Annotated in this window: 116 protein-coding genes, 1 tRNA gene, 1 other RNA gene and 1 riboswitch (2 of these 119 only partly in view); of the genes, 65 read left to right on the plus strand and 53 right to left on the minus strand. The window is 64.2% G+C overall.

Annotated elements, in window-relative coordinates:
* Positions 1-124 carry the 3' end of an ABC transporter ATP-binding protein gene (locus tag QFZ88_RS11225; RefSeq protein WP_024922795.1) on the plus strand. The gene continues 965 nt to the left of window position 1, outside the view, so only the last 124 of its 1089 coding nucleotides appear in the window; its start codon lies beyond the left edge, outside the window; its stop codon occupies positions 122-124.
* Positions 125-162: 38 nt separating this feature from the next.
* Here QFZ88_RS11225 and QFZ88_RS11230 read toward each other — a convergent pair whose 3' ends face one another.
* From QFZ88_RS11230 to QFZ88_RS11250, 5 genes are all read right to left on the minus strand, one after another.
* Positions 163-1236: a sn-glycerol-3-phosphate import ATP-binding protein UgpC gene (locus QFZ88_RS11230; RefSeq protein WP_024922796.1), complete on the minus strand. Its 1074-nt coding sequence runs from the start codon at positions 1234-1236 to the stop codon at positions 163-165.
* Positions 1237-2085 (minus strand): sn-glycerol-3-phosphate ABC transporter permease UgpE, encoded by an 849-nt coding sequence (gene ugpE, locus QFZ88_RS11235; RefSeq protein WP_024922797.1) that lies wholly within the window; start codon positions 2083-2085, stop codon positions 1237-1239.
* 40 nt (positions 2086-2125) lie between these two features.
* Positions 2126-3010: a sn-glycerol-3-phosphate ABC transporter permease UgpA gene (gene ugpA, locus QFZ88_RS11240; RefSeq protein WP_024922798.1), complete on the minus strand. Its 885-nt coding sequence runs from the start codon at positions 3008-3010 to the stop codon at positions 2126-2128.
* Between the two features lie 112 nt (positions 3011-3122).
* Positions 3123-4433 (minus strand): sn-glycerol-3-phosphate ABC transporter substrate-binding protein UgpB, encoded by a 1311-nt coding sequence (gene ugpB, locus QFZ88_RS11245; RefSeq protein ID WP_024922799.1) that lies wholly within the window; start codon positions 4431-4433, stop codon positions 3123-3125.
* A gap of 143 nt (positions 4434-4576) precedes the next feature.
* Positions 4577-5260 (minus strand): thiol:disulfide interchange protein TlpA, encoded by a 684-nt coding sequence (locus QFZ88_RS11250; RefSeq protein ID WP_024922800.1) that lies wholly within the window; start codon positions 5258-5260, stop codon positions 4577-4579.
* A 32-nt stretch (positions 5261-5292) separates the two neighbouring features.
* Here QFZ88_RS11250 and argH point away from each other — a divergent pair, with 32 nt between their 5' ends.
* The 3 genes from argH to lysA all read left to right on the plus strand — a co-directional run bounded on the left by argH (position 5293) and on the right by lysA (position 8257).
* Complete coding sequence (gene argH / locus QFZ88_RS11255; protein ID WP_024922801.1) at positions 5293-6693, plus strand: argininosuccinate lyase; 1401 nt, start codon at positions 5293-5295, stop codon at positions 6691-6693.
* A gap of 66 nt (positions 6694-6759) precedes the next feature.
* Complete coding sequence (locus tag QFZ88_RS11260) at positions 6760-6969, plus strand: hypothetical protein (protein WP_024922802.1); 210 nt, start codon at positions 6760-6762, stop codon at positions 6967-6969.
* A 19-nt stretch (positions 6970-6988) separates the two neighbouring features.
* Complete coding sequence (gene lysA / locus QFZ88_RS11265) at positions 6989-8257, plus strand: diaminopimelate decarboxylase (protein WP_024922803.1); 1269 nt, start codon at positions 6989-6991, stop codon at positions 8255-8257.
* Between the two features lie 11 nt (positions 8258-8268).
* On the opposite strand, the gene QFZ88_RS11270 is transcribed toward lysA, so the two are convergent.
* A complete protein-coding gene (locus QFZ88_RS11270) occupies positions 8269-8571 on the minus strand; it encodes an ArsR/SmtB family transcription factor (RefSeq protein ID WP_024922804.1) in 303 nt (100 codons plus the stop codon).
* 56 nt (positions 8572-8627) lie between these two features.
* On the opposite strand from QFZ88_RS11270, the gene QFZ88_RS11275 reads away from it, so the two are divergent.
* Positions 8628-9569 (plus strand): threonine/serine dehydratase, encoded by a 942-nt coding sequence (locus tag QFZ88_RS11275; protein ID WP_024922805.1) that lies wholly within the window; start codon positions 8628-8630, stop codon positions 9567-9569.
* A 143-nt stretch (positions 9570-9712) separates the two neighbouring features.
* Positions 9713-12298 (plus strand): TIGR02302 family protein, encoded by a 2586-nt coding sequence (locus tag QFZ88_RS11280; protein WP_024922806.1) that lies wholly within the window; start codon positions 9713-9715, stop codon positions 12296-12298.
* Between the two features lie 31 nt (positions 12299-12329).
* Here QFZ88_RS11280 and QFZ88_RS11285 read toward each other — a convergent pair whose 3' ends face one another.
* Positions 12330-13124 carry a lysophospholipid acyltransferase family protein gene (locus tag QFZ88_RS11285; protein ID WP_024922807.1) on the minus strand — a complete coding sequence of 265 codons (795 nt, stop codon included), beginning with the start codon at positions 13122-13124 and terminating at the stop codon, positions 12330-12332.
* A 132-nt stretch (positions 13125-13256) separates the two neighbouring features.
* Positions 13257-14162 carry a LysR family transcriptional regulator gene (locus QFZ88_RS11290; protein WP_024922808.1) on the minus strand — a complete coding sequence of 302 codons (906 nt, stop codon included), beginning with the start codon at positions 14160-14162 and terminating at the stop codon, positions 13257-13259.
* Between the two features lie 162 nt (positions 14163-14324).
* Here QFZ88_RS11290 and QFZ88_RS11295 point away from each other — a divergent pair, with 162 nt between their 5' ends.
* The gene (locus QFZ88_RS11295) at positions 14325-14948 is read left to right on the plus strand and encodes a pyridoxamine 5'-phosphate oxidase family protein (protein ID WP_024922809.1); all 624 of its coding nucleotides are present in this window, start codon (positions 14325-14327) and stop codon (positions 14946-14948) included.
* A 25-nt stretch (positions 14949-14973) separates the two neighbouring features.
* Here QFZ88_RS11295 and QFZ88_RS11300 read toward each other — a convergent pair whose 3' ends face one another.
* The 3 genes from QFZ88_RS11300 to ftsE all read right to left on the minus strand — a co-directional run bounded on the left by QFZ88_RS11300 (position 14974) and on the right by ftsE (position 17425).
* Entirely contained in the window at positions 14974-15618 is a 645-nt protein-coding gene (locus tag QFZ88_RS11300; RefSeq protein WP_051504823.1) for a YdcF family protein, read from the minus strand.
* A 162-nt stretch (positions 15619-15780) separates the two neighbouring features.
* A complete protein-coding gene (locus QFZ88_RS11305) occupies positions 15781-16764 on the minus strand; it encodes a cell division protein FtsX (RefSeq protein WP_373426405.1) in 984 nt (327 codons plus the stop codon).
* A 1-nt stretch (position 16765) separates the two neighbouring features.
* On the minus strand, positions 16766-17425 hold the full coding sequence (gene ftsE / locus QFZ88_RS11310) for a cell division ATP-binding protein FtsE (protein WP_024922812.1): 660 nt from the start codon (positions 17423-17425) through the stop codon (positions 16766-16768).
* A 233-nt stretch (positions 17426-17658) separates the two neighbouring features.
* On the opposite strand from ftsE, the gene QFZ88_RS11315 reads away from it, so the two are divergent.
* The 3 genes from QFZ88_RS11315 (at position 17659) to QFZ88_RS11325 (ending at position 19306) form a co-directional block, all read left to right on the plus strand.
* Entirely contained in the window at positions 17659-18261 is a 603-nt protein-coding gene (locus tag QFZ88_RS11315; RefSeq protein ID WP_244431192.1) for a hypothetical protein, read from the plus strand.
* Between the two features lie 50 nt (positions 18262-18311).
* The gene (gene hpt / locus QFZ88_RS11320) at positions 18312-18854 is read left to right on the plus strand and encodes a hypoxanthine phosphoribosyltransferase (protein ID WP_024922814.1); all 543 of its coding nucleotides are present in this window, start codon (positions 18312-18314) and stop codon (positions 18852-18854) included.
* An 86-nt stretch (positions 18855-18940) separates the two neighbouring features.
* Positions 18941-19306 (plus strand): response regulator, encoded by a 366-nt coding sequence (locus tag QFZ88_RS11325; RefSeq protein WP_024922815.1) that lies wholly within the window; start codon positions 18941-18943, stop codon positions 19304-19306.
* A 42-nt stretch (positions 19307-19348) separates the two neighbouring features.
* Here the strand turns inward: QFZ88_RS11325 and QFZ88_RS11330 are convergent, their stop codons facing one another.
* The gene (locus QFZ88_RS11330; RefSeq protein ID WP_024922816.1) at positions 19349-20296 is read right to left on the minus strand and encodes an aldo/keto reductase; all 948 of its coding nucleotides are present in this window, start codon (positions 20294-20296) and stop codon (positions 19349-19351) included.
* Between the two features lie 59 nt (positions 20297-20355).
* A complete protein-coding gene (locus QFZ88_RS11335) occupies positions 20356-20904 on the minus strand; it encodes a gamma-glutamylcyclotransferase (protein ID WP_024922817.1) in 549 nt (182 codons plus the stop codon).
* Positions 20905-21001: 97 nt separating this feature from the next.
* On the opposite strand from QFZ88_RS11335, the gene QFZ88_RS11340 reads away from it, so the two are divergent.
* Positions 21002-22000, plus strand: coding sequence for a DUF2125 domain-containing protein (locus QFZ88_RS11340; protein ID WP_024922818.1), 999 nt, complete (start codon positions 21002-21004; stop codon positions 21998-22000).
* Positions 22001-22113: 113 nt separating this feature from the next.
* Here the strand turns inward: QFZ88_RS11340 and QFZ88_RS11345 are convergent, their stop codons facing one another.
* A complete protein-coding gene (locus QFZ88_RS11345; RefSeq protein ID WP_024922819.1) occupies positions 22114-23049 on the minus strand; it encodes a prephenate/arogenate dehydrogenase family protein in 936 nt (311 codons plus the stop codon).
* Positions 23050-23053: 4 nt separating this feature from the next.
* A complete protein-coding gene (gene hisC, locus QFZ88_RS11350) occupies positions 23054-24160 on the minus strand; it encodes a histidinol-phosphate transaminase (protein WP_024922820.1) in 1107 nt (368 codons plus the stop codon).
* A gap of 151 nt (positions 24161-24311) precedes the next feature.
* Positions 24312-24389: riboswitch (SAM riboswitch) on the plus strand.
* A 49-nt stretch (positions 24390-24438) separates the two neighbouring features.
* Between hisC and metA the strand changes: the two genes are divergently transcribed.
* Positions 24439-25362: a homoserine O-acetyltransferase MetA gene (metA, locus tag QFZ88_RS11355; RefSeq protein ID WP_024922821.1), complete on the plus strand. Its 924-nt coding sequence runs from the start codon at positions 24439-24441 to the stop codon at positions 25360-25362.
* Between the two features lie 29 nt (positions 25363-25391).
* On the opposite strand, the gene QFZ88_RS11360 is transcribed toward metA, so the two are convergent.
* On the minus strand, positions 25392-26249 hold the full coding sequence (locus tag QFZ88_RS11360) for a LysR family transcriptional regulator (protein ID WP_024922822.1): 858 nt from the start codon (positions 26247-26249) through the stop codon (positions 25392-25394).
* A 140-nt stretch (positions 26250-26389) separates the two neighbouring features.
* Between QFZ88_RS11360 and QFZ88_RS11365 the strand changes: the two genes are divergently transcribed.
* The gene (locus QFZ88_RS11365) at positions 26390-27943 is read left to right on the plus strand and encodes an MFS transporter (RefSeq protein ID WP_024922823.1); all 1554 of its coding nucleotides are present in this window, start codon (positions 26390-26392) and stop codon (positions 27941-27943) included.
* Between the two features lie 61 nt (positions 27944-28004).
* On the opposite strand, the gene QFZ88_RS11370 is transcribed toward QFZ88_RS11365, so the two are convergent.
* On the minus strand, positions 28005-29843 hold the full coding sequence (locus QFZ88_RS11370) for an ABC transporter ATP-binding protein/permease (protein WP_024922824.1): 1839 nt from the start codon (positions 29841-29843) through the stop codon (positions 28005-28007).
* A complete protein-coding gene (locus QFZ88_RS11375; protein ID WP_024922825.1) occupies positions 29840-30628 on the minus strand; it encodes a class I SAM-dependent methyltransferase in 789 nt (262 codons plus the stop codon). The genes QFZ88_RS11370 and QFZ88_RS11375 overlap by 4 nt, the downstream gene beginning before the upstream one ends.
* 148 nt (positions 30629-30776) lie before the next feature.
* Between QFZ88_RS11375 and gloB the strand changes: the two genes are divergently transcribed.
* Positions 30777-31544 (plus strand): hydroxyacylglutathione hydrolase, encoded by a 768-nt coding sequence (gene gloB / locus QFZ88_RS11380; protein WP_024922826.1) that lies wholly within the window; start codon positions 30777-30779, stop codon positions 31542-31544.
* Positions 31545-31973: a cupin domain-containing protein gene (locus QFZ88_RS11385; protein WP_024922827.1), complete on the plus strand. Its 429-nt coding sequence runs from the start codon at positions 31545-31547 to the stop codon at positions 31971-31973.
* On the opposite strand, the gene QFZ88_RS11390 is transcribed toward QFZ88_RS11385, so the two are convergent.
* The 3 genes from QFZ88_RS11390 to QFZ88_RS11400 are packed head-to-tail and all read right to left on the minus strand — an operon-like array spanning position 31970 to position 34339.
* On the minus strand, positions 31970-32644 hold the full coding sequence (locus tag QFZ88_RS11390) for a lysoplasmalogenase (protein ID WP_024922828.1): 675 nt from the start codon (positions 32642-32644) through the stop codon (positions 31970-31972). The genes QFZ88_RS11385 and QFZ88_RS11390 overlap by 4 nt on opposite strands.
* Positions 32641-33534, minus strand: coding sequence for a DMT family transporter (locus QFZ88_RS11395; protein WP_024922829.1), 894 nt, complete (start codon positions 33532-33534; stop codon positions 32641-32643). Before QFZ88_RS11395 ends, QFZ88_RS11390 begins: the two co-directional genes overlap by 4 nt.
* A gap of 31 nt (positions 33535-33565) precedes the next feature.
* Positions 33566-34339 (minus strand): DUF3108 domain-containing protein, encoded by a 774-nt coding sequence (locus tag QFZ88_RS11400; protein ID WP_024922830.1) that lies wholly within the window; start codon positions 34337-34339, stop codon positions 33566-33568.
* 230 nt (positions 34340-34569) lie between these two features.
* On the opposite strand from QFZ88_RS11400, the gene QFZ88_RS11405 reads away from it, so the two are divergent.
* The 10 genes from QFZ88_RS11405 to QFZ88_RS11450 all read left to right on the plus strand — a co-directional run bounded on the left by QFZ88_RS11405 (position 34570) and on the right by QFZ88_RS11450 (position 41665).
* Entirely contained in the window at positions 34570-35439 is an 870-nt protein-coding gene (locus tag QFZ88_RS11405) for a LysR family transcriptional regulator (RefSeq protein ID WP_024922831.1), read from the plus strand.
* 91 nt (positions 35440-35530) lie between these two features.
* Positions 35531-36424, plus strand: coding sequence for an EamA family transporter (locus QFZ88_RS11410; protein ID WP_024922832.1), 894 nt, complete (start codon positions 35531-35533; stop codon positions 36422-36424).
* 139 nt (positions 36425-36563) lie between these two features.
* The gene (locus tag QFZ88_RS11415) at positions 36564-37145 is read left to right on the plus strand and encodes a biotin transporter BioY (protein WP_024922833.1); all 582 of its coding nucleotides are present in this window, start codon (positions 36564-36566) and stop codon (positions 37143-37145) included.
* A 25-nt stretch (positions 37146-37170) separates the two neighbouring features.
* Positions 37171-37602: a DUF1284 domain-containing protein gene (locus QFZ88_RS11420; protein ID WP_024922834.1), complete on the plus strand. Its 432-nt coding sequence runs from the start codon at positions 37171-37173 to the stop codon at positions 37600-37602.
* 165 nt (positions 37603-37767) lie between these two features.
* Positions 37768-38754 (plus strand): hypothetical protein, encoded by a 987-nt coding sequence (locus QFZ88_RS11425; RefSeq protein WP_024922835.1) that lies wholly within the window; start codon positions 37768-37770, stop codon positions 38752-38754.
* 190 nt (positions 38755-38944) lie between these two features.
* Positions 38945-39241 carry a 50S ribosomal protein L28 gene (rpmB, locus tag QFZ88_RS11430; RefSeq protein WP_024922836.1) on the plus strand — a complete coding sequence of 99 codons (297 nt, stop codon included), beginning with the start codon at positions 38945-38947 and terminating at the stop codon, positions 39239-39241.
* A 137-nt stretch (positions 39242-39378) separates the two neighbouring features.
* On the plus strand, positions 39379-40062 hold the full coding sequence (locus QFZ88_RS11435) for a queuosine precursor transporter (RefSeq protein ID WP_024922837.1): 684 nt from the start codon (positions 39379-39381) through the stop codon (positions 40060-40062).
* Positions 40059-40733: a spermidine synthase gene (locus QFZ88_RS11440; RefSeq protein ID WP_024922838.1), complete on the plus strand. Its 675-nt coding sequence runs from the start codon at positions 40059-40061 to the stop codon at positions 40731-40733. The genes QFZ88_RS11435 and QFZ88_RS11440 overlap by 4 nt, the downstream gene beginning before the upstream one ends.
* Before the next feature lie 95 nt (positions 40734-40828).
* Positions 40829-41134, plus strand: a complete 306-nt coding sequence (locus tag QFZ88_RS11445; protein ID WP_024922839.1) for an NIPSNAP family protein — start codon at positions 40829-40831, stop codon at positions 41132-41134.
* Between the two features lie 63 nt (positions 41135-41197).
* Positions 41198-41665, plus strand: coding sequence for a GNAT family N-acetyltransferase (locus QFZ88_RS11450; RefSeq protein WP_024927264.1), 468 nt, complete (start codon positions 41198-41200; stop codon positions 41663-41665).
* Between the two features lie 100 nt (positions 41666-41765).
* Here QFZ88_RS11450 and QFZ88_RS11455 read toward each other — a convergent pair whose 3' ends face one another.
* The 4 genes from QFZ88_RS11455 to QFZ88_RS11470 all read right to left on the minus strand — a co-directional run bounded on the left by QFZ88_RS11455 (position 41766) and on the right by QFZ88_RS11470 (position 46436).
* Positions 41766-42800, minus strand: coding sequence for an esterase-like activity of phytase family protein (locus tag QFZ88_RS11455; protein WP_024922841.1), 1035 nt, complete (start codon positions 42798-42800; stop codon positions 41766-41768).
* On the minus strand, positions 42797-44692 hold the full coding sequence (cobT, locus tag QFZ88_RS11460) for a cobaltochelatase subunit CobT (RefSeq protein WP_024922842.1): 1896 nt from the start codon (positions 44690-44692) through the stop codon (positions 42797-42799). Before cobT ends, QFZ88_RS11455 begins: the two co-directional genes overlap by 4 nt.
* 12 nt (positions 44693-44704) lie before the next feature.
* Positions 44705-45691, minus strand: coding sequence for a cobaltochelatase subunit CobS (cobS, locus tag QFZ88_RS11465; RefSeq protein ID WP_024922843.1), 987 nt, complete (start codon positions 45689-45691; stop codon positions 44705-44707).
* A gap of 127 nt (positions 45692-45818) precedes the next feature.
* On the minus strand, positions 45819-46436 hold the full coding sequence (locus QFZ88_RS11470; RefSeq protein WP_024922844.1) for a J domain-containing protein: 618 nt from the start codon (positions 46434-46436) through the stop codon (positions 45819-45821).
* A 157-nt stretch (positions 46437-46593) separates the two neighbouring features.
* Between QFZ88_RS11470 and QFZ88_RS11475 the strand changes: the two genes are divergently transcribed.
* Together QFZ88_RS11475 and QFZ88_RS11480 are read left to right on the plus strand one after the other, a co-directional pair.
* Positions 46594-46896 carry a BolA family protein gene (locus QFZ88_RS11475; protein ID WP_024922845.1) on the plus strand — a complete coding sequence of 101 codons (303 nt, stop codon included), beginning with the start codon at positions 46594-46596 and terminating at the stop codon, positions 46894-46896.
* Positions 46897-47026: 130 nt separating this feature from the next.
* On the plus strand, positions 47027-47737 hold the full coding sequence (locus QFZ88_RS11480) for an aquaporin (RefSeq protein ID WP_024922846.1): 711 nt from the start codon (positions 47027-47029) through the stop codon (positions 47735-47737).
* Here QFZ88_RS11480 and QFZ88_RS11485 read toward each other — a convergent pair.
* The 3 genes from QFZ88_RS11485 to QFZ88_RS11495 are packed head-to-tail and all read right to left on the minus strand — an operon-like array spanning position 47688 to position 50331.
* On the minus strand, positions 47688-48605 hold the full coding sequence (locus QFZ88_RS11485) for a transporter associated domain-containing protein (RefSeq protein ID WP_024922847.1): 918 nt from the start codon (positions 48603-48605) through the stop codon (positions 47688-47690). The genes QFZ88_RS11480 and QFZ88_RS11485 overlap by 50 nt on opposite strands.
* Positions 48602-49723, minus strand: a complete 1122-nt coding sequence (gene aroB / locus QFZ88_RS11490) for a 3-dehydroquinate synthase (RefSeq protein ID WP_024922848.1) — start codon at positions 49721-49723, stop codon at positions 48602-48604. Before aroB ends, QFZ88_RS11485 begins: the two co-directional genes overlap by 4 nt.
* Positions 49720-50331 (minus strand): shikimate kinase, encoded by a 612-nt coding sequence (locus tag QFZ88_RS11495; protein ID WP_024922849.1) that lies wholly within the window; start codon positions 50329-50331, stop codon positions 49720-49722. Before QFZ88_RS11495 ends, aroB begins: the two co-directional genes overlap by 4 nt.
* Positions 50332-50477: 146 nt before the next feature.
* Between QFZ88_RS11495 and QFZ88_RS11500 the strand changes: the two genes are divergently transcribed.
* From QFZ88_RS11500 to QFZ88_RS11520, 5 genes are all read left to right on the plus strand, one after another.
* Positions 50478-50630 carry a hypothetical protein gene (locus tag QFZ88_RS11500; RefSeq protein WP_024922850.1) on the plus strand — a complete coding sequence of 51 codons (153 nt, stop codon included), beginning with the start codon at positions 50478-50480 and terminating at the stop codon, positions 50628-50630.
* Positions 50631-50649: 19 nt separating this feature from the next.
* On the plus strand, positions 50650-51564 hold the full coding sequence (locus tag QFZ88_RS11505) for a site-specific tyrosine recombinase XerD (protein ID WP_024922851.1): 915 nt from the start codon (positions 50650-50652) through the stop codon (positions 51562-51564).
* A 97-nt stretch (positions 51565-51661) separates the two neighbouring features.
* Positions 51662-52612 (plus strand): acetyl-CoA carboxylase carboxyltransferase subunit alpha, encoded by a 951-nt coding sequence (locus QFZ88_RS11510; RefSeq protein ID WP_024922852.1) that lies wholly within the window; start codon positions 51662-51664, stop codon positions 52610-52612.
* Between the two features lie 239 nt (positions 52613-52851).
* Complete coding sequence (locus QFZ88_RS11515) at positions 52852-54159, plus strand: L,D-transpeptidase family protein (RefSeq protein ID WP_024922853.1); 1308 nt, start codon at positions 52852-52854, stop codon at positions 54157-54159.
* A gap of 41 nt (positions 54160-54200) precedes the next feature.
* Positions 54201-54434 carry a sulfurtransferase TusA family protein gene (locus QFZ88_RS11520; RefSeq protein ID WP_024922854.1) on the plus strand — a complete coding sequence of 78 codons (234 nt, stop codon included), beginning with the start codon at positions 54201-54203 and terminating at the stop codon, positions 54432-54434.
* 75 nt (positions 54435-54509) lie between these two features.
* On the opposite strand, the gene QFZ88_RS11525 is transcribed toward QFZ88_RS11520, so the two are convergent.
* Together QFZ88_RS11525 and QFZ88_RS11530 are read right to left on the minus strand one after the other, a co-directional pair.
* Positions 54510-55634: a CobW family GTP-binding protein gene (locus tag QFZ88_RS11525; RefSeq protein WP_024922855.1), complete on the minus strand. Its 1125-nt coding sequence runs from the start codon at positions 55632-55634 to the stop codon at positions 54510-54512.
* A 19-nt stretch (positions 55635-55653) separates the two neighbouring features.
* Entirely contained in the window at positions 55654-56826 is a 1173-nt protein-coding gene (locus QFZ88_RS11530) for a D-alanyl-D-alanine carboxypeptidase family protein (protein ID WP_024922856.1), read from the minus strand.
* 201 nt (positions 56827-57027) lie between these two features.
* On the opposite strand from QFZ88_RS11530, the gene QFZ88_RS11535 reads away from it, so the two are divergent.
* From QFZ88_RS11535 to QFZ88_RS11560, 6 genes are all read left to right on the plus strand, one after another.
* Complete coding sequence (locus tag QFZ88_RS11535; RefSeq protein ID WP_024922857.1) at positions 57028-58191, plus strand: M20 aminoacylase family protein; 1164 nt, start codon at positions 57028-57030, stop codon at positions 58189-58191.
* 190 nt (positions 58192-58381) lie between these two features.
* A tRNA-Arg gene (locus QFZ88_RS11540) sits at positions 58382-58458 on the plus strand.
* A 149-nt stretch (positions 58459-58607) separates the two neighbouring features.
* The gene (locus tag QFZ88_RS11545) at positions 58608-58961 is read left to right on the plus strand and encodes a DUF2934 domain-containing protein (RefSeq protein WP_024922858.1); all 354 of its coding nucleotides are present in this window, start codon (positions 58608-58610) and stop codon (positions 58959-58961) included.
* Positions 58962-59291: 330 nt separating this feature from the next.
* A complete protein-coding gene (locus QFZ88_RS11550; RefSeq protein ID WP_024922859.1) occupies positions 59292-60494 on the plus strand; it encodes an aromatic ring-hydroxylating oxygenase subunit alpha in 1203 nt (400 codons plus the stop codon).
* A 134-nt stretch (positions 60495-60628) separates the two neighbouring features.
* Positions 60629-61087 (plus strand): carboxymuconolactone decarboxylase family protein, encoded by a 459-nt coding sequence (locus tag QFZ88_RS11555; protein WP_024922860.1) that lies wholly within the window; start codon positions 60629-60631, stop codon positions 61085-61087.
* 10 nt (positions 61088-61097) lie between these two features.
* Positions 61098-61961: a sigma-70 family RNA polymerase sigma factor gene (locus QFZ88_RS11560; protein WP_024922861.1), complete on the plus strand. Its 864-nt coding sequence runs from the start codon at positions 61098-61100 to the stop codon at positions 61959-61961.
* Positions 61962-61996: 35 nt separating this feature from the next.
* Here the strand turns inward: QFZ88_RS11560 and QFZ88_RS11565 are convergent, their stop codons facing one another.
* Positions 61997-62857: a helix-turn-helix domain-containing protein gene (locus QFZ88_RS11565; RefSeq protein WP_024922862.1), complete on the minus strand. Its 861-nt coding sequence runs from the start codon at positions 62855-62857 to the stop codon at positions 61997-61999.
* Positions 62858-62987: 130 nt separating this feature from the next.
* On the opposite strand from QFZ88_RS11565, the gene QFZ88_RS11570 reads away from it, so the two are divergent.
* Positions 62988-63920 (plus strand): phytanoyl-CoA dioxygenase family protein, encoded by a 933-nt coding sequence (locus QFZ88_RS11570; protein ID WP_024922863.1) that lies wholly within the window; start codon positions 62988-62990, stop codon positions 63918-63920.
* A 125-nt stretch (positions 63921-64045) separates the two neighbouring features.
* Positions 64046-64936 carry a DMT family transporter gene (locus QFZ88_RS11575; RefSeq protein ID WP_024922864.1) on the plus strand — a complete coding sequence of 297 codons (891 nt, stop codon included), beginning with the start codon at positions 64046-64048 and terminating at the stop codon, positions 64934-64936.
* A gap of 28 nt (positions 64937-64964) precedes the next feature.
* Here the strand turns inward: QFZ88_RS11575 and QFZ88_RS11580 are convergent, their stop codons facing one another.
* Positions 64965-65735: a pyrroline-5-carboxylate reductase gene (locus QFZ88_RS11580; protein WP_024922865.1), complete on the minus strand. Its 771-nt coding sequence runs from the start codon at positions 65733-65735 to the stop codon at positions 64965-64967.
* A gap of 160 nt (positions 65736-65895) precedes the next feature.
* Entirely contained in the window at positions 65896-67314 is a 1419-nt protein-coding gene (locus tag QFZ88_RS11585; RefSeq protein WP_024922866.1) for an aminotransferase, read from the minus strand.
* 325 nt (positions 67315-67639) lie between these two features.
* Between QFZ88_RS11585 and QFZ88_RS11590 the strand changes: the two genes are divergently transcribed.
* From QFZ88_RS11590 to QFZ88_RS11600, 3 genes are read left to right on the plus strand one after another with little or no spacing between them, the layout of a single operon-like run.
* Complete coding sequence (locus QFZ88_RS11590; protein ID WP_024922867.1) at positions 67640-68557, plus strand: ABC transporter permease; 918 nt, start codon at positions 67640-67642, stop codon at positions 68555-68557.
* Positions 68554-69384: an ABC transporter permease gene (locus QFZ88_RS11595; RefSeq protein ID WP_024922868.1), complete on the plus strand. Its 831-nt coding sequence runs from the start codon at positions 68554-68556 to the stop codon at positions 69382-69384. The genes QFZ88_RS11590 and QFZ88_RS11595 overlap by 4 nt, the downstream gene beginning before the upstream one ends.
* A gap of 37 nt (positions 69385-69421) precedes the next feature.
* Positions 69422-70495 (plus strand): ABC transporter ATP-binding protein, encoded by a 1074-nt coding sequence (locus QFZ88_RS11600; RefSeq protein ID WP_024922869.1) that lies wholly within the window; start codon positions 69422-69424, stop codon positions 70493-70495.
* A 10-nt stretch (positions 70496-70505) separates the two neighbouring features.
* On the opposite strand, the gene QFZ88_RS11605 is transcribed toward QFZ88_RS11600, so the two are convergent.
* On the minus strand, positions 70506-71312 hold the full coding sequence (locus QFZ88_RS11605; protein ID WP_024922870.1) for an AraC family transcriptional regulator: 807 nt from the start codon (positions 71310-71312) through the stop codon (positions 70506-70508).
* A 74-nt stretch (positions 71313-71386) separates the two neighbouring features.
* Here QFZ88_RS11605 and QFZ88_RS11610 point away from each other — a divergent pair, with 74 nt between their 5' ends.
* Entirely contained in the window at positions 71387-71788 is a 402-nt protein-coding gene (locus QFZ88_RS11610; RefSeq protein WP_024922871.1) for a cupin domain-containing protein, read from the plus strand.
* 63 nt (positions 71789-71851) lie between these two features.
* Here the strand turns inward: QFZ88_RS11610 and QFZ88_RS11615 are convergent, their stop codons facing one another.
* Positions 71852-72172, minus strand: coding sequence for an ArsR/SmtB family transcription factor (locus QFZ88_RS11615; RefSeq protein WP_024922872.1), 321 nt, complete (start codon positions 72170-72172; stop codon positions 71852-71854).
* A 51-nt stretch (positions 72173-72223) separates the two neighbouring features.
* Between QFZ88_RS11615 and QFZ88_RS11620 the strand changes: the two genes are divergently transcribed.
* Genes QFZ88_RS11620 through QFZ88_RS11630 form a run of 3 tightly spaced genes read left to right on the plus strand, consistent with a single transcriptional unit; the run spans position 72224 to position 73607 of the window.
* Complete coding sequence (locus QFZ88_RS11620; RefSeq protein ID WP_024922873.1) at positions 72224-72706, plus strand: SRPBCC domain-containing protein; 483 nt, start codon at positions 72224-72226, stop codon at positions 72704-72706.
* Between the two features lie 21 nt (positions 72707-72727).
* Positions 72728-73090, plus strand: coding sequence for a glyoxalase/bleomycin resistance/dioxygenase family protein (locus QFZ88_RS11625; RefSeq protein ID WP_024922874.1), 363 nt, complete (start codon positions 72728-72730; stop codon positions 73088-73090).
* A 46-nt stretch (positions 73091-73136) separates the two neighbouring features.
* Complete coding sequence (locus QFZ88_RS11630; protein ID WP_024922875.1) at positions 73137-73607, plus strand: SRPBCC family protein; 471 nt, start codon at positions 73137-73139, stop codon at positions 73605-73607.
* 47 nt (positions 73608-73654) lie between these two features.
* On the opposite strand, the gene QFZ88_RS11635 is transcribed toward QFZ88_RS11630, so the two are convergent.
* Complete coding sequence (locus QFZ88_RS11635) at positions 73655-74413, minus strand: TerC family protein (protein WP_024922876.1); 759 nt, start codon at positions 74411-74413, stop codon at positions 73655-73657.
* Between the two features lie 83 nt (positions 74414-74496).
* Positions 74497-75321, minus strand: a complete 825-nt coding sequence (locus QFZ88_RS11640) for a TIGR00282 family metallophosphoesterase (protein ID WP_024922877.1) — start codon at positions 75319-75321, stop codon at positions 74497-74499.
* Positions 75322-75460: 139 nt separating this feature from the next.
* Between QFZ88_RS11640 and QFZ88_RS11645 the strand changes: the two genes are divergently transcribed.
* Entirely contained in the window at positions 75461-75844 is a 384-nt protein-coding gene (locus QFZ88_RS11645; RefSeq protein WP_024922878.1) for a hypothetical protein, read from the plus strand.
* A gap of 11 nt (positions 75845-75855) precedes the next feature.
* Here the strand turns inward: QFZ88_RS11645 and QFZ88_RS11650 are convergent, their stop codons facing one another.
* Positions 75856-76440 carry a 5-formyltetrahydrofolate cyclo-ligase gene (locus QFZ88_RS11650; protein WP_024922879.1) on the minus strand — a complete coding sequence of 195 codons (585 nt, stop codon included), beginning with the start codon at positions 76438-76440 and terminating at the stop codon, positions 75856-75858.
* A gap of 50 nt (positions 76441-76490) precedes the next feature.
* On the opposite strand from QFZ88_RS11650, the gene QFZ88_RS11655 reads away from it, so the two are divergent.
* Positions 76491-76982 (plus strand): GNAT family N-acetyltransferase, encoded by a 492-nt coding sequence (locus QFZ88_RS11655; RefSeq protein WP_036254063.1) that lies wholly within the window; start codon positions 76491-76493, stop codon positions 76980-76982.
* Here QFZ88_RS11655 and ssrS read toward each other — a convergent pair.
* Positions 76980-77136, minus strand: a non-coding RNA gene (gene ssrS, locus QFZ88_RS11660) — 6S RNA. The two genes, QFZ88_RS11655 and ssrS, sit on opposite strands and share 3 nt — an antisense overlap.
* A 144-nt stretch (positions 77137-77280) precedes the next feature.
* Here ssrS and QFZ88_RS11665 point away from each other — a divergent pair.
* Positions 77281-78120 carry an AAA family ATPase gene (locus tag QFZ88_RS11665; protein WP_024922881.1) on the plus strand — a complete coding sequence of 280 codons (840 nt, stop codon included), beginning with the start codon at positions 77281-77283 and terminating at the stop codon, positions 78118-78120.
* Here QFZ88_RS11665 and QFZ88_RS11670 read toward each other — a convergent pair.
* Positions 78031-78555 (minus strand): hypothetical protein, encoded by a 525-nt coding sequence (locus QFZ88_RS11670; RefSeq protein WP_179654209.1) that lies wholly within the window; start codon positions 78553-78555, stop codon positions 78031-78033. The two genes, QFZ88_RS11665 and QFZ88_RS11670, sit on opposite strands and share 90 nt — an antisense overlap.
* 203 nt (positions 78556-78758) lie before the next feature.
* Between QFZ88_RS11670 and QFZ88_RS11675 the strand changes: the two genes are divergently transcribed.
* Positions 78759-79205: a GNAT family N-acetyltransferase gene (locus QFZ88_RS11675; protein WP_024922882.1), complete on the plus strand. Its 447-nt coding sequence runs from the start codon at positions 78759-78761 to the stop codon at positions 79203-79205.
* A gap of 101 nt (positions 79206-79306) precedes the next feature.
* Here QFZ88_RS11675 and QFZ88_RS11680 read toward each other — a convergent pair whose 3' ends face one another.
* Complete coding sequence (locus QFZ88_RS11680) at positions 79307-80368, minus strand: GH25 family lysozyme (RefSeq protein WP_024922883.1); 1062 nt, start codon at positions 80366-80368, stop codon at positions 79307-79309.
* Positions 80369-80763: 395 nt separating this feature from the next.
* On the opposite strand from QFZ88_RS11680, the gene QFZ88_RS11685 reads away from it, so the two are divergent.
* Entirely contained in the window at positions 80764-81954 is a 1191-nt protein-coding gene (locus QFZ88_RS11685; RefSeq protein ID WP_024922884.1) for a vWA domain-containing protein, read from the plus strand.
* A 249-nt stretch (positions 81955-82203) separates the two neighbouring features.
* On the opposite strand, the gene QFZ88_RS11690 is transcribed toward QFZ88_RS11685, so the two are convergent.
* The 6 genes from QFZ88_RS11690 to QFZ88_RS11715 all read right to left on the minus strand — a co-directional run bounded on the left by QFZ88_RS11690 (position 82204) and on the right by QFZ88_RS11715 (position 90311).
* Positions 82204-82788 (minus strand): CarD family transcriptional regulator, encoded by a 585-nt coding sequence (locus QFZ88_RS11690; protein WP_024922885.1) that lies wholly within the window; start codon positions 82786-82788, stop codon positions 82204-82206.
* Positions 82789-83151: 363 nt separating this feature from the next.
* The gene (fdxA, locus tag QFZ88_RS11695; protein ID WP_024922886.1) at positions 83152-83490 is read right to left on the minus strand and encodes a ferredoxin FdxA; all 339 of its coding nucleotides are present in this window, start codon (positions 83488-83490) and stop codon (positions 83152-83154) included.
* Positions 83491-83640: 150 nt separating this feature from the next.
* Entirely contained in the window at positions 83641-84027 is a 387-nt protein-coding gene (locus QFZ88_RS11700) for an RNA-binding S4 domain-containing protein (protein ID WP_024922887.1), read from the minus strand.
* Positions 84028-84073: 46 nt separating this feature from the next.
* On the minus strand, positions 84074-87412 hold the full coding sequence (locus QFZ88_RS11705; protein WP_024922888.1) for a helicase-related protein: 3339 nt from the start codon (positions 87410-87412) through the stop codon (positions 84074-84076).
* Positions 87413-88263: 851 nt separating this feature from the next.
* Complete coding sequence (phbB, locus tag QFZ88_RS11710; protein ID WP_024922889.1) at positions 88264-88989, minus strand: acetoacetyl-CoA reductase; 726 nt, start codon at positions 88987-88989, stop codon at positions 88264-88266.
* 137 nt (positions 88990-89126) lie between these two features.
* On the minus strand, positions 89127-90311 hold the full coding sequence (locus QFZ88_RS11715; RefSeq protein ID WP_024922890.1) for an acetyl-CoA C-acetyltransferase: 1185 nt from the start codon (positions 90309-90311) through the stop codon (positions 89127-89129).
* A 279-nt stretch (positions 90312-90590) separates the two neighbouring features.
* Between QFZ88_RS11715 and phaR the strand changes: the two genes are divergently transcribed.
* Entirely contained in the window at positions 90591-91217 is a 627-nt protein-coding gene (gene phaR, locus QFZ88_RS11720; protein WP_024922891.1) for a polyhydroxyalkanoate synthesis repressor PhaR, read from the plus strand.
* A 279-nt stretch (positions 91218-91496) separates the two neighbouring features.
* Here the strand turns inward: phaR and QFZ88_RS11725 are convergent, their stop codons facing one another.
* On the minus strand, positions 91497-93011 hold the full coding sequence (locus QFZ88_RS11725) for a malonate--CoA ligase (RefSeq protein WP_024922892.1): 1515 nt from the start codon (positions 93009-93011) through the stop codon (positions 91497-91499).
* Positions 93012-93162: 151 nt separating this feature from the next.
* Here QFZ88_RS11725 and QFZ88_RS11730 point away from each other — a divergent pair, with 151 nt between their 5' ends.
* Positions 93163-94230 (plus strand): dipeptidase, encoded by a 1068-nt coding sequence (locus QFZ88_RS11730; protein ID WP_024922893.1) that lies wholly within the window; start codon positions 93163-93165, stop codon positions 94228-94230.
* Positions 94231-94460: 230 nt separating this feature from the next.
* On the opposite strand, the gene QFZ88_RS11735 is transcribed toward QFZ88_RS11730, so the two are convergent.
* Entirely contained in the window at positions 94461-94700 is a 240-nt protein-coding gene (locus tag QFZ88_RS11735) for a hypothetical protein (RefSeq protein ID WP_024922894.1), read from the minus strand.
* Between the two features lie 229 nt (positions 94701-94929).
* On the opposite strand from QFZ88_RS11735, the gene QFZ88_RS11740 reads away from it, so the two are divergent.
* The 9 genes from QFZ88_RS11740 to QFZ88_RS11780 all read left to right on the plus strand — a co-directional run bounded on the left by QFZ88_RS11740 (position 94930) and on the right by QFZ88_RS11780 (position 103997).
* Positions 94930-95745, plus strand: a complete 816-nt coding sequence (locus tag QFZ88_RS11740; protein ID WP_024922895.1) for a class I SAM-dependent methyltransferase — start codon at positions 94930-94932, stop codon at positions 95743-95745.
* A 6-nt stretch (positions 95746-95751) separates the two neighbouring features.
* A complete protein-coding gene (gene betI / locus QFZ88_RS11745; protein WP_024922896.1) occupies positions 95752-96471 on the plus strand; it encodes a transcriptional regulator BetI in 720 nt (239 codons plus the stop codon).
* A 43-nt stretch (positions 96472-96514) separates the two neighbouring features.
* Positions 96515-97597, plus strand: a complete 1083-nt coding sequence (locus QFZ88_RS11750) for a substrate-binding domain-containing protein (protein WP_024922897.1) — start codon at positions 96515-96517, stop codon at positions 97595-97597.
* A gap of 5 nt (positions 97598-97602) precedes the next feature.
* The gene (locus tag QFZ88_RS11755; protein ID WP_051504825.1) at positions 97603-98895 is read left to right on the plus strand and encodes a flavin monoamine oxidase family protein; all 1293 of its coding nucleotides are present in this window, start codon (positions 97603-97605) and stop codon (positions 98893-98895) included.
* Between the two features lie 91 nt (positions 98896-98986).
* Positions 98987-100540, plus strand: a complete 1554-nt coding sequence (locus QFZ88_RS11760) for a trimethylamine methyltransferase family protein (RefSeq protein ID WP_024922899.1) — start codon at positions 98987-98989, stop codon at positions 100538-100540.
* 158 nt (positions 100541-100698) lie between these two features.
* A complete protein-coding gene (locus QFZ88_RS11765; protein ID WP_024922900.1) occupies positions 100699-101769 on the plus strand; it encodes an extracellular solute-binding protein in 1071 nt (356 codons plus the stop codon).
* 284 nt (positions 101770-102053) lie between these two features.
* Complete coding sequence (locus QFZ88_RS11770; protein WP_024922901.1) at positions 102054-102803, plus strand: YebC/PmpR family DNA-binding transcriptional regulator; 750 nt, start codon at positions 102054-102056, stop codon at positions 102801-102803.
* A 94-nt stretch (positions 102804-102897) separates the two neighbouring features.
* A complete protein-coding gene (locus tag QFZ88_RS11775; RefSeq protein WP_161773067.1) occupies positions 102898-103707 on the plus strand; it encodes an RDD family protein in 810 nt (269 codons plus the stop codon).
* Between the two features lie 5 nt (positions 103708-103712).
* Positions 103713-103997, plus strand: a complete 285-nt coding sequence (locus tag QFZ88_RS11780) for a SelT/SelW/SelH family protein (protein WP_036254060.1) — start codon at positions 103713-103715, stop codon at positions 103995-103997.
* 143 nt (positions 103998-104140) lie between these two features.
* Here QFZ88_RS11780 and QFZ88_RS11785 read toward each other — a convergent pair whose 3' ends face one another.
* Together QFZ88_RS11785 and QFZ88_RS11790 are read right to left on the minus strand one after the other, a co-directional pair.
* Positions 104141-104620, minus strand: a complete 480-nt coding sequence (locus QFZ88_RS11785; RefSeq protein WP_024922904.1) for a DUF1772 domain-containing protein — start codon at positions 104618-104620, stop codon at positions 104141-104143.
* Between the two features lie 14 nt (positions 104621-104634).
* A complete protein-coding gene (locus tag QFZ88_RS11790; protein ID WP_024922905.1) occupies positions 104635-105474 on the minus strand; it encodes an NAD(P)H-binding protein in 840 nt (279 codons plus the stop codon).
* Positions 105475-105602: 128 nt separating this feature from the next.
* On the opposite strand from QFZ88_RS11790, the gene QFZ88_RS11795 reads away from it, so the two are divergent.
* Positions 105603-106235, plus strand: a complete 633-nt coding sequence (locus QFZ88_RS11795; protein ID WP_024922906.1) for a TetR/AcrR family transcriptional regulator — start codon at positions 105603-105605, stop codon at positions 106233-106235.
* On the opposite strand, the gene QFZ88_RS11800 is transcribed toward QFZ88_RS11795, so the two are convergent.
* Together QFZ88_RS11800 and rpmE are read right to left on the minus strand one after the other, a co-directional pair.
* On the minus strand, positions 106221-107537 hold the full coding sequence (locus QFZ88_RS11800; RefSeq protein WP_024922907.1) for an MFS transporter: 1317 nt from the start codon (positions 107535-107537) through the stop codon (positions 106221-106223). The genes QFZ88_RS11795 and QFZ88_RS11800 overlap by 15 nt on opposite strands.
* Positions 107538-107713: 176 nt before the next feature.
* A complete protein-coding gene (gene rpmE, locus QFZ88_RS11805; protein WP_024922908.1) occupies positions 107714-107935 on the minus strand; it encodes a 50S ribosomal protein L31 in 222 nt (73 codons plus the stop codon).
* 174 nt (positions 107936-108109) lie between these two features.
* On the opposite strand from rpmE, the gene QFZ88_RS11810 reads away from it, so the two are divergent.
* A protein-coding gene (locus QFZ88_RS11810; RefSeq protein WP_024922909.1) for an ABC transporter transmembrane domain-containing protein crosses the window boundary here: on the plus strand, positions 108110-109478 show its 5' portion. It continues 431 nt past the right edge of the window; the window shows 1369 of its 1800 coding nt (coding positions 1-1369); the start codon lies at positions 108110-108112; the stop codon falls past the right edge of the window.

Raw genomic sequence — 109478 nt, forward strand, 5'->3', positions numbered from 1 at the left:
TCCGCCCGAGGCGGCCGCCATCGGCAACACCCCGCTCATCTTGAGGAAACCCGGCCTCGACGCGCCGTCCGTGGGCGACATCGTGCGCATCAGCGTCGTCGGCAAGGCGCACGTGTTTTCTTAAGAACGCCGCCTCTGCGTCCTTACCGCATGGGGTAGGCGCTACAGTCGCTTCCCGGCGCTGTCGAACCAGTGCAGTTTCTCGGCCGGCACGGTCACCTCGAGCCGGTCGCCAGGTTTCGCCGCAGCCCGACCGGAAACCCTGACGATGATGCGACTGCCGGCGGCGGCGCAATAGAGGAAACTCTCGGCGCCCACCGGCTCGACCGCCTCGACCAGTGCCGGCAAGACGATGGCACCAGAGGCCGCCTTGCCGGTGGTTTCGGCATCCTCCGGCCGGAAACCCAAGGTCGCCGCGTGAATCGGCGCCGCGATAGCCAGCGATACGCCATTGGCGAACACCTTGTCCTGGCTGTCGGCGGGGCTATCCGGTTTGGCCGCGACGCCGAGCAGATTCATCGGCGGCGCGCCGATGAAGGAAGCCACGAAAGTCGAGGCCGGCTTTTCATAAATGTCGAGCGGCGCGCCCATCTGCTCGACCAGTCCGGCGTTCATCACCACCAATATGTCGGCCAGCGTCATCGCTTCCAGCTGGTCGTGCGTGACGTAGACCGAGGTGACGCCCAGCGAACGCTGCAGGTTCTTGATCTCGACGCGCATCTGCCCGCGCAGCTTGGCGTCGAGATTGGAGAGCGGTTCGTCGAACAGGAACACTTTCGGGTTGCGCACGATGGCGCGACCCATGGCGACACGCTGGCGCTGGCCGCCGGAAAGCTCGCGCGGACGCCGGTCGAGCAGATGCGACAGTTCCAGCACCTTGGCGGTGGAGCGCACCCGGGAATCGATCTCCTCCTTCGGCGTGCCGCGATTGCGCAGGCCGTAGGCCATGTTGTCGTAGACCTTCATATGCGGATAGAGCGCATAGTTCTGGAACACCATGGCGATGTCGCGCTCGGTCGGGCCGACGGCATTGACCACCTTGCCATCGATGGCGCAGGTGCCGGACGAGATCGTCTCCAGCCCGGCGATCATGCGCAGCAGCGTGGACTTGCCGCAGCCGGACGGGCCGACCAGCACGCAAAGCTCCTTGTCGGGAATGGCGATCGACACGCCCTTCACCGCTTCCACCCCGCCGGGATAGACCTTGCGCACATCCTTCAGGTCGACAGTCGCCATCTATTTCTCCGTATCGACGAGGCCGCGCACGAACCAGCGCTGCATCGCCACCACCACCAGGATCGGTGGCACGATGGCGAGGATCGCCGTCACCATCACCAGATGCCATTGCGTATCGGCGTCGGCGAAGGACACCATCTTCTTCAGCGCAATGACGATGGTGGTCATGTCGTTGCGGTTGGTGACCAGGAGCGGCCACAGATATTGCGTCCAGCCATAAATGAAGAGGATGACGAACAGCGCCGCGATATTGGTGCGCGACAGCGGCAAAAGAATATCGAAGAAGAAACGCCAGGGGCCGGCACCGTCCACCCGCGCCGCCTCCACCAGTTCGCCCGGAATGGTCATGAAGAACTGCCTGAACAGCAGCGTCGCGGTGGCCGAGGCGATCAACGGAATGATCAGGCCGGCATAGGTGTCGATCAAGCCGAGATCGACCATCACCTTGTAGGTGGGCAGGATGCGCACCTCGACCGGCAGCATCAGCGTGATGAAGATCAGCCAGAAGATCGTCATCCGGAACGGAAAGCGAAAAAAGACGATGGCGTAGGCCGACAGGATCGAGATGACGATCTTGCCCACGGCGATGCCCAATGCCATCACCGTCGTGTTGAGAAGCAGCGTACGGGCTCCAACGCCGCCGATGCGGCCGACGCCGCCGAAAAGCGCCTCGCCATAATTATTCCAGAACTCGCTGCCCGGCGTCAGCGGCAGCGGCGGCCGCAGGATCGTCTGCAGCGTCTGCGTCGACGCCACGAAGGTGTAGTAGATCGGGAAGGCGACGATGACGAGGCCGAGGATCAGTACGGCATGGGCGACATAGATGCCCGTCGACGACTGGCCGATCATCAGCTTGTCGTGCCCGCTGGCGGACGAAAGCGGCTTCGGCTCAGCCATAATGCACCTTCCTCTCCACATAGCGGAACTGGATGGCGGTGAGCGCGATCACGATCACCATCAGGATGACCGACTGCGCGGCCGAAGAGCCGAGGATCAGATTGACGAAGCCGTCATTGTAGACCTTGTAGACCAGCGTTTCGGTCGCCTTGCCGGGCCCGCCGCCGGTGACGGCATGCACGATGCCGAATGTGTCGAAGAAGGCATAGGTCGTGTTGATGACCAGGAGAAAGAAGGTCGTCGGCGCAAGCAGTGGGAAGACGATCGTCCAGAAGCGTTTCGTTTCCCCGGCACCGTCTATTGCCGCCGCCTCGATCAGCGTCTTGGGGATCGCCTGCAGACCGGCGACGAAGAACAGGAAATTGTAGCTGATCTGCTTCCAGGCGGCCGCCGCCACCAACAGGATCATCGCGTCCATCCCGTTGAGCACGGGGTCCCAGGCGATACCCATCTTGCGCAGCAGGATCGCCAGCGAGCCGATCGACGGATTGAACAGGAAGAGGAACAGCATGCCGGCGATGGCCGGGGCCACCGCATAGGGCCAGATCAGCAGCGTGCGATAGAACCCTTTGCTGCGCACCACCTTCTCGGCCATCACGGCCAACAGCAGCGCCACGCCCATGGCGACCGCCGCGGTCGCCACCGAGAAGACCACCGTCACCTTGATCGAATGCAGGTAGTTCGGATCGGCCAGCACCTTTTTGAAGTTGTCGAACCAGACGAATTTCGATTTCAATCCGAACGGGTCTTCCTTGAGCATCGACTGGTAAAGCGCCTGCGCCGCCGGCCAGTAGAAGAAGACCAAAGTGATGGCGAGCTGCGGCGCCACCAGAAGATAGGGCAGCACCTTGTTCGGAAAGACGACGCGAGGGGTCATAGGGCGCCCCGACCGTCAAGCGCCCCTGATCGCCTTCTTGCCGAACCGGCAGGAAGGCGATCAGGCAATCCGGTGCCAGCAAGCGGTCGGGTGACGGAGCGCGCCAAGCGTGTCAGTTCCCAAGTGCTTCCTTGATGGCGGCGTTGCCGCGCGAAACCGCGTTATCCAGCGCCTGCTGCGCGGTCTGCTGACCGGCCAGCATCTTCTCGTATTCCTCGTTAAGGATATCGCGCACCTGCGGCAGGTTGGGCAGTCGCACGCCCTTCGAATTGTCGGTCGGCGCCTTGCCCAGCATCTGCAGGATCGGCGTTTCGCGGCCCGGGTTCTTGTCATAGAAATCGGACTTCTTGGTCGCCTCGTAGGCGGCCAGCGTTACCGGCAGGTAGCCGGACTTCTGGTGCAGATATTCCTGCACCTCGGTCTTCGACAGATAGGTGAAGAAGGCAGCCACGCCCTTGTAATGGTCGTCGGGTTTGCCGGCGAACACCCACAGGCTGGCGCCGCCAGGCGTGGTGTTCTGCGGCGCGCCTTTGGCGTCGCTGTCATAGGGCAACTGGCCGATGCCGTAATTCATGCCCGATTTGACGATGTCGCCGAGACCGCCGGAAGATTCGGTGAGGATACCGCATTCGCCGGCGAGGAAGATCTGCTTGGCCTCGGAGGTGCGGCCGCCATATTTGAAGGTGCCGTCCTTGGCGAGATCGGCCAGCGCCTGGAAATGGTTCACATAGAGCGGCGCGTTGATCTTCAGTTCGACATCGCCGCCGGCGAGCCCGTTCTGCTGCGTTGCCCACGATACATCGTTCCAGGCCGCGAAATTCTCGGTGTGGATCCAGGTCAGCCAGGTCGTGGTGAAGCCGCAGGGCGCCGCGCCGCTCGCCTTGATCTTCTTGGCCGCCTCCCACACCTCGTTCCAGGTCTTGGGCGGGTTGTTCACGTCGAGCCCGGCCTTCTGGAAGATGTCCTTGTTGTAATAGAGGATCGGCGAGGAGGAATTATAGGGGAAGGACAGCATCGTGCCGTCCGGCTTCGAATAATAGGCAACGATGCCGGGCAGGTACTGGCTTTTGTCGAACTTGACGCCGGCATCGGTCAGCACGTCGGCCACCGGCTTCACCGCGCCTTCGGCGGCCATCATCACGCCGGTGCCGACATCGAATACCTGCAGGATGTCAGGCGCCTGTTTCGCGCGGAAGGCGGCGATGCCGGCATTCAACGCCTCGGGATAGGTGCCCTTGAACACCGGGACGATCTCGTAGTCCTTCTGGCTGGCGTTGAAATCCTTGGCGATCTTGTCGACGACCTCGGCGTTGGCGCCCGTCATGGCATGCCACCAGCTGATCTGGGTGACGGCAAAGGCCGAGGTGGTGGTGCAAAGCACGAAAGTGGCGGCGACCCCGGCCGCAAGACCGCGAAACGTCATGTTCCTCTCCCATTCTCCAGTGGCGCAAGCGAACTTCCGCCAAGGGAGTATGGGTCGAATGCGGCAGCCGGACAACGTTTTTGTTTCGTGTCAGACTATCGTAGCATCGTTTGGTTTGCGGCTGGCTTTCGAATTGCGCGAAATTAGTTAGCCAGCGCTGCATCCATCAAACGGATGGCATCGGCACCCGACCATTCGGCGGGCCCGTTCATGTGGCCGATCAGGCAGCCTTCGCCGTCGACCAGCAGCGTCACCGGCAGGCCGAGCGCCAGGCCGCGCTTCTTCAAATCGTTGAACACGCCCATCGAGGCGTCGCGATAATGCGCCAGCGATTTCACGCCGATCTCGTCGAGGAAGGCCTTGGGCTTGGTGTCGTCGCCGGTGTCGACATTGATCGCCATAACCTCGAACTTGTCCGAGCCCTTTTCCTTCTGCAGCGCATCCAGCGCCGGCATCTCGGCGCGGCACGGCGCGCACCAGGTTGCCCAGAGATTGACGAGCACGGTGCGGCCGGTGCGGTCGGCCAGCGTCATCGCCTTGCCGTCCGGCCCGTTGAAGGCCAGCGTTTTCAGCGATTGCGGCGGGTCGGCGGGCAACAGCGCGGCAACCTGACCGGTCGCGGCAGCCGCCACTTTCTTGGCGCGCTCGGTCTTGGCGGCGCAGACGGCGTCATCCTTGCCGACGGCAGCCGCGGCAACCGGCTGGGGCTCGTTGTTGCCAGACCCGCTCTCCCTGACATATACCGCGACCGCGCCGGCGAGAGCGCCGGCAACCAGTGCTGCGAGGATGAGCCGCGGGGCGGGAAACAGTTTCTTGCCGTCTGCCATGTCCAAATATCTCCGGGAAACGGGTTATAGCGATGAGCGACAAGAAGGCCAGCAACCAGATGTGGGGCGGACGATTTGCCTCGGGTCCGGCCGCTATCATGGAGGCGATCAACGCATCGATCTCCTTCGACCGCAAACTCTACGCCCAGGATATTCGCGGCTCGATCGCGCACAGTGAGATGCTGGCCGAAACAGGCATTATTTCGGCGGGCGATCAACACAAGATCGCTCACGGCCTGAACACGATTTTGAAAGAGATCGAGAGCGGTAAGTTCGAGTTCTCGACCCGGCTGGAAGACATCCACATGAATGTCGAGGCACGCCTTGCCGAGTTGATCGGCCCGGCGGCCGGCCGCCTGCACACGGCGCGCTCGCGCAACGACCAGGTTGCCGTCGACTTTCGTCTCTGGGTCAAGGACGAGTTCCACCGCGTCGCAGAGGCCCTGAAGGGGCTGATCGCCGCCTTCCTGGAGCGCGCGGAGGAACACGCCGCCACGGTGATGCCCGGCTTCACCCATCTGCAGACCGCGCAGCCGGTGACCTTCGGCCATCACTGCATGGCCTATGTCGAGATGTTCGCGCGCGACCTTTCCCGTGTCCGCGACGCCATCCAGCGCATGGACGAAAGCCCGCTGGGCGCGGCTGCCCTTGCCGGTACAGGCTTCCCGATCGACCGGCACAGAACCGCGAAGGCGCTCGGCTTCCGCGAGCCGACCCGTAATTCGCTCGACAGCGTTTCCGACCGCGACTACGCGCTGGAATTCCTGTCGGTGGCCTCGATCTCGGCCACCCATCTGTCGCGCCTGGCCGAAGAGATCGTCATCTGGTCGACGCCGCAATTCGGCTTCGTGCGCCTGTCGGACGGCTTCTCGACCGGCTCCTCGATCATGCCGCAGAAAAAGAACCCGGATGCCGCCGAACTGGTGCGGGCCAAAACCGGTCGCGTCAATGGCCATCTCATCGGCCTGCTCACCGTCATGAAGGGCCTTCCGCTGACCTATTCCAAGGATATGCAGGAAGACAAGGAAGCCGTCTTCGACGCGGCTGAGACGCTCGACCTGATGCTCGCCGCCATGACCGGCATGGTGACGGACATGACGGTCAATGCCGTCGCCATGAAGAAGGCCGCCGGCTCAGGTTATTCGACCGCAACCGACCTCGCCGACTGGCTGGTGCGCACGCTCGGCCTGCCCTTCCGCGAGGCGCATCACGTCACCGGCCGCGCGGTCGCGTTGGCCGAATCCAAGAAGCTCGGACTGGAGAAGCTTTCGCTGGAAGACCTGCGGTCGATCCATGCCGGCATCAGCGATGACATCTTTTCGGTGCTGTCGGTACAGAATTCCGTCAAGAGCCGCACCAGCTTCGGCGGCACCGCGCCGTCGGAAGTCCGCAAACAGATCCGTTACTGGAAAAAGCGCCTGGCCAAGGCGTGATGCCGGATGCAATGCCTAAGAAACTCGGCTACAAGCGACGCTCGAAACGCACGGACGGACGACACGATGACGGCAGGCAGGATACTGGTGACGCTGACGGTTCTGGCGACGGTGACGGCCGTCTCGGCCTGCGGACGCCGCGCCGCGCTCGACACGCCCTATGAGGCGGCGGTGCAGGAACGCAAGGACGCCGCCAAGGCCAAGCAGCCGGTACCACCGGAACCGACGAAACCGGAAACGGACAAGCCTTTCATCCTCGACAAGCTGATCCAGTAGCCTTTCCGGACGAACCACCGTGAACCATTTCGATTATCGCGACGGCATCCTGCATGCCGAGGACGTGGCGATACCCGCCATCGCCGCCAGCGTCGGCACGCCCTTCTACTGCTATTCCACTGCGACGCTGACGCGTCATTTCCGCGTTTTCTCCGAAGTCTTCGCCGGCCTAGACGCGATGATCTGCTATTCGCCCAAGGCGAATTCCAATCAGGCGGTGCTGCGCACGCTGGCCAAACTCGGTGCCGGCGCCGACGTGGTCTCGGAAGGTGAATTGCGACGCGCGCTCGCCGCCGGCATCCCTGCCGACAAAATCGTATTCTCCGGCGTTGGCAAGACGGCGCGCGAGATGGATTTCGCGCTGGCCGCCGGCATTCACTGCTTCAACGTCGAATCCGAGCCGGAACTCGAGCTCCTTTCGGCGCGCGCCGTCGCCGCCGGCAAGACGGCACCGGTGTCGCTGCGCGTGAACCCGGATGTCGACGCCAAGACGCACAAGAAGATTTCCACCGGCAAGGCCGAAAACAAGTTCGGCGTGCCGTGGCAGCGGGCCCACGAGGTCTATAAGCGCATGGCCGAGTTGCCGGGCATCAAGGCGATCGGCATCGACACCCATATCGGCAGCCAGATCACCGAGCTGCAGCCTTTCGACGACGCCTACCGGCTGCTGGCCGAACTGGCCGCAACGCTGCGCGCCGACGGCCACGCTATCGAACATATTGACCTCGGTGGCGGCCTTGGCATCCCTTACAAGACCGACAACAACCCGCCGCCGCTGCCCGACGCCTACGCCGCAATCGTGAAGAAGCATGTCGGCGGGCTGGGGATGAAGGTGATCTTCGAGCCCGGTCGCCTCATCGTCGGCAATGCCGGCATCCTGGTAACCGAGGTCATCTATCTCAAGGAAGGCGAGGCCAAGAACTTCGTCATCGTCGACGCGGCGATGAACGACCTGATCCGCCCGACGCTTTACGAAGCCTACCACGACATCCGCCCTGTACGACTGGGGCCGGCCGATGCGCCACGCATCCGCGCCGACGTGGTCGGACCGGTCTGCGAGACCGGCGACTATCTCGGCCACGACCGCGACCTGCCGAAGCCGAAGAGCGGCGATTTGATCGCCATCGGCACTGCCGGCGCCTATGGCGCGACGCAGTCCAGCACCTACAACACCCGCCTTCTGGTGCCGGAAGTGCTGGTCGACGGCGACCGCTTCGCCGTGGTGCGCGAGCGCCGGACCTATGAGGAACTGATCGGCCTGGATTCCATCCCGGACTGGCTGGCGTAAAACGCCGGCCCTCACAGGCTCTCGAGCACCATCGCCCTGACCGCACCGATCCCGTCTTCGTTGCGCTGGTAGAATATCCATTGCTTGATGCGCCTGGAGCGCACCAGACCCGACTGCGACAGCACGCGCATGTGCTCGCTGAGCGTGGCCGGCGTGATGCCGAGCTTGTCGGCGATCAGCAGCGCACAGACGCCGTCCTCGACCAAATCGCCATCCACCTGGCGCGGGAAATGCGCCACCGGATCCTTCAGCCAATCGAGGATTTGCAGCCGGCGCGGATTGGCGAGCGCCTTGAAGATATCAGCCTCTTGCATTTTGGTATTTTGCCAAGTTACTAAATGCTGTCAACTGCAACTTTCCGGAGCGCCCGATGCCTGCCGAGACGCGGATCACCCCTGAACGCATCGCCGAGACGGAGGCGCTGATCAGGCCGCATATAAGGCGCACGCCGGTGCTAGCGGTCGACATGGTCGATTTCGGCCGACCCGCATTTCCGGTGCAACTGAAGCTCGAATGCCTGCAGCATTCAGGTTCCTTCAAGGCGCGTGGCGCCTTCTCCAACCTCTTGCAGCGCGACATTCCAAAGGCTGGCGTGGTCGCCGCCTCGGGAGGCAATCATGGTGCCGCCGTCGCCTATGCCGCCATGCGCCTCGGCATCCCGGCCGCCATCTTCGTGCCCAGCGTCTCGCCCAAGGCCAAGACCGACCGTATCCGCGGCTATGGCGCCGAACTGGTGATCGCCGGCGACCGTTATGCCGATGCCCTTGCCGCCAGCGAGGCCTATGCGGCGAAAACCGGCGCATTGCCCGTGCATGCCTTCGAACAGACCGAGACCATGCTCGGCCAGGGCACGCTCGGTCTCGAGATCGAGCAGGATCTGCCCGACATCGACACGCTTCTGGTCGCCGTTGGCGGCGGCGGCCTGATCGGCGGCATCGCCGCCTGGTTGGCCGGGCGGGTGCGCATCGTCGCCGTCGAGCCGGAAGGCGCACCGACCCTTCACAACGCCTTGGCCGCGCGAGAACCCGTCGATGCGCCGACGGAGGGGGTCGCGGCGGACTCGCTGGCGCCGAAACGGGTCGGCTCGTTGATGTTCCCCGTCGCTCAGGCCTTTGTCGAACGCTCGATCCTGGTCGCCGACGGCGACATCGTCGCTGCGCAGAAGGCGCTTTGGGAGACGGTGCGGGTTGTCGCGGAGCCCGGCGGCGCTGCCGCCTTCGCTGCGTTGCTATCGGGCAAATACGCGCCGGCGCCCGGCGAACGGGTGGCTGTCCTGGTCTGCGGCGCCAACACGACGGCTGTGCAATTCTAAGACTGGATACACCCCGCGTGGACCGGCCGGCGGACGGGTTTATGACCCGCCTTTTCCAGAAGCCGCCTCGCCTTTGCCGTGTTTGCTGCTATGCTCCGGGCTAGCGAAGTCGCACCATTTCGGCCGGCTTCCCGGAAGAGCGGATGACAGAGCAACCCACATCCGGCATTGATCGCAGCCTGGCAGCGCGGCTCGCCGCAAGCAGGCTGGCGACGCGCGCGGTGATGGTCGTCGAACGCGGCTGGCCGCTCATCCTGCCTCTGCTCATCGTCGCGGCGCTGTTCCTGTCCGCCGCCTGGTTCGGCCTGTTCGCACATCTGCCGGACATGGTGCGCTTCGGCCTCGTCGCTTTGTTCGGTATCGCCGCGCTAGCAGCCCTTTATCCGCTGCGCTTCTTCCACCTGCCGACGGCATTGGAAATCGATCGCCGCATCGAAACCGCCAACGCATTGCTGCACAGCCCCCTCAGGGTGCAGGCAGACAAGCCGGGTGGCGCGCCCGGCGCGTTTGCGCAGGCGTTGTGGCGCGAGCATCAGAAACGCATGGCGGCAAAGCTCGGCTCGCTCGGCACCGATCTACCGGCCACCGATGTCGCCCGGCGCGACCCTTGGGCGCTGCGCTCCGTGGCAGCACTTGTGCTCGTCGTGGCGCTGGCTTTTTCCTACGGTCCGTCGGGCGGACGCATCGCCGATGCCTTCAACGCCGCCGGCATGCGCGACGTCGTTCCCTCGCGCATCGACGCCTGGGTGACGCCGCCGGCCTATACCGGAAAGCCGCCGCTCTTCCTGACCGCCGAGGCCAGCCGCCAGAACACCGCCTTCACCGTGCCGCAAGGCAGCGACGTGACGGTGCGCATCACCGGTGGCACCAATGTCGAAACGCTCGCGTATCTGGAAGCATCGGGCAACAGCCGCGACATTGAAGCCGATGCCTCGAAGGAACCCGCTGCTCCGGCTTCGACCGCGCAGCAGGAGCGCCCCGCCGCCCGTCAATTCAACGGCAAGCTTATCGCCGACGGCGCGCTGGTGCTGAAATCCGGCAGTGACGAACTCGACCGCTGGTCCTTTACCGTCACGCCCGACACCGCCCCGCAGATCAGCTTCGCCGGCGAGCCGAAGCGCGCGGTGAACGGCACCACAGAATTGAACTACCAGATCGTCGACGATTACGGCGCGACCTCCGCCCGTGCCGACTTCGCGCTGGCCGACCAGCAGCCGCTCGGCGCACGGCCGCTCTACGGTCCGCCGGAAATGTCGCTGGTGCTGCCGCGACGCGGCGCCAAGAACAATGCGGCCCGCACCACCAAGGATCTGACCGACCATGTCTGGGCAGGCTCGAACATCAAGCTGACGCTGGAAGCGACCGACGGCGCCGGCCAGCTGGCGCGCAGCGAAACCAAGAACTGGGTGATGCCGGAACGGCCCTTCGCCAACCCGCTGGCGCGCGCCGTCATCGAGCAGCGCAGGCTCTTGGCGCTGGACGCTAACACCAGGCCGCGTGTGCTCGAATTGATGGATGCGATCACGCTCCGGCCCGAGGACACGTTCGGTTCGATGACCAACTATCTGGCCTTGATGAGTGCCCGCAGCCGCCTCAAGCTCGCCGCCACCGATGACCAGTTGCGCGGTGTCGTGTCGTATTTGTGGGAGGTCGCGCTCGGCATCGAGGATGGCAGCCTGTCGACGGCCGAGAAGCGATTGCGCCAGGCGCAGCAGGCGTTGCAGGACGCGCTGAAGAATGGCGCCAGCGACGAGGAAATCGACAAGCTGATGAAGGAACTGCGGCAGTCAATGGCCGATTTCATGCGTGAGTTCGCCCAGCGCAACCCGCAAGGCAAGGACGGCCCACTGCCGAACGACGCCCAAGTCCTCAGTGAGAACGACCTCAAGCGCATGATGGACCAGATCGAGAATCTGGCGAAATCCGGTGACCGCGACAAGGCGCAGCAATTGCTGTCCGAGATGCAGGACATGATGAACAACCTGCGCACCGCCCGCCGCCAGGGGCCGAGCCAGCAGGATTCCGAACTGCGCAAGCAGATGGACAAGCTCGGCGAAATCATGCGCCGCCAACAGGAGATGATGAACGACACCTTCCGCATGGACCAGGCGCAGCGCGGCCAGCAAGGACAGGACGACCAGAGCCAGGAGATGCCGGGCGAAGATGGCCAGCAGCGCCAGGGCAACAACGGCACACCTCAGGATGGCGGCCGCGACGGCAAGCCGATGACGCCGCAGGAATTTGCCGATGCGCTCAAGCAGTTACAGGAAGGCCAGGGCAAGCTGAAGGGTGAGCTCGACAAGCTGAACAAGAACCTGGAAGGCCAGGGCATGGAGCCGAACGAAGGTTTCGGCGAGGCCGGCCGGGCGATGGGCGAAGCCGAAAACTCGCTCGGCGGCGGTCAGGGTGGCGCCGCCGTCGGCCAGCAGGGCCGTGCGCTGGAGGCGCTGCGGCGCGGCGCGCAGAACTTGATGCAGCAATTGCAGGCCATGCAGAGTGATGAGGGCGGTGGCCCGATCCACCAGCGCGGCGACGGTCGCGATCCCCTGAACAGGCCGATCCGCGGATCGGAAGGCCCGAACCCCGATCGGTCCGAGGTCAAGGTTCCCGACGAGATCGACATGCAGCGCGCACGCGAGATTATCGATGCGATCCGCAAGCGGCTCGGCAATGCGCTGAGCCCGGAGATCGAGCGCAGCTATCTGGAACGGCTGCTCGATCTCAAATAGGCGAAATGGAAAGCCCGGTCGGGCTGTCGTCTCAGGCTTTCGCGGCGGCGCGAAGCTGCGACAGTCGCTTGGCGGCGGTCGGTGGCATTGGCGGCGGGTTCTTCGAATTGGCTGCCTCGACCAACAGCGCGTCGCAGGCCGCTTCGGTCTCGCCGATCAGCCGGCGCATGAACTCTTCCCTTTCGAGTCCTGGAGGGATCGGCGGCAGGAACTGCGCCTTGATCGTGCCCGGATAGCGCAGGAATTTGCGGCGCGGCCAGTAAAGGCCGGCGACATGGGCGACAGGCACCACCGGCACGCCGAGCTGCGAATAGAGTTCGACGATACCATATTTGTAGGCCGGTTCATCGCCCGGCGCCCGGCGCGTCCCCTCGGGATAGATGATGAGCTGGCGCGGATTGCGTGACAGTTCCGCATTGGTGGCCGCGATGACCGCTTTCAACGCCTTGGAGCGGCTGCCGCGGTTAACCGGGATCATGCGCATCTTCATGATGTACCAGCCGAAGAACGGGATCCAGGTGAGCTCGCGCTTCAGGATGTAGAGCGGGTCCTTCAGATACGGAAAGAAGGCAATGGCGTCCCAGAAGGACTGGTGCTTCGGCGCCAGGATGAAGGAGCCCTCGGGTAGATTTTCCGTACCGGTGATCTGGCTGTCCGTGCCGGCGATCACCTTGTAGAGCCACATCGACGAGCGCGACCAGAACTTCGGCACGAGCCAGGCCCGGCGGCGCGACGACAGGAAATAATAAGGCGTCCACACGATCATCTGGACGATCAGGCTGACATAGAAGGCGAGGTTGAACGCCAGCGAGCGAATATAGAGCATGCGGAGAGTCCGGTGAGGAAGCCTGTTGGTTACACCATGCTTGGGCAAAATGGAAATGACGCCGGTAACTCGATTTTGCCAGCGAATTCGACGCCATTCGATCCCGGAACGCGGCGAAGTCGCTGATATGTATCAGATGCCGAGACCCGCCAGTCGGGCCCTCAGCCGTGGCGCGGCGAAGTCCAGGAAGGCGCGCAGCTTCAACGGCAGCAGGCCCTGTCCGGCATGGACGAGACTGACCGGCCAGGGTGCCGGTTCAAAATCCTCCAGCACCAGCCTGAGCGTGCCGGTCCGCACCGCCTCGGCGACCTGGTAGGACAACACGCGCACCAGGCCGACACCGGCCACGGCCGCATCGATGGCGGCTTCGGCGGTGTTGACCTTCAGCCTCGACCGCACGGGAACCGAGCTTTCCACTCGCCTCTCGGCAAAGGTCCAGGCGGCGGGAAGCGCCAACCCCTCGAAGGTGACGCATTGATGGGCAGCTAGGCCTGCAGGCGTCGCAGGCACGCCATGAGCATCGAGATAGGCAGGGCTCGCGCAAACCACACGGCGAATGGTACCGACCCGTGTTGCGACCATGCTGGAATCCGGCAGGTTGCCGATGCGCACGGCCAGATCGATATGTTCCTCCATCAGGCGCCGCAGCGTGTCGGATTGGCTAAGCCGCACATCGACTTCCGGATAGGCGCTGAGGAAATCAGCGATCACCGGCAGCACATGCAGGCGCCCGAACACGATCGGCGCTGTCACGGCAAGCTCGCCGCGGGCGGCGCTGTATTCGCCCGCCGCCGCCTGCTCAGCTTCCTCGATGTCCTGCAGGATGCGCCGGCATGCGGCGAGATAGGAGCGCCCCACATCGGTCGGCTCCAACCGGCGCGTCGAGCGATTGAGCAGCCTGGTGCCGAGGTGCTTCTCGAGATCCGAGATTCGTCGGCTGACAGTGGCCAAGGGCATGCCAAGACTGCGGCCGGCGGCCGACAGGCTACCGGCCTCGACCACGGCGACAAACAGCGACATCGAGTTGAGGCGATCCATCATTATTCCAATATTCGGAACAATATCTCTCAACAATGCCACCTACTTCTGCATTGTGAAAGACCCCAGCTTCGTGCTGATCTCCCCGAGCCGCGCGTTGCTCGTTTCGCCAAGGCTGGCGTTGCGTGGCGAAAGGGCCGAAAGACTGACGAGGCACCCACGATGGCCACCCCGCATATCTATGCAAGCGACGTTGCCTTCACACCGACGGTGAAGGCGATACAGGCCCGCAAGGGTTCGCGACAAGCTTATGCCCGCTCCGAGGAGCGTGGCTGGCAGCAGGACATCTCGCCTGATCTGGCGGCCTTCATCGCCGCGCAGACCAGCGTCTTCCTGGCCACGGCCAATGCCGAGGGCCAACCTTATATCCAGCATCGCGGCGGGCCGGCCGGCTTCCTGAACGTGCTCGACCGGCGCACCATCGGCTTCGCCGACTTCTCCGGCAACCGCCAGTTCATCTCGCAAGGCAATCTGGCCGACAACAACAGGGCCTTCCTGTTCCTCATCGACTACATGCTGCGGCAGCGCATCAAGATCTGGGGCGAGGCGCGGGTTGTCGAAAACGATCCGGACCTGCTCGCCCGCCTGATGCCGGAAGGCTACAAGGCGCGGCCCGAACAGGTCATCCTGTTCACCGTCTCGGCCTGGGACGCGAACTGCCCGCAACACATCCCGCAGCGTTTCGAGGCTGCGGACGTTGCCGCAATCCTGTCCGAACGGGACAAGCGCATTGCCACGCTGGAAGCCGAGATCGTCAAGCTGCGTGCAATGAACCGGACCGGTTGACCGGCTGCGCCCGGCGGGAAGTGCCCTAGTCGCCCCCGTGGCTGGCGAAGGCTGGCCTGATCGGCAGCACGATGCGGCCGAGCGCCAGCAGATATTTGTTGTATTCGGTGAACAGCACCCTGAATGCGCCTGGCTTGGTCAACCAGCCGCCATTGTCGAGGCTGCTGTTGACCACAGGGTAAGGCACCAGCCGCGCGTTGCGCAGCAGGCGGCCCATCTCCAAAAGGCTGCGCGGCATGTGATAGTTGTTGGTGACCAGAATGACGCTGCTATAGCCGTGGCTGCGCACCCATTTGGCGCTTTCCTCGGCATTGCCGATCGTGTCGAGCGCGGCGCGGTCGATGTCGACGCAACAGGCGAAGAGCTTGGTGTCGCCTCCGGTCGCCTTCTGCAACTGCTTGCGGCTGGCGGTCGGATGCACGCCGCTGATCAAAAGCCGCGCCCCCTTGCCCGTTTCCAGAAGCTCCATCGCCGCGTCCAGCCGGGACTGGCCGCCGGTAAGCACGATGATGGCGTCGGCCGGCTCCGGATCGGCCGGTGTGGAGAGGCGGCTGACATGCCCGGCGAACCAGCCGAAGCCCACAAGATACAAGGCGAGGCCAATGAGGATCACGAAACCCGTGTAGCGCGCCGCTCGCCGCAGCCGGGAGGCACCGCGCGGCACAGACATAGTGCCCCGCGCGGCCTCGGCCGTGTCGGCAGAATCGCGGCTTTTCATGGCGTCATGATTAACGGCGAATTGCGGCCTTTGGTAGGAGAAAGCACGCTCCGAAGGCGAGGGACAATTCATGGTTGGATAGGGGTTTCGCATCGCGACGTCACCCGCCCTTTTTCAGCCGCCGTCGGTCTGGCGCGTATCGAGATCGCTGAGATAGGCGATCACCGTGGCATGCGATGTCGCGGCCGTCAGCACGCCGATGACCAACACCATCAGCACCACGCCGAGATAGCCGGCCCAACCGATCGCGAAACTGCCGAACAGCGCCACCGCCTGGTCGGCCTGGGGCGTTGCCATATTATGCGACGTCCACCACGAAAACACCAGGAAGACGACGACCGCCGCGGCGCCGCCGGCGGCCGCGCCTTTCATGCCGGTGATGAGGAATTGCTGGCGGAACTGCCGGGCGATGAAGCGCGCCTCGGCGCCGACGAAATGCAGCACCTCGATGATATGGCCGTTGCCGGCCATGGCACCGCGCGTGGCGAACACCACCGTCAGCACTGTGGCCGATAGCATCAGCACCAGCACCATCATGCCGATGGTCACCGTCGTGCGCGCCATGGCGACCAGCCGGTCGACCCAGGTGCGGTGATCGTCCAGTGAAGCGCTGGCTATCTTTGCGGCAAGCGCCGTGCGCATGGCGGCGAAATCGGGCGGGCTGTTCTCGTCGATGGTGACGACGACGAGGCGCGGCACTGGCAGTTCGTCGATGTTCAAGCCGGTGCCCAGCCATGGTGCCAAGAGCCGCGCGGTGGCGTCGCGATCGACGATGCTGGTGCCCTTGACGCCCGGGAACCCGCCGGCGATCTCGGCGGCGGCAGCCAGTGCTGCTTCCATGTCCAGCCCTTCCACCGGCTTGATCTGGACCGTCGCCTCGCGCGAGATCTGGTTCTCCCAGACGACAGCGGTGCTGCGCACCAGCGTCACCGCGCCGAAGGTCAGGCAGGACAGGAAGGTCATGATGGCGATGACGAACACCAGCGCGCGCCCGGCGATGTTCTGCGCCGGCACGATCGGCGCCATCTTGCGCTGCACGCGCGGCCGCGTCTCGGTGTAGCGGACGTCGTCGACGTCTTCTTCGTGATCGGCGGCCATCTCAGTCATAGATGTCCAGCCTTCCTCCGGCCAGGATGAGGCGGCGGGCGTCGACCTGGTCCATCAGGCCGAGATCGTGGGTGGCGATGACCACGGCGGTGCCGAGCCGGTTGAGTTCGATGAACAACCGGAGCAGCCGCCGCGCCAGTTGCGGGTCGACATTGCCGGTCGGCTCGTCAGCGAGCAGGATCTGCGGCTGCTCGATCAGCGCGCGCGCGATCGCCGCGCGCTGCTTCTCGCCGCCCGACAGCACCGGCGGCAGCACATGCATGCGGTCGCCCAATCCGACCCATTTCAAGAGTTCGACGACATCGGTGCGGTAACTCGCCTCTTCGCGGCCGCGAACGCGCAGCGGCAACGCCACGTTCTCATAGGTCGTCATATGGTCGAGCAGGCGGAAATCCTGAAAGACGACGCCGATGCGGCGGCGCAGATGCGGCAGTTCCTCGCGCGTGATGCGCGCCCGATCCTTGCCGAAGACGGTGATCAGGCCGCGCGTCGGCTTCAGCGACAGGAACAAGAGGCGCAGCAGCGTCGTCTTGCCGGCGCCCGAAGGCCCGCTGAGGAACTGGAAGGAGCGCTCCGGAACATGCAGGGTGATGTCACGGAGAATCTCCGGACCCATCCCATAGCGGAGGCCGACATTTTCGAAGCGGATCACGTGCGGCGACCTGGAACTTTCATTGGCGGCAGTCCGCCCGTCTCTACGAAACGACCATCGACCGGCATGGTTAACCGCCGGTTAAATTTCGGCGCCAATGGCGGCTGTAAAACGATTCCGGTTGTGAAGCATTAACCATTTTTGTCTATCGCATGGAAACAGACGGCGAACAGAGGCGACCGAGGAGCAGGATGGTCGATCGCGGCAGGGCACGCCCGGTTTCCGGCGAAATCATGACCGCGTCAACGGCGGCCCATGATGGCTTCGCCGCGACCGCCGACGTGATCGATGCCGAATTCATCGTGCTGCCCTCCGATGCTGGCATCTCCGCCGAACGAAACCCGCAACCGGCCGCCGCGCCAATGCTCGAAACTGTGCCGTCCCTCGACGGCATGGGCATGCTGCGCCAGACGGTGGCAACCCCGCAAAAAGAGGCTTCGGGCCGGGGCGGTCCGCTGTTCTGGAGCCTCGGCGTCGCGGTCACCTTCGCCGCCTTCTGGATTTCCGGAGGGCACGCGCTGTTTCGCCAGACCACGCTGTTTGGCGCCAGCGATCCGATGACGGCGCTGAGCATTTCCGGCGTCACCTCGCGCGTCGACAGCACCGGCCTCAAGCCGTTGCTGATGGTTGACGGCGAGGCCGGCAATGACGGCGATCAGGCGGCGGCCCTGCCGCCGCTCGAGATCCGCGTCACCGGCAATGATGGGCACATCACCCGCTATGGGCTGGGGACATCCGGCCGCGCATTGGCACCAGGCGAAAGATTTGCCTTTTCCAGCCGGCTCGACGTGCCTAGAAACGGGGTAACGGCCGTCTCGGTCACCTTCGCGCAATAGCGGGCGCGGCCTCGGCCGATCCCGGACGCGCTCCCCAGGAAAGGCTTTCCATGCCAGTTGTGCGCGGCAAGAACATCGAGGTCCTGTTTTCAGCGTCGGCGATCGCCCGGCGCAATCTGGAGCTCGCCAAGGAAATCGCGGCGCACGACTACCACGACCTTTTGGTCATCTCGGTGCTCAAAGGGTCCTTCATCTTCGCCGCCGACCTGATCCGCGCCATGCACGATGCGGGCCTGTCGCCGGAGGTCGAGTTCATCTTCATTTCCAGCTACGGCGCCGGAACGGAGAGCGGCGAAGTGCGTGTGCTGCGCGACATCGACAACGAAGTCGCGGGCCGCGACGTGCTGTTGATCGACGACATATTGGAATCCGGCAAGACTTTGAAATTCGCCCGCGAGCTGATGCTGTCGCGTGGCGCCAGGAGCTGTTCGATCGCCGTGCTGCTCGACAAGCGCATGCGCCGCAAGACCGATCTCGACGCCGACTATGTCGGCTTCGATTGCCCCGACTATTTCGTCGTTGGCTATGGCATGGATGTCGGCCATGCCTTCCGCGAACTGCCCTTCGTCGGCGTCGTCAAGGACGAAACCTGACGCCTTTCCACAGCCATCGCTAAAATAGCCTGGCGCCGTTTCGGTCTTTCAGGAAACGTCAACACTTGCCGGGCAAAACCTTGCCCATGGCAAAGCTCCTGATCGTCGAGGACGATGAATCCGTCCGCACTCTCGCCGCCCGCGCACTCGAACGCGCAGGCCACAGCATCGACGTTGCCGCCGACGGCGCGCAGGGGCTGGAAACGATCCGCGCCGCCAATGGCAACTACGACCTGATCGTCTCCGACATCCGTATGCCGGAGATGGACGGCATCGAGATGGCCAAGGCGGCCGCAGCCAATTTCCCGGCGCTCAAGATCATGCTGGTGACCGGTTATGCCGACCAGCGCGAACGGGCCGACGAATTGAACGGTATTATCCTCGACGTCGTGCAGAAGCCGTTCACGCTGGCCGAAATCCGCGACCGCGTCGGCCGCGCTTTGGCGGCCTGACCGGCCCCTCTCTCCAAAGACAGGTTTCCGGAAAACGGGCTTCTAGCCGCTCGCCTTGTCGAGTTCCTCGATGTCGGTCGCGGTCAACACCAACGAGGCCGACCGGACAAGGCTTGCCATCTGCTCGGGCGTAGTTGCGCTGGCAATCGGTGCGGTAACGCCAGGCCGGGCGATGACCCAGGCAAGTGCTACTTCCGCCGGCCTGGCCGAATGGCGCGCGGCCACCGCGTCGAGCGCCGCCAGGATGCGCATGCCGCGCTTGTTGAGGTAGGCGCCCACATCCTCGCCGCGCGCGCTTTTGCCGAGATCCGCCTTGCCGCGGTATTTCCCGGACAGGAACCCCTTCGCCAGGCTGAAATAGGTGATGACGCCGAGCCTCTCGGCCATGCACAGGTCGCGCAACGGACCGTCATAGGAAGCCCGGTCGTAGAGATTGTATTCCGGCTGCAGCACCTCGTAGCGCGGCAGGTCGCGCAGCCTGGCGACGTCGAGCGCAGCGCGCAGTTGCCCGGCGTCGAGGTTGGAGCAGCCGATATGGCGCACCTTGCCTTTGGCGAGCAGCTTTTGATAGGCGCCGAGCGTTTCCTCGTAGGGTACCGTCGGGTCCGGCCAGTGCGACAGGTAAAGATCGATGACGTCGGTCTGCAGCCGCCTCAGCGAGGCTTCGACCGCCCGCTCGATATGCGCGGCCGACAGGTCCTTCTTGCCCTGGCCCATGTCGGAGCCGACCTTGGTGATGACGATCACCCTGTCGCGGTTGCCGCGCGCTTTCATCCACTTGCCGATGATCGTCTCCGATTCGCCGCCCTTGTTGCCGGGCACCCAGCGCGAATAGGCGTCGGCGGTATCGATGGTGTTCAGGCCACCGTCCACGAAACGGTCGAGCAGGTCGAAGGAGGTTTTTTCGTCGGCGGTCCAGCCGAAGACGTTGCCACCCAGCACGAGCGGCGCGATTTCGAGGTCGGTTCGACCGAGCATACGTTTCTGCAAGATTATTCTCCCTGACAGCAGCGGCCCGCTGGTTCCCGGCTACAACCTAGGTCTTGTGGCTACCCGTTCAATGGGGCCGGCGTGTTTTCAACCGGAGCGATCAGCCGCGCGACCGTTTCCAGCCAGTGGTCGCGAATGCCGAGTGCTTCGAGATGCCGGACGGTGTTGAAGACATAGTCTTCGTTGACGCCGGACTGGCCGGCCGCACCGCGCACCACGGCCGCCGCCTCGGCCTCGGCCAGCGCGCCGGCATATTGTTCGTGGCCCCGGTCGGCGACATAGGTGACCGCATCGACGGTCCTGCCATCTTCCAGCGCAAGGCGCACCCAACGCTCAAGATAGACATGCGTGACCAGTTCGCGCTCACGCAGATAGCCGATCACCTCGTCGCGCAGCTCGCCGGGCACCCTGAAGGCAAGGCCGATGCAGGAACCGCCGCGATCGAGGCCGAGCACAAGACCCGGTCGTTCACGCGTGCCGCGATGCACGAAGGAATAGACGCAAAGCGAACGGCGATAGCCGTAAAGCCGCGCCCGCCGCGTCTCGACATGCGCAAAACCGGGACGCCAGATCAGCGAACCATAGCCAAAAACCCAAAAATCGCCCATATCGCCAAGCCTGTATGCGGATATTGCCATCCGCACGTTTCATTTCGACCGGGATGGTTCCCTTTCCGGTTCTTCATGCGTTATCGAGGGCCACGGCATGACGTCAAGCGACCAGACCAAGCCAAAGCGTCGGCGCTGGCCGATCCGGCTGATCATTTTGTTGCTGGTGCTGTTCGGGCTCTACAGCGCCGGCTGGTTCTGGCTGGCCGCGCGCGTCAAGAGCGAGGCCGGCAACGCGGTTGCCGCGCTCGCCGCCAAGGGCGCCAACGCCGACTGCTCCAACCTGACCGTCAGCGGCTACCCGCTGCGCTTCGTCGTCACCTGCGACGCGCTGGCCTATCAGGATGATTCCAGGAACGTGGCGGCCGCGTCCGGCGGCGTGGTGGCCGCGGCAAGTCTGCTACGGCCACTGGTTCCGAACGCCGAGCTGGACGGTCCGCTACGGACTTCGGTGCCTGGCATGCTACCGCTATGGATCGACTGGGACAGCCTTCAGGCCAGCACCCATCTTTGGTGGCCGCTGCCGAGCAAGGTTTCGCTCGCCGCCGAAGGTTTCAACGGCCAGACGGACCCGGCCGACGAGACCGACCCGGTGCAACTCTTCAGCGTCGGCCAGCTCGCGCTGGATGCCAGCCCCGCCGGTCAGGACATCGTGCTGAACCACGCCTTCACCGACCTTGAGATCGACGCGCATACCATCGGCGGCCGCGTGCTGCCGCCCTTCGACGGCAAGGGCGACATGACTGTGAAGAACGGCGTTGCGCTGATCGCCACGCCGCCGAAGAGCCTGCGCGGCCAGTCGGTCGATATCCGCAATCTCGAACTGTCTTCGGGCGAGGCCCGTATCGCCTTGTCGGGCCCGCTTTCGGTGGATGCCGACGGGCTGATCGACGCCACCCTCAACATCAAGCTGCAGAACCCGAAGGCGGTCGCGGGCATCCTGGCCACCGCCATTCCCGAGCAGGCCAACCAGATCCAGCAGGGCTTCGCCGCTTTGTCGATGCTGGGCAACGAACCGGCCATGCCGCTGAAAGTGGTGAAGGGCCGTGCTTCGCTGGGTTTCATCCCGCTCGGGATGATCAAGCCTGTCGAATAGGTCGTCGGCAGTCGGCAGTCGAAACTGCTCACTCGTAGCTTAGCAATCGCAAGACAGGCTGCCGGATGCGCTGCCACTATTCCGCGACTGCCGACTGCCGACTGCCGCCTTCCTCACTTCTTCTCCGGATGCTCCACCACCTGGCGTCCGAAGTCGGGCACGTCGATGTCCTGGCCGGCCTGGATGATCGAGCGGCGGATGGCGCGGGTGCGCGTGAACAGGTCGAACAGCTTGTCGCCGTCGCCCCAGCGGATCGCCCGCTGCAGCGAGGACAGGTCCTCCGAAAAGCGCGCCAGCATTTCCAGGATCGCGTCCTTGTTGTGCAGGCACACGTCCCGCCACATGGTCGGGTCCGACGCGGCAAGGCGGGTGAAGTCGCGGAAACCGGAAGCCGAATATTTGATGACCTCGGACTTGGTCACATTGGCCAGGTCGTCGGCGGTGCCGACGATGTTGTAGGCGATGATGTGCGGTAGGTGCGAGACGATCGCCAGCGTCATGTCGTGATGCTCGGGCGTCATCGTATCGATGTTCGAGCCGCAGCGGCGCCAGAACGTCGACAATTTCTCCAGCGCCAAGGGGTCCGTGTCCGGCAACGGCGTGAAGATGCACCAGCGGTTGTCGAACAGATCCGGGAAGCCGGCATCCGGGCCGGAATTCTCGGTACCGGCCAGAGGATGGCCGGGAATGAAGTGCACGCCCTCCGGCACGAAGGGCGACATCTGCGCGACCACCGACTGCTTGGTCGAGCCGACATCGGTGAGGATCGCCCCCTTCTTCAGCGCCGGTGCGATCTCTTCGGCGACGGTGCCGGAAGCGCCGACCGGCACCGACACGATGATGAGATCGGCGTCGCGCACGGCCGTCCTGGCGTCGGTGCTGTAGCTGTCGCCGAGCTGAAGGTTCTCGGCCCGCTTCAATGTTTCGGGGCGGCGGGTGGAGATGGCGATGTGGCGGGCAAGGCCCTCGCGGCGGATGACGCGCGCCAGCGAGGAACCGATCAGGCCGATGCCGATCAGTGCGATCTTTTCAAACAGGGGTTCGGACATATCTCTAGCTTTTCAGGAATGCGGCGAGTGCGGCGACCACACCGCGATTGGCTTCTTCGGTTCCGATCGACATCCGCAGCGCGTTGGGAAAACCGTAGCCGGCAACGCGCCGCAGGATATAGCCTCGCTCGCTCAGATAATCGTCCGCCGCCGCCGCCGAATGTTTCGCGTCGTCGGGAAAATGGATCAGGATGAAATTGCCGACGCTCGGCGTCACGCGCAGGCCGAGCCCGGTGAATTCCTCCGAAAGCCAGCGCAGCCACGTTTCGTTGTGCGCGACGCTTTTCTCGATATGGGCTCGGTCGCGGATGGTCGCGATACCTGCCTCTATGGCCACGGCATTGACGTTGAACGGCCCGCGCACGCGGTTGATCGCGTCGACGATCTCCAGCGGCCCGTACATCCAGCCGACGCGCGCGCCACCAAGCCCGATCTTCGAGAAAGTTCTGGTCATCACCACGTTGCGGCTGGACGCCACCAGTTCGATCCCCGCTTCATAGTCGTTGCGGCGGACATATTCGGCATAGGCCGCGTCGAGCACGAGCAGGATGTTCTTCGGCAGCCCCGCATGCAGCCGCCGCACCTCGTCGAACGGCAGATAGGTGCCGGTCGGGTTGTTGGGATTGGCAAGGAAGATGATCTTGGTGCGCGGCGTCACCGCCGCCAGAATGGCGTCGACATCGGCGCGCTCATCGGTTTCCTTGACTACCACGGGGGTAGCGCCGGCCGCCTTGATATAGATCTTGTAGACCATGAAGGCGTGTTCGGTGAAAATCGCCTCGTCGTCCGGCGTTAGGTAGATCTGCGAAAGCAGCCCGAGGATCTCGTCGGAGCCGTTCGAGCAGACGATGTTGGCCGCATTCAATCCATACGTTTCGGCAATGGCCTCGCGCAGCCGCTTGGCCGAGCCGTCGGGATAGATGTCGAGCTTCGCCGCCACCTCACGCGCCGCCTCGATCGCCTTGGGCGACGGTCCGAGCGGGTTTTCGTTGGACGAGAGTTTATGAACCTTGGCAACGCCATGCGCGGTGCTCTTGCCGGGCACATAGGCCTCGATATCCATGATGCCGGCGCGGGGCTGAGGGCGAAGCGGGTCGTTTGCCTTGGTCATATCGAAAATCCGTGAAGTGCGCCTCCGGCCGGAGGCCATGGCGGAAATACCGTCCGCACTGCGGAATGTCGAGGAAAACCGGCAAGCCGGGCGCGCTGGCACGACAGCCGGCGTACGGTTGACGCAATCCGCTACCGGGCGTAAGAGCAGGGCATAGACCCGTGGTGATTTGGCCGGTCGGCTTGCAGCCACGTTAAATAAGTCGCTAAAGGGCCGTTTGCGATCCGTAAACCGGCTTTGCGACAGCAATGCCGGTTTTTGTTTTTGGAGTTCGCACCATGCCGATCAAGATTCCGGATCAGCTTCCCGCCCGTGAAGTACTGGTGAAAGAGGGCGTGTCCATCATGGACGAGCAGACCGCTCTCCGTCAGGACATCCGTCCCTTGCAGATCGGCCTGCTCAACCTCATGCCCAACAAGGTGCGGACGGAGACCCAGTTCGCCCGCCTGATCGGCGCAAGCCCGCTGCAGGTGGAGCTGGCCCTGGTGCGCATCGGCAACCACAAGGCCAAGAACACCTCGGAAGACCACCTCATCACCTTCTACCAGACCTGGGAAGAGGTAAAGGATCGCAAGTTCGACGGCTTCATCATCACCGGTGCGCCCATCGAGCTGTTGCCCTTTGAGGACGTCACCTACTGGGACGAACTCAAGCGCATCCTCGACTGGACAACGACGAACGTCCATTCGTCGTTCTTCATCTGCTGGGGAGCGATGGCCGCCGCGTGGCATTTCCATGGCGTTCCAAAATACACACTGGAGGAGAAGGCGTTCGGCGTCTTCCGCCATCGCAACAACGCTCCCGCCTCGCCCTATCTCGCCGGTTTCTCGGACGATTTCGCCATCCCCGTGTCGCGCTGGACAGAGGTTCGCGCCACCGACATCCCCAAGGGCTCGGGCCTCGAATTGCTGATGGATTCGGAGGAGACCGGCCCAAGCCTGCTCGCCGAGCAAGCCAGCAACCGGCTCTACATGTTCAACCACATCGAATATGATTCGACCTCGCTCAAGGAAGAATACGACCGCGACGTGGCCGCCGGCACACCCATCGCGGTGCCGCACGAATATTACCCCGATGACGATCCAAAACGTCCGCCGCTCAACCGCTGGCGCTCGCATGCTCATCTGTTGTTCGGCAATTGGATCAACCGGGTCTACCAGACCACCGCTTACGACCTGGAAAACATCGGCAAGGATCGTTAGCCGATCGGCAAAAAGGCTGCGGCAGCCCTCTACGCTGCCGTGGCGCGATGCTCGCGGAAGGCGCAGGCGAGGATGCGCAGCGCCTCGCGCGAACGCCTGTCGGTCAGCGTCGAATGCAGCACGATTTCCGACGACGGCACCTCGGGCAGGCCGAACTTGCGGCTGATCTCGACGGTGCCGGGCGGTGCCAGCCGGCTGGAAAAAACGGCCGTGGCGAGCCCGGCCGAAACAGCAGCCGTGACAACGGACGAGCCACCGCCAAGAAACACTTCGACCCAGGGAATGCCGGCATCGTTGAGCGTGCGCGTCGCGAGATCACGGACACCGCAGGCCGGCGCCAATGCCGCCAGCCTAATCGGCTCACCCTGGCGATGGTGGAAGTCGGGCGTGGCGAACCAACCGAAATGCTCGGGGCCGAGAACCTCGCCGTCACGGCGGTCGTCCTCGCGCCTGACGATGGCCGCATCCAGCTTGCCGCGATCGAAGGCGTCGAGCAGCACGCTCGAATTGTCGACCTGCACCTCGATCGTCAGCGCCGGGTCGTGCTTGTTGAGCCGCGCCAGCAGCGTCGTCACCTCCGGCCCGGCGACATGCCCGGCAATGCCGAGCGCAAAGCGCCGGATGCCGCAAGACAGGCCGGCAACCGCATTGTCATGCGCGGTCAGGAAGGCCCGTGCCGAATCGATGAACAGCGCACCGTCGGCCGACAGCCTGACCCGGCGCGGCGTGCGTTCGATCAGTTTGCGGCCGATGCGCTCCTCCAGCCGCTTCAGCTTGACGCTGACCGCGGCCTGGGTTGAACCGAGGGCATCGGCGGCACGCGTAAAACTCTGCAGTTCCGCCACCATGACGAAGTTGCGCACGGCCTCTGCGTCCAGCCACAGCATCTCATTCATCCAATTTTGTTATCACTGAAATATGGTTGCATATCATTTATGCATGATCAAGCTTCGCCTATCTGGGATGTTTCCAAATAACCAGCGGCGCCGGACCTTCTGTCCCCGCCGCCGCCAGCCGGAGACAAGGGATGAAGCTGACGAGTAGAGACAATCTGGCGCTGGTCGCGATCTGTCTGTCCGCGCTGATGTTCGGCCTCGAAATATCGAGCGTGCCGGTGATCCTGCCGACGCTCGAACATGTGCTGCAGGCCAATTTCAAGGACATGCAGTGGATCATGAACGCCTACACCATCGCCTGCACGACAGTGCTGATGGCAACGGGAACACTGGCCGATCGCTTCGGCCGCCGGCTGGTTTTCGCCGTGACGGTCGCCGCCTTTGGCGTGACGTCGCTGATGTGCGGCCTCGCCCCCAACACGACGGTGCTGATCGTAAGCCGCTTCCTGCAGGGCATGGCCGGCGGCGCGATGTTCATCTGCTCCATCGCCATCCTTTCGAACCAGTTCCAGGACGCGAAGGCACGCGGCAGCGCCTTCGCCGTCTGGGGTGTCATCTCCGGCATCGGCCTCGGCTTCGGGCCAATCATCGGCGGCATGATCGTTGCCCTGTCGACCTGGCAGTGGGTGTTCCTCGTGCACGCGCCGCTGGCTTTGCTGTGCCTGGCGCTCACCTTCGCCAGCGTCAAAGAATCGCGCGATCCGCAGGCCAAGAGACTGGATCTGCTCGGCATCGCCCTGCTGAGCGCCGCGGTCTTCGGCCTGACCTACTACATCACCCAGGGCGCCGATCTCGGCTTCGTCAGCCCGACGGCCCTCGGCATAGCCGCCGCGACGCTCGTCGGCCTCGTCGCCTTCATTGCGGTCGAGCGGCTGCATCCCTACCCGATGTTCGACTTCTCGGTCTTCCGCATCCGTGATTTCTCGGGCGCCATCGTCGGCTGCATCGGCATGAACTTCAGCTATTGGCCGTTCATGGTCTACCTGCCGATCTATTTCACCGCCAGCCTCGGTTACAACAGCACCGAAACCGGGCTCGCCGTGCTCGCCTATACGGTGCCGTTCCTGGTGATGTCACCGGTGGCTCAGTACCTGCTTTTGCGCACCAGCGCCCGCATCGTCATCCCGCTCGGCCTGTTCACCATAGGTCTCGGCTTCATCGCCATGTGGCTGGGCAGCAGCATCGAAGGGGCAAGCGGCTTTACCGTACTGCCCGGCGCGCTGATCGCCGGCATTGGCCTTGGCCTGACGACGACGCCGGCCACCAACATGACGACCGGCTCGGTGCCGGCCAGCCGTGCCGGCATGGCCTCGGGCATCGACGCCAGCGCCAGGCTGATCGCGCTCGCCGTCAACATCGCCGTGATGGGTTTTGTCCTTGTCGAAGGCATTCTGCACGGGTTGGAGAAGGCCCTGCCCGGCTCGCCCGACGGTGCCGACCTGCGCGCCGTGGCCGAGAAGATTGCCGCAGGCAACACGGCAAACCTGCAGGACGCGGCGCAACCCAGCCTGACCATTCCCGCAACCGCCGTCCACTCGGCGCTGGTCGAAGGCTTTGGCTGGGTGATGGCCTATGGCGGGCTCGGCGTCTGGGTTCTGGCCGCGCTCTCCTTCGCGATCTTCGGTTCGGGCAAGGCCGGCACCGCGCCGGCATCCGAAGCGCGCGCGGAAACCCCGGTTCTCTGACGTCGACGGGGATTCGCCCAAAGATACGGCCCACCTGATCGACGGGCCGTATCCGCTTTCTCTAAAGCACCTGTTCGACCTTGGTGTTCGCACCGTTACGCTTCGTGCCATTGCCGTTGCGCTTGCGTGGCACTGGCGGCGGTTCCAGCGCGCCGGCCCATACCCGCGGCGGTTTCAATGCCGGCACGTCCGAGCATTTGATGATGTCGAGCGCGCGCGGGAAGAAATTATAGTTGTGCTGCCCACGCCCGATATTGACGACAGCCGCCTCCGGCAGGTGCTTGTCCAGCATGGCAAAGATGCGCTTGGCTGTCGTGGCGCTGAATGTATCCATCGCCTCGTCGATGATCACCCAGTCCGGTTTCTGCAGAGCCAGCCTGGCGAACGCCACCAGCCGCTGCTCCTCCTCGGAGAGCTCCCGGTCCCACCGCGCGTTGCGGTCGAGCGAAGCAGCGAGACGGTTGAGCCCAGCCTCGGTCAGCACTGCCGCGAGCTTCGCGTCATCGATGCCGGTCATGCCATCGATCAGCACTTCGCGCAGCGTGCCCGGCGCGAAATAGGGCGTGCGCGGCACGAAGGCGAGTTCGGCGGCGGGCATGCCGATGCGGCCCGAGCCCCAGGGCCACAGGCCGGCCACGGCGCGGAAGAACAGCGTCTTGCCGGCGCTTGGATCGCCTGTGATCAGCACATGCTCGCCGGGCTTGATCGTCACCGTCTTTTCCACAAGCCTGGAACAGCCCGTTGTCGCACCGACAATCAGGTCGTCGAAAACCATGGTCCCGTTCTTGGTCTGGAAGACCTCGATATGCTGCTCGGTGTCGTGCAGCTTGTCGGTCTCCTGCAGCGCCATGCGGAAATCGGCCACGCGCATCAGCGTGGCGCGCCAGTCGGCGATGGCGCCGATATTGTTGATGAACCAGCGCAGCGAGGAGTGCACCTGGTTGAAGGCGCCCACCGCCATCATCAATCCGCCAAAGGTGATGTCGCCGGCGAAATAGACCGGCGCGGCGACCAGGATCGGCGCCACGACGGTGATCCAGCCATAGGTGTCGGTGACCCAGCCGAGATTGATCTGGGCACGGAAGATACGCAGGATCGAGCCGATCAGCGCCGAAAGATCGGCCGTCAGCCGCCGCTTCTCGCTCGCTTCGCCGTGCGACAGGGCGATCGCGTCGATATTCTCGTTCACCCGCACCATGGAAAAGCGCAGGTCCGCCTCGCGCGCGTAGCGGTCGCTGTTCAGCCCGATCAGCGGCCGCCCGACCAGCCAGCTCAGCCAGGAAGCGATGCCGGCATAAAGAAACGCCGCCCACACCATGTAGCCCGGAATGGCGATGGCATGACTGCCGATGTGGAACACGAAACCCGCCGAAAGCGCCCACAACACGCCAACGAACGAGACGAGCAGGATGAAGGATTGCACCAGGCCGACGCCGAGATCCGTCGAGAGATCCGACAGATGGCCGGCATCCTGCTGCATGCGCTGGTCCGGGTTGACGCCGATGGCGCCCGCATTGGCGAGGCGGAAACCCCGGTTCGGCTTCAGCCATTCCTCGATCAGGTCGATCGTCAGCGCTTCGCGCAGCTTCAGCCTGAAGCGCTGGTTCAGCCATTGCTGGCCGATGTTGAGCACCAGCAGCCCGCCGGCGATCATCGCGAAGACGACCAGCTGATCGAGAAACACCGCGAGATCGCGCCGCTGCAGCGAATCGTAGAATGGCTGGTTCCAGCGGTTGAGCAGGATCTGGCCATAGGCGGTGGCGACGATGACGGCGAGCAGGACCCAGCTGAAGCCGAGCAATGCCTTGCGCGACGGCGACCCGACCAGGCCCTGGCGCACGGTCATCAGCTGGTCGCGCAGACTGCTCGTCTCGACCTGGGGGGCACCGGTATCGCTCATCGCGATTGCACTCCCGTCGTGTCGAGCCGATCGAGAGGCTCGCCTTGCCTGCCGAGGCTGGTGGCCGCGCCCTGCGGCGACAGCACCGGCACGAAGACACGCCGCGAGGCCCGCTTTGCCACCGGCACGCCCTGGTAGAGCCGCTTTTGCGCCGACACCGCGATGACGCCCGAGAAAATCGGCCACATGGCGCGGCCGGCGCTTTCGAACAGGCTGTGGAATCGCATCATGAAACGACGCTGCGACGGCGGAAAATAGAGCGCGTCCGACCACGCCGCCGGGGTGAAGTTCGCCTCGCGCAGCAATTCGGCGATCTGCCCGCGTGAATAGGGCCGCCCGGTGCCGAACGGCGTATGTTCGAAACGGGCCCATACGCCGCGCCGGTTGGGCACCACGATCACGACATGGCCGGCCGGCGCCAGCACGCGCCAAATCTCGTTCAGCGTTTCGCGCGGGCTCTCGACATGCTCCAGCGAATGGACAAGCAGCATGCGGTCGATGGAGGAATCGACCAAAGGCAGTTCCTCGTCGAACACCAGTGCCGTCGCGGCCGGACCGGTCGCCGGCCACACCACCGCGCCTTGCGTCGCCGGCATGAAGGCGAAGGTGCGTTCGGCATCGGCTCCGAAACGTTCCAGCCACGGCAGCGCGTAACCCAGCCCGACCAGACGCTCGTTGGGCACGCTGGCCCAGACAGCCGACAGCGCCATGGTGATCGAACGCTCGGTCAGCTGTCCGAGCGGCGAGGCATAGAAGGAGCGCAGATCGACAATATCTGAATGCATTGGCTGGACCGTATCTGCGATGGTGCTGGAGTCAACAAAGCGCGGCCTGTCGACCGTGTCCTGGGACAAGTAGGATCGCGCCGGCATCTTTAAAGGGTGACAGGAGGCATCGGGCCTCTTATGTCTGCGGCAATCAAGGAGACCGGCCATGGCGATCGAGATCGAGCAGTTCATGTGTCGCCAGGACAATTTCGGCGTGCTCATTCGCGAGCCGGCGAGCGGCGCGGTCGCGCTGATCGACGCGCCGGAGGAGGCCGCCATCCTTGCCGCGGTGAAACACACCGGCTGGACGCCGTCGCTGATCCTCACCACTCACCACCATACCGATCATGTCGAGGCCAATCTCGCGCTCAAACAGCGCTTCGGTCTGGAGATCGTCGGCCCGGCGGCGGAGAAGGCCAAGATCCCGGGCATCGACCGCACCGTGAAGGGCGGCGACAGCTTGAAATTCGGTACCGAGACCGTGGAAGTGATCGCCACGCCCGGCCATACCGCCGGCCATGTCTCCTACCATTTCCCGCAGTCGAAGGTCGTCTTCACCGCCGACACTTTGTTCGCGCTTGGCTGTGGCCGGCTGTTCGAGGCGCCGGCGGCGGTGATGTACGATTCGCTGAAGAAACTGGCCGCCCTGCCGGCCGACACTGCGGTCTATTGCGGCCACGAATACACGCTGTCCAATGCGCGTTTCGCATTGACGGTCGATCCGACCAATTCCGCCCTGAAGGAACGTGCCGCGAAAATCGAAAAACTGCGCGCCGCCGACAAGCCGACGCTTCCCACCACCATCGGCGAGGAACTGTCGACCAATCCATTCCTGCGCTGGCACGATCCGGCGATCCGCCGGCATCTCGGCATGGAGAAGGCGAGCGACGCCGAGGTCTTCGCCGAGATCCGCAAGCGCAAGGACATTTTCTGAATGATGACGCCGGCCGGGATCGTCGCCACGCTCGACATGAAGCCGCATCCGGAAGGCGGTTGGTATGTCGAGACCTTCCGCGATGCGCCGCAAGGCGGGCGCGGTCATTCGACCGCCATCTACTTCCTGCTCGAACGCGGTCAGGTCTCGGCATGGCATCGGGTGAAGGACGCTTCGGAAATCTGGCACCATCACGCCGGTGCGCCGATAGAGCTTTCGATGCACCGGGAAGGCGGTGACGTCAGCCAGCATGTGCTAGGCATCGATCTTGCCGCTGGCGAACGCCCGCAGATCGTCGTGCCGGCGGGATGGTGGCAGACCGCCCGAAGCCTCGGCGACTGGACCCTCGTCGGCTGCACGGTGGCGCCGGGATTCGACTTCTCAGTGTTCGAACTGGCGGAACCTGGCTGGCAGCCGAAGGTTTCCTAAACCGGGCGCAGGAAGCCCATCGCGATGGCCATCTGCGCCACGTAATAGAGCACCCACACCGCATAGCGCATCCAGACGCGATGCCCTTCCACGGTGTCGGCCAAGAATTTCTCGGTCGCCAGCAACGCGTCCGAAGCCATGAACATCACCGCCCCGGCAATGACCAACGCGTTGCCGGTGGTCAGCGCGGTCACGCCCATGGCGAAAATGGCGGCAACGTAGACGGCGACCGGCGCTTTCAGGTCGGATCCGATGCGCGGCCACAGAAGCCGCAACATGCCGGCCGCGAACACCGCCATGACAAGCGCGGCAACAACGCGCCAGGATGCGGCGCCGAGCGCCGCAAGGCCACTGCCCATCGCCACGAACAGCACGACATAGGCCAGATGCGCGGCGAGGAAGCTGCCCAGCCCGCCGAGGAAAGCGACTTCGCCGTCGCGCGACAGGAACGCGTCGCCCAGTGCGCTGAGTACGAGTGCGGCGACCAGCAACAGCGGCCCGCCGAGAAGAAAGGCGAGCGCGGCTAGAAGTGCGACCGCAAGCGTCTTGGCAGCCGAACGCAACAGCGACGGCGGCTGACTGATCGCGAAACCGTAGACGACCGCCGCCACGACGGAAAAGATCAGCGTGCCGTTCGGCGTCGCCTCGATGCCACCTGGAAACGGCATCATGCGCCCGCTCCATTCTCGACCGTCGCGCGCTTGCCGAACAAAAGCGATTTCGCCGCCAGAACGGCGCCGCCGGTGATCAGCACGCAGGCGGCGAGGATGCGCAAGCTGGGCTCCGCGAAACCAGCCGCGATCAGCACCAGCGTGGAAAGAAGCGGCGCGGCATAGCTGGCGGCGCCCAGCACCTGGATGTTGCCGCGCTTGACGCCGATGTCCCAGGCATAGAAGGCCGCGCCGACCGGCATCAGGCCGAGAGCCAGCACCGCCAGCCACTGGCCTGAATTCTGCGGCCACACAGTCTGCTCAAGCAGCAGGTGGCAGACCAGCGAAAGCACCGAGGTCGCCAGGCAGAACCATGTGACGATCGTCGTCGGCACCGACGGGAAGCGCCGCGACAGCAGCGAATAGGACGACCACACGACCGCGCAGACCGCCGCCATGGCATAGCCGAAGCCGTAGCGGGCGTCGAACGCCAGCCCGCCACCCTTGGTGACGATCAGGAACGTGCCGGCGAGGCCGAGCAGAGCGCCGGCGACATGGTTCCAGGCCAGCTTCTCGCCCGGCATCAGGGCCGAGCCCAACACGATCAGCAGCGGCCACAGATAGGCGATGAGGCTGGCCTCCACCGCAGGCGCGTTGCGCAGCGCGGTGAAGTAGAAAAAGTGATAGCCGAACAGGCCGGCAATGCCGATCACCCACACGATGGCCGGGACCGGTTCCTGCTTGGCGGCGGCGGGCATGAACAGCCGCGCCACCAGGCCGACACAGGTGCCGATGGCGAAGGTGATGGCCGAAAGCTGGAACGGCGGCATCGTGCCGGAAGCGTCGGTGAGCAGCGCCAGAAGCGCCCACATCGCCACGGCGCAAAAGCCTATCAGTGTCGCGCGCCCCATGTCCCCCTCCCGGTGGCGCGTCTTTGCGCGCCTAGTTTTTTGCCTCGAACCGCCGTGCCTTGACTGTGATCGTGCCGATCTCGGTGCCTACGGTTGCATAGATCGGCGCATATATCCCGGTTTGGCCGAGCGGCGCAAACGTCACCATGATCTTGGAGCGGTCACGCAGGAATTTGAGCGCCTTGCGCCGCTGGGCGTAGCCCGAAACCGGCTGCAGGTTCATGCGGCAGGTCACCGTCGGCCCCTGATACCCCTTCACCGCCATCTTGCCCTTGCTGACCGGCGTCAGCACCAGATTGGCGCGCATCTCACCGTCATACATCTTCACCGTCCGGCCGCAGACGCTGTCGAGGCTGCCGGCGCGGATGACGGTGGCGGCGATCGGATCGGCAACCCCCTTCAAGTCGCCGGCGTCGAGCGGCAGCCAGTCGTCGCCGCGCGGTTTTGGCGGCGGCAGCACCTGGGTGTAAGACACCTTGCCGCCGGTAAAGCGGATGTCGACCATCGACACCTTCTTGCCCGACGTGTAGTCGGCGCGGAAGCCCTGCGACTGCACGCCCTCGCGCGAAAAGCGCCCGCTTGCCGTCAGCGTGCCCGACGTATCGTCGAAGATACGCGCCAGCCCGGCGGCGGAGGCGCTGCCGTCGATCGTGTATTTATCGCCTTCGTAGTGGCTGTCGAAACTCGATCGGGCCACCGTGATGCCAAAGAAAGAGACCGTGTATTCGCCATGGAAGGAATCGGCGGCCGCGGCCGGCGCGGCCAGCGCAAACAGCATGGGCAGGGTAACGACAAGACGCGGCATCAAGACTGCGATCCTTTTGACGGTCGGCAACAATCGAAAGCTAATCCAGCATGTCCCCAGGCGTCTCTCAACAGGTCGATTCCGGCATTTGTGTGAGGATGACGGCAATCCCCGCCGCGACCTTCCATCGAAGGCGACACCCACGGTTCGACCACACCCGTTCTGGAGAGTTGCCTCGCTCCGCACCAGCGCCTAGCCTTATACCGGTTGCCACGAAATAAGGCCTGCTGATGGAAGCAGATCTCGATATCCGCCTGCTGCGTGCCTTCGTTGCCGTTGCCGAAGCAGGCACGGTCAGCAAGGCAGCCTTGCGTCTCTCCCGCACCCAGGCCGCGGTCTCCATGCAGCTTCAGCGCCTGGAAGCCGAGTTCGGCAGCCAGCTTTTGCTGCGTTCCTCGCGCGGCATGATCCTCACCGAGGCCGGCGAAATCGTTCTCGCTTATGCCCGCAAGACCATCGCCCTTGGCGAAGATGTCCGCCGCCAGATCGCCGGGCGCATGCTGATCGGACGGGTAAGGCTCGGCATCATCGAGGATCTCGCGATGACGAGGCTTCCTTCCATCATCGCCGATTTTCGTCGCCGGCATCCTTCGGTCGAGATCGCCCTGACATCGGCGAGCGGCGCGGATCTCGCCAAGGCGATCGACGAGGGCCGCAGCGACATCGTGATCGCCGATCCGGTCCGTTTCGCCTCGGCGCCATCCGGCTATATGTCGCGACCTCTGGTCTGGGGTGCGAGCCGCATCATCGAGATCGACGCTGAAGCGGAGCTTCCGCTCGTCCTCTTCGAAAGCGCCTGCTCCTGGCAGGACCGGATGCTGGCATCGCTCGCGGAGGCCGGGCTGCCCTGGCGTGTCGGCTGCCGCGTCTCGACATTCGCGGCCCTGGTGTCGGGATTGAGGGCGGGCTTCGGCATCGGCCTTATGCTTCCCGAAAGCCTGCCGCCGGATTGCGAGAATGTGCAAGGTCGCCTGCGCTTGCCGCCCGCCCCGATCGCCGAGTTCGGCATCTTTGTTGGCGCGAACTCGCCCCCGCTGGTCAACGAGCTGGCATCGTTTCTGCGCGAGGGGTTCGCCGATCGCTCGATCGACAAAACATAAAAATTCCTGATACGAGCATCAGAATTATCACCATTCCTGAATTTGCCAATTCATCTATTGCTGGCCCTGACAGGTAAGGGAACGTTTTGTCATGGCCGAAGCTGAAACCGCCGATCCGCAATGGAATGCGCCTGTCAGGCAACATTCTCGCGGGGGCTTCTATCTCGCAATCGCCTTCTGCCTGCTTTCAATGTCCAGCGTGCAATTCGGCGCGGCATTCTCCCGACCAGCCATGCAGGAACTGGGACCGTTCGGCACGACCTGGCTGCGGCTTTGCTGGGCGGCAATCGTGCTGATGATAGTCGTGCGCCCGCCGCTGCTCAGTTTTTCAAGGCGGCAATGGGCGACGGCCGCGGCGCTGGGTGCGGTCATGGCGATGATGACGCTCTGCTTCTTCGCCGCGATCGAACGCATTCCGCTCGGGCTCGCCGTGGCGATCGAGTTTCTGGGACCTCTGACCGTCGCCACGATCTTCGGCGGGCGAGGCTGGCGTCTCTTATGCCCGGTCATCGCGGCGCTCGGTGTCCTTTGTATTTCCTGGGACGGCAGCGCATGGGTGGCCGACACGATCGGCGTGCTGTTCGCGCTCGGCGCGGCGGTTGGCTGGGGCGGCTATATCGTGCTGACGAAATATGCCGGCCAGCAGTTCGAAGGTCTGGAAGGCCTGTGCCTTTCCTTGCTGTTTGCCGCCCTTGTCGCAACGCCCTTCGGCTTTCACCAGGCACAGCTGGGACTTTCCCCGGAAGCACTCGTGACGACAGGGCTGCTCGCGGTGCTTGTTCCCTTGTTTCCCTACGCGCTCGAGCTCATGGCGCTTCGCCGCATGAACGCGTCGGCGTTCGGGCTGCTGATGAGCCTGGAGCCGGCAATCGGCGCCAGCGCCGGCTTCATCGTCCTCGGTCAGGCAATGGCGGCCCTGCAACTCATCGGCGTGGCGCTCGTCGTTGCAACCAGCGCGGTCGGAACGGCATCGAGCCAAAGCTAGCCTTGTTCGTGCTCACGGGTCGGACATGGCAATCCGCTTGTCGCGTTCTTTAGTTGCGTTGCACCATGCAGCTGTGAAATATGCGCGACAAGCCGGCAACAAACGTCGGCGCGAACCATAATTGACCCGGAGAGGCCCGATGAACGCTCCCGCCATGACTTCCACCACTTTTGTCCCGTTGCGCCTTGCCGGCCGCCCGCTGGCGGTCAAAGTCGCCGCGGTCTTCCTGGGCTCGTTGTTCCTCGCCGCCTCGTCCTGGATCGAGGTGCCGATGTTCCCGGTGCCGATGACCATGCAGACCTTCGCCGTCACGCTGGTCGGCGCACTCTATGGCTGGCGCCTCGGCCTTGCCACGGTTCTCGCTTGGCTGGGTGAAGCTGCGCTCGGCGCTCCGGTCCTCGCAGGCGGCGCCGGTGGCCTCGCCCACTTCGCCGGCCCGACCGCCGGTTATCTCGCCGCCTTCCCGATCGCCGCCGCTCTTGTCGGCTGGCTGGCCGAGCGCGGCTGGACCGCCGAGGGCCGCCTGGTCCGCAACGTCGTCGCCATGCTGGCCGGCAACGCTTTCATCCTGGTGTTCGGCACCATCGTGCTTGCCGGCATGATTGGCGCGGAAAAGGCCTACACTTTCGGCTTCGCCCCCTTCGTGCTCGGCGGCATCCTGAAGGCCGTGCTGGCTACCGCCACCATCGAAGCGGTGCGTCGCGCCAAGATCTCGCTCTGAGATCATCCGACTTCGCGGGGCTGACGTGACCGTCCGCATCCGCGCCCATCACCTGCTGTGCATGCTGACCTATGTCGGCAAGGGCTACAGCGAGGCCTTCACGCAAGGCTATGACCGGGTGGTGGAACGTTTGAGCGGCGGCGAGGACATGCTCCTCGTCGCCGGTCCAGACGACATCTGCCAGCCAAGGCTCACCGAAACCGATCACCACTGTTTCCAGGACAGCGTGTCCGAGCGCGACCGATTGGCGGCCGATGCGGTCGAGACCCTGATCGGCCGTCCGGTCCGCGAAGGCGAGCGATTTTCCCTGGACGGTCCGACAATCGAGCGCATGCGCCAGGCTTTCCGCGCCGGCACCACGCGGCAGGCCTGCCAGGGCTGCGAATGGTTCGACCTGTGCAGCACGATCGCCGCTTCCGGTTTCCAGGACGTGCGTCTTAACCGCTCTTCCTCCTAGCCATCGATCCCACACGACCAGGCTCCGCGTGCGGAGGAGTGACCTGTTCCAGTCTTCGGAACGGGCTCCTGCTCGCTGCTGTCTCTCGCCTCCTTCTCCGGGAATTGCAATAATAGAGCACATACTCTATTATTGCGGAGATACCCCTGCTGAAGGCACCCGACGATGTCGTCCGTCAAGCGCCGCCCCATTGTCCTGGCGATATCTCTGGTGCTCCTGGCGCCCCTGGTTGGCGAGTGGCTGCTCGGCAATCAGCCGATAACCGGTCTCGGGTGGATCGTTCTGCTCGCGCCCATGTATGGCTGCGGTGCCCTTCTGATCCGCGAGGTCGCGCGCCGCAGCGGCCGCGGTTGGCCGACGATCCTTCTCTTGGCGGCAGCCTATGCGCTGCTGGAAGAGGGTCCGATCGACCAGATGCTGTGGAACCCGCACTACAACGGCTTCGACATGGCCGCCGCCTATGCCGACACGCGCGTCGAAGCCCTCGGCACCAGCATGGGGTTGATCCAGGATGTGCTGACGCTGCACACCATCTGGAGCATCGCCGTGCCGATCGCCCTGATCGAGGCCTTCGACCCGACACCGCAGCGGCCCTGGCTCAAACCGCTCGGTCTCGGCGTCACCGCGATTGTCTTTGTTGTCGGGTCCGCCTTGCTGACTTATGGCCAGATCGAATCGGAAAAATTCATTGCCTCGCCCGGCCAGTTCGTCGCCTCGGGCCTCGCCATCCTCGTTCTGGTCATTGCCGCCTTCTGGATGCCCTCACCGCCAAGCGTGGCGGAGGCGACAACGCCTTCGCCACGAAACGTTGGCCTGGCCGGCTTTCTCCTCACCAGCCTGCTGATGCTTCGCGACGTGCTTGCGGAGCTTTTGTCCAAATGGGTTGTCGCCGGCCTGTGGTGTGTCGTCGTGCTGCTTGGCATAGCGCTTGTCTGGCGATGGTCGCGCTCGCCGCAATGGAACCGAGCTCATGGTGTCGCCCTCGCCAGCGGCGCCCTGATGACCTATGTCTGGGCCGGGTTCCAGCACGCTCAATATCTGGGTATCTCTCCATTCATCGCGCTGGCCGGCAATGTCGTCTTCGGTGCTGGTGCGGTCATACTGGTTTTCCTGGCGGCGACAGCCGCGCGCCGGCCGATTGAAGCGTCGTGATCGGCGGGCGTCGACAGGGAAGAAAGCCCGGTCCGGGAGGCGATTACCCGGCACTCGGGCCGAACAACGCTTGACGCCCCGGCTAAATGCAACTATGGAACGCCAACTTTTTCCTTGAGGCCGCCGACAGCACCGCGCGCCATATGGCGCGGTCGAAGGTTTGGCCGGATACGAACTGAAGGTAGCAAAAATGTCCCGCGCTTGCGAACTCACCGGCAAAGCCGTCATGACCGGCAACAATGTGAGCCACGCCAACAACAAGACCAAGCGTCGCTTCCTGCCGAACCTGGTCAATGTCACGCTCATCTCGGAAGCGCTGAACCAGAACGTTCGCCTGCGCATTTCGGCCAACGCCCTGCGTTCGGTCGAGCATCGCGGTGGCCTCGACGCCTTCCTGGCCAAGGCCGACGAGAAGGAACTGTCGCAGCGCGCTCGTCTGCTGAAGAAGCAGATCGCCAAGAAGACGGCCGGCCAGATCGCCGCCTGATCGCTTTCAGGCGGGGGACGACCGCCTGGGCATCGGAACGGCAGGTTTCCTGAACCCACCTATCCGATGCTCGAATGAAGGATGCGCCGCCCGTCCCGGCCAGGCGCTCCGCTGGTTCCATTACCCAGGATAAAAAAATGCAGTTTCTTTCCAGATATCTGCCTTTCGTGCTCGCCATGGCGCTCGTCGTGGTGGCGTCGAACATTCTCGTGCAGTTCCCCATGCAGGGACAGGTCGGCACGCTGTCGCTGGCCGACATCCTGACCTGGGGCGCCTTCACCTATCCCTTCTCCTTCCTGGTGACCGATCTCGCCAATCGCCGCTACGGCCCGGCCGTAGCGCGCCGCATCGTCTTCGTCGGCTTCATGACGGCTGTTGTGTGCTCCATCGTCATCCCGCCGCTGCTTTTCCGCGCCGGGCTGATCGAGTTCGACACCGCCGCCGCCCGTCTGGTGCGCATCGCCTGCGCCTCGGGTGCGGCCTTCCTCACCGCGCAATTGCTCGACGTCACCGTCTTCAACTGGCTGCGCCGGCAAAGCTGGTGGCGCGCGCCGATCTTCGGCACACTGGTCGGTTCGGTGTTCGATACGCTGGTGTTTTTCTCGATCGCCTTTTCAGCGGCTTTCGCCTTCGCCGGCCCCAATGACGCCTTCGCGCTGGAAAATGCGCCGCTGCTCGGCGCTCTGCCGGTGGAAACGATGCGCTGGCTGTCCTGGGCGCTTGGCGACCTGTCGGTCAAGTTGATCATCGCCGTCTTCGCGCTGATCCCCTACAGGCTGATCGCGGCGCGCTGGAGCCAGCCGGCGCCGGTCCAGCCTTGATCCCCTGGGAACAGCTCGACGCCGCCAGGACACCTGACGGCAAGCAGGAACTGCGGCTGAAACGGCGCGGCACCGAATTCTCCATCATGCTCGGCTCCAACGAGCTGATGAACAGCCGCCTCAGCGGTTCGGAAGAAGCGCTGGCCAGGCTCTCCCTCGACAAGATCGACAAAAGCGACCGCATTCACGTCCTGATCGGTGGTCTCGGCATGGGTTTCACGCTGCGCGCCGCACTTGCCGAGCTTGGCGCTGACAGCCGCGTTACCGTTGCCGAACTGGTGCCAGCGGTGGTCACCTGGGCACGTGGTCCGATGGCAACCATTTTCGACGGCTGCCTCGACGACCCGCGCGTCATCGTGCGCGAGGCCGACGTCGGCCGGCTGATCGATGCCGCCCGCAGCGACTATGACGCCATCCTGCTCGATGTCGACAATGGCCCCGAGGGGCTGACGCAGGAAGGCAATGACGACCTCTATGGCTTCGCCGGGCTCAAGGCCGCCCGCAATGCCCTGCGTCCCGGTGGCGTGCTCGCGGTGTGGTCATCGGGACCGGATCGCGGCTTCACCCGCCGCCTCCAGCAATGCGGCTTCGCCGCCGAGGCGGTCACCGTGCGCGCCCATGGCAAGCGCGGCGCCAAGCACACCATCTGGCTGGCGCTCAAACCGAGCTAACAACAATCACATCGCAACGAACTCGTTTCGGCTGGCTCTACCGCCGGACGATGCATCATGTTTTTCTCCGCTCTCAACAGACCGCCGGAGCAATCATGGTCACCTGTTACCTGCGCTACATCCTCAATCCCGCGCGACTGAAGGAGTTCGAACACTACGGCAGGCTCTGGATTCCGCTTGTCGAAAAATTCGGCGGCAACCACCACGGCTATTTCATGCCCTCGGAAGGCGCGAGCAATGTGGCCCTTGCCTTGTTCACCTTCCCGAGCCTGGCAGCCTACGAAGAATACAGGACAAAGGCCGCATCGGACCCTGAATGCCAGGCCGCCATGCGCTACTACGAGGAAACCCAGTGTTTCCTCAGCTACGAGCGTTCTTTCTTCCGCCCGGTCTTCGACTAACAAAGCTTTCAACTGACAAAGCTTTCGACCGACGAAGCCTTCAACTGACGGAACCAAGCAAAAATGACTGTTGTTTTGAAATCGCTCGGCGAGGCCGAGCGCGAGGCTGTTATTGCCCTCGATGTAGGCGATGATCAGGACGACTTCGTCGCCACCAATGCTGAATCCCTGGAGGAAGCCGACGAGAACCCCGCCTGTGTGCCGCTTGGCGTCTTTTCGGGCGACGAGCCGGTCGTCATTGACGACCTGGTCGGTTTCGCCATGTATGCGCTGGACGGCGACGACGGCAATTGGTGGATCTATCGCCTGATGATCGACAAGCGCTTCCAGAAACGCGGCTTCGGTCGCGCCGCCCTGCGCGCCGTGGTCGAACGCATGTCGGCCATTCCAGGCTGCGACGCCGTCTATCTCGGCGTTTATCCCGAGAACGAGACGGCCGCCAACCTGTACCGTCAGGAAGGGTTTCGCGAGACCGGCCAGATATTGGGCGACGAGGTCGTCATGCGGCTGGAGCTCGCAAGGGCAGACTAGAACATTGTAGCGATGAAGGGGTGTTTCCCGGCAGGAGAACGCCCCTTCCAACATGCTTCCCGCTCTCAATGGAGCCTCGGAACCGGTGCCATCGCTGCGCTCAATCCTCGTGCAGGATGAATTCCAGATAGAGATTGCGCTGCAGGATGGAGTGATTGTCGTCGGAGACAAGCGACACGATCAGCTTGCCGTCGTCCCGCCGCCAGACATCCATGCCTTCCATATTGTCGATCTGGTAGGCCATGTCGGCCTCCAGCAGCACCGATCCGTCGGCGACCTTGCCCTTGGCGATCTCGGCGCCGGCAATGCGCCGCAGCCGCATCTTGACGCCGCTGGCCATCGAGAACGAGCGTTCCAGCAGCAACAGGTCGCCATTGGGCAGAAACGCGCCGTCGGTGATGTCGAACTCGCCTTTGCGGCGAACGGTGAAGATGCCCTTGCCCGGCCCTTCGATGATGGCGGCATAGATGTTGCCGTCCTTGTCGAGGCTCTTTTCAGACACCACCACCAGGGCGCCTTTCAGCGGCCCTTCGGCCGGCGCGCGCGTCACCGTCTCGAAGCCGCGGTTCTGGCGCAGCTCGCGCACCGGCACCAGGAAATCGAGCAGCTTGAACGGCGCCTTCATGCCGGCGGCATCGATCTTGAACTGCGCGATACGATGCTTCCGCTCGAAGCCGACGGTGGCGATGCCGTCCTTGACGTCGAGGCCCTCGGCATCGACATCCCATTTCTTGTCGATCGGCTTGCCGGCCTCGTCGACCATCTGCTGCATGGTGAAGTTGAAGATGGCGAAGGGTCGCCCCTGCGCCATGCGCGCGATCGAACCGAAATACCAGAAGCCGGTGTCGGTGACGCCGATGAAATCGCTGCCCGCGTGGATGAACCGGAAGGCCGACAAGGCACCGAAATCGCGCGAGGAGCCGGTCATCTCCAGCCCGCCGACGAATTCCAGCGGTCCGAACATCCTTTCATCCCGGCCGATATGAAACTCGGTGATCCCCCGCACGCTGATGTCGACCGGCTCGACCGGCTGGCGTTCGGCGGCGAAAGCCGATGTGGAGGTGAGCAGACCGGCCGCTAGAACGCAAAGCCAGCCACGCCACCCCGTCGCCCGCACGCCGTTTGAAAGGCTCACGAAGCGCGCCGGAAACCGCCACGGCGCACGTCGCGCGCGGTCTCCTCGCCAAACAGCGAGGCGAGTTGCTCGGTCATGGCGCCGGCCAGTTCTTCGGCGTCGACGATGGTGACGGCGCGGCGATAATAACGCGTCACGTCATGGCCGATGCCGATGGCGAGCAGCTCGACCGGCGAACGTGTCTCGATCAGATCGATGACGGCGCGCAGATGGCGCTCCAGATAGTTGCCCGGATTGACCGACAGCGTCGAATCGTCGACCGGCGCGCCGTCCGAAATCATCATCAGGATCTTGCGCTGTTCAGGCCGCGCGATCAGGCGCTGATGCGCCCACAACAGCGCTTCACCGTCGATGTTTTCCTTCAATAGGCCCTCACGCATCATCAGGCCGAGATTGCGTCGGGCGCGGCGCCACGGCATGTCGGCGCTCTTGTAGATGATGTGGCGCAGATCGTTGAGGCGGCCGGGGTTCGGCGGCTTGCCGTCCTTCAGCCACTTCTCGCGCGCCTGCCCGCCCTTCCAGGCGCGGGTGGTGAAGCCGAGGATCTCGACCGAAACGCCGCAGCGCTCCAGCGTGCGCGCCAGGATGTCGGCGCAGGTCGCCGCCACCGTGATCGGGCGGCCGCGCATCGAACCGGAATTGTCGAGCACCAGAGACACCACCGTATCGCGGAACTTGGTGTCGCGTTCCTGCTTGAAGGAAAGCGGCTGCATCGGATCGATGACGACGCGCACCAGCCGGGCCGGGTCGAGATACCCTTCCTCGAGATCAAAATCCCAGGAACGGTTCTGCTGCGCCATCAGGCGGCGCTGCAGGCGATTGGCCAGCCGGCCGACCACGCCCGACAGATTGGCGAGCTGCTTGTCGAGGAAGGCGCGCAGCCGGTCGAGCTCTTCTTCGTCGCACAGTTCCTCGGCACCCACCGTCTCGTCGAAGGCGGTCGAGAAGACCTTGTAGTCGACATCCTTGGAGATGGTGGCGAAGGGATTGTCGTTGCGCTTGGCTTCGCCCGGCGTCTCCGCGTCGGCATCGTCCTCGTCGGACAAATCCTGCGAGGTGGCGTCGGTGGCCTCGGCCTCGGCCGATTCCTCGTCGTCGGAGGCGTCGGCATCCTCGGACTGCGACTGGTCGGAGCCGGAATCGTCCTCGCCGCCTTCCTCGCTCTGTTCCTCGCCTTGCGGCTGGTCGTCCTGGTCGTCCTCGGTGTCTTCCGTTTCCTGGTCGTCGCCGAGTTCCTCGGCCATTTCCATGGAAGCCAGCATATCGCGCACGACGCGGGCGAAGGCCTGCTGGTCTTCCAGCTTGCCAGCAAGCCCGTCGAGGTCGGCGCCGGCCTTGTCCTCGACCCAGGGCCGCCACAGGTCGACCATGCGCTCGCCGCTCTTCGGCACGGCGCGGCCGGTCAGCTTCTCGCGTACCATCAGCGCCAGCGCCTCCTCGAGCGGAGCGTCGGCGCGGTCGCGCACATCGGCCAGATTGGCCTTGGCGTATTTGTCCTCCAGCATCGTGCCGATATTATCGGCGACGCCGGCCATCATGCGCGAGCCGATCGCCTCGACGCGAGCCTGCTCGACCGCGTCGAAGATGGAGCGCGCTTGCTTGCCTTCCGGCGCCAGTCGGGTGTGGATACGGCTATCGTGGCAGGCGCGTTTCAGCGCCATGGAATCGCCCAGGCCGCGGGTCACGGCGATGTCGGTCGCCGACGCCTTCTTCGGCAGATCCGGCAGCCGGGCGCGGCTGCCCGCGAGCGCCGGCCGCTCCTTGGCGAAGCCGACCTCCATCTCCTTGTCGCCAGAGATGGCCCGCATGCACACCGTCACGGCGCGCTTGAAGGCATCCGTATCCGAGCCGTTCTTCGGCTTGTTGCGCGTGTTGTCGCCGGGGCCGGCCATGGAATTTCCCGTTTAGCCAAGCACCACATTGGCAGCGCTTTCCGGCAGATCCTCGCCGAAGGCGCGCTGATAGAACTCGGCCACCACCGAACGTTCCAGCTCGTCGCACTTGTTGAGGAAGGTCAACCGGAACGCCATGCCGACATTGCCGAAGATTTCGGCGTTTTCGGCCCAGGTGATCACCGTGCGCGGGCTCATGACAGTCGACAGATCGCCGTTGATGAAGGCGGAGCGCGTCATGTCGGCGACGCGCACCATCTTGTTGACGATGTCCTTGCCCTTCTCGTTCTTGTAGTGCTTGGCCTTGGCCAGAACGATCGCCACCTCGTTGTCGTGCGGCAGATAGTTCAGCGTCGTCACGATCGACCAGCGGTCCATCTGCGCCTGGTTGATCTGCTGGGTGCCGTGATAGAGGCCGGTGGTGTCGCCGAGGCCGACCGTGTTGGCGGTGGCGAACAGGCGGAAGGCCGGATGCGGGCGGATGACGCGGCTCTGGTCGAGCAGGGTCAAGCGACCCGACGATTCCAGCACGCGCTGGATGACGAACATCACGTCCGGGCGGCCGGCATCGTATTCGTCGAAGCAGAGCGCGACATTGTGCTGGTAGGCCCAGGGCAGGATGCCGTCGCGGAATTCGGTGACCTGCATGCCTTCCTTGACGACGATGGCGTCCTTGCCGACGAGGTCGATACGGCTGACATGGCTGTCGAGGTTGACGCGCACGCAGGGCCAGTTGAGCCGGGCCGCGACCTGCTCGATATGGGTCGACTTGCCGGTGCCGTGATAGCCCGACACCATGACGCGGCGGTTGTAGGCAAAGCCCGCCAGGATCGCCATGGTGGTGTGCTGGTCGAACAGATAGTCGGGATCGATGTCCGGCACATGTTCGGTGGCCACCGAATAGGCCGGCACGACCATCTTGGACTCGAAGCCGAATTTTTCCTTCACCGACACAGTCGTGTCCGGCAGATTGGCGATATCGCGATCGACCTTGTTCATGCGTCTCAACGTCTCCACGGGCGAAGCGACGCGCTTCGCCGGCAACCCAAATTGTTCGGGGCGGTCATAAAACCTTTTCCAACCCGATGATAGTTGGAAAAAGGCACGACCTCAGCTCAGCTTGAGCTCAACACAGGCCCGCCTGCTTGAGCACGCGATAGGCTTGCAGCACATCGCGGAACCGGTCTTCCGAACCTCTGTCGCCACCATTCGCGTCGGGATGGTGGCGCTTCACCAATTCCTTATAACGCGCCTTGATGTCTTGGCCAGTCGCCTTTGCGTCAAGACCAAGCGTTTCCAGCGCCTTGGCCTCAAGCGGCTTGGCCTTGCGCTCGCGCGGGGCGCCGCGGTCGCGCGGCTCGTTGAACAGGTTGAAGGGGTCGCGCATGCGGTTGTGGTAGCCGGCGCGGCCCGAGCGCTGCTTTGCGAAATCCGGCGCGGTGTGCGTCCCGCCATTCGTGCCGATGGTCCAGGTGGGCCGATGACCGGTCATCGCCTCCTTCTGGAAACGTGCGATCTCGGAATCGGAGACACCAGAGAAGTAATTGAAACCCTTGTTGTATTCGCGCACATGCTCGAAGCAGAACTTGAAATACTGCCCCTCGGCCATGCGCCCCACCGGCGCGCGATGCGTGCCGGGCTCCTTGCAGCCGTCCCACTGGCACAGCGGCGCGCGCGACTTCAGCTCCGCGTCCTTTTCCGGACGAATGCGGAGTTTCTCGAAATATTTTGGATAGGGCTTCATCTGACCCCATTTATGGGCTGTTCGCCCGGCGATACAAGAATTGACATTTCAGCGATGATCGCCCTAACCGCTGAATCGCGGCTTAAACGAGACGTTGACGGCCAGCGCCGCGACAAAAATAGTGGCGATGACGCCTATGTGGTGAAGGAGAATGGCAATGTCCATGCAGACGGCGATGGAAAAGAAGCTGAGCGATGCTTTTGCGCCCGAACGATTGGCCGTCGTCAACGAAAGCCACCTCCATGCCGGCCACCATCATGTCGAATCCGGCCATCACGCCACCTTCGACGGCACCGGCGAGACGCATTTCCGCATCCGCATCGTCTCTCCGGCCTTTGCCGGCATGAGCCGCATCGACCGTCACCGCGCCGTCAACCTGGCTCTCGCCGACGAATTGAAGGCCGGCCTGCACGCCTTGGCGATCGAACCCGCCGCCCCCGGCGAAAAGACGCGCTGGTAGGCACCCGCTTTGAAACACTTCCTCCGGCCAGACGGCTAGACGATCTGAACAGCGTCGGAGAGAAACGCCTAAGAAGCCGCCGGTGACCGCTTTCACGCGCGGACGGAAACTCCCAGATGGGGTCGGGGACATGGACACACCTCTTTCCAGACGGTTGGCCGCCGAAGCGCTCGGATCGGCCTTCCTGCTCGCCACCGTCGTGGGGTCGAGCATCATGGGGGCGAAGCTGGCGGAGGCGTCAGCCGCACTCGCGCTGCTTGTCACCTCGATGTCGACCGGGGCCATGCTGGTCGTTTTGATCTGGACCTTCGGTCCGGTTTCGGGCGCGCATCTCAATCCCGTCGTCAGCCTGGCCTTCGCCGCCGACGGTGAGCTCAAATGGCGTGACTTTGTCCCCTATGTAGCCGCACAGCTCGCCGGCTTCCTGGCCGGCACCTGGGCCGCACACGCCATGTTCGAACTGCCACTGTTGCAATTGTCCGCGACAGCCCGCAGCGGGCCCGGGCTCTGGTTCGCCGAAGGCATCGCCACTTTCGGGCTGATCCTCGTCATCACCGGCTGCACGGCCAGGCGACCAACGGTGGTGCCGGCCGCCGTCGGCCTCTACATCGGCGCCGCCTACTGGTTCACCGCCTCGACATCCTTCGCCAACCCGGCGATGACCATCATCCGCGCCTTCACCGGAACGGCGGCCGGCATTATGCCCCAGCATGTCCCTGGATATGTCATCGCCCAGTTCGCCGGCGCGGCGATAGCGATCGCGGCGGGCCGTTTCTTCTGGCCGAAGCCGGTTACGGCTTCGCTGCGGGCTGCGGTGGACCCTCGACAGACGCCGGCCTGATCCGCAGACGGGCGATGCGGTTCTTGTCGCGCTTCATCACCACGAAGCGCTTGCCGTGGAACGTGAACGCCTGCTTTTCTTCCGGTATCGACTGCGCCTCGTGAATGACGAGGCCGGCGATGGTCGTCGCTTCCTCGTCCGGCAAGGCCCAGCCGAGTGCGCGGTTGAGATCGCGGATCGGCACCGTGCCTTCCACCACGACAGAGCCGTCGGCCTCCTGCTTCACGCCCTGCATCTCGACGTCGTGCTCGTCGGCGATATCGCCGACGATCTCCTCGATGATGTCTTCCAGCGTCACCAGGCCCTCCACCTCGCCATATTCGTCGACGACGATGGCGATGTGGGCCTTGCGGCGCAGGAAAGCGTTGAGCTGATCGTCGAGGCTGGTCGTGTCGGGCACGAACCACGGCTTCGCGGCGATCTTCAGGATGTCGATGCAGGAAAAGTCGTGATCGGCCTCGTTGAGCGCGCGCAGCAGGTCCTTGGCGTGCAGGATGCCGACGATGTTGTCGAGCGAACCCTTCCACAGCGGCAGCCGCGTATGCGGGCTTTGCAACACCTCGCGCACGATCATATCGGGCGCATTGTCGGCGTTGATCGAACGCATGTTGGTGCGGTGGACCATGACGTCGGAGACTTCCAGCTCGCTCAGCGCCAATAACGCCTCGACCCGGCTGCGGTCGTCCTTCATGGCCTGGGTTTCGCTGCGCAGCCGCTGGATGATGGCGCGCGTCTCCTGCTGCGACAGACGCCGGCGCTTGCGGTTGGCAAGCTCCAGGTCGAACATCGCCAGCAACGGCTTGCGCAGCACGATGGCGAAGAGGATCGCGGCGCACAACAGGCTAGCGACGATCCAGCCGGCGTTCATCCCGCGAGTGCCTCTTTCAGGAAGGCCAGCACCTCGGAAGCCGGCACGTCCTTGGCAATGAAGGACTGGCCGATGCCGCGCGTCAGGATGAAGGTCAGCGCGCCGCGCGACACCTTCTTGTCCTGGGTGATGTAGTCGAACAGCTTTTCGGCGCCCGGCAGGTCGCCCGGAATATCGGCGAGGCGCCACGGCAGGCCGACGGCCCGCAAATGCGTCTCGACTCGGGCGGCATCGTCTGGGCTGGCGAGGTTCAGCCGGGCGGAGAAGCGGTGCGCCAGCGCCATGCCGATCGCCACGCCCTCGCCATGCACCAGCCTTTCGCTGTCATAGGCGGTCGCCGCCTCCAGCGCATGGCCGAATGTGTGGCCGAGATTGAGCAGCGCCCTGTCGCCGGTCTCGAATTCGTCGCGCGCCACCACGTCGGCCTTGGCGCGGCAGGCTTCGGCGATCGCCTCGATGCGGGCATCGCCGCCGGCGAACACGTCCTGCCAGTTCTTTTCCAGCCAGGCGAAGAAATGCGGCCGGTCGATCAACCCGTATTTGGCAAGCTCGGCATAGCCGGCGCGGAATTCGCGGATCGGCAGCGTGTCCAATACGCCGCTGTCGGCCAGCACCAGCTTCGGCTGATGGAAGACGCCGATCAGGTTCTTGCCGCGCGCGCTGTTGATACCGGTCTTGCCGCCGACCGAGGAATCGACCTGTGCCAGGAGCGACGTCGGCACCTGCACGAAATCCATGCCGCGCCGCACGATGCCCGAGGCGAAACCGGCCAGATCGCCGATGACGCCACCGCCCAGCGCCACCACCGCGTCGCGGCGCTCCAGCTTGGCGGCGAGGATCGCGTCGACCACATCCTGAAGATGGCTGAAACTCTTGGTCTTCTCGCCGGCCGGCAGGGTAACGACAGCCGCCACCGCCACACCGCCGCGCTCCAGCCCGTCCCTCAGCGTTTCGAGATGATGTGCCGCAACATTCTCGTCGGTGACGATGGCAACGCGTGTGCCCGGCAACCTGGCCGACAGCGTCTCGCCGGCCCGTGCGATCAGGCCCGGCCCGATCAGGATGTCATAGGCGCGGTCGCCAAGCCCCACCTCGACGGTAACGGTCTTGTCGTTCATGCGTGCTCCCCGCCGGCAGGCATGGTCGCCTGGATGCCGAAATGATTGTAGAGCGCCGCAATCACCTCGGCCGCGATCACTTCCTTGCGCTCGTCGCGGGTCGGCACGGTCACGTCGGCACCCGCATAGACGGGATAGCGGTCGTCCATCAGCTTTTGCAGCGTGGCGCGCGGGTCCGGCGTCTTCAGGAGCGGCCGGTTCTGTTTCTTGGATACCCTGTCCATCAGGAGATCGAGATCGGCCTTCAGCCACACCGAGACGCCGTGTGCGGCGATCGCCTCGCGGGTCTGCGCGTTCATGAAGGCACCGCCGCCGGTCGACAGCACCTGCGGGCCATGTTCCAGCAGTCTCAGGATGACGCGCTGTTCGAGCGCGCGGAACTCGGTCTCACCATACCGTTCGAACAGGTCGGGAACGGTCATGCGCGACACATCCTCGATCTCCTGGTCGCTGTCGATGAAGGACAGGCCGAGCGCGGAAGCCGCCTTGCGGCCGATCGCCGTCTTGCCCGCCCCCATCAATCCGACAAAGACGATGGAGCGGTGGCCGAGCTGTTCGATCAGCGGCGCGTGGTTCTCGTCCTGCGAAGGGGTTGTTTGCGCATTCATTGCCGGCGTATCGACATCAAAAGCCCCCTTGCGTCAAGCGCAGCGCCCGCCCGCGGCGCGCATGCGCGCCCTTGAAATGGCGGAATCGCCGTCCCATAACGGCACGGTCCCGGCAACCCCGACGAATCAAGGCGCCCACCAGACCCATGCCGACCCTGTTCCGCTTCGTCGTGACCCTGGCGATCCTGGCCGGCCTCGCTTATGGCGCCATGTTCGCGCTGGTGATGTTCGTGTCGCCGAAACAGGCCGAGCTTTCCGTGCGCATCCCGCCTGAAAAACTCAATCCGAAGAAGAACTAGGCCTGGAAGCCCAAGCGCGATGAGCAGCGCCGCCCGCATCGAAGCCTTCCTCGAAATGATGAGCGCGGAGCGGGGTGCTGCCGAAAACACGCTGGCGAGCTATCGCCGCGACCTTGAGGACGCCGCCGCCACCATCAAGGGCGACCTCGCCAACGCGGCGCCCGCCGACATCCGCACCTATCTAGACGGCATCGCCGCGCAGGGCTTCGCGCCAACCTCGCAGGCGCGCAAGCTTTCGGCGCTCCGGCAGTTCTTCAAGTTCCTCTATGCCGAGGGCCTGCGCCAGGATGACCCGACCGGCACGCTGGACAGCCCGAAAAAGGGCCGCCCCTTGCCCAAGACCATGGGCGAGGCCGAGGCCGGTCGCCTGCTCGACCGTGCCGCGACAGAGGCGGTCGAACCGCCGCCGGGCGGCGACCAGCTTGCCGCGTTGCGGCTGCATGCGCTGGTCGAGGTGCTTTACGCCACCGGCCTGCGCGTTTCCGAGCTGGTCGGCCTGCCGGTGACGGTGGCGCAGCGCGACGACCGTTTTTTCATGGTGCGCGGCAAAGGCAACAAGGAGCGCATGGTGCCCCTGTCCGCCAAGGCGCGCATCGCCATGAAAACCTGGCTTGCCGCGCGGGCCAAGCTGCCAGCCTATGCCGAAAGCCCGTTCCTGTTCCCTTCAGCCTCCGACAGCGGCCACCTGCCGCGCCAGGTTTTCGCGCGCGAACTGAAGGGGCTGGCCGCGCGGGCCGGCATTGCCGCCACGAAGATATCGCCGCACGTGCTGCGCCACGCCTTTGCCAGCCACCTTTTGCAGAACGGCGCCGACCTGCGCGCCGTGCAGCAATTGCTCGGCCACGCCGACATCTCCACCACGCAAATTTACACCCATGTGCTGGAGGAAAGGCTGGTCAGACTGGTGAACGATCACCATCCGCTTGCCGACTAGGCCCGGTGTCGCTATGTGAGGGCGACGTTTCCATAGCTCGGAACTGCCGTCACGGCTTCCCGTCCTTCTGTTTTCCGGCGCAGCGGTCCGCTCACGAATGTACAATTATCTCGATTTCGAAAAACCGGTTCAGGATCTTGAGGGCAAGATCCTCGAACTCAAGAAACTCGCCGAGAACGGCGAAGCGGTCGACGTCGCCGACGAGATCGCCCGGCTCGAGAAGCGCTCGCGCGATGCGCTGCGCGACGCCTACAAGGCCTTGACCCCCTGGCAGAAGGTGCAGGTGGCCCGTCATCCTGATCGTCCGCACTGCCTGAACTACATCGACGGCCTGTTCACCGACTTCACGCCGCTAGCCGGCGACCGCGCCTTTGGCGAGGATCAGGCCATGATCGGCGGCTTCGCCCGTTTCCGCGGGGAATCGGTCGCTATCCTCGGCCAGGAAAAGGGTTCCGACACCGCGAGCCGCCTCAAGCACAATTTCGGTTCCGTGCGGCCCGAGGGCTACCGCAAGGCGGTGCGCCTGATGGAACTTGCCGACCGTTTCAAGGTGCCGCTGGTCACGCTCGTCGACACCGCCGGCGCCTTCCCCGGCGTCGATGCCGAGGAACGCGGCCAGGCCGAGGCCATCGCCCGCTCGATCTCGGCGGGTCTGGGGCTCAAGGTGCCGTCGATCTCGATCGTCATCGGCGAAGGCGGCTCCGGTGGCGCCATCGCCATCGCCACCGCCAACCGCGTCTATATGCTGGAACACGCCATCTATTCGGTGATCTCGCCCGAGGGCGCCGCCTCCATCCTGTGGCGCGACACCACGCGCTCTCGCGACGCGGCGACCAACATGAAGATCACCGCGCAGGACCTGCTCGAGCTCAAGATCATCGACGCCATCGTCCCCGAACCGCTCGGCGGCGCCCATCGCGAGCCGGAAAAGGTGATTGCCGCGACCGGCGACCTCATCGCCAAGACGATGAAGGAGTTTGCCGGCTCCAACGCCGATTTCCGCGAGCAGCGCCGCGAGAAATATCTCGCGATGGGCCGCACCCTCTAGCTCCGCCTGGGGTCGACGACAGGCCGTTGCCGCCCCGGAGGCGGCAAATGTGACGGGATCGCCGGATTTTCGCCACAAAATTGCCGCCGCCCTGGGTTCTGTGACAATGTCGCGAAGACGGTGCGGACCGCTTGCGGTAAGGAATTTTCAAGGTTAACGGGCTTAAGGTCCGCCGATGTTCGATATAGCGCTCGGGCACTGAAGCCTATGGCGCATAAACGGAAGACGACAGCGCATCCATGTTCGCGAAACTCGCACGCACCGGTTTCCTGATCGCCGTTCTCGGCGTCGCCGGCTGTAACCAGAAATCGATGACCGACTTCGTCCCGGAAGGCGCCAACAAGCAGCTGCCGGAAAAGGTCCTGGCCGAGATGCGCGCCAAGGGCATGAACCGCAATGCCCCGATCGTCGGCCGCATCTTCAAGGAAGAGAACGTCGTCGAGGTCTGGAAGCAGAAGACCAATGGCCGCTACGAGGTGATCGCCACCTATCCGATCTGCCGCTATTCCGGAAAGCTCGGTCCGAAATACACCGAGGGCGACCGCCAGGCGCCGGAAGGTTTCTACACGGTGCGCCCCGGGCAGATGAACCCGAAGTCGGGATACCACCTGTCGTTCAACATCGGCTACCCCAACGCCTATGACCGCGCCAACGGCCGCACCGGCTCGAACCTGATGGTGCACGGCGCCTGCTCGTCGTCGGGCTGCTATTCGATGAACGACCCGCAGATCGAGGAAATCTACGCCTTCGCGCGCGACGCCTTCAAGGGCGGCCAGACCGAGTTCCAGATCCAGGCCTTCCCCTTCCGCATGACCGCCGCCAACATGGCGCGCTACCGCAACGACCCGAACTACGACTTCTGGAAGATGCTGAAGGTCGGTTACGACAATTTCGAGATCACCAAGGTGCCGCCGAAGGTCGACGTCTGCGAGAAGCGCTACGTTTTCAATCAGGTCGCGCCCGACGGGCAGAGCTTCAACCCGACCGGCGCCTGCCCGATGAGCACCACGCCGGACCCGCTGAAGGTGGCCTACGGCGCCTATCAGAAGACCTATGACGCCGCCTTCGCCAGCGCCATCAACACGTCCACGCCGGCGCCCAAGGCTTCCATCGCCGGCGTCAAGGAAGCCAGCGTCGTCTCCGACTGGTCGAAGCGCCGCGCCCGCGGCGAACGTGTCACCATCGAGCCGCCGTCGATGAACCATGACGGAACGGTCACCGAAAACACCGAACGGATGGGCCGCATCGATTCGCCGCTTGGCCGCAAGATGGCGGCGCTCGACGCCGAGAAGGCCGCCAAGAAGCGGGCCGAGGAACAGAAACTGGCGATGATTGCCGCTGCCAAGGCCGAGAAGGAACGCGCCAAGGCCGAGGCTCTGGCCGCCAAGGAAGCCGCCAAGAACAAGGCTGCTCAGCCGGTCGAGACCACCGCGACCGTGGCGGCGGACGCCACCGCTCCGGCCACCGACGCGCAGACCGCCGACAATGGCGACGGCAGCCGCCTGTCGCAGATCAAGAAGAAGCTCTTCGGCATGTTCGGCGGCTGACCGCCGGACACCGCCACCATCGTTCCCGCCGAGCCCGCACCGTGACCAAGGCACCCGCCGTCTATGATCTGAAGGGGCTGAACTGCCCGCTGCCGGTGCTGAAGGCGCGCAAGCGCCTGGCCGGCATGAAACCCGGCGGCCAGCTTTGGCTGGAAACCACCGACCCGCTCGCCGTCATCGACATTCCGGCCTTCTGCGCCGACAGCGGCCACCGGCTGGTCGAGACCGCCGCCATGACAGGCGGCCACCGTTTTTTGGTGGAACGCGGCGCCTAGAGCGCCGCGCGTCCTTTTGGACGCGCAAAGGACGCTCTAGTTTTGATTGGGAGCACCGCAAGTTAGAGGCGCCCTCTACCGCCCGGCGATGGCCAGCGGGTTGTTCTCGAGTGCTGCGCGGTCGGGCGTATCGATGGCCGGACGATCGGTGAGCGCCGAAAACAGCCGCCGCACATAATCTTCCGGCATATCGAGCGTGATCAGCACCAGCCGGGTGCCGCGTTGCGCGTCCGGCCAGGCCGGCAGGCGCACCGGCGGATGCAGCAGCTTCTGCACCCCATGCACCACCAGCGGGCGCGTGGGGTCTTCCTTCAGCTCGATGACCCCCTTCATGCGCAAGAGCTTGTCGCCATGGGTCGAGCGCAACAGGTCGAAGAACATGTCGATCGCCGAGAAGGCGACCGGCCCGTCATGTACCAGCGAAAAGGTTTTCACGCGCGCATCGTGGCGGTGTGCGTGACCATGCCCGTCATGATCATGATCATGATCGTGGTGATGGTCGTGATCATGATCGTGATGGTGGTGTTCCTCGTCGGCCGCCTCGCCCAGCCAGCGCCGCACGTCGGCGCTTTTGGTGGCCGGGTTGTAGAGTCCGCTGTCGAGCAGCGCCGTGGCATTCGCCTCGCCGGCATCCAAAAGCCGCGCACCGGGATTGATCGCCTTCAGCCGCGCGGTCAGCGACGCGACCTGTCCGGCTGCCGCGAGATCGGTCTTGCTGAGCACCAAACGATCTGCCATCGCAACCTGCTTCACCGCCTCGACATGGCTGTCGAGCGTCGCTTCCGCATTGACCGCATCGACCAGCGTGACCACGCCGTCGAGGCGGAAGGCCTGCACCAGCGCCGGGTGCGCCATGATCGACTGCAGCACCGGGGCCGGGTCGGCCAGGCCGGTGGTTTCGATGACCACCCGCGCCAGGGTGGCGATGCGGCCGGTCTGCAACCGGTCGACGAGATCGGCCAGTGTGTCGACCAGTTCGCCGCGCACCGTGCAGCACAGGCAACCGTCGGAAAGCTGGATGATGCCATCCGAGGCCTGTTCGACCAGAAGATGGTCGATCGCCACGTCGCCATATTCGTTGATGATGACGGCGGTGTCGGTCAGCGCCGGATCTTTCAGGAGCCGGTTGAGCAGCGTCGTCTTGCCGGCGCCGAGGAAGCCGGTCAGCACGGTGACCGGAATGGGGAAGACGGCAGCCATCGTGCAGATACCCCTGTCGTCAGTTGGCCGATTTCGCCGGCTGGTCGCCCTGCACCGCCAATGGCATCACCATGACCGGCTCCGGCCGGTCCGGCCGCCAAGCCGGCACCGGCACATTGGCCGGCTTGCCGCCGGTGGCCGTATCGGCAACCTCGACGCGTCCCTGCATGGCCTTCGGCACCGGGCCGGTGGCGCCGCCCAGGCCGACCGTCACCAACTTCGGATTGACGATTTTCTCGCGCCAGGGCGATTTCGGCGCACTGACCGGCGCGGGTGCCGCTTCTTCCGACTGCGCTTCCTTCGGCTGCTTCTTGCAGACTTCTTCCTGCATGTCGGTCGGGGTCAGCGTATCGCCATAGGGTTTCAGGCCGGCAAGGCTAGTCGCGCTTGCGGCCGGCATGTCGAAGCCCTGGTTGAGTAGCGCGGCAGCAGCATCAGCGCGCGCGATGGCCGACTTTTCGCCCAGCACCACGGCCACAAGCGTGCGGCCATTGCGGGTGGCCGTGCCGATCATGTTGAAGCCGGCCGGGCAGACGAAGCCCGTCTTCATGCCGTCGGCGCCGGGATAACGGCCCACCAGCAGATTGTAGTTGGGGATCTTCTTCTTGCCAAAGGCCAGGCCTTCGATGGAAAACCAGCCCGTGTATTGCGGAAAATCGCGACGCAGCGCCGTCACCAGCAGGCTCATGTCGCGCGCCGTGGTGTACTGGTCGGGCTCGAACAGGCCGTTGGGGTTGACGAAATGCGTCCCGGTCATGCCAAGCCGCGCCGCTTCCGCGTTCATGCGCTCGGCGAAGGCTTCCTGCGAGCCGCCGACATTCTCGCCGATCGCCATGGCGACGTCGTTGGCCGACTTGGTGACCATGATCTTGATGGCGCTGTCCAGCCTGAGCACCGAACCGGGCTTCAGGCCCATCTTGCTCGGCGGCTGCTTGACCGCCAGCTTGCTCATGCGGATGGGCGAATTCAGCGCCACCTCGCCAGCCGCAACCGCCCTGAAGGCGACATAGGCGGTCATCAGCTTGGTCAGCGAGGCCGGATACCAGCGCTTGAAGGCGTCCTGATGCTCAAGCACGCGACCATTGTCGAGATCGAACAAAACGACCGGATTGGCCGCGGCCGGTTGGGCGGCGAACATCGGCAAGGCGGCCGCGCCGGCCACAAGAAATTTCAGCAAATACCCTGGCCTCATCATCAATTCCGAAATCGCTCTTGCCGCAGTCACCCTGGCCTCCGTAAGATTTGTCCCACGGGATCGCCAATCTCGCCACCCGCCCTCTTGCGCATGGTGACGTTGCGCTATTTAGCCTATGTGACGGGAGCAAGGCAAAGCGTTGGCTGATCACAATTGAGACCAAGCCGGCCAAGCCGACCAACAGCGAGTTTGTGACCTATGCCCATTTTGAACCGCGCCGCCGAACTGCAGGAAGAGATCGCCGGCTGGCGACGTCACATCCACCAGCGGCCGGAGCTGAATTTCGATGTGTTCGAGACCGCCGCCTTCGTCACTGAAAAGCTGAAGGAATTCGGCTGCGACGAGGTGGTGACCGGCATCGGCAAGACCGGCGTGGTCGGCGTCATCCGCGGCGCGAAGGGCAACGGCTCGACGGTCGGCCTGCGCGCCGACATGGACGCGCTGCCCATCACCGAGATCACCGGCAAGCCCTACGCCTCGCAAACGCAGGGCAAGATGCACGCCTGCGGCCATGACGGCCATACCGCCATGCTGTTGGGCGCGGCGAAATATCTCGCCGAGACGCGCAATTTCGCCGGCTCCGTCGCCGTCATCTTCCAGCCGGCCGAGGAAGGCGGCGGCGGCGGCAACGAGATGGTCAAGGAAGGCATGATGGACCGCTTCGGCATCGCCCGGGTGTTCGGCATGCATAACATGCCAGGCCTTCCCGTCGGCCAGTTCGCCATCCGTCCGGGTCCGATCATGGCGGCGACCGCCGAGTTCACCATCACCGTCAAGGGTCGCGGTGGCCATGCCGCGATGCCGCACGGCACCATCGACCCCGTCGTCATCGCCAGCCAGCTGGTCGGCGCGCTGCAGACCATTGCCTCGCGCAGCACCGACCCGGTCGAATCGGTCGTCGTTTCGGTCACCAAATTCCATGCCGGCGACGCCTATAACGTTATTCCCGAGACCGCCGAGATCGCCGGTACCATCCGCTCGCTGAAGACGGAGGTGGCCAGGAAAGCCGAGGAACGCATGCGCCAGATCAGCGCCGGCCTCGCCGCCGCCCATGGCGCGGTCATCGAGGTCGACTACGAGGCGAATTATCCCGTCACCTTCAACCATCCTGAGGAAGCCGTCTTCTCCGGCGATGTCGCGGCCAAGGTCGCCGGCGACGCCAAGGTGCTGCGCGCGATCCCGCCGGTGATGGGCGGCGAGGATTTTTCCTACATGCTCGAGGCCCGTCCCGGCGCCTTCATCTTCATCGGCAATGGCGACAGCGCCGGCCTGCACCACCCGGCCTACGACTTCAATGACGAAGTCATCCCACATGGCGTCAGCTATTGGGTGAAACTAGCCGAGACGGCACTCGCCGCCTGAGCTTGGCGCCGTTCTTCACCCCAAGAAATGGCGGAGAGGGGCAGACAACACGGCGATTGTCTCGCCGTCATCGATGGTGCCGCAACTCCCAGCGTTGCAGCATCTCTTCCCCTGCTTCAAGGCGGCACGGGCGTTCCCTTCGCTCGGCCCTTGGCGAAGCGGCCTGAAACGGCTATGTGTTCGCCCGCGTGGTCCCGTAGCTCAGTAGGATAGAGCGGCAGATTCCTAATCTGTAGGTCACAGGTTCGATTCCTGTCGGGATCACCAATCAGGTGCCTCCCACCCGTCATTTCCCGGTTTCGCGCCGGGCTTGCCACGATCATCGCCTTGCGTGAATATGACGGCGTTCAACCTGCGGCTGCGCATGGTTTCCGGCCATGTCGCGCGGGCGTCGATCGAGCTCGGGAGACTTCCTAATGGCAGATGAAAGACAAGAACGCATCCGGCAACGAGCCCATGCGATCTGGGAACGCGAAGGCAGGCCGCACGGCGCCGACGAGCGGCATTGGCATCAGGCCGCGGGTGAAATCGAGGCGGAAGACAAGAAGCCCGGGAAGCGCGCCGCCAGCGCGAAACCCGCCAAGGCGGCTGCCGCGAAACCGGCGAAGGCTCCTGCCAAGGCCACAGCGGCCAAGGCTGCAAAGGCGCCCGCCGCGCTTGCGAAGGCTGCCCCAGCCAAGGTGGCAAAGGCGCCGGCGGCAGCGGTCAAGGCCGCCAAGCCGGCACCCAAGAAGGCCGCTAAGCCGAAGGTTCCCGCCAAGGCCGGATAATCTCCGCAACGCTGCATCCGTTCGCCTTCGACGCACTTTGGAGGCCGGCGGCCTTTGGCGGTCGGCTGGCTTCGGCATGGGCGCGCCGCGCGGTCGCACGCGCCCGGGATGGCGGGCGCGGAAGGCGCGTCATGTCGGCCTTTTCCCGTCGCCGTTCCAACAAAAATCCACGCGCGCCGGATGGCGATTAAGTGCCGGGAAAGACGGGAAAAATTCCCGTCGGCCGCCATTCACATTTCACGTGACTTGAATTCGAAATCTCACAACTCATTGCATTTCAATGTAAAATATGCTTTTATTGAATGAATATTCAATAAGAAAGCTCTCTCCATGAACCCGCATATCCGCGACGTAGCCGTCCCCAATGACTGGGATCGCAAGGGCCTGCCCGGCTGGAGCTATCACTCGGATGCGTTTCTGGAACTGGAAAAGCAGCATCTGTTCCGCACCCACTGGCAGATCGCCGGCCATGTCTCCGACATGCCAAACCCCGGCGACTATCTGACCATGGATGTCATCGGCGAGCGCGCGCTCATCGTGCGCGGCAAGGACGGCGTCGTGCGCGGTTTCCACAATCTGTGCCGGCATCGCGGCAGCCGCGTGGTGGCCGACAGCCAGGGCCATTGCGCCAACGCGCTGGTCTGCCCTTTCCATGGCTGGGTCTACAATCTCGACGGCACCCTGCGCGGCGCCGCCCGCCCGCGCTCCTTCCCCGAACTCGACAAGACCGAGTTCGGGCTGAGGCCGCTCGACCTCGAAATCTGGATGGGTTTTATCTTCATCCGCTTCCGCGACGGTGGACCGCAGCCTTCGGTGGCGGAACTCTTGAAGCCGATCGAGGCCGAGATCGCGCCCTATTGTGCTGCCGACATGGTGCCGTCCTGGGGCATCTGGACCCAGAAAAGCCCGGTCAACTGGAAGTCGGTACGCGACGTCGACAATGAAGGCTATCACGTCGCCATGGCGCATCCGGCGCTGCAGGACCTCTACGGCTCGACCTACTACGACGAACCCTTCGTCAATGGCGTCTCGCGCTCCTTCGCCACCTACAATCCGCATGCCGGCCGCCGCTGGAGCGTGAAGAACTACGTCGCCATCGCACCCGAGCCGGCGCATCTGCCCGACATGCTGAAGAAGGCCTGGATCTATTACGGCATCTTCCCCAATGCGGTGATCGCGGTGACGCCGGAATCCGTGCAGTTCTACCAGGAGTTCCCGCTCTCGACCGGCGAGACCCTGCTGCGCGGCGCCATCTACCGCCACGCCGAGGAAAGCCGCGAACAGGCGGCGGCGCGTTATCTCGCCTTCCGCATCGACCGCGACACCATGGCCGAGGACGTGCAGCTTTCCGTCTGGTCGAACGAATCCATGCAGTCGGAAGCCTTCGCCGGCTTCTACCTGTCCGACCTCGAATATGGCGTGCGCACCCATCACGACCATATGCGGGCGCGCCTGCCGGTGCTGTCCCTGAAAATCCAGCCGGACGAGAAGGACATGGCAGCCCTCAACGACGCGCTGCTCAGCCAGGCATAGCCGCCCGGCCGTGCCATCTTCCAGTGCCGCGGCCTGTCGTCGATAAGCGTCCCTTGGGCGAAAAAGGTCACGCCGCATGTCACAAAACGCGGCAGCCGGTCGTCATGTCTGTACGATTGCGACAGGAGACGACTATGGCACAAAGGCCGAACCCCTTTACCGCCAACCCCGCGGCTATGAAGCCCTGGATCGAGATTGGCAAAACCATCCAGGATGACGAGCTGGAACCCTTGCTGAAGGAACTGGTGATGACGCGGGCGGCACAGATCAATGGCTGCACCTTCTGCATCCACCATCACGTTGAAGACGCGCGCAAACAGGGTGAATCGGAGGACCGCCTTCATCTTCTGAGTGCCTGGCGCGAATCCACGCTCTATTCCGCCCGCGAGCGGGCAGCGCTGGAATGGACCGAAGCCCTGACACTTGTGTCCCAGACCCATGCGCCGAACGACGCCTACAAAACCCTGCAAGCACAGTTCAACGAGGCCGAGCAGGTGAAACTGTCGCTGCTGATTGCGTTGACCAACGCGTGGAACCGCATCAACATCGGCTTCCGCCGCGTTCACCCGGCCGAAGCGAAAAAGGCTGCCTGACGATACCGGCATGGACAAGGACGCCACCGCCATCTTCGATCCGCTGCGGCCGGTTCTCTTTCGTGTCGCCTACCGCATGTTGGGTTCCGTCGCCGATGCCGAAGACGCCGTCCAGGATGCATTCGTGCGCTGGCTGGGCACCGAACGCCGGGAAGTTAACGAACCTGAGGCCTTCCTGCGTCGGGTCGTCATGCGTCTGTGCCTGGACCGGCTCAAGGCCATCCGGCGCCGGCGCGAGACCTATGTCGGTCCCTGGCTGCCGGAACCGGTGGTGGAGGAGGTCGACCAGGAGGTCGACACCGTCACCTTGCCGCTTTTGATGGCGTTGGAGCGGCTGTCGCCGCTCGAGCGTGCAGCCTTCCTGCTGCACGATGTGTTCGGCCTCGGCTATGAGGAGGTCGCGGCGACGATCGGCCGCGAGCCCACGGCTTGTCGCCAGCTGGCGCGCCGGGCGCGCATCCATGTTCGCGCCGACCGCCCGCGCTACCTCGTGCCGAAGCAACATGGCTTCGAGATCGCGCGAGCTTTCCTCGCCGCATCCCGAGATGGCGAAATGGAGAGGCTGCGCACCTTGCTCGCGGCGGATGTGACGCTATACGCCGATGGCGGCGGCAAGGCGCCGGCCGGCAAGAAACCGCTCACCGGCCTCGACAACGTCCTGCATTTCTTCGCGCGGTTCGCGCCTGTTTTTGCCGAGGAACCGTCGCGCCTGCTTCGTTATGGTGTGATCAACGGCCTACCGGGCTTCGTCACCATCGAGCGCGGCAACATCCTCCAGACCACTGCACTGGAAATCGACGACGGCTGCATCCACGCGATCTACGTCGTCAGGAACCCTGATAAGCTCAGGCATGTGGGCACGACGGTGCACTGAGGCGCTCTGCCCGGCCGGCTCCCGCGTGACGGCCGCTAAAGCCGGAACCGCGCCCGGTAGTCCCGCGGAGACATGCCCCGCAGCCGCCGGAACTGGCGGTTGAAGTTGGCGAGCGAGCCATAGCCGACCGCACTCGCGATATGCTGGATCGGCTGGCCGGTTGCCGACAGCCGCGCGCAGGCATCGCCGATGCGCAGGCGGATGATGTATTCCGAAATCGTCGTACGCATGTGCCGGCTGAACAGCCGGTGGGTTCCCGACACGCTGAGGGCGGCGACATCGGCAAGATCGTCCAGCCGGATTTCCTCGGCATAGAACTGGTGAATATGGGTCAACACACGGTCGATGCGTTCCGCGCCCGCATCCCGTTCCACGGGCGCGAAGGCTTCGCTGGACAACGCGACGGCATCCGCGTCTTCCGCCAGTTGGCCGAGGATGCCCAGCATGGCCAGCAGCCGTTGCGGCGCCGGCAGATCGAACAGCCGGCCGAAATCGTCGGCCAGCGCCATCGCGGCGGCTGTCGAAAAGCGCAAGCCGGCGCCGGCCCTGGCGACGAGCGCCGCCACCGCGCCGAATTCCACCGACGAACGGGTGATCGTCTCAATCCACTCCTGCCGGAACCAGATAACCAGCGCGACATGCGGGAGGGCCGGATCGAGCCTCTCCGACGACGACCATGTGTGGGGCAGGTTGGGGCCGACAAGCACCAGGTCGATGCCGTCGAAACTGCCGACATGGTCGCCGATGAAGCGGTGGCCGCGCGAGTTCAGCGTCAGCGTCAGTTCGAGCTCGGGGTGATGGTGCCACTGGAACGGAATGCCGTCGTCGAGCCGCCGGTTCAGCATACTCCAGGAACTATCCGGACTGGCTGGCACGCGTTCAAGATAGGGCTTCATATGGCGTCGTTGATTCCAGAAACGCTGCAATAGTACCAGAATTGGCCGAAGCGCGACAACATCGTGGCCGCACGGTCCCTATTCTTGGCTGCATGCACCGCGTCGCGCGGCATCATCCAGGGAGATCATCATGCAAGCAGCGACTGTCAGAGACCACCACCCCACCACTGGCATGACGACGCAATTGCGAGACATCCGGAAGACACTGCCGCTGCGCGTCCTCTCCGAGGACGACTGGCAGCACTGGATCAGCAATGGCTATGTCATCGTGCGCCAGGCGGTGCCACCTGAGAATGTCGACAACCTCGTCGATCTGCTCTGGCGCTTCGACGAGAAGGACCCCGCAGATCCTTCCACCTGGTATGCGCCGCAGCGGCGCGAGCACAAGATGAAGGAACTCAACAACACCGGCATGCTGGAAATCTACAATCACCAGTATCTCTGGGACAATCGCATGGAGCGGCGCATCTACGACGCCTTCGTCGACATCTGGGACCGCGAGGATTTGTGGGTGACGATCGACCGCGCCAATCTCAACCCGCCCAGGAAGGTCAAGGGCAATCCCAACGGCTTCATCCATTGGGATGTCGATACCTCGATCCGTCCCCTGCCGATCGGCGTGCAGGGCGTGCTCAGCTTGCAGAAGCAGGACGGCGACGTCGGCGGCTTCCAGTGCGTGCCTTCGCTCTTCTCCGGTTTCGATGCCTGGGAGAAAACGCAAGCGCCCGACCGCGACCCGATGCATCCCGACATGACCGGCCAGGCGACCGTCAACATCGAGATGGAAGCCGGTGACTTGATGATCTTCAACTCGCTGTTGGCCCATGGCGTGCGCCCCAACCATTCCGACAACCGGGTCCGCATGGCGCAATACATCTCCATGCACCCGGCCGAATGGACCAACGAAACCGAGCGCCAGGAACGCATCCGCTTGTGGCGCGAACTCGACCATCCGCGACGCGACGCCTTCCCGGGCGATCCGCGCGACTGGGAAAAGCACAACGCCGCCACGGCAAAGCTGACCCCGCTCGGCGAAAAGCTGCTGGGGCTGGCGCAGTGGTGAAATCAAGCGCCAATCTTCTCTCCTCGCGGGAGAAGTTTGGCGCCCGACCTGCTGTCGCAAATCGCGACCGACTGGATCAACCTGTTTGGCTGTATCGGAGCAGGGCTTCGCGCTAGAAGCCCGCCATGACGGCACCCACCGGCCTTTCCCCGCAGACCCGAGGCATCATCCTGATGGCCGCGGTGGCGTTCGCCATCCAGATCGTCGACGGGCTGGCGAAATATCTGAGCGCTGACTATTCGCCGCTGTTCATCGGCTGGGCGCGTTATGCAGCGGCTTCGATCATCGTCCTGCCTTATGCCTTCGCACGCCATGGCCGGCATCTGTTTCCGGCCGAGCGCCTCGGCGCGCATATCTTGCGCACCGTGCTTCTGGTGACGGCGATGTCGCTATATTTCGTCGCCATCTCCCACATCCCGCTGGCTACCGCCATCAGCGCCTATTTCGTCGCCCCGGTCGTCGCCATGGTGCTGTCGGTCGTCGTGCTGGGCGAACGCATGACGACGCGCAAGGGCATCAGCCTGGCGCTCGGTTTCGCCGGCGCCATGGTCATCCTGCGGCCGGGCGTTGGCACGATGGAACCCGGCATCCTGCTGGCGCTGGCTTCCGGCCTTGCCTTCGCCTGCTACATGATCGTCACCCGCAAGGCGGCGCTGGAAAGCGACCCGGTCAAGACGCTCGCCTTTCAATGCGCGTTGGGCGCCGTGCTGTTGATGCCGCAGGCGCTGCTCACCTGGTCGACGCCGGCCTGGGGCGATCTCGTCTTCTTCGCCGGGCTCGGCATCTTCTCGCTGATTGGCCATCTGATGCTGATCATCGCCTTCCGCCTCGCCGAAACCTCGGTGCTGGCACCATTGGTCTATCTCGAACTGGTCGGCGCCGCGCTCATCGGCTATCTCGCCTTCCACGAAGTGCCCGGCCCTGCCACCATCGCCGGCGCCAGCCTGATCGTCTTCGCCGGGCTTATCCTGCTGTGGCACAACAAGAGTGCCACCGTCGAGGAACCGGCGGCCTGACCGGCCGGGCGCGTCCTCGCTTGCCGGCTTATGACTTTGAGATGCGCCGGTAGATACCTTCCAGGCTTTGCGCGAAGGCGCCGAACATGTCCCGCTCCGTCAGTTCGCGCAGGACCTGTTCGTTGATGCCGCCGCGGGTCGCGTATTCCTGCGCCAGATGCATGAAACCGGCGTCCGGGGCCCTGTCCGGCGCGTTGGCCAGCGCCTTGAACAGCGTGGCGATATAATCGCGCGCCTTCTCGCCCGACACCTGATGGCCCTCCAGCCAGCTGTGGATCGTATCGAGATATTTGAAGTAGCTGGCATAGGTCGCGGTGACGACGCTCAGCGCGTTGAACTCGTCAGCGTCGGTAACCTCGATCGCCTTGCCCAGCCGGCCGAAAAAAGCCGCCATGGCGGGATCCGGCGGAAACAGGATGGTCGCGCCTTGCCTGTGCGCGATCATCGGCATCGGAAGCGCCTTCGTCACCGTTGCCACCGGCCCGATCAGGCCGGCCACCTCTTCGACCGACAGCGTCGCGATCAGGCTGACGACGCGATGGTCGGAACGAAACCGCAGCGCCGGCAGCACTTCATGCGCGATCTGCGGCCGCACCGCCAGCATGACGGTATCGCAATCGTCGAGCACCGCCTGATTGTCGGCCGCGATGCGCACGTCGGCATAGCGGGCCGCCAGCCCGGCCGCGATTTCCTCATTGCGCGGCGACAGCACGACCGACACCGAATTGTCGGCGACCGATTTCAGCCCGGCGACGATCGCGGCCGTAAGCGCGCCTGTGCCGATGAAGCCGAGTTTCATGCGAATGTCCTGTGCTGGCGGTTAAGACGGGTTTCCGCGGCGACGAAACGGGCCGCCTTGTCGGCGGCGCCGTGATCGCGCGGACGCCCGATCAGGCATAGTCGGATGCCGAAACCGGAGCCAGCATTTTTATCCGCCAGGATGATCGCAACAGCTCCCGTCAGCCTTGCCACAGCCCTTCCCGGCGCAGATCCTCCATCGTCCGCGAAATGCCCTCGCGCAGAATCGCCACCATGTCGTCGATCTGCTCGCGGCTGATGGTGAGCGGCGGCGACATCACGCACATATTGATCAGCGGCCGCACCAGAAGGCCGAGCTCATGGCAATGCGCGTCGATGCGCACACCGACCGCCCGGTCGAGCTGCAGCGGGTTTTTGCTTTCGCGGTCGGCCACGCATTCCACGCAGGCCATCAGCCCTAAGCCGCGCACTTCGCCCACCAGCGGCAGTTCCTCCAGCGTCTTCAGGCGCGCCTGGAAATAAGGCGCGACCGCACGCGCATGCGCCAGCACCTCGTCTTCCAATATGTCGAGGTTTTTGAGCGCCACCGCGCAGCCGACCGGGTGACTGGTATAGGTCAGCCCATGCGCGAACATCGCGTCGGGATGGTTGGAGCGGCGCAATTCCTCCAGCAAACGCTCCGAGATGACGACGCCGCCCAGCGGGAAATAACCCGAGGTGACGCCCTTGGCGAAGGTGATCATGTCGGGGTCGATGCCGAACACCTCACCCGAGGCAAAGACATGGCCGAGCCGGCCAAAGGCGGTCACCACCTCGTCGGAAATGAAGAGAATGTCGTTGTCGCGGCAGATGGCGCGGATGCGTTTCAGGTAGCCGTCCGGCGGCAGGATGACGCCGCCCGAGGCCTGCACCGGCTCGCCGACAAAGGCGCCGATCCTTTCGGCGCCGATCTCCGCGATCCTGTCGCGGAATTCCGCGACCAGCATGTCGGCGAAGGCCGCGACATCCATGCCCTTCGGCCGGCGGAACGGATCGGGCGACGACAGCTTCACCACCAGATCGTCGGCGCCGTCCATCCAGTCGCGGTCGCGCGGCCGGCCGTTGAGCGAGGCCGCCAGGTAGGTCGACCCGTGATAGGCGCCGCCGCGCGACAGGATGAGCTTCTTCTCCGGCCGGCCGCGCACATTGTTGTAGAACTGCATGAAGCGCAGCGCCGTCTCCACCGCCGAGGAGCCGCCGGTGGTGTAGAAGACGTGGCTGAGATCGCCCGGCGCATGGTCCGCGATACGCCGCGCGAGTTCGGCCGAAGGCGCGTTCATCGTGTACCAGGGCGTGTTGTAGGAGAGCTGCATCGCCTGGTCGTACATCACCTTGGCCAGTTCCTCGCGGCGATGGCCGACATTGATGCACCACATGCCGGCCGGCCCGTCGATCAGCCGCTTGCCGTTGCCGTCGGTGATGTAGATGCCGTCGCCTTCGCCGATCAGCGCCCGCGCCTCGGCGCCGACCGAACCCGCCATCGGCCACGGCTGCACGAGATGGCGCCGCGCCGTCTCCACCGCATCCTGCCCGGCCTCGGCATCCCCTCCGCCCGTTCTTGCTTGCCGCACCGCAGCCATCTTCGCCTCGCTTTCGATCCTCAAAGTGACGTTCGCCTCAACAAGACACTCAAACCATTGGAAAATCCGGATTTCTTCACATGATTTTGAATGGTCGTTCAATCAATATCGCAGAAATACCGCTTGATTTCAATCGGTGGATGCGCTCATGATGAAGGAAGCCGGCAAGACGAGAGCCGCTCGCTCCTGTGCGTGAAAACGCAGGCACGGAGCGGCTCGAAACAGAAGATTGGGAACAAGCCGGCGCTTGATGGGAAGGCAGCATGGCGGGACAATCCAGGCCAGCGACCGCATATGCGCTTGGAGCGCTGCCCGGAGCGCCGCAATGACGGCAGCCGCGGAAGGGTCGCCGCCGCTGGTCGCGGGCGGCATCAGACGAAAGACGCTTCTGCAATCCGAATCCGCCCAGGGCCTTGCCCTGATCAGCCCGACTTTTCTTTACGCCCTCATCCTTCTGGTTGTGCCGATCCTGGTGGTGTTCGCCCATTCCTTCTGGACGCAGCACTACCTCACCATCGACCACACCTTCACGCTCGAGAATTACCGCATCGCGCTGACCGAGCCGATCTATCTCGACCTGTTGTGGCGCTCGCTCTACGTCTCATTGATGGTGTCGCTGTTCACCGTCGTGCTCGCCTATCCGATCGCCTATTTCATTTCCTTCCACGGCGGCCGCCACAAGGGCCTATGGCTGTTCCTCATCACCATCCCGTTCTGGACCAGCTACCTGCTGCGGGTGATGTCGTGGAAGGTCATCCTCGGCTACAACGGCGTCCTCAATTCCGGCCTGATGGGGCTCGGCCTGATCAGCGAGCCATCCACCGCCCTGCTCTACAACACCAGCGCCGTCGTCATCACGCTGACCCACGCCTGGGCGGCCTTCGCCATCCTGCCCATCTTCGTGTCGCTCGAAAAAGTCGACCGCACGCTGATCGAGGCGGCCAAGGATCTCGGCGACGGGCCGCTGCGCTCCTTCCTGCGCGTGACGCTGCCGCTGTCGGCGCCCGGTGTCATCTCGGCGCTGCTCATCGTCATGATCCCGACGGTTGGCGACTACGTCACTCCGAAGCTGGTCGGCGGCAAGGACGGCGTCATGATCGCCAACGCCATCCAGGCGCAGTTCGGCAAAGCGGCGAACTGGCCGCTGGGCGCCGCGCTTTCCGTCACCACCATGGTCGTGGTCAGCCTGATGGCGGGCGCTGCCGTCTTCCTGATCCGCACCGCCGCGAGGTTGGCGCGATGAGTACCCTCAAGCGCTTCCTGCCCAGCGGCAGCTCCTGGCTTACGGCCTATGCCGTGCTCTATGTCGGCTTCCTGTACCTGCCGGTGCTGTTCCTGCCGATCTTCTCGATCAACATCTCGGCCTCGCCCAAATTCCCGCTCTCCGGCTATACGCTGCAATGGTATCGCGATCTGCCGAAGACGCCGGCCCTCATCGATGCGGCCTGGAACAGCCTGATCGTCGGTGTCTCGGCCGCGGTGCTGTCCACCGTTCTCGGCATCCTCGCCGCGCGCGCCATCACCCGCTATCGTTTCCCCGCCCGCCGGCCCATCCATGGCCTGATCATGGCGCCGCTGGTGCTGCCCGAAGTGATCGTCGCCATCTCCATGCTTTTGGTGATGCTGCAGCTCGGCCTCAGCCTGTCGCTGTTCACCGTCGTGCTCGGCCACGTGCTGGTCTGCATCCCCTATTCGATGACCGTGCTGACATCCGGCTTCGAAGGCTTCGACCGCAGCCTGGAGGAAGCCTCGGCCGATCTCGGCGAGAGCGCCTTCGGCACCTTCCGGCGCGTGACCTTGCCGATGGTGACGCCGGCCATCATCTCCAGCCTGCTGGTTTCCTTCACCATTTCGCTCGACGAGTTCATCATCGCCTTCTTCCTCACCGGAACCGACGCGACGCTGCCGATCTACATCTGGGGCCAGTTGCGCTTCGCCGCCAAGCTGCCCGGCGTGCTGGCGCTCGGCACGCTGCTTCTGGTCGGTTCCTTCGTGCTTCTTTCCATCGCCGAAATCCTGCGCCGCCGCGCCGCCCGGCGCACCCAGTCCGAGGGTCTCCTGCATGCTTGACCGGCCGCAATCCGAACGCAGCGCCTCCGAGCGGCCGATGATCGAGATCAGGGGCGTCACCCGCAACTACGGGGCCTTCAAGGCTCTGGACGACGCCACCGTGACCATTCGCGAGGGCGAGTTCTTTTCCCTGCTCGGGCCTTCCGGCTGCGGCAAGACCACCCTGCTCAGAATGATCGCCGGTTTCGACAACCCGACCTCAGGCACCATCGTCGTCGATGGCCAGGAGATGGTCGGCGTGCCGGCCAACCGGCGCCCCACCAACATGGTGTTCCAGAGCTACGCCATCTTCCCGCATCTCAATGTCGAGCAGAATGTCGGCTACGGGCTGAAGCGGCTGAAGCTCGACCAGGGCGAGGAGAAGCGGCGGGTCGACGAAGCACTGGCCATGGTCTCGCTGACTGGCCTCGGCAAACGCGGCGCGCATGAATTGTCCGGTGGCCAGCGCCAGCGCGTGGCGCTCGCCCGCGCCCTGGTGATGCGGCCCAAGGTTCTCTTGCTCGACGAGCCGCTGTCGGCGCTCGACAAGAAGCTGCGCGAACAGATGCAGGTGGAACTGCGCCGGCTGCAGCAGGCAGTCGGCATCACCTTCATCCTGGTCACCCACGACCAGTACGAGGCGCTCGCCATGTCGGACCGCATTGCCGTCATGTTCGGCGGCCGCATCGCCCAGGTCGCCTCGCCGAAGGAAATCTACCAGCGGCCGGTGAACCGCCAGGTCGCCGACTTCCTTGGCGGCATGAATTTCGTCAAGGCCGAGATCGTCGAGGAAAACGGCTCTTCCATCACCGTCGACACGCTGGGCTTCGGCCGCGTCACCACCGAAAAGCCGAAGGCTTTCGTGCGCAACGGCGCCGCCGCCACGCTCGGCATCCGGCCGGAACGGCTGCGCGTTCTGTGGGACCAGGCAACCGCCAAATACGAAGTGTCGGGCAGCGTGGTGGAGCGGCACTATTTCGGCGAGATCACCCACCTGATCGTCGACATCCCCGGACTGGAAAAGCCGCTGTCGGTGACCGAGACCAATGATTTCGGCGCCGACGACATTCCGGTCGGCGCCACCATCCGCCTCGGCTACGACCGCGACGCGCTGGTGGCGATGGCGGATTAGTTTCGAGGGATCAACCGTCCCGCAAACGCCGGGCTTGCCCGGGTGTCATTCCGAAAAATTGCCGGAACGCCAATCCGAAGGCCGGAACGCTATCGAAGCCGGCGATGGCGGCGGCCCTGGTCGGTTGCATGCCCATCGTCAGGGCACTCAGCGCCTCGGTCAGACGCGTCTGCTGCCGCCATTGACGAAAACTGAGGCCGGTTTCCACGCGGAACAACCTGGCCAGGGTGCGGCTGGATGCATTCGCCACCTCGCCCCATTGTTCCAGGTTCCTTTTGTCGTCCGGACGATCGCGAAGGCCCGAGACCACGCGAAGAAGACGGGCATCGCGCGGCAGCGGCAACCGCATCGGCAACGGCGTCGATCTGGCTATTTCGTCGAGGATCAGTTCCGCCAGATGATAACCCCTGCCCTGTGTTTCCCATTCGATCGGCTCGGCGCAGACAGCGATGACAATCTCACGCAGCAGGCCCGATACGGTTATGACCTTCGGCTGGTCTCCCACCCGCCTTGCCGCGTCTTCCCTGAGGAAAAGCTCGCGCATGGCGACGGGGCCGTCCATGCTGACGGCGTGCGGTACATCTGTCGGCAGGAACAATGCCGTGGTCGGCGGAACGAGATAACTCGAACCCCGCGTTTCGACGCGCATCAGGCCCGACACCGCATGCAGCAACTGGGCGCGCGGATGGCTGTGGAACCCTGTCGAGAGCCCCGACGGATAGTCGCGGGCATATCCCACGACCGATCGCGGCGCCGTCTCGAAAGGCAGGATTTCGGCCTGTCTTGTTGGCGACAGAAAATGGCCGGTTGTCTCCATTCGACAAGCGTAGCCTGCTGGTCGCGCTTTTCAAGACAGGCGCGAGATCGCGAACCTTTCATGGAGACACGGCAATGAGCGACGGCCTTTTTCAAAAGATTGGATACGTAAAGTCGGACCAGCTGGTCGATGGTCCCATCACGCCGGGCCAGAACCGGCGAAAGGCGTTGGAAGCCGGCGACCTTTGGGTCGGCCAGTGCCACGTGACCGCGCTCGCCGAACCAAGCCAGTGGCATCACCATCAGGAGTTCGACAGCGTGATGTTCATGCTGTCCGGTCGTATTCGCGTGGATTACGGCGAAAACGGCGCTGAATCATTCGAGATCGGCAAGGGCGATTACGCGTATTTTCCACGCCGCGCGATCCATCGCTGCCAGATTGTCGAGGGCGGCGACGATGTTCACTACGTTTTCGTCCGCGTCGGGCGTGGCGAAACGGTCGTCAATGTCGACGGCCCGGACGTCGTCGCCCCGTAGGCCTGATTTTCACGCGTCGTTTGCGCGAACCGGTTCCCGACGTTTCCCGATGTCGAGCCGATCTCAAACGAGATCGGCCTTCAGCCGGTCGAGGATCGAAACCGCATGCGTGGCGTATTCGCTGATCCAGCGGTCGTGGATGCGCTTGATCGGCAGCGCGTCGAGATGGTTCCAGCGTTCGCGCCCTTCGCGGCGCGCCACCACCAGGCCGGCGTCTTCCAGCACCTTCAGGTGCATCATCACCGTGCAGCGGTCCATGTCGGCGTGAATTTCGCACAAGGTGCCGGTCGTTTTCGGCCCGTCCTTCAGTTCGTCCAGGATCATGCGGCGGCGCGGATGCGCCAAGGCCTTGAAAACATGGTCGTCTTTGACTTCACTTGACATGTTATGTTTTTATAACACAATGGGCGAAATTTCAAGCAGGAGCCTGTGGACATGTCCATCGCATTCAGGATTTCGGGCCGCATCGGCAGGCCCGTGGCCGAAGTGTTCGACGCCGTCGTCAATCCAACCAAGCTAAGCGGCTATTTCACCACTGTCCGCGGCGCCTCGGCGCCGCTGGTCGCCGGCACCACCGTCACCTGGTGGGGGGAAATCCCGGTCGAGGTCGACGAAGTGGTGCCCGAGCGCCGGATCGTTTTGCGTTGGGACGGCAGCGGGCCGGACGAGAAGCCGGCTTACAAGACCCGTATCGAGATGAACTTCGAACCCCTGGACGACGGCGGCACCTTCGTCACCATCGCCGAGGAGGGCTGGCGCGAGACCGAGACCGGGCGCAAGCGCTCCTACATCAACTGCGAAGGCTGGTCGCAGATGCTCGCCTGCATGAAGGCCTATGTCGAACACGGCATCAATCTGCGCGACGGCTACTACCGCTCCGAGATGAGGGGCGAGCCGGCCAATCCCGACAACATCTGAACCACATCGAACGGAGACCCCATGACCGTAAAACTCGAAGGCGGCATCAACATCGCCATGAAGGTGCCGAGCCACCAGTATGAAACGACCATCGCCTTCTACCGCGACACCGTCGGCCTTGAGCCGATCACAGAGAAAGCGCCGGCGGTCGGCTTCAAGCTCGGCCCCAACCAACTCTGGATCGACGAGGGCGCGACGATGAGCCAGGCCGAGGTCTGGCTGGAGCTGTTCACGCCCGATTCCACCGGCGCGCTGCGCCAATTGGCCGATGCCGGCGTGGTGCGCTGCGATCCGATCGAACCGCTCGGCGATGGCTTTCGCGGCGGCTGGGTCATGAACCCCGCCAACATCGTCCATATGGTGCGCGAACCGGACGCGTGGTGACGCCACGTGAACCCCAACCGAAATGCTGGCCTGAAGGAGCAGCGAGATGGAATTGCATGAAGCCCCCGTCGCCTCGGTCGGAATGCTGATCCGCAAACCCGTCGCGACCGTCTACGAAGCCTTCGTCGATCCGGCGGTCACGTCGAAATTCTGGTTCACCCATGGCAGCGCCCGGCTCGATGCCGGCCGTCCCGTCGAATGGGAATGGCGCATGTACGCCTTCAAGTCGCCGGTCGAGGTCAGGGAACTGGTGAAGGACAAGAAGATCGTCGTCGGCTGGGGCGATCCCGCCACTACGGTGGAATGGACCTTCACCCCGATGCTGGACGGCGCCGCCACCTTCGTCGCCATCCGCAATTCGGGCTTCCAGGGCAGCCTCGACGCACAGGTCAAAAGCGCGCTGGATTCCACCGACGGCTTCGCACTGGTTCTCGCCGGCGCCAAGGCATGGCTGGAGCAAGGCATCGCCATCGGCCTAATCGTCGACCGGCATCCGCAAGGCGTGCCTGGAGCATAAGACCAGGCGCCTCACCTTCTCCCACAAGGGGAGAAGGAAGCGCCCTTTTACTTCCCCCCGCTCTTCTTCTTGCGCCGGGCCAGCATGTTCAAACCCTCGACCAGCGCCGAGAAGCCCATGGCGGCATAGATGTAGCCCTTGGGCACATGGTAGCCCATGCCGTCGGCGATCAGCGTCATGCCGATCATCAACAGGAAGCCCAGCGCCAGCATGACGATGGTCGGGTTCTTGGCGATGAAATTGGCCAGCGGTGTCGCCGCCACCAGCATCACGCCGACAGTGACGATCACCGCGATATACATGATGGCGATCTCGTCGGTCATGCCGACGGCGGTGATGATGGAATCGATCGAGAACACCAGGTCGAGCAGCAGGATCTGGAAGATCGCTGCGCCCAGGCTCATCTGCAGCGTGCCGCCGATCATCGTGTCCTGATGGTCCTCGGGATCGACGGTGTGGTGGATTTCCTTGGTCGCCTTCCACACCAGGAACAGGCCGCCGGCGATCAGGATGAGGTCGCGCCATGAGAAGCCCTGACCAAAGACGGTGAAGACCGGCGTCGTCAGCTGCACGATGATCGAGATCGTCGCCAGCAGCAAAAGCCGCATGATCAGCGCCGCGCCGATGCCCAGCCGGCGCGCCTGCGCGCGCTGCGCTTCCGGCAGCTTGTTGGTCAGGATCGAGATGAAGATCAGATTGTCGATGCCGAGCACGATCTCGAGCACGACCAGCGTGATCAGCGCCGCCCAGGCGGTCGGGTCATTGACGAAGGCGAAATGCGGCGCAAGAAACTCTATGAGCTGCATGGAGGTCGTTCTCCCCTCAAACGATCTGAAGCAGGCGTGTCATGTCCGGCGGCAGTTAGGTATGGCTGCCGCCGTCTTCAATGTCATGACCAGAAGGACGGCGCGGTTTCTTCCAGTCTCGGTCCGCGGCGAAACGGCGCAATGCGCTCGGCAAGGCCGGTGCGGTCCGAAATATCGACACCGACGCCGCACAGCGTTGCCGGTCCGTTGGCCGCCTCGAAGCGGCCCTTCGGCACTTTGGAGAGGAACCGGTTGAGCGGCTCCTCCTTGTCCATGCCAAGCGAGGAATCGTAGTCGCCGCACATGCCGGCGTCGGTCATGTAGGCGGTGCCGCCATTGAGGATCTGATGGTCGCCCGTTGGCTGGTGCGTGTGCGTGCCCACCACCAGCGAGGCGCGGCCGTCGACGAAATGCGCGAAGCACATCTTTTCGCTCGTCGCCTCGGCGTGGAAATCGATCACCACCGCGTCGGCCTGTTCGCCGAGCGGACAGGCGGCCAGCTCGCGCTCGCCCGCCTGGAACGGATCGTCGAGCTCGGGATGCATGAACACCCGGCCCATGATGTTGGAGACCAGCACGCGCGCGCCGTTCTTGGCGATATAGACGCCGGAGCCGCGCCCTGGCGTGCCCTTTGGAAAATTCGCGGGCCTGAGAAACCGCTGCTCGCGCGGCGCGAAGGCAAGCGCCTCGCGCTGGTCCCAGACATGATTGCCGGTGGTCACCACGTCGGCGCCTGCGGCGATCGTCTCGCGGAAAATCTCTTCGGTGATGCCGAAGCCGCCGGCGGCGTTCTCGCCATTGACGATGACGAAATCCAGCCGGAAATCGGAGATCAGCCCGGGCAGCTGCTCCCACACCGCCGTACGGCCCGTCTTGCCCACCATGTCGCCGAGGAAAAGAAGTCTCATGAGACGCTTCTACAGGGCTGTAGCGAAATCATGCAAGTGGAGGCGCGGCACACCAGGCTCAATCCCACAGCAACCCGTGCTTGCTCGACTGTGGAACTGCGATAGACTTGCGACACGCGCACACTGAGAGGTGTCAGTGATGACAAGGAAGGCAATTCTGCTTGCCTATTTCGAGCCAATTTCGCTCGGGCTTCTGTTTGCGCTCGGCGCGTATCTCAACGGCGATCCCGCCAAGACCGTATTTCTGAAGTCGCTGATTGGGCCGATGTACATTCTGGCCAGCCTTGGACTGAGACAGCATTTCACCCGAGACAACGACGCCACACGCAGCACGACCACATGGGTGGAGTTCCTGCTGCTGGACTCCGCTCTCCTCTCGGCTGCCCTGATCCTGATTTTGCCCGACAAGACGGAAAGCGCCGTCCATTTGATCGGCGTGTTCGCGATCATGACCCTTGCCATGACCGCTTTGAGAATGCTCATTCGTTGGCTCTGGCCAGCACGCGGCGGGATCCAACCCTAGCGTTGTTCAGCCTACGGCGCTTCGAACCGCCGCAACCCGCTTTCGGTCAAAATTTCCGGGACGATCACGTCGTGCGCTTCGTCCGGCACCTTTGCGACCTCCTGGCAATTGAAGGCGATGCCGATCAGCCGGGGTTCCTTGCCGGCGTCCTGCAGCCTGGCGATCGCCCGGTCGTAATAGCCGGCGCCATAGCCGATGCGGTGGCCGCGCGCGTCGAAGGCGGCAAGCGGGATGAGCATGATCGCCGGGTCGAGAACCTCGGCCTCTTCGTGCGGGCCGACCGTGCCGAACCCCATGTCAACCATCGGCGCCCCGCGCACCAGTTCGCGAAAGACGATGGTGGTCTTGTCGAGGATCGCCGGCAGGCACAGCCTTGCCCCGTGCTCGCGCAGTGCGAACATCATCGGCCGCACGTCGACCTCCGAGCGCATCGGCCAGAAGCCGGAGACGATCGCGCCTGGTTCGAAGGCAATCCGATCCCGCGCGGTCTCGGCCATTTCCAGCGAGGCCTCGATGCGCCAGAACGGGTCGAGCGCGTCGCGGCGGGCCAGCGCCTCCTTGCGCAGTTCTTTCTTCAGGGTTCTGGATTGCGTCATCATGCGATCTTTATAGAAGGGTCGCGCGACCAAACGCCAGAGCCGCCATCATGCCAGATCGTTCGCAATCGTTGCCAATCGTCATCAGGCAGGCCGGCATCGCCGAACGCTTGTTGCTGGAAGACCTGCAGCGCCGGGCTTCCCTGGCCTCGCCAAGCGATCAGGCACAGTTGCTTGCCCATCCCGATGCAATCGAGCTGCCGGCCGAACAGATCGCGGCCGGACTGGTCTATGTCGCGGAGCGGCAGGGGCGGATAGTGGGATTTGGCGTGATGCTGCCGCAATCGGAAGACGAAGCCGAACTCGACGGCCTCTTCGTCGAGCCGGACAACTGGAAGCAGGGAATCGGCAGGCTGCTCGTGGCGCATCTGGAACGGGTCGCGATCGACGCTGGCGCGACATGGCTGCGCGTTCTCGCCAATCCCGATGCGCTCAGCTTCTACGAAGCCTGCGGCTTCACCCGCATCGGCGAACAGCAGATGCGTTTCGGCGCCGCCATCGTCATGCGCAAGCTTTTGCCTGCCGGTCGGGGAGGTGAGTGACGATCCACGCGACCGGTGGAGAAGTTGATCCCGGGAACCTACAAAGTAGGTGGGCGCCATATGTCCGAACCCACGGGTCCGGTCAGGGACAGCTCCCTTCGAGATCAATAAGGCCCCGGGGAAATGTCTCTCCTGCCGCGAGGCGCAGACCGTCACCGGCAAATATAGAGCGATGCCGACCGCCTTGCCAGAGGCGATCGAACATTAGCCGCTCCCCTTGTGGAGAAGCGACGAAACCGGACGCTTGCCCCTGCCGCAACCCGCCTCTAGGCTCGTCGCGACGGAACTGGAGTTTTTGATGCGTTTTGAAGGAACCTCGGCCTATGTCGCCGACAAGGACCTGATGGTGGCGGTCAACGCGGCGATCGCGCTCGAGCGGCCGCTGTTGGTCAAGGGCGAGCCAGGCACCGGCAAGACCGAGCTTGCCCGCCAGGTGGCGGCGGGCCTCGACCTCGAGCTGATCGAATGGAACGTGAAGTCCACCACCAAGGCGCAGCAGGGCCTCTACGAATACGATGCCGTCTCGCGCCTGCGCGACAGCCAGCTGGGCGATGCCCGCTTCAACGACATCGCCAACTACATCAAGCGCGGCAAGCTGTGGGATGCCTTCGCCGCCGGCAAGAAGATCGTGCTTCTGATCGACGAGATCGACAAGGCCGACATCGAGTTCCCCAACGACCTGTTGCAGGAACTCGACCGCATGGAGTTCTTTGTCTACGAGACCGGCGAGACGATCCGCGCCGCGGTGCGCCCCATCGTCATCATCACCTCCAACAACGAGAAGGAATTGCCCGACGCCTTCCTGCGCCGCTGCTTCTTCCACTACATCCGCTTCCCCGACGTCGACACGCTGCATCGCATCGTCGACGTGCATTATCCCGGCATCAAGCAGAGCCTGGTGCGTGCAGCACTCACCCAGTTCTACGAGATCCGCGAAGTGCCGGGCCTGAAGAAAAAACCCTCGACCTCGGAGGCGCTCGACTGGATTCGCCTTCTGGTCGCCGACGACGTCTCGCCGGAAGACCTGCGCGCCGACCCCAAGAACGCGCTACCCAAGCTGCACGGCGCGCTCTTGAAGAACGAACAGGATGTTCACCTTTTCGAGCGGCTGGCGTTCATGGCCAGACGGCAGGGGTGAGAAGCGGTCCGCGATAGCGATCCCAGGCACGGTGCCGCTGGCCGGCGCTCCTTGCAATTTTTGCGGTGTCGCCAAATACGCCGCCGTCATTCCGGCCGAGCGCAGCGAGAGCCGGAACCCATTGGCCGCCCTATCGTCGAGCCCGGCCCGATCCTCGTCTTCAACCGTCCATGCGGCTGAACCGGTGCTGTGCGCTTCATTCCCGTCAACGCGAACCCAGGTCCCGGCCGTGCTGCTCAATGGGTTCCGGGTCTGCGCTCGCCTTGCTCGCTTGCCCGGAATGACGAACGCGGCGCCACGATGCCGTTTGCCGGCACGATCTGCGATTTTTGCGATGTCGCCAGCATACGCCGCCGTCATTCCGGCCGAGCGGAGCGAGAGCCGGAACCCATTGGCCGCAACATCGTCGAGCCCGGCCCGGTCCTCGCCCTGCACCGTTCGAGTCACTAACGTTTGCGCGAACCCAGGTCCCGGCCGTACCGCTTTATGGGTCCAGATCTACCCTCGCCTTGCTCGCTTGCCCGGAATGACGAACACGGCGCAAACGCGCCTCTAACAACAAAAACCCCGCGCCTGTGCCATCGCGCCGACGGCGCGTGCCGGGCTAGAACATCGGCGTAATTCAGGGGAACCGCACCATGTCCGACATCGTCATCCGCCCTCTCGAACAGTCCGACCATGCCGAATGGCGCCGGTTGTGGGTCGCCTATCTCAAATTCTACAACACCATTTTGCCGGCGGAGACCTTTGAGCTCACCTGGAAGCGGCTGTTCACGCCGGGCGAATACGAGCCGCGCGGCTTCATCGCGCTTCTCGATAGCAAGCCCGTCGGCCTGACCCATTACATGTATCATCGCTCCTGCTGGGCGGAGGCCAACAATTGCTATCTGCAGGACTTGTTCGCCGACCCGGACATCCGCGGCAAGGGCGTGGGTTCGGCGCTGATCGACGCGGTCAAGCAAGAGGCGAAGGCGGCCGGCGTCACCAATGTCTACTGGATGACGCATGAGACCAACGCCACCGCGCGCAAGCTCTACGACCGTGTCGCGCGGCGCACCGGCTTCATCGAATACGATCTGCTGTAATCAGGCCTTCCGGTGGTACCTGCCCGGGGCCGCCGGGATATTAGGGCGCCGCGCGTCCATTCGGACGCGCAAAGGTCGTTCCAACACTTTGAATTTGCGCATCAGCTCGACTTGTCGGCCACCCAGTCGTGCCAGTCTTCTTCCGAGCCGTGGAAGGCGTTGAGGTCGATGCGGCCGGCGACGCCGTGCGACAGGCCGGAACCGGAGTACTGCCAGAACACCCATTTGCGGCCGGGATAGACCTTGCCCGGATGCTGTGCCACCGCGCGCAGCCAGAACGAATAGTCCAGGAATTCGCCCTTGAGGTTGTCGCGGTAGAAGTCCGGCGCCGTATAGATGACCGGACGCTGGCCGTAGTGGCGCTCCAGCTTGTCCATGAACACCTTCATCTTCTCCAGCACCTTTTCGCGCGACGGGCGGCGCGTGCAGCTGGACTCGCCATTATATTCGACATCGATGACCGGCGGCAGCGCGCCGGCCACCTTCGGCACGTTGCGGATGAACCAGTCGGCCTGTTCGCCGGCAGTGCGGCACCAGTAGAAGAAGTGATAGGCGCCGCGCCTGAGGCCGGCCTCGTTTGCCTCGCGCCAGTTCTTCTTGAACATCGGGTCGAGGTGGTCGCCGCCGTCGGTGGCCTTGATATAGGCGAAGTTGGCGCCCTGCGAGCGCAGCTTGTCCCAGTCGATGTCGCCTTGCCAGCGCGAGACATCGACGCCGTGCACGGCGAGCTGCTTGGGCGAAGTGGCGCGGCCGAAATTGATCGGCTTGGCGTCGCGGAAGCGCCGGGCGAAAACCTCGCCGCGCACGATCGCCGCCTTGCGGATCACCGGCTTTTCCGCCGGCGTCATGATCGCGGGCTTCGCCGTGGGCATCGCGGCAGGCATCGGCATGACCGGCATGCTGGGCTGCGGACCGGCAAAGGATTCCGTCTCGGGGAATGACGGCTCCTGCATGGGCGCCGCCATCGCCATTTGCGGCGCCGGCGCCGCGCGCAGTTCGGACTTGATATCGGCGGTCGGCACCGGGCTGTTCGGCCGGGCGATCGAGCTGGTCGTCTCCGACGACGGCCCCGGCGCCAGGATCTCGTCCATGCCCGAACGGGAAGCGCAGCTGGCAAGCGCCGCGCAGGCAAGCAGGATAGCCGACACCGTGGTGAAACGCATGAGAACCCGTACGCAAAACAAGAACCGGAGACGGAAGCCGATACCGCGGCCCCATCAGTTCCAATTGCTAACGGGAAATTACCAAAAAAGGCTGAATCTTATTTTTACCAAGAGTGTGGCGTTCCTACCCTCTTCCCTTCTCCCCTTGCGGGAGAAGGTGGCCGAGCCCCGGCGGCATAGCCGCCGTAGGCGAGGTCGGATGAGGGGTGTTGGCCAGAGCGCGACCTTTCCGAACTTGGAATGATCACAAGATAGCGCCAATTCCTTGATCGTCTCGTTTCTTCCAACACCCCTCATCCGTCTCGGCGCTGCGCGCCGAGCCACCTTCTCCCGCAAGGGGAGAAGGTCGAGTTCCCGCCCTTGCCTCCCCGCCACCGCCGAAGCAAAATGGCGGCATGTTCATCCCCTTCTTCCTCGAACTGAAGGCCGCCAAGGTTCCCGTCTCGCTGCGGGAATACCTCACTCTGCTGGAAAGCCTGGAAGCCGATCTCGTCAGCTACGATGTCGAGGGCTTCTATTATCTCGCCCGCGCCACACTGGTGAAGGACGAGCGCCACATCGACCGCTTCGACCAGGTGTTTTCGCATTATTTCAAGGGCGTCGAGGCGATCTCGGGCGAAGGCGGCATCGACGTCGCCGCCCTCCCCGAAGACTGGCTGCGCCGGCTGGCCGAAAAGACGCTGACCGAGGAGGAGAAGAAGCTGGTCGAAGCGCTCGGCGGCTTTGAGAAGCTGATGGAGACGCTGAAGCAGCGGCTGGAGGAACAGAAGGGCCGCCACCAGGGCGGCTCGAAATGGATCGGCACCGCCGGCACCTCACCCTTCGGCGCCTATGGCTACAATCCCGAGGGCGTGCGCATCGGCCAGGACGAAAGCCGCCACCGCCGCGCGGTGAAGGTCTGGGACAAGCGCGAGTTCAGGAACTTCGACGACAGCGTCGAGCTCGGCACCCGCAACATCAAAGTCGCGCTGAAACGCCTGCGCCGCTGGGTGCGCGAAGGCGCCGAGGAGGAACTGGACCTGCCGGGCACCATCCATGCCACCGCCGAGCATGGCTATCTCGACGTCCAGACCCGTCCCGAGCGGCGCAATGCGGTCAAGCTCCTGATGTTCTTCGATGTCGGCGGCTCGATGGACGACCACATCAAGGTTGTCGAGGAGCTGTTTTCGGCAGCCAAAACCGAGTTCCGGCAGCTCGAATATTTCTACTTCCACAACTGCCTTTACGAGGACGTCTGGAAGGACAACCGCCGCCGCTACACCGAGAAGATCCCGACCTTCGACGTGCTGCACAAATATGGCCACGACTATAAGGTGATCTTCGTCGGCGACGCCGCGATGAGCCCTTATGAGATCGTCTCACCCGGCGGCGCGGTCGAGCACTGGAACAAGGAAGCCGGCACGATTTGGCTGCAGCGCGTGCTCCACCAATGGCCGAACGCGGTCTGGCTCAACCCGACGCGCGAGCAGCACTGGGGCTACACGCATTCCATCAGCATGATCCACGACATCTTCGGCGGCCGCATGTACCCGCTGACGCTGGCCGGCCTCGAAACCGCAACCCGGCAATTGTCGCGCAAGCATTGAACGGCGCATCGCTCCCCTTCTCCTTTTGGGGGAGAAGGTGCCTGAGCAGGCGGCGAAGCCGCCGTAAGCGAGGGCGGATGAGGGGTGCTGGACGGAGCGCGACCGCTCAAACTCCGTCCAGCACCCCTGATCGCTTTCGCTTCAGCGGCCACGCCGCCGAGCCCCACAAGGGAAGGTCGAGATTGCCTCCAAAACAAAAAACCCGGCCATTTCGGCCGGGTTTTCGTGAACTCAATCGGAAGGAGCTATTCAGGCAGCTTCTTCCTGCTCGGTCTCTTCATTGTCGGCCTTGGTGCCGCGCTTGGGGCCCTTGTTGAGGTTGACCTCGATCAGGCGCACGGCTTCGGTTTCCGACATGCGGTTGACGGCGGCGATCTCGCGGGCCATGCGGTCGAGCGCGGCTTCATAAAGCTGGCGCTCGGAATAGGACTGCTCCGGCTGGTTTTCGGCGCGGTAGAGATCGCGCACCACTTCCGAGATCGAGATCAGGTCGCCGGAATTGATCTTCGCATCATATTCCTGGGCGCGGCGCGACCACATGGTGCGCTTCACGCGGGCACGACCCTGCACCACCTTCAGCGCGCGGTCGACATAGTCGGTTTCGGAAAGCTTGCGCATGCCGATCGAGGTCGCCTTGGCGACCGGCACCTTCAGGCGCATCTTGTCCTTCTGGAAATCAATGACGAACAGCTCCAGCTTGTGGCCCGCCACTTCCTGCTCGTCGATCGAGACGATCTGGCCGACGCCGTGCGCCGGATAGACGATGAACTCGCCGGTCTTGAAACCGTGACGTGCTGCGGATACGGACTTCTTCTGCGGGGTTGTCGTTGCCATTACGCCCTGAACTCCTTGTTGTGGTGCCGGCAGGTCTCTGCCGGCAGAACTGGGGCCGCCGGATCAGATCCGGCCCGGAATGCCACACAACAAGCGAAACCCACCGGAAAAGTCCTGCGCCGGCCGGCCGCAAGACTGCGTCCGCCTGACCCAGAGTGCTCTGGTCCGGATATGGAATTCACCTTTCGATGATTAGGGGCGTCTGCGCCATAAATCGACGTTGTGTCATCGGCATGTTTTTTCCGTGTAACACAAAAAGCCGCAAGAATCAAGATTTTGCTGCACGCGCGAAGGATACACGCAACCACCTATGTCAAGGTGGTTAGCACAATCCTGTTGTCGCAGCCCCGCGCCTGGAAGGCGTCAATCGCCGCCGCCCGGCTCCGCTGAAAAGTACTTTTCGAACTTCTCGGTCTCGCCGTCGAACTGCTTGGCGTCGGCCGGCGCGTCCTTCTTGGTGGTGATGTTAGGCCACTTCTCGGCGTATTCGGTGTTGATCTGCAGCCACTTGTCGAGCCCCGGCTCGGTGTCCGGCTTGATCGCGTCGGCAGGGCACTCCGGCTCGCACACGCCGCAGTCGATGCACTCATCCGGGTGGATGACGAGCATGTTCTCGCCTTCGTAGAAACAGTCGACCGGACACACCTCGACGCAATCCATGTACTTGCATTTGATGCAATTATCGGTGACGAGGTAGGTCATCAGGCGGCTCCGGGAAGGTCCCGTTCTCTTTTCTATTGTTGCCGGTCAGGTAACGTCTTTGCCGCGCGCTTGCAAGGCCGGCGCATGCCAAGGAATTGGCCCAGGTCGGAATAGCTTTCCACGGCACGATGCGCGACGGCACGCGCGTCCTCAGTTTTCGTCCCTGAGACGATCGGTTTGCCGCCGTTCCCGCTTGGTCGGCCGGCCGCTGCCCGCATCGCGCAGCGGCGCGATCGCGTCGGGCACAGTCTCGGCCTTCGGCGTTGGCGCCGGCGACATGTCCTCGTAAAGCGTGCGCGCCTCCTCCGCCGGGCCACGGCGGATGCCGGGTGCCAACACCTTCCACACCAGGATGCGGCCGTCGAGCGTGATGGTCAGCACGTCGCCGATCTTGACCAGATCGGACGCCTGCGTTGCTTTGTCGCGGTTGATGCGAACGCGGCCCGCCACCGCCAGTTTCGCAGCCAGCGAGCGCGATTTCACCGCGCGGGCGAAGAACAGCCACTTGTCGATGCGCTGGCGACCCTCGGCGGCCATCGGTTCAAAACCCGAGGCGGCGCGCCGAAAGGCCTGGCCGCGACATCTACTTCTTCAACTGGTCGCGCAAGGCGGCCAGCTTGGCGAATGGCGAATCGGGATCGAAGCGCACCGGGCGCTCCTCGCGCGGCTTCGGCTGGAAAGCCGGCTTGCCGCCCTTGCCCTCCGGCCGGCGACCGTCGGGTTTGCCGCCCTTCCAGTCGCCGCGCCCCTCGCGCCGATCCTGGCGGTCGCCCTGCGGCTTGCCGCCGGGACGACCCGGGCGGCCGCCATCGCCATTGGCGCGCTCCTTGGAGCGGTCGCGGGAGAAGCGCTCGCGGCCATTGCCTTGCTCGGCGCCCTCGCGACCGCCCGGCTGGCGGTTCTGCTCGCCACCCGGCTGGTTGCCGCGATTGCCGCGCTGGTGGCGGTTGTCGCGCCGGTGTTCGAAACGCGCCTGCCGCCACAGAAGAATCGGCTTCGGCTCCTCTGCTTCTGCGGCAGTCGCGTCGGCCTTGCTCTCTTCGGCTTCCGGAGCAGCCGCGGCAGCTTCCGCCACGACGGGCTCGGCTTTCTCGGCTTCGCCAGCCGGCTCGGCCGTTTCCGCAGCCAACTCGACTTCATCGGTGACCGGCTCGGCTGTCTCGGCAACCTCAGCGACTGGCTCGGCCGTCTCCACGACAGCCTCGTCGCCAGCATCCGGCGCGTCGACCGTTTCTTCCGCCAAAGCGATCGGCTCGGAAACCTGTTCGGCCGGCTCCGCGCTGGCGGCTGCTTCGTCCGTCGCCTCGGCGGTGCTTTCGTCGGCGCTCGGCGCGGCCTCTTGCGCAGCGGCAGCATCGGCCGCCTGCCGTGCCGCCTTCGCGGCCGCGTCGGCCACCGCCTTGGCTTCCGCTGCCTCGCGCACGGCGGCGTCGAGCGCTTCGGTTTTCGCCTTCACCTCGGCCGCCGGCTTCGGCTCGGCGCGATAGCCGAGACCTTTGAGGATCTCTTCCATGTCGTCGGCGGTGGCGCCGAGGATCGACATCATCGGCGGCGTCACCATGAAGGCCTGGCCGTCATAGGCGCCGTCCGGACGCGGACCGAGGCCCGGCTTCCAGTTGGTCGCCGGCCGGATCAGGTCGGCCAGCCGCTCCAGAATGTCGACGCGCACCGCACGGCGGCCGAGATTGCGGTAGCCGGCAAGCCGGTAGAACGCCTTGTCGAACGCCTGGTCGATGACGACGGAGGTGCGGCCGGAAGCCAGCGCATGCACGACGTCGCCGAAGCCCGGCTTTTCCTTGCCGTCGTTCTTCAGTGCCCACAACAGCGTCACCAGGCCGGCGGGTGCCGGCTTGATCAACGACGGCACGAACACGTGGTAGGCGCCGAAGCGCACGCCGAGCCGGCGCAGCGCCGCGCGGCCTTCCTGGTCCAGCGTGCGCATCTCCTCGGCGATGTCGCGCCGGTTGATAAGGCCGAAATGCTCGACCAGCTGGAAGGCGATGCCGCGCGCGATACCGGTCAGCTGCTCGGCGTTCTTGAGGTCCACCAGCGGCTTCAGGAACTGCTCGATCTGGAAATTGACGAAGCGCTCGGCGCGCGCCGCCACCTTGTCGCGGGCCGGGCCGGTCAGTTGTTCGTCGGCCAGAAGCACCAGGCGCGGCTTCAGCGCGTCCTCGCCGGCCACCAGCGTGCCGATCGGCGCACCGATCCAGCGCAGCACGCCGTCGGAGCCAAGTGCGATGTCATTGTTGCCGGACGCGGCGAAGCGTTCGGCGCGCGCTTCGAATTCGGAAGCCAGCGCCTTTTGCGCGGCCGCGCGCACGGCCTTGGCGTCTTCGCCGCCGGCGCCCTGGTCCGCCGTGAAGCGGAACCCTTGCAATTCGCCGACATGATGGCCCTCGACGAGGACGGTTCCGGTAGGGCTGATTTCGGCTTCAGGCATGGTATTTTCTCTAAGGCGCCGCATGAGGACGGAAGTCCTGCGATCAACGAAGCGTTTCGTCAACCGCTCATGTAACGCGTCCGACAATCTGTCCTCGATTTCACGTGTCTTTTCTTGCCAGTGTGTCGGATCGGCAAGCCAACCTGGACGGTTGGATACAAAAGTCCACGTCCTGATCTGCGCGATGCGGTGCGAAAGCGTGTCGATGTCGCCCTCGGTCGTGTCGGCGCGGCGCACCTGTTCGGCCATGTAGGCTTCGTCGACATGGCCGCGCCTGGCGAGGTCCATATAAATGGAAGCGACGAGGTCGGCATGCTGGGCCGGCGCGATCTTGCGGTAGTCCGGCAGCGCGCAGGCTTCCCACAGAAGCGCCACGCGCTCGCGGCCCGTCGCCAGGCTGCGGATCTCGCCGTCCTTGGACAAAAATTCCAGCGCCTGCGCGTCCACCGCCGGCAGCGCGCGGGTCAGACCTTCCACCGGCGCATTGGTCTCGATCGAGCGCTTCAGCGCGTCGAGGCTGGCGTAGTCGAAGCTGGCGGTGCGCCATTGCAGCACCTTCACCGGCTCGAAGTCATGGCCTTCGATCTTCTGCACCAGGTCTTCGTCGAACGGATCGACCTGGCCGGTGACGCCGAACGTGCCGTCGCGCAGATGGCGGCCGGCGCGGCCGGCGATCTGGCCGAGCTCAGCGGCGGTGAGATTGCGGTACTGATAGCCGTCGAACTTGCGGTTCTGGGCGAAGGCGACGTGGTCGACATCGAGGTTGAGCCCCATGCCGATCGCGTCGGTGGCGATCAGATAGTCGACATCGCCTGACTGGTAGAGCGCCACCTGGGCGTTGCGGGTGCGGGGCGACAGCGCGCCGAGCACGACGGCGGCGCCGCCTTGCTGGCGGCGGATCAGCTCGGCGATGCCATAGACCTCGTCGGCCGAGAAGGCGACGATGGCCGAGCGCCGCGGCAGGCGGGTGAGCTTCTTCGAGCCGGCGTAGGCGAGATGCGACAGGCGCGGCCTGGTCACCACCGAAACGCCCCTGAGCAGCTTCTGCAGGATGCCGTGCATGGTGGCCGCACCCAGAAGCAGCGTCTCCTGCCGACCGCGCAGATTGAGGATGCGGTCGGTGAAGATATGGCCACGCTCGAGATCGCCAGCCAGCTGCACCTCGTCGATGGCGACGAAGGCGGCGTCGGTCTCGCGCGGCAGCGCCTCGACCGTATGCACGGAATATTTCGCCCCGGCCGGCTGGATCTTTTCCTCGCCGGTGACCAGCGCAACCTTGTGGGCGCCGATCTTCTCGCAGAGACGTGTGTAGACCTCGCGCGCCAGAAGGCGCAGCGGCAGGCCGATGATGCCGCTCTCATGCGCCACCATGCGCTCGATGGCGAGATGGGTCTTGCCGGTGTTGGTCGGGCCGAGCACCGCCGTGACGTCGCGGCCCGACAGGATCAACGGCTCATTCGATTTGGGATGGATGTTCATCAGCCCGGAAGCAGGGACCTTTTTCCCGTGATCGGCACCGGGCAAGCCCGGCGACTGGCGACACATAGGCATTCACGCGACGAAGCGAAAGCACAATGTTCGCAAAACCGTCGCAGCCGGGTTCGGCATGCCGGTTTTTGCACCGCGCCATTAACGTCCGGAACGAGTCTGGAACGAATCGGCGACGAATCACTGACTCGTGATGATTCATGTTTCGTTCACGGCTATATGTGGGACTGTGACCGGCCAATCGCACCACATGCTGAATCGGCTAACCGCCTCGCATGTCGGCCGCGGAACATCGCCGTTAACTTTTGCCGGCAAGCGAGCCCCGTCGCTATGCCGGCTAACCGGAGACAGGGAACAAGCACCTGAAATCGCACGTCTTTCTTAACGGCAATTAACCAATTTCGCGGTCGCGACAGCCATTTCCATTAACAATCCGCTCAAAGCCGGAACGAATCGGCGACGAATCAGCGATGGCGAAAGTTTCCCGGTTTGTTCACCCCAACATCTTGTGTTGTGCACAGCTTGTCCACCGACGATTCACAACTTGGCCGGGCGAATGTTCTTAAGCCTCCCGTCAGCCGTTAACTTTTGTGTGCCGGGATGGGACGGTGGCGCGCGTCTCCTTCTCCCCTTGAGGGAGAAGGTGGCCGAGCCGAAGGCGAGGTCGGATGAGGGGTGTTGGACGGAGCGCATCTCTGCAAAATGTGGGATCAAGTTGAACTGAGGCGTTCGTTTTGATGCGCCCCATTTCTTCCAGCACCCCTCATCCGCCTTCGCCATGGCGGCTGTGCCGCCAGGCTCAGGCACCTTCTCCCGTAAGGGGAGAAGGTAAAGCTCTACCCTCAGCTGAAATACTGCCCGCCATTGGCCGAGATGGTCGAGCCGGTGATGAAGCCCGCTTCCTCGGAGGCCAGGAAAACCACGCAGCGCGCGATTTCCTCCGGCTCGCCGAGCCGCCCGACCGGGATCTGCGGGATGATGCGCTCGTTGAGCACCTTCTCGTCGATCGCCTTGACCATTTCGGTGGCGATGTAGCCCGGGCAGATCACGTTGACGGTGATGCCGGCGCGCGCGCCCTCCTGGGCCAGCGCCTTGGTGAAGCCGATGTCGCCGGCCTTGGAGGCCGAATAGTTGGCCTGGCCGGCCTGGCCCTTCTGGCCGTTGATGGAGGAGATGGTGATGATGCGGCCGAACTTGCGGTCGCGCATGCCGCTCCACAGCGGATGCGACATGTTGAAGACGCCGGACAGATTGGTGTCGATCACCTCTTTCCACTGCTGCGGCGTCATCTTGTGGAACATGGCGTCGCGGGTGATGCCGGCATTGTTGACGAGCACCGAAACCGCGCCGAGATCGGCCTCCACCTGTTTGACGCCGGCGACGCAGGCGTCATAGTCGGCCACCGACCATTTGTAGGTCTTGATCCCGGTTTCAGCCGTGAACTTCGCCGCCGCCTCGTCGTTGCCGGCATAGTTCGCCGCGACGGTGTAGCCGGCATTCTTCAAGCCGATCGAGATCGCGGCGCCGATGCCGCGCGAGCCTCCGGTGACGAGTGCGACCTTTGTCATGCGTTTCCCCTTTTTGCTGCATCATTCAATGGCTGGTCCGTATGACGGACTTTTGAAACCGACCCTTATGCCGGGCCTTCACAAACAACCTTCACAGACAAAATGGGCGGCTCCTTGGCCGCCCGTCTTGTTTTCGATCAAAGTGCCTCGACGCACATGGCGACGCCCATGCCGCCGCCGATGCATAGGGTGGCGAGCCCCTTCTTGGCGCCCCGGCGCCGCATCTCGTAGACCAGCGTGTTGAAGATGCGCGCGCCCGACGCGCCGATGGGGTGGCCGATGGCGATCGCTCCGCCATTGACGTTGACGATGTCCGGGTTCCAGCCGAGGCCCTTGTTGACCGCGCAGGCCTGCGCGGCGAAGGCCTCGTTGGCCTCGACCAGATCGAGGTCCGACACTTTCCAGCCGGCCTTTTCCAGCGCGCGCTTCGACGCCGGGATCGGGCCGGTGCCCATCACCGACGGATCGACGCCGGCGGTCGCCCAGGAGGCGATGCGCACGAGCGGGGTGATGCCGCGGCGCACGGCTTCGGCTTCCGTCATCAAAAGCGCGCCGGCGGCGCCGTCATTGATGCCGGAGGCGTTGGCGGCGGTCACCGTGCCGTCCTTGTCGAAGGCCGGCTTCAGCTTGGTCATCGCGTCCATCGTTGCGCCGTGGCGGATATATTCGTCCTGGTCGACGATGGTGTCGCCCTTCTTACCCTTGATGGTGAAGGCGACGATCTCGTCCTTGAACCGGCCGGCCTTCTGCGCGGCCTCGGCCTTGTTCTGCGAGGCGAGCGCGAAAGCGTCCTGGTCGTCGCGGGTGATCTGGAACTGCTTGGCGACGTTCTCGGCGGTGATGCCCATGTGATAGCCGTTGAAGGCATCCCACAGCCCGTCCTTGATCATCGTGTCGATCATCTTGTAGTCGCCCATCTTCACGCCGGCGCGCAGGTGCTGGGCGTGCGCCGACAGCGACATCGATTCCTGGCCGCCGGCCACGATCACCTTGGCGTCGCCGGAGGTGATCTGCTGCATGCCGATGGCGATCGCCCTCAGGCCCGAGCCGCAGACCTGGTTGAGGCCCCAGGCGGTCGTCTCGATCGGCAGGCCGGCATTGATCGACGCCTGGCGCGCCGGGTTCTGGCCCTGCGCCGCGGTCAGCACCTGGCCGAGGATCACCTCGTCGACTTCCGCCGCCTCGACGCCGGCCCGCGACAGCAATTCGCGGATCACCACCGCGCCCAGATCATGGGCGGGTGTCGCGGCGAAAGCTCCGTTGAAGGAGCCGACGGCCGTGCGCGCGGCACTGGCGACGACGATGGCGTTGGAAGCGGACATATTGTTCTCCAGACTTCTATTTGAACGGTTTGCAAGCTTTGCGTTCGACTTTTCTTGCCGGTTCCAGCCCTTGAGTCAAACTGGAAATCGGCACCCACTGGGCGACCCGGCGGCTGCGTAAGTTATGCTGCGCAGCATATTGCAGCGCCGAAAGAACCCGCTAAGCTTCCGCACTGCACAAACCGCTTGGAATTATGACGGTTTTGCGCATATCCTCGACTTGGGAGCAATCGTTACCGGCCGCTTACGGGCCCGCCGGTATCCGCGGGAGGATGCTGTATGGCGGCGAAAAACGAACCGGTGGTCATCAAGAAATATGCCAACCGCCGGCTCTACAACACGGGCACCAGCACCTATGTGACGCTCGAGGACCTCGCCGAAATGGTGAAGAAGGGCGAGGACTTCACCGTGCAGGACGCCAAGACCGGCGACGACATCACCCACCCGGTTCTCACCCAGATCATCTTCGAGCTGGAGAACAAGGACGGGCAGAACATGCTGCCCATTCCGTTCCTGCGCCAGCTCATCGCCTTCTATGGCGACCAGATGCAGATGATCGTGCCGTCATTCCTCGAACAGTCGATGCTCGCCTTCTCCAAGGAGCAGGAGCGCTTCCGCGAACAGATGAAATCGTCGCTCGGCAAATCGCCGATGGACATGATGAAGTTGGCGACGCCGATGAAGGCGCTGGAGGAACAGACACGGCGCAACATGGAAATGTTCCAGAACGCCATGCGCATGTTCACGCCCTTCCCCGGGGCTGCGACGGGCGGTGCCTCGAGCACGGCCGCCGAGCCGGCCAGAGCCGAACCCGCCAAGGCGGAGCCGGCCGAAAAGACCGACGATCTGCAGGAACTGAAGGAACAGATCGCCGCCATGCAGCGCAAGCTGGACAAGCTTTCGTAGGTGACGAGACGGGGCAGGTTCGCGATTGCCATGTGGATGGCATGGCGCGAAGTTCTCGCTCCGTCATTCCGGGCAAGCGAGCAAAGCGAGCGCAGACCCGGAGCCTATTGAGCAGCGCGGCCGGGATCTAGGTTTGGGTCAGCCTTCGTGAAACGTGCAGCGTGGGTTCGGCGACGCGAATGTTCAAGGCGAGGACCCGGCCGCGCCCGACGGCTTGCGACCAATGGATCCCGGATAGCCTTCGCTGCGCTCCGGCTTCCGGGATGACGATTTTCCGATCTATCCTTTGAACGTCCCGGCGAACCGTTCGCGCAACAAATTCTTCTGCACCTTGCCCATCGTGTTGCGCGGCAATTCGTCGACCACGAAGATGCGGCGCGGCTGCTTGAAGCGGGCAAGCTTCGTCGACAATCCGGCAAGCAGGGTAGCCTCGTCCAGCGTCGTGCCCTTGCGCGCGGTGACGATGCCGACGACGCCCTCGCCGAGGTCGGGATGCGGCACGCCGACCACCGCCGATTCCTCGACGCCGGGTATCTCGTCCAGCAGAAGCTCGATTTCCTTCGGATAGATGTTGTAGCCGCCGGCGATGATCAGGTCCTTGGCGCGGCCGACGATGGTGACGTAGCCGTCAGCATCCTGCGTGGCGAGATCGCCGGTGATGAAATAGCCGTCGACCCGAAACTCCTGCGCGGTCTTTTCCGGCATGTTCCAGTAGCCCTTGAAGACATTGCGGCCCTTCACCTCGATGACGCCGATGCCGCCCGCAGCCACGGGCTTGCCGGTGTCCGGGTCGGCGATGCGGACGGAGACGCCCGGCAGCGGCTGGCCGACAGTGCCGGCGCGGCGCTCGCCCTCATAGGGGTTCGAGGTGTTCATGTTGGTCTCGGTCATGCCGTAGCGTTCGAGAATGCGTTTGCCCGTACGCGCCTCGAAGTCGCGGTGCGTCTCGGCAAGCAGCGGCGCGCTGCCGGAAACGAACAGGCGCATATGGGCGACAAGCTCGTGCGTCAGCCGGGGGTCGGCCAGCAACCTCGTATAGAAGGTGGGCACGCCCATCATCGTCGTCGCCACCGGCATGTTGGCGACAAGGTCGTCCAGGTCGAGGCCGGGCAGGAAGACCGCCGAGCCGCCGGCGAGCAAAATGACGTTGGTCGCCACGAACAAGCCGTGCGTGTGGAAGATCGGCAAGGCGTGCAACAGCACGTCGTCCTTGGTGAAACGCCACGTATCGACCAGCGCCTCGGCATTGGAGAGCAGATTGTCGTGCGTCAGCATCGCGCCCTTGGAGCGCCCGGTGGTGCCGGAGGTGTAGAGGAAGGCGGCGAGATCGTCCGGCCCACGTTCAGCCGGGGCGAAGGTCGCGGGCTTGCCTTGCGCCCTGTCCTTCAGCGTGCCGGACCCGTCGCCACTAAGCGTCATCAGCACAGCACCCGCTTTGTCGGCCACCGACCGCAGCGCCGCTTCGCTTGCACTGTCGCAGATCAGCAGTTTCGCGCCGGCATCGCTGACGAAATAGTCGACCTCGGCGGCCGTATAGGCGGTGTTCAGCGGCAGGAACACCGCGCCCATGCGCACCGCCGCCGCGTAGACGGCCAGCGCTTCCACCGATTTCCTGGCCTGCAGCGCCACGCGGTCGCCGGGCGTAATGCCGGCCTCGGCCATGGCATGGGCAAACCGCGCCGACAGCGCGAGGAAGCCGGCATAAGAAACCGTCGACCCGTCCTTCAGCCGCAGGAAGGTGGCCTCGCTCGCTTCATGCGGCTTGAACAGGGCATCGTAGAGCGTGTTGGCCAAGATGGTCTCCAGCGAAGCGAAACGGGTCGGGCCCTTGCAGCATGGCCGGGGTCCAGTGACAAGCGCAAGTCGCCTTCTGGCATTTGCCTGTCGCGGCGCCGCGCCCTAATTAGGGCGGGTCAGCTCCGCTTCCCAACATCGAAAGCCCATCATGACCGAGACCGACCTGATCCCCGTCTTCGACGGCCACAATGACACGCTGCTCAAGCTCTACCAGTCCGGCCAGTCCGATGTCGAAAAGCTGTTCATCGAAGGGTCGCCGGCCAGCTGGCACATCGACCTGCCGCGCGCCAGGAAGGGCGGCCTGATCGGCGGCATGTTCGCCATCTTCCCGCCGCCGCAGGAAGAGCGCAAGGCCAAGGACGACGGCGTCATCTCGTTGCCAAGCGACAACGAGCCGCTGCCGCCGGAACTGCCGCGTTCGGTCGCGCAGGAAAGCACGCTCGCCATGGCCTCGATCCTGCTCCGGCTCGAACGGGCCGGCGCCCTCGCCATCTGCCGCAGCGCCGCCGACATCCGCGCAGCGATGGCCAGGAACACGATGGCCGCGGTCTTCCACATCGAGGGCGTCGAGGCGATCGACACCGACCTCGTCATGCTCGACGTGCTGCACGCCGCCGGCCTGCGCTCGCTGGGCATCGTCTGGAGCCGCCCGAACGCCTTCGGTCATGGCGTGCCGTTCCGCTTCCCGTCCTCGCCCGACACCGGCGACGGGCTGACCGATGCCGGCAAGGCGCTGGTCAAGGCCTGCAACAGGCTGAAGATCATGATCGACCTGTCCCACCTCAACGAAAAAGGCTTCCGCGACGTCGCCAGGCTTTCCGATGCGCCGCTGGTCGCCACCCATTCCAACGTGCACGCGTTGTGTCCGCATTCGCGCAACCTGACCGAGTGGCAGCTCGGCGCCATCAAGGACAGCGACGGCATGGTCGGCCTGAACTACGCCACCGGCTTCCTGCGCGAGGACGGCCGCATGAATGCCGACACGCCGCTGGAGGTGATGGTGCGCCACATCGATGCGCTGTTGAAGGCGCTGGGCGAGGATCGCGTCGGCCTGGGTTCGGATTTCGACGGCGCCATGATCCCGGCCACCATCGGCGACGCCGCCGGCCTGCCCAGGCTCACCGACGCGCTGGCCAAGCACGGCTATGGCCGCGCCCTCATCGAAAAGATCGCCTACCGCAACTGGCTGCGCGTGCTGGAAAAGTCGATCGGGTGATGCGCCGCTTCCTTCTCCCCTTGTGGGAGAAGGTGGCCGAGCCCCGGCGGCAAAGCCGCCGCGGGCGAGGTCGGATGAGGGGTGCTGGAAGAAACGAGGCGCTTCAGAACCAGCGCCTCAATTCAACGACACCTCATCCTGCAAAGCTGCGCTCCGGCCAACACCCCTCATCCGTCTCGGCGCTACGCGCCGATCCACCTTCTCCCGCAAGGGGAGAAGGAAGACCCCCCTCAACCCATCCGCTCCAGCCACGCCTTGCCCACCTTACGATCGCGGATGATCGCCAGCGGGTCCTCGGCGTCGAGCCGGGAGCAGATGCGGTAGACTTCGAGCGTCTCGGCATCCATCTCGCCGCGCTTGTAGAAATACATCGCCGCCGCGTAGCGGGCGCGGCCCGACCAGGCTTCGCCGAGCGGCGTGTTGACCAGCGCCCATTGTTCCAGCGCCTCGGCGTCCTCGGCTTCCGTCATCAGATCCACCTCGCGAGCGCCCGCCCCACCGACCGGCGCCGGCATCATGCCAGAACGACACGGCGCTGCCGACTGCCGACTGCCGACTGCCGACTGCCGAAGATGCCACGGCCCGACCCGCCCTGTTCATATTGAATGAATGTTCAGCAAATTATCTTGCGTTTTCCCGCCGACGCGCTACGCTTTGTGGCATCGGAAACAGTCAGTCAGCACTTGGGGTCGATACCCGATGAGCAGGACGACGCATGCGGGCGCACCGGATGCCGGCCCGGAATATGACGATGCCGCGATCCGCTTCCTGGCCGCGCTCTGGGGCGAAGGTTATCTGTCGCCCGGCGGCCCCGACGAGGTCGACCGCATCGTCGAGGGCCTCGCCCTTGAGGGCAAGAGCCTGCTCGATATCGGCTGCGGCGCCGGCGGCATCACGCTGCACCTGCTTGTTAGGCATGGCTTGGCCAAGGTGACGGGTTTCGACGTGGAACTGCCGGTCGTAGAGGCGGCGCGCGGGCGGGCGAAGGCGGCTGAGATAAAAGGACGCGCCGTCTTCGTCCAGGCCCCGCCGGGCCCGCTGCCCTTCGCCGACGCCTCCTTCGACGTCGTCTTTTCCAAGGACGCGCTGCTGCATGTGCCCGACAAGGAGGCGCTGTTTGCCGAGATCTTCCGGGTGCTGAAGCCAGGCGGCGTCTTTGCCGCCAGCGACTGGCTGATCGGCCATGACGACGAGCCGTCCCCGGCGATGAAGAACTATGTCGCCGCCGAGGGCCTGTCCTTCGCCATGGCCTCGCCGATGCGTTATGCCGAGGCGATGCGCGAGGCCGGCTTCGTCGGCGTCGCCACCCGCGACCGCAACCCGTGGTATCGCGAGGTGGCGCGGGCGGAACTGGAACGCCTGAAAGGCCCGCTCTACGCGGTTGCCGCCAGGGCGGTCGGCGCCGCCTATGTCGACAAGAACATCCGCACCTGGGAGGCGATGCAGAAGGTGCTTGACTCGGGCGAGCACCGCCCCACTCATCTGCGCGGCTGGAAGCCCGGCGAGATTGGATAGCCGGGTATGCAGGAGACCGTTTCGCCGATGAAGACCATCGACCTGGAAGAACAACCCGCCGAGCCCGAGCAGCGGGGCGGGCCTGAAAAGCGCGGCCGCAAGGCCTCGAAGGAAGTGCGCCGGCTGCAGCTGATCGAGGCAACGATCGATTCGCTGGCCAAGCGCGGTTATGCCGACACCACCATGGCCGACGTCGCCGACGGCGCCGGCCTGTCGCGCGGCATCGTCAACTTCCATTTCGAGAGCAAGGAGAAGCTGCTCGTCGCCACGCTGCAGCATATGTACGACGAATATTCGGCGCATTGGCGCGCCGCCTACACCAAGGCCGGAGACGATCCGGCCGCCCAATTGCTGGCCCTGGTGGTGGCGGATTTCGACCGCGCCGTCTGCAACAAGCGCAAACTCGCCGCCTGGTGCGCCTTCTGGGGCGAGGCCAAGTCGCGCCCCACCTATCAGGCTTTGTCGGGCGCGCGCGACGCCGCCTACCAGAACCTGATGCAAGACCTCTGCGGCAAGCTCGGCCAGCAGGCAGGCTATGCCTACGAGCCGCAGGCGCTCGCGCTGTCGTTGAGCGCGCTTCTGGAAGGGCTTTGGCTGCGGTTGATGATGGGCGTCGAGGACGTGTCGCGGGAGACGGCGCTGACCTCGGCCAATGAATTCCTGCTCACCGCGTTCCCGAAACACTTCGCCCGCGCGGCGAGCGGAATCCGCCGTATGGCGACCTGACAACAACGAACGGGCGCCGGCCCGCAGCAAAAGGGGAATCCAGATGAAGACGAAAACCCGCTATTGGACGATGGCATTGGCGCTGGCAGGCGTTTTGGCGGCGGCGGCAACCACCGCCTCGCATTCCGCTGGCAGCGACCTGGTCGTCTTTGACTGGGCGGGTTACGAGCTGCCGGAATTCCATCCCAAATACACCGAGAAACAGGGCAGCGCCCCGACCTACGCCTTCTTCGGCGACGAGGACGAGGCGTTCGAGAAGCTGCGCTCCGGCTTCAAGTCCGACCTTGCCCATCCCTGTTCGCAAAGCGTGGTGAAATGGCGCGACGCCGGCCTGCTGCAGCCGCTCGACACCTCCAAGATCACCGCCTGGAAGGACCTGAACCCCGGCATCATGAAGATGAAGGACCTGGCCACCTCGGCCGACGGCACCGCCTGGTTCATGCCCTGGGACTGGGGCAACACCCAGCTCACCTATAATTCCGATAAGGTCGATGAAAAGGACGTTCAGTCGCTGAAGGCCTTCGCCGACCCCAAATTCAAGGGTCGCGTCTCGATCGGCGACAATGTCGACGACGCCTACGCGCTGGCCGCTCTCGTCATCGGGCTGAAGGACTGGACCCAGATGACCGACGACCAGTTCAAGCAGGCGTCGGACTTCCTGCGGCAAGTGCACAAGAATGTCCGGCTCTACTGGACCGACACCACCAACATCGTCCAGGCGCTGACCGGCAACGAGATCGACCTCGCCTGGGCCTGGAACGACGCCACCGCGCAGTCGGTGCTGGCCGGCGCCCCGATCAAGGCCAACCGTGACACCAAGGAAGGCATCTCCACCTGGGTCTGCGGCTATGTCAGGCTGAAGGACGCCCCCGGCAATGCCGACCAGGCTTATGATTTCCTCAACGCCATCAACGAGCCCGACGTCGCCAATGTGCTGGTCAAGAACTGGGGTTACGGTCAGGCCAATGCCAAGGGCATGGCGGCGGTCGACCCGGCCCTGCTCAAGGGCAAGGGTTACGACGATGTCGACAAATTCGTCGACAAGACGCTGTTCCAGTCGCCGATCCCGGCGGAACTCAAGCAGAAGATGATTGCCGAATTCGAGAAGATCAAAGCGGGGTATTGAACGGCATGATCCATGACGTGATCGTCATCGGGGCCGGCTTTGCCGGCCTTTCTGCTGCATTGGCCCTGCGCGACGCCGGCCTCGAAGTGCTGGTGCTGGAGGCGCGCCAGCGCGTCGGCGGTCGCGTCGAATCCCGGATCGATGGTCTCGGCGACCGCTACGACAGCGGCGGCCAGTTCCTGTGCGAGGACATGCCTCAGGTGATGGCGTTGGCATTCCGCCACGGCAAGACCCTGGTGCCGGCGCCCACCGACGGTGCCTTCACCCTGCAACCGTCCATGTCGGAGGAAGACGGCGAGGCGCTCTGGCTGGCCAGTTTCGCCATTCGCGAGCGCATGAACGCGATCGACCCCGCCGATCCGGCCATTCGCGACCTCAGCGTGGCGGACTGGCTGGCCCGCCAGCCGGACGCCGCCGATGCCAAGTCGGCTTTCCGGTCGACCATAGAGGGCCTGTGGTGCCAGCCGCTCGACGCCGTGCCCCTGTGGTACCTCGTCGACAATGACCGTCGCATCACCAACGAGGTCTCGGAGCTGCAATATTTTCCGGGCGAGACCATGCACCGGCTTGCCGAGGACCTCGCTGCCGGGCTCGGTGACCGCATCCGCCTGTCGACGCCGGTAACCGAAATCCGCCGCGAAGAGTCTGGCGTTGTTGTGGTGACGCCGGCCGGTCCGTTTCAGGCGCTACACGTCGTCGTCGCCGTGCCGCCCGTCACCGCCAGCCGCATCGCCTTTTCGCCGCCCTTGCCGGCGCAGCTCGCCGGGGCGCTCGGCGCCTGGCGCTGCGGCACGGTCATCAAGATGCGGCTTCGCTACGCCCGCGCCTTCTGGCGCGACGAGGGCCGCAACGGCATGGTGTTGTGGCGCGACATCCACGGGCTGTTCGCCTGCGACACCAGCCGCGACGACGGCCACACGATCCTGACCGTCTTCGCCGGCGGTCCGCTGGCCTTGCGGCTGCGCGCGCTCGGCGCCGACGGCATGCGCGCCGAGGTGCTGGACCGGCTGGTCGCGGCGCTCGGCACCGACGCCCGCGACGTGCTCGACTTTGCCGCCCGCGACTGGAGCGACGAGCCGTGGAGCGGTGGCGGCTACAGCGACAGCGTCGCCGATTTTTCCGCGCAGGATGCCGAAGCCGTACTTCGCGCCGGCGCGTCGCCGATCCATTTCGCCTGTTCGGAATTGTCGCTGTCTTTTCCCGGCTATGTCGAAGGCGCCATCGTCAGCGGGCGCCGGGCGGCGGAAGCGGTCTGCGATATGTTCGACCTGCCGGTCGGCCTCGACCCGCTAGGGTAAAACCTCGCGCCGACCTGGGCCCGAAAACGCGACCCGCCGGCGTCGTTTTTCCGGCGGAACCCGGTCCGCCAATACCGATATCGTCGCGGCCATGATCGACGCAGTGGTGACGGAGAGCCGCCGCGAAAGACGGCGCGTCAGGGGTGACGAAGCGGGGAACGCCGCGCGGCGCAAGCCCGACTACCGCACTCTGCGCAACCCCTTCCTGCCGCAGCCGGTGTTTTCCGAGGACCAGGTAGCCGCCATCCACGACACCGCGCTGCGCGTGCTGGAAGAGCTCGGCATCAAGGTGCTGCTGGCGGAAGCGCGCGAACTCTACCGTCGCGCCGGCGCCGTCGTCGATGAAGAGACGCAAATGGTGCGCATCGGCCGCGACATCGTCACGGCAGCCCTTGCCTCCGCGCCGAAGTCGATCCGGGCCTATGCCGGCGACCGATCGAGGGACCTTGTGCTGGAAACGGGCACGCTCAGTTTCCTGGCGGGCTCCGGCGCCCCCAACGTGACGAACCTCGACCGGGGCCGCCGCCCCGGCAACCTCGCCGATTTCGAGAATCTTGTCCGCATCGTCCAGAGCTTCGATGCCCTGCATATGATGGGCCCGTTCATCGAGGCCCAGGACGTCGACAACCGGTTCCGCCACTATGCGGTCAACCGGGCGCAGTTGACGCTTTCCGACAAGCTGCCCTTTGTCTTCGCGCGCGGCGCGCCGCAGGTTGAAGACTGTTTCGAGATGCTGCGCCTGGCGCGTGGCCTTTCCGACGACGACTTCCTGTCGAACGTTTACTGCTACACCGTCATCAACACCAATTCGCCCCGCATGCTCGACATTCCGATGGCGCAAGGCATCATCGACTTCGCGCGGGCCGGCCAGATGTCGGTCATCACGCCCTTCTGCCTGGCCGGTGCCATGGCGCCCATCACGGTTGCCGGCGCGCTCACGCTGCAGCATGCCGAGGCGCTGGCCGGGCTGGCGCTCGCCCAGATCAGCCGCGCCGGCGCGCCGGTGGTCTATGGCAGCTTCTCCTCCAATGTCGACATGAAGTCCGGTGCTCCGGCCTTCGGCACGCCCGAACATGTCAAGGCGACGCTCGGCTCCGGCCAGCTCGCGCGCTTCATCGGCCTGCCATGGCGTTCCGGCGGCGGCAGCGCCGCCAATGTTTCCGACGCGCAGGCCGCGCACGAAACCCAGTTCTCGCTGTGGGGCACGGTGCTGGCGGGAGCCACGATGTGCATCCACGCCGCCGGCTGGCTGGAAGGCGGCCTGAGCGTTTCCTTCGAAAAGCTGGTCACCGACATCGAGGCGCTGCAGACCATCGCCGAACTCTGCGCCGCCGTCCCGGGCGATGCCGACGCGATCGGCTTCGATGCCATCGCCGAGGTGCAGCCGGGCGGACATTTCTTCGCCGCGCGGCACACCATGACGCGCTATCGCACCGCCTTCTACGAACCGCTGGTCGCCGATCTCTCCAATTTCGGCTCGTGGACCGAGGCAGGCTCGCGCACGGCGACGGAGCGCGCCAACACCGTCTGGAAACGAACGCTCGCTGAATTCGAGCCTCCGGCCTCCACCGCCGGCCGCGCCGAGGTCCTCGACGCCTTCATCGCGAAGCGAACCGGGCAAGGCGGCGCTGAACCGGTCTCGTGAGCGGGCGCGCCAATCGGCGGTCGGTCCCGGCCCGCAGCCGGGGTCCTTCAACTTCCGCCCTGGTCCCCAGGCAGGGTAAGGCGGCTGCCCTCGTCAAGGCGAGAAATTTCTCCTAACCTCGATCGACATGCCGTTTTGCGATCGGGAGCTCTCGCGCCATGGCCTTTACGTTTCGCCCTATCCTCTTAGCCGCAACACTCGCCAGCGCTGCCGCCGGAACCGCGGCCTTCGCCGCTGGCGGCGACCTCGTCGTGTTCGACTGGTCGGGTTATGAGGACCCGCTGCTGCACCCCGACTACGCCGCCAAATACAGCGCCGAACCGAGCTTCTCCTTCTTCGGCGACGAGGACGAGGCCTTCGAGAAGCTGCGCGCCGGCTTCAAGGCCGATGTCGGCCACCCCTGCGCCCAGAGCGTGGTGAAATGGCGTGACGCCGGCCTGCTGCAGCCGCTCGACACATCCAGGATCACCGGCTGGAAGGACATCAACCCCGGGCTGATGAAGATGAAGGACCTCGTCACCAGCGGCGACGGCAAGGCATGGCTGATGCCGTTCGACTGGGGCACGTCCTCGCTGATCTACCGCACCGACAAGGTGACGCCCGAGGACGCGAAGTCGCTGCGCATCTTCGCCGACCCGAAATTCCAGGGCCGCGTCACCATCGGCGACAATGTCGACGACGCCTTCGCGCTGGCCAGCCTCGTCATCGGGCTGAAGGACTGGACCAAGATGACCGACGCCCAGTTCAAGGAAGCCGCTGACTTCCTGCGCCAGGTGCACAAGAACGTCCGCTTCTACTGGACCGACGACACCTCCATCAACCAGGCCTTCACCGGCAGCGAGATCGACCTCGCCTGGGGCTGGGCCGAAACCTATGTCACGCTGAAGGGCCAGGGCGTGCCGCTGGAGATGAACCGCGACACCAGGGAAGGCCTGTCGACCTGGGTGTGCGGTTATACGCTGCTGAAAGACGCCGCCCATGTCGACGAGGCCTACGACTTCTTCAACGCCGTCAACGCGCCGAATGTGTCGAGCCACATCGTCACCACCTTCGGCTACGGTCATGGCAACGCCGCTGGCATGGCCTCGGTCGACAAGAAGCTGCTTGCCGACCGGGGTTTCGACAACCTCGACGCCTTCCTCGACAAGACCCTCTTCCAGCAGCCGCTGCCGGCGGAGCTGAAACAGCGCATGGTCGCCGAGTTCGAGAAAATCAAAGCCGGTTATTGAGGCCGATCGTTCGCGAAAAGAAGCCTATTATTCGCGATCCCGAGGGGCAGTGAATAAAAACCGGGCGCGAAAAGCCGCCTGTTTCGCGCAGGTCCTTGATCCGAAAGCGCCAAATTTTTTCACTCGCGGCCGCTATCCCGACTTCTGTTCACTTTGGCATGGGTATCAGGCCTTGCGCGCAAGGCGCGGCCTCGGCATCTCGGCGGTCGTATCTGGACGTGTTGAGCCGATTTATTTATAAGCCGCCCATCTCAACACAGCCGCGAACAGACCGTAGGGGTGCCATGGCCGGCCATTCACAGTTTAAAAACATCATGCATCGCAAGGGCCGCCAGGACGCGGTCCGCTCGAAGATCTTCTCCAAGCTCGCCCGCGAAATCACCGTCGCCGCCAAGCAGGGGATGCCCGACCCGGCGATGAACCCGCGTCTGCGTCTGGCCATCCAGAACGCCAAGGCCGAGTCGATGCCGAAGGACAACATCCAGCGCGCCATCAACAAGGCTTCCGGCGGCGACGCCGAGAACTACGAGGAAGTGCGCTACGAAGGCTATGGCCCGGGTGGCGTCGCGCTGATCGTCGAGGCGCTGACCGACAACCGCAACCGCTCCGCCTCCAATGTGCGCGCGGCCTTCACCAAGGCCGGCGGCGCCATGGGCGAAACCGGCTCGGTCTCCTTCATGTGGGATCGCATCGGCGAAATCGTCTATCCGGCCAAGGCCGGCAACGCCGACAAGGTGATGGAAGCGGCGATCGACGCCGGTGCCGACGATGTCGAGACCGACGAGGAAGGCCACACCATCTACTGCGCCTTCGAAAATCTCGGCGAAGTCTCCAAAGCGCTCGAAGGCGCGCTCGGCGAGGCGGAATCGGTCAAGGCGATCTGGAAGCCGCAGAACAACATCCCGGTCGACGAAGAACGCGCGCAGTCGCTGATGAAGCTGGTGGCGACGCTGGAAGACGACGACGACGTCCAGAACGTCTACGCCAATTTCGAGGTCGACGACGCAACGCTGGCCAAGCTCAGCGCGGCTTAGTCGCCAACTACCGCCCGACCCACTGGACGGAAACTAGGCGTCGCTGCCAAACTGTCCCCTTGTTTGCAATATGATTTGCATGCGGGGGGATGAGATGGCTGATGATGGCGGCGCCAGCCGTGATCCAACTTGGTTTGATGAAGCGCTGAATTGGCCTGGTCGCCCGGGCCTATGGCGCAGGCTGGCAGCCCTATCTATTGACTATATAGTTGTTTTTGTTATATTTTTTCCACTTACATCTCTTGCTCATTATTTGACTGACGGTGGGGTGAAAAGCACGTTCTCGCTTCGCTGGAATCTCTGCCAAGCGGCGACCCTGAACCATTCAAGCGACCCGTCACTTAGTCGCTATAGTTGGAATGTATGCAGAACATCCATTTTCGGTCTGAAAATAGCCGAATCGGCAGTCGGAACTGCGCCCGACCAGCAAGCGGGTGAGCCTTCCTCCATCTCGCTAGATCTCGATTCAAAAGGCAACTTTCGACCGGCAGCCCTGGACCTCGGCTTCCTCGAACCGCTTGTCCTCGCCCTCTATTTCTTTGTTTTGGAGCGGAAATCTGGACAGTCGATTGGCAAACGAAGCATGGCAATCAAGGTACACGACCAGTATGACAAACATCGCACCGGATTGTCGGTGCAAACGTCTGCTCGTCGGCAAACAATGAAGTTCCTCGGATTCGCACCGATGGCGCTCCTTGGAGGTTGGTATGCCCTTCAGGCTTGGGGCGATGTCCCGGGAACGATTCAGCAAATTTCCAATCTGGAAATAGTGATCGCGCTCGTCGTTTCTGCGATCGCTCTGGTTTGGCCGATCTGGATAATGATATCCACTGCACTCGGCGACGATCCAATCCACGATCGGGTTGCAAGCACGACAGTTCGCCTGTTTGAGATTGAGACCTGACTGAGATGGACAAGCCCCGCATCGTCATCACCTATTGCACGCAGTGCCAGTGGCTGTTGCGCGCCGGCTGGATGGCGCAAGAGCTTTTGTCCACTTTTGCTACTGACCTCGGCGAGGTCGTGCTGGTTCCGGGCACCGGTGGCATCTTCACCATCCAGTGCAACGACACACTCATCTGGGACCGCAAGCGCGATGGCGGCTTTCCCGATGCCGCCAGGCTGAAGCAGCTGGTGCGCGATGTGATCGACCCCGAGCGCGACCTCGGTCATTCCGACCGCAACAAGGCGTAGCACTTCGAGTGCGACCAGTCGGTTCGAATGCGGGGCGCGGCCCTTGCTGCGGGTTCCGCCGGCTTGGTCCCGATCGTCGGCGAAAAAAAATCCGCCGCCTGGATCAGAGGCGGCGGATTTTTCCTGGCAGACTGCCAGATGGCTTACATCAACGCCGCGATGAAGGCGGCCAGGGCGCCGGTGCAGGCAAAGGCGCGCACATGGTTCCAGAACACCCAGCGGTCGAGATGGACCGCCCAAAGCTGGGCGGCCGCCTGACTGTCTGGCGCAGTCGCCGCCAGCGCATCGTTCATCGGTACGTTGACGACTATGGTGACGATGATGTTGCCGATGATGTAAAGCGCCGCACCCGCCACCACCCAACCGGGCCGCGCGACGCCCCAGCCGAGCAGAGCCGCCAGCACCAGGAACAGCGCCAGCAGTGCCGTGCCCATGAAGATGGACAGGAACAGCGGGTTCTGGATGACCGTGTTGATGGTGTTCATGACCAGCACGCCCTGGGGCACCGGTACCTGCGCCAGCGAGGGCATCACCGAATTGGAATAGGCGAAAAACAGCCCCGCCATGAGGCCGCTGCCGAGCGCGGCAATGAAGGTGACGATAACGACGATCGGAGCAAACATTTTTCCCTCCCTCCTCAACGGTTCAGGTTCCACACGCCGGCGGCGGTGGTTTCAGCGGTATAGATTGAAAAGTCCTTCGGCGCGCGGCCGATTGCACGCTGCACACCGTCGGTGAGCGAGGCGTTGCGGCCGTCGAGCACTTCGGTGAACAGCTCGTTGACCAGCCAGATCAGGTCGGCCGGCACGCCATGTTCGGCCATGGCGGCATTGTAGGCATCCTGCGGCACGCGCACGAAGCGGATGTCGCGGCCGCTTGCCCCGGCGATTTCGGCGACCGCCTCCGGGAAAGAGATGAGACGCGGGCCGGTCAATTCATAGACCTCGCCCAGATGGCCGTCTTCGCTCAGCACCGCGGCCGCCACATCGGCGATATCGTCGGCATCGATGAACGGCTCCTTCACCTCGCCGACCGGCAAGACAACTTCGCCAGCCAGGACCGGCTCGAACAGGAAGCTCTCGGAGAAGTTCTGCGCGAACCAGGCACAGCGCAGGATCGTCCAGTCGGCGCCCGATGCCTGCACCAGTTCCTCGGCGCGCTGCGCTTCCGGCTCGCCGCGGCCGGAAAGCAGCACCAGCCGGCGCACGCCGTGGCTTACCGCCAGCCGGGCGAATTCGTCGACCGCTTCCGCGGCGCCCGGCACGGCGAGATCGGGATAATAGCTGATGTAGACGGCGCCAACGCCTTCGAGGGCGCCGGCCCAGCCTGCCTTGTCGGTCCAGTCGAAGGCCGGGCTTCCCGAGCGCGAGCCGATGCGGACCGGAATGTTCCTGGCTTCCAGCCTTTCAGCCAGCCTGCGGCCGGTCTTGCCGGTACCGCCAAGGATCAGGACCGGCTTGGATGTTGTGTTGGTCATTGTTTCTCTCCTCGTTGCAAAACATGAGCAATCCTCACGTTTGCAAAATGTGATAAATCCTCATATTCTGTGAGTCAAGCAGGAATTTTTCGGGACGCCCGCCCGGAACGCCTTTTGAGGATCCATTGATGGAAAGCGCATCGACCGTCGCACAGGACGCTCCCGGCCCGCGCCGCGAGCCCAGCCAGAAGCGCAGCCGCGAACGAGTGGAACGCATGCTGGGCGTCGCTTCGGCGCTGATTGCGGAAAAGGGCAGCGACGCGCTGCGCATGGGCGAGGTGGCCGAGAGAGCCGGCGTGTCGATCGGCTCGCTCTACCAGTTCTTTCCCGACAAGAGCGCCATCATCCGGGCGCTGGCCGACCGCTACCAGAAGGAAAGCGAAGCCTGCATCGCCGAAGCGCTGGCAAGTGTCGACGATATGAAAAGCCTGGAACGGGCCTTCTCCGAACTGGTCGATACCTATTACGACATTTTCCTGGCCGAACCGGTGATGCGCGACATCTGGTCCGGCACGCAGGCCGACAAGGCGTTGCGCGAACTCGAACTCGCCTGCAGCCGCGCCAATGCCGGCTTGCTGCTCGCTGTGCTCAGGCGCCTGCGCCCCAACGAAGATCCGGCCGCGCTCGAAAGCTCGGCCTTCCTTATCTGGCAACTTGGCGAAGCGGCGATGCGGCTCGCGGTCTCGGTCGACCGCGAGGAGGGCGACAGGCTGGTCGCCACCTACAAGCGCATGGCGCTTGGTGAACTAGCGCGCCGCTGAGACCGCGCCTTCGTCCATCGCCGACGCGTGCTTGGTGTCGCGCATGGAGACATAGACCAGCAGCGAAACGAAGATCACCCCGGCAAGGTAGTAGTAGAACCATTGCTCGTGGCCATGCTGCTTGAACCACAGCGCGATGACCGGCGCGGTGCCGCCGAAGATCGAAACCGTCAGCGCATAGGGCACGCCGACGCCGGTGGCACGCACGGCGGTCGGGAACAATTCTGCCTTCACCACCGCATTGATCGACGTGTAGCCGGCGGTGAAGATCCAGGCGCTGCAGATCAGCAGGAAGGCGACGAACGGCGATTTGGTCGACGCCAGCAGCGTCAGGATCGGCACGGTGAGCAGCGTGCCGGCGACACCGAAGAAGACCAGCAGCGGCTTGCGCCCGATCCGGTCGGAGATCAGCCCGTAGATCGGCTGCAGGATCGACGCGAAAATCAGCGATCCGGCGATCACATAGGTGGTGGTGAGATCCGCCAGGCCGACCGTCTGCTTGACGAAGGTCTGCATATAGGTGGTGAAGGTATAGAAGGCGGCCGTACCGCCCGCCGTGAGACCGACGACGATGGCAACCTCGCGTGGGTATTTCACCAGGCCACGCAGCGCGCCTTCGCGCTTCTGCGCCGCCGTGGTGGCAACGAATGCCTCGGTCTCGTGCAACTGCCGGCGCATGATTGCCGAGACGATGGCCAGCAGCGCGCCGATGACGAAGGGAATGCGCCAGCCCCAGGCAACCAGCTGCTCATGCGTCAGGAACACGTTCTGAAGAAGCAGCAGCACCAGGATGGCGCAGAGCTGCCCGCCGATCAGCGTCACATACTGGAAGCTGGAATAGAAGCCGCGATGGTTGGGATCGGCGACCTCGCTGAGATAGGTGGCGCTGGCGCCGTATTCGCCGCCGAGGCTGAGACCTTCGATAACGCGGGCGAGCGCAAGCAGCACAGGCGCGGCAAAACCGATCGTGGCATAGGTCGGCGTAAACGCGATGATGAGCGAGCCGAAACACATCATCAGCACCGAAATGGTCAATGACAGCCGGCGCCCGTAGCGGTCGGCGAGGTGGCCAAAAAACCAGCCGCCGACAGGCCGCACGATGAAGCCGGCGGCAAACAATGTCGCCGCATTCAATTGCTGGACGACGGGATCTTCCGACGGGAAGAAGGCCGGCGCGAAATAAAGCGCGAAGGCCGTATAGGCATAGAAGTCATACCATTCGACCAGATTACCGATCGAACCGATGAAGATGGCCTTGATCCGACGCCGGGCGTCGTCGAAATGGAGAGCGGTGTCCGTCACATGTCCTCCCTGCCCCCGGCAGGAAGATCGGACACTTCGTGATACGATGCAACTCGAAGCTGTCCGAATGTCGAGTACCGCACGGGATAACAAGGTGGAGGAGCTTGCCGGGCATCTTTCGGCAATAAAAAACCCGCCTCGAAGGCGGGTTTTTTGTGTTCGCTGTCGCGTCCGGCTTAGATGCCGAGATTGGCGAACTTGTTCTTGAACTTCGACAGACGGCCGCCGCGATCGAGCAGGGTCTGCTGGCCGCCGGTCCAGGCCGGATGCGTGGAGGGATCGATGTCGAGGTTCATCGTGTCGCCTTCCTTGCCCCAAGTCGAACGGGTCTGGTACTCGGTGCCATTGGTCATGACGACCTTGATGGTGTGGTAGTCGGGATGGATGTCAGCCTTCATCGCTCTTGTCCTGGCTAGGTGGGACGGCGGCCCTGCGGCGATGCGCCCCTTTTTAAAACTCGAAGCCGCAGCTATTGAGGAGCCACGGCTTCAAAAACGGTCGGCGTGCCTATACAACAGGCGAAATTGAATCACAAGGCCGCGCCGGAGCCAATTCGGACAGGAACCCGGACGATGGCGGACCCTCTCAGCGCAGACGAGCGCAGACGCTCGCTCAAGCCGCTTCAGCGCGTATTCCCCTACATCGCCCGCTATCGCGGTCTGGTCGTGGGTGCAGGCATCTCGCTGACCCTGGCCGCCGTGACGACGCTGGCGCTGCCGCTGGCCGTGCGCCGCATGATCGACAACGGCTTTTCCACCTCCGATTCCGTCTTCATCGCCAGCTACTTCGGCATGCTGATGATCATGGCGGCCGTGCTCGCGCTGGCTTCCGCCGGCCGCTACTACTTCGTCATTACGCTGGGCGAACGGGTTGTCGCCGATATCCGCCGCGACGTCTTTTCCCATGTCACCACGCTGTCGCCCGCCTTCTTCGACACGGCGCAGTCGGGCGAGATTATTTCTCGACTTGCCGCAGACACCACGCAGGTGAAATCCGCTGTCGGCGCCACCGCTTCCGTGGCGCTGCGCAACGTCATCCTCGGCCTCGGAGCGCTGGCGATGATGGTGGTGACCAGCCCGAAACTCTCCGGCCTCGTCATTGCCGCCATTCCCATCATCGTGCTGCCATTGGTCGCCTTCGGCCGCTCGGTGCGCCGCCGGTCCAGGCAGGCGCAGGACACGCTGGCAAACGCCACCGCCTATGCAAGCGAGCAGATCGGCGCCGTGCGCACGCTGCAGGCCTTCACCAATGAAGGCCTGGTCACCAACCGTTTCGCCGCCGCCGTCGAAGGCGCCTTCGCCGCCGCCCGCGCCTCGGTGCTTGCCCGCGCCCTGCTCACCTTCTTCGCCATCTTCATGGTGTTTTCCTCGGTCGTCGCCGTTTTGTGGTTCGGCTCGCGCGACGTGCTGTCGGGTACGCTGTCGCCCGGCACGCTCGGCCAGTTCCTGCTCTATTCGGTGTTCGCCGCCGGCGCGCTCGGCGCGCTCTCGGAAGTCTGGGGCGAACTGTCACAGGCCGCCGGCGCCGCCGAACGGCTGACCGAGATCCTGGCCGAGAAGCCGGGCATCGAGGCGCCGGCACGGCCGAAGCCGCTGCCGACGACGACCAAGGGCGCAATCGAGTTCGACAATGTCTCCTTCTCCTATCCGGCAAGGCCGGACCGTGCCGCCGTGCACGGCCTTGCCTTCAAGGTGAAGCCTGGCGAGACGGTCGCCATCGTCGGCCCGTCCGGAGCCGGCAAGAGCACGGTGTTTTCGCTGATCCTGCGTTTCTACGACCCTGAAACCGGCACCGTGAAGATCGATGGCCTCGATCTCACCGAAGCCGATCCGCTGGCCGTGCGTCAGCGCATCGCCATCGTGCCGCAGGATGTCACCATCTTCGCCGCCAGCGCGCGCGACAACATCGCCTTCGGGCGGCCCGGTGCTTCGAACGCCGAGA

This window comes from Mesorhizobium sp. YL-MeA3-2017 (genome assembly GCF_030814575.1).
GTDB classification, from domain to species: domain Bacteria; phylum Pseudomonadota; class Alphaproteobacteria; order Rhizobiales; family Rhizobiaceae; genus Mesorhizobium; species Mesorhizobium terrae.

What these genes read in the sequence shown, in the direction of transcription:
- QFZ88_RS11675 (WP_024922882.1), top strand. Translation starts at nt 78,759, where the DNA reads ATGTCCGACATCGTCATCCGCCCTCTCGAACAGTCCGACCATGCCGAA.
- QFZ88_RS11550 (WP_024922859.1), top strand. Translation starts at nt 59,292, where the DNA reads ATGAACCCGCATATCCGCGACGTAGCCGTCCCCAATGACTGGGATCGC.
- aroB (WP_024922848.1), bottom strand. Translation starts at nt 49,723, where the DNA reads ATGAACGACAAGACCGTTACCGTCGAGGTGGGGCTTGGCGACCGCGCC.
- QFZ88_RS11785 (WP_024922904.1), bottom strand. Translation starts at nt 104,620, where the DNA reads ATGTTTGCTCCGATCGTCGTTATCGTCACCTTCATTGCCGCGCTCGGC.
- QFZ88_RS11340 (WP_024922818.1), top strand. Translation starts at nt 21,002, where the DNA reads ATGACGTCAAGCGACCAGACCAAGCCAAAGCGTCGGCGCTGGCCGATC.
- QFZ88_RS11570 (WP_024922863.1), top strand. Translation starts at nt 62,988, where the DNA reads ATGCAAGCAGCGACTGTCAGAGACCACCACCCCACCACTGGCATGACG.
- QFZ88_RS11435 (WP_024922837.1), top strand. Translation starts at nt 39,379, where the DNA reads ATGCAGTTTCTTTCCAGATATCTGCCTTTCGTGCTCGCCATGGCGCTC.
- QFZ88_RS11230 (WP_024922796.1), bottom strand. Translation starts at nt 1,236, where the DNA reads ATGGCGACTGTCGACCTGAAGGATGTGCGCAAGGTCTATCCCGGCGGG.
- QFZ88_RS11615 (WP_024922872.1), bottom strand. Translation starts at nt 72,172, where the DNA reads ATGTCAAGTGAAGTCAAAGACGACCATGTTTTCAAGGCCTTGGCGCAT.
- QFZ88_RS11655 (WP_036254063.1), top strand. Translation starts at nt 76,491, where the DNA reads ATGCCAGATCGTTCGCAATCGTTGCCAATCGTCATCAGGCAGGCCGGC.
- QFZ88_RS11480 (WP_024922846.1), top strand. Translation starts at nt 47,027, where the DNA reads ATGGACACACCTCTTTCCAGACGGTTGGCCGCCGAAGCGCTCGGATCG.
- rpmE (WP_024922908.1), bottom strand. Translation starts at nt 107,935, where the DNA reads ATGAAGGCTGACATCCATCCCGACTACCACACCATCAAGGTCGTCATG.
- QFZ88_RS11575 (WP_024922864.1), top strand. Translation starts at nt 64,046, where the DNA reads ATGACGGCACCCACCGGCCTTTCCCCGCAGACCCGAGGCATCATCCTG.
- QFZ88_RS11300 (WP_051504823.1), bottom strand. Translation starts at nt 15,618, where the DNA reads ATGTCTGTGCCGCGCGGTGCCTCCCGGCTGCGGCGAGCGGCGCGCTAC.
- hpt (WP_024922814.1), top strand. Translation starts at nt 18,312, where the DNA reads ATGCCAGTTGTGCGCGGCAAGAACATCGAGGTCCTGTTTTCAGCGTCG.
- QFZ88_RS11370 (WP_024922824.1), bottom strand. Translation starts at nt 29,843, where the DNA reads ATGAGCGATACCGGTGCCCCCCAGGTCGAGACGAGCAGTCTGCGCGAC.
- QFZ88_RS11780 (WP_036254060.1), top strand. Translation starts at nt 103,713, where the DNA reads ATGGACAAGCCCCGCATCGTCATCACCTATTGCACGCAGTGCCAGTGG.
- QFZ88_RS11665 (WP_024922881.1), top strand. Translation starts at nt 77,281, where the DNA reads ATGCGTTTTGAAGGAACCTCGGCCTATGTCGCCGACAAGGACCTGATG.
- QFZ88_RS11510 (WP_024922852.1), top strand. Translation starts at nt 51,662, where the DNA reads ATGTACAATTATCTCGATTTCGAAAAACCGGTTCAGGATCTTGAGGGC.
- QFZ88_RS11270 (WP_024922804.1), bottom strand. Translation starts at nt 8,571, where the DNA reads ATGCAAGAGGCTGATATCTTCAAGGCGCTCGCCAATCCGCGCCGGCTG.
- QFZ88_RS11415 (WP_024922833.1), top strand. Translation starts at nt 36,564, where the DNA reads ATGAACGCTCCCGCCATGACTTCCACCACTTTTGTCCCGTTGCGCCTT.
- QFZ88_RS11505 (WP_024922851.1), top strand. Translation starts at nt 50,650, where the DNA reads ATGAGCAGCGCCGCCCGCATCGAAGCCTTCCTCGAAATGATGAGCGCG.
- QFZ88_RS11280 (WP_024922806.1), top strand. Translation starts at nt 9,713, where the DNA reads ATGACAGAGCAACCCACATCCGGCATTGATCGCAGCCTGGCAGCGCGG.
- QFZ88_RS11680 (WP_024922883.1), bottom strand. Translation starts at nt 80,368, where the DNA reads ATGCGTTTCACCACGGTGTCGGCTATCCTGCTTGCCTGCGCGGCGCTT.
- QFZ88_RS11500 (WP_024922850.1), top strand. Translation starts at nt 50,478, where the DNA reads ATGCCGACCCTGTTCCGCTTCGTCGTGACCCTGGCGATCCTGGCCGGC.
- ugpA (WP_024922798.1), bottom strand. Translation starts at nt 3,010, where the DNA reads ATGACCCCTCGCGTCGTCTTTCCGAACAAGGTGCTGCCCTATCTTCTG.
- QFZ88_RS11795 (WP_024922906.1), top strand. Translation starts at nt 105,603, where the DNA reads ATGGAAAGCGCATCGACCGTCGCACAGGACGCTCCCGGCCCGCGCCGC.
- fdxA (WP_024922886.1), bottom strand. Translation starts at nt 83,490, where the DNA reads ATGACCTACCTCGTCACCGATAATTGCATCAAATGCAAGTACATGGAT.
- QFZ88_RS11390 (WP_024922828.1), bottom strand. Translation starts at nt 32,644, where the DNA reads ATGATGCCGTTTCCAGGTGGCATCGAGGCGACGCCGAACGGCACGCTG.
- QFZ88_RS11700 (WP_024922887.1), bottom strand. Translation starts at nt 84,027, where the DNA reads ATGGCCGCCGAGGGTCGCCAGCGCATCGACAAGTGGCTGTTCTTCGCC.
- QFZ88_RS11770 (WP_024922901.1), top strand. Translation starts at nt 102,054, where the DNA reads ATGGCCGGCCATTCACAGTTTAAAAACATCATGCATCGCAAGGGCCGC.
- QFZ88_RS11400 (WP_024922830.1), bottom strand. Translation starts at nt 34,339, where the DNA reads ATGCCGCGTCTTGTCGTTACCCTGCCCATGCTGTTTGCGCTGGCCGCG.
- QFZ88_RS11305 (WP_373426405.1), bottom strand. Translation starts at nt 16,764, where the DNA reads ATGGCCGCCGATCACGAAGAAGACGTCGACGACGTCCGCTACACCGAG.
- QFZ88_RS11405 (WP_024922831.1), top strand. Translation starts at nt 34,570, where the DNA reads ATGGAAGCAGATCTCGATATCCGCCTGCTGCGTGCCTTCGTTGCCGTT.
- QFZ88_RS11275 (WP_024922805.1), top strand. Translation starts at nt 8,628, where the DNA reads ATGCCTGCCGAGACGCGGATCACCCCTGAACGCATCGCCGAGACGGAG.
- QFZ88_RS11635 (WP_024922876.1), bottom strand. Translation starts at nt 74,413, where the DNA reads ATGCAGCTCATAGAGTTTCTTGCGCCGCATTTCGCCTTCGTCAATGAC.
- QFZ88_RS11555 (WP_024922860.1), top strand. Translation starts at nt 60,629, where the DNA reads ATGGCACAAAGGCCGAACCCCTTTACCGCCAACCCCGCGGCTATGAAG.
- QFZ88_RS11250 (WP_024922800.1), bottom strand. Translation starts at nt 5,260, where the DNA reads ATGGCAGACGGCAAGAAACTGTTTCCCGCCCCGCGGCTCATCCTCGCA.
- QFZ88_RS11475 (WP_024922845.1), top strand. Translation starts at nt 46,594, where the DNA reads ATGTCCATGCAGACGGCGATGGAAAAGAAGCTGAGCGATGCTTTTGCG.
- QFZ88_RS11530 (WP_024922856.1), bottom strand. Translation starts at nt 56,826, where the DNA reads ATGAGGCCAGGGTATTTGCTGAAATTTCTTGTGGCCGGCGCGGCCGCC.
- QFZ88_RS11425 (WP_024922835.1), top strand. Translation starts at nt 37,768, where the DNA reads ATGTCGTCCGTCAAGCGCCGCCCCATTGTCCTGGCGATATCTCTGGTG.
- QFZ88_RS11690 (WP_024922885.1), bottom strand. Translation starts at nt 82,788, where the DNA reads ATGGCAACGACAACCCCGCAGAAGAAGTCCGTATCCGCAGCACGTCAC.
- QFZ88_RS11650 (WP_024922879.1), bottom strand. Translation starts at nt 76,440, where the DNA reads ATGACGCAATCCAGAACCCTGAAGAAAGAACTGCGCAAGGAGGCGCTG.
- QFZ88_RS11585 (WP_024922866.1), bottom strand. Translation starts at nt 67,314, where the DNA reads ATGGCTGCGGTGCGGCAAGCAAGAACGGGCGGAGGGGATGCCGAGGCC.
- cobT (WP_024922842.1), bottom strand. Translation starts at nt 44,692, where the DNA reads ATGGCCGGCCCCGGCGACAACACGCGCAACAAGCCGAAGAACGGCTCG.
- QFZ88_RS11335 (WP_024922817.1), bottom strand. Translation starts at nt 20,904, where the DNA reads ATGGGCGATTTTTGGGTTTTTGGCTATGGTTCGCTGATCTGGCGTCCC.
- QFZ88_RS11735 (WP_024922894.1), bottom strand. Translation starts at nt 94,700, where the DNA reads ATGACGGAAGCCGAGGACGCCGAGGCGCTGGAACAATGGGCGCTGGTC.
- QFZ88_RS11630 (WP_024922875.1), top strand. Translation starts at nt 73,137, where the DNA reads ATGGAATTGCATGAAGCCCCCGTCGCCTCGGTCGGAATGCTGATCCGC.
- phaR (WP_024922891.1), top strand. Translation starts at nt 90,591, where the DNA reads ATGGCGGCGAAAAACGAACCGGTGGTCATCAAGAAATATGCCAACCGC.
- QFZ88_RS11375 (WP_024922825.1), bottom strand. Translation starts at nt 30,628, where the DNA reads ATGCATTCAGATATTGTCGATCTGCGCTCCTTCTATGCCTCGCCGCTC.
- QFZ88_RS11740 (WP_024922895.1), top strand. Translation starts at nt 94,930, where the DNA reads ATGAGCAGGACGACGCATGCGGGCGCACCGGATGCCGGCCCGGAATAT.
- cobS (WP_024922843.1), bottom strand. Translation starts at nt 45,691, where the DNA reads ATGAACAAGGTCGATCGCGATATCGCCAATCTGCCGGACACGACTGTG.
- QFZ88_RS11515 (WP_024922853.1), top strand. Translation starts at nt 52,852, where the DNA reads ATGTTCGCGAAACTCGCACGCACCGGTTTCCTGATCGCCGTTCTCGGC.
- QFZ88_RS11285 (WP_024922807.1), bottom strand. Translation starts at nt 13,124, where the DNA reads ATGCTCTATATTCGCTCGCTGGCGTTCAACCTCGCCTTCTATGTCAGC.
- QFZ88_RS11610 (WP_024922871.1), top strand. Translation starts at nt 71,387, where the DNA reads ATGAGCGACGGCCTTTTTCAAAAGATTGGATACGTAAAGTCGGACCAG.
- QFZ88_RS11445 (WP_024922839.1), top strand. Translation starts at nt 40,829, where the DNA reads ATGGTCACCTGTTACCTGCGCTACATCCTCAATCCCGCGCGACTGAAG.
- QFZ88_RS11545 (WP_024922858.1), top strand. Translation starts at nt 58,608, where the DNA reads ATGGCAGATGAAAGACAAGAACGCATCCGGCAACGAGCCCATGCGATC.
- ugpB (WP_024922799.1), bottom strand. Translation starts at nt 4,433, where the DNA reads ATGACGTTTCGCGGTCTTGCGGCCGGGGTCGCCGCCACTTTCGTGCTT.
- QFZ88_RS11365 (WP_024922823.1), top strand. Translation starts at nt 26,390, where the DNA reads ATGAAGCTGACGAGTAGAGACAATCTGGCGCTGGTCGCGATCTGTCTG.
- QFZ88_RS11625 (WP_024922874.1), top strand. Translation starts at nt 72,728, where the DNA reads ATGACCGTAAAACTCGAAGGCGGCATCAACATCGCCATGAAGGTGCCG.
- QFZ88_RS11325 (WP_024922815.1), top strand. Translation starts at nt 18,941, where the DNA reads ATGGCAAAGCTCCTGATCGTCGAGGACGATGAATCCGTCCGCACTCTC.
- QFZ88_RS11765 (WP_024922900.1), top strand. Translation starts at nt 100,699, where the DNA reads ATGGCCTTTACGTTTCGCCCTATCCTCTTAGCCGCAACACTCGCCAGC.
- QFZ88_RS11730 (WP_024922893.1), top strand. Translation starts at nt 93,163, where the DNA reads ATGACCGAGACCGACCTGATCCCCGTCTTCGACGGCCACAATGACACG.
- gloB (WP_024922826.1), top strand. Translation starts at nt 30,777, where the DNA reads ATGGCGATCGAGATCGAGCAGTTCATGTGTCGCCAGGACAATTTCGGC.
- QFZ88_RS11385 (WP_024922827.1), top strand. Translation starts at nt 31,545, where the DNA reads ATGATGACGCCGGCCGGGATCGTCGCCACGCTCGACATGAAGCCGCAT.
- QFZ88_RS11685 (WP_024922884.1), top strand. Translation starts at nt 80,764, where the DNA reads ATGTTCATCCCCTTCTTCCTCGAACTGAAGGCCGCCAAGGTTCCCGTC.
- QFZ88_RS11315 (WP_244431192.1), top strand. Translation starts at nt 17,659, where the DNA reads ATGACCGCGTCAACGGCGGCCCATGATGGCTTCGCCGCGACCGCCGAC.
- QFZ88_RS11345 (WP_024922819.1), bottom strand. Translation starts at nt 23,049, where the DNA reads ATGTCCGAACCCCTGTTTGAAAAGATCGCACTGATCGGCATCGGCCTG.
- QFZ88_RS11645 (WP_024922878.1), top strand. Translation starts at nt 75,461, where the DNA reads ATGACAAGGAAGGCAATTCTGCTTGCCTATTTCGAGCCAATTTCGCTC.
- QFZ88_RS11750 (WP_024922897.1), top strand. Translation starts at nt 96,515, where the DNA reads ATGAAGACGAAAACCCGCTATTGGACGATGGCATTGGCGCTGGCAGGC.
- QFZ88_RS11775 (WP_161773067.1), top strand. Translation starts at nt 102,898, where the DNA reads ATGGCTGATGATGGCGGCGCCAGCCGTGATCCAACTTGGTTTGATGAA.
- QFZ88_RS11535 (WP_024922857.1), top strand. Translation starts at nt 57,028, where the DNA reads ATGCCCATTTTGAACCGCGCCGCCGAACTGCAGGAAGAGATCGCCGGC.
- QFZ88_RS11790 (WP_024922905.1), bottom strand. Translation starts at nt 105,474, where the DNA reads ATGACCAACACAACATCCAAGCCGGTCCTGATCCTTGGCGGTACCGGC.
- QFZ88_RS11580 (WP_024922865.1), bottom strand. Translation starts at nt 65,735, where the DNA reads ATGAAACTCGGCTTCATCGGCACAGGCGCGCTTACGGCCGCGATCGTC.
- metA (WP_024922821.1), top strand. Translation starts at nt 24,439, where the DNA reads ATGCCGATCAAGATTCCGGATCAGCTTCCCGCCCGTGAAGTACTGGTG.
- phbB (WP_024922889.1), bottom strand. Translation starts at nt 88,989, where the DNA reads ATGACAAAGGTCGCACTCGTCACCGGAGGCTCGCGCGGCATCGGCGCC.
- QFZ88_RS11395 (WP_024922829.1), bottom strand. Translation starts at nt 33,534, where the DNA reads ATGGGGCGCGCGACACTGATAGGCTTTTGCGCCGTGGCGATGTGGGCG.
- rpmB (WP_024922836.1), top strand. Translation starts at nt 38,945, where the DNA reads ATGTCCCGCGCTTGCGAACTCACCGGCAAAGCCGTCATGACCGGCAAC.
- QFZ88_RS11620 (WP_024922873.1), top strand. Translation starts at nt 72,224, where the DNA reads ATGTCCATCGCATTCAGGATTTCGGGCCGCATCGGCAGGCCCGTGGCC.
- QFZ88_RS11760 (WP_024922899.1), top strand. Translation starts at nt 98,987, where the DNA reads ATGATCGACGCAGTGGTGACGGAGAGCCGCCGCGAAAGACGGCGCGTC.
- QFZ88_RS11595 (WP_024922868.1), top strand. Translation starts at nt 68,554, where the DNA reads ATGAGTACCCTCAAGCGCTTCCTGCCCAGCGGCAGCTCCTGGCTTACG.
- QFZ88_RS11640 (WP_024922877.1), bottom strand. Translation starts at nt 75,321, where the DNA reads ATGAGACTTCTTTTCCTCGGCGACATGGTGGGCAAGACGGGCCGTACG.
- QFZ88_RS11560 (WP_024922861.1), top strand. Translation starts at nt 61,098, where the DNA reads ATGGACAAGGACGCCACCGCCATCTTCGATCCGCTGCGGCCGGTTCTC.
- QFZ88_RS11605 (WP_024922870.1), bottom strand. Translation starts at nt 71,312, where the DNA reads ATGGAGACAACCGGCCATTTTCTGTCGCCAACAAGACAGGCCGAAATC.
- ugpE (WP_024922797.1), bottom strand. Translation starts at nt 2,085, where the DNA reads ATGATCGGCCAGTCGTCGACGGGCATCTATGTCGCCCATGCCGTACTG.
- QFZ88_RS11495 (WP_024922849.1), bottom strand. Translation starts at nt 50,331, where the DNA reads ATGAATGCGCAAACAACCCCTTCGCAGGACGAGAACCACGCGCCGCTG.
- hisC (WP_024922820.1), bottom strand. Translation starts at nt 24,160, where the DNA reads ATGACCAAGGCAAACGACCCGCTTCGCCCTCAGCCCCGCGCCGGCATC.
- QFZ88_RS11705 (WP_024922888.1), bottom strand. Translation starts at nt 87,412, where the DNA reads ATGAACATCCATCCCAAATCGAATGAGCCGTTGATCCTGTCGGGCCGC.
- QFZ88_RS11360 (WP_024922822.1), bottom strand. Translation starts at nt 26,249, where the DNA reads ATGCTGTGGCTGGACGCAGAGGCCGTGCGCAACTTCGTCATGGTGGCG.
- QFZ88_RS11295 (WP_024922809.1), top strand. Translation starts at nt 14,325, where the DNA reads ATGGCCACCCCGCATATCTATGCAAGCGACGTTGCCTTCACACCGACG.
- QFZ88_RS11450 (WP_024927264.1), top strand. Translation starts at nt 41,198, where the DNA reads ATGACTGTTGTTTTGAAATCGCTCGGCGAGGCCGAGCGCGAGGCTGTT.
- QFZ88_RS11410 (WP_024922832.1), top strand. Translation starts at nt 35,531, where the DNA reads ATGGCCGAAGCTGAAACCGCCGATCCGCAATGGAATGCGCCTGTCAGG.
- QFZ88_RS11260 (WP_024922802.1), top strand. Translation starts at nt 6,760, where the DNA reads ATGACGGCAGGCAGGATACTGGTGACGCTGACGGTTCTGGCGACGGTG.
- betI (WP_024922896.1), top strand. Translation starts at nt 95,752, where the DNA reads ATGCAGGAGACCGTTTCGCCGATGAAGACCATCGACCTGGAAGAACAA.
- QFZ88_RS11485 (WP_024922847.1), bottom strand. Translation starts at nt 48,605, where the DNA reads ATGAACGCCGGCTGGATCGTCGCTAGCCTGTTGTGCGCCGCGATCCTC.
- QFZ88_RS11600 (WP_024922869.1), top strand. Translation starts at nt 69,422, where the DNA reads ATGATCGAGATCAGGGGCGTCACCCGCAACTACGGGGCCTTCAAGGCT.
- QFZ88_RS11470 (WP_024922844.1), bottom strand. Translation starts at nt 46,436, where the DNA reads ATGAAGCCCTATCCAAAATATTTCGAGAAACTCCGCATTCGTCCGGAA.
- QFZ88_RS11290 (WP_024922808.1), bottom strand. Translation starts at nt 14,162, where the DNA reads ATGGATCGCCTCAACTCGATGTCGCTGTTTGTCGCCGTGGTCGAGGCC.
- QFZ88_RS11715 (WP_024922890.1), bottom strand. Translation starts at nt 90,311, where the DNA reads ATGTCCGCTTCCAACGCCATCGTCGTCGCCAGTGCCGCGCGCACGGCC.
- QFZ88_RS11590 (WP_024922867.1), top strand. Translation starts at nt 67,640, where the DNA reads ATGACGGCAGCCGCGGAAGGGTCGCCGCCGCTGGTCGCGGGCGGCATC.
- argH (WP_024922801.1), top strand. Translation starts at nt 5,293, where the DNA reads ATGAGCGACAAGAAGGCCAGCAACCAGATGTGGGGCGGACGATTTGCC.
- QFZ88_RS11565 (WP_024922862.1), bottom strand. Translation starts at nt 62,857, where the DNA reads ATGAAGCCCTATCTTGAACGCGTGCCAGCCAGTCCGGATAGTTCCTGG.
- QFZ88_RS11755 (WP_051504825.1), top strand. Translation starts at nt 97,603, where the DNA reads ATGATCCATGACGTGATCGTCATCGGGGCCGGCTTTGCCGGCCTTTCT.
- QFZ88_RS11525 (WP_024922855.1), bottom strand. Translation starts at nt 55,634, where the DNA reads ATGGCTGCCGTCTTCCCCATTCCGGTCACCGTGCTGACCGGCTTCCTC.